The organism is Pseudomonas kurunegalensis (assembly GCF_030291635.1).
Taxonomy (GTDB): domain Bacteria; phylum Pseudomonadota; class Gammaproteobacteria; order Pseudomonadales; family Pseudomonadaceae; genus Aquipseudomonas; species Aquipseudomonas monteilii.
On the sequence record NZ_CP127871.1, the window covers coordinates 2,185,763 to 2,298,968 of the forward strand.

Consider the following 113,206-nt stretch of genomic DNA (forward strand, 5'->3'; position numbering starts at 1 on the left):
GATATCAGGGAGGACAGAGAGGCCTTGCGCCAGACGCTGTTCAACTGCTGGAGGCGTTCCGTCAGCGTCGGCGAACTGCACATTTGCGCCGAAGACAACTTGCATGTGATGTTCTGCAACTTCAGGCCGGGCCGATTGCCCAACCTGCCAGCGCAGGTACGCTTCGCCAGTGTCACCAGCCTGTCCCTGCTGCACCTGGACCTGCTGGAGGTGCCGGTCAGCTTCCTGTTGGCCTTCCCCAACCTGAGCACGCTGGACCTAGGCGGCAACCTGCTCACCCGACTACCGCAACCGCTGTTGCAGATGCCGCAACTGCGGCACCTCAGCCTGACCAACAACCGGATCGCCCTTGACCTGTCACAATCGGCCACGCTGGGCAGTTGTGCGACCCTGAATTTCCTTGACCTGTCCCATAACCCCCTGGGGCGCCGCTTCACCTTGGCAGGCTTGCCGGAGTTGCGGTGGTTAAACCTGCGCGACACGCAAACCACACAATTACCCCCCGGCCTGATGGACCGCACCCAGCTGGTTTCGGTTGATTTGCGGGACAACCGGATCCGGCATGTCCCCGAGTATTTCTACCAATTGCCGGTGTGGCGTCGGCGGCGGATCCGGCTCAATGCCAACCCCTTGGGCGAAGCCCAGACGCTGCGTCTGCAGGCTTCGTTGCGGAGCGATGTGCCTGTCTCGGATGAAGAGCATCTGCTGCTGCGGCTTGATCGCGCCCGTGAGGTATGGGGCGATGCGGTACTGCCAGAGCATCGAGGCCTGATGCTTGCCGCGTGGGACTCACTGGATACGGGGCAAAGCACAGAGCGCTTTTACCGTGTGCTTGGGCAACTGTTGTTGTCCCAGGATTTCCGTGTCAACCCACGCGCACTGGGCAATCGGGTAATGGCGCTGTTGCAGGCGATGGCCATGAAGCCTGCGTTGCGAGAGCGTTTGCTGACGGTCGCCAATGATGAGTGGGGTTGCCAGGATGGCGCGACCTGGTGCTTGAGTAACCTTGAGTTGAATGTATTGGTATGGCGGGCGGAGGAATCACCCCATGGGCAAGCTGAACGCGCCTTGCTCAACCTGGGGCGCCGCATGTGGCGGCAAGATGCTGTCGATCGCTTCGCGGCCAGGGTGGTCTGGGAGCGGGGGCGGGAGGCGGAAGGAAGTGAAGTGGGGCTGGCCTTCAGGGTTGGGCTGCGCGAGCGCCTGGACTTGCCGGTCGAGGCCGAGGGCATGAGCTTCCAGGTCATTGCGGATGTAACCGAGGCGGACCTGGCTGAGGCCGAGGCCGCAGTGCGACGTGCAGAAACCGAGGATGAGCTTGCTCGCGCCTTGGTGGACCGGGACTTCTGGCAGCAACATCTGGAGCGTACCCATCCGGAACGTTTTGCTCAGGTCGACCTGCCGTTCAGGCGCCAGCTCGATGCAGTGCTCGACGATGAAACACTTACCGACGAGGCCAGGCTCGAACAGGTGGATGCCATTGGCGACGCGCGACGCGCTGCACGCAGGGGGCTGATGCTCGACATGACGATTCGTGCCATGGAGGTGGGGCCTGAAGACCCGGGCATACAGGTGCGTTGAGGGCACCTCGGGGCAAGGTTTTGTCTGACGCTGCGCAAAGCGGCTATGGGCTATGCTCAGTCAAGGTGACGGCGGTATGTGCCAGTACCGTCGCCTTGGCTTCAGGATGTCCGGAAACCGGCAGTTACTTTTCCACGGCCCGTTCTTGAGTGAAGTGGTTTAGGCTCCTTGTCGGATTTTTCTCCGTGATCTGTAGTCATTGGTATATCGAGACAATAAGGAGATACGCATGCTCGTCCGGTCACTGACCCTCGCTACCTTGCTAGCTGTTGCCGGCCCCCTGTTTGCCGCAGACAGTGATGCGCCTTTAGCCAAGGAACTGGGCAAGGCCAGGCCATTGGTGGTGATTGCCCCGAGCACTGCCGACCCGACCCTGCGCGGGTTGAACAAGGCCCTGGAAGACCCGGCCACCCAGGCCGCCTTCAAAGAGCGCAACCTGGTGCTCTACAGCGTCGCCAACATGATGGGCAAGCGCGAAGACAAGAACCTCGAACAGCAGACCACCATGGCCCTGATCCGCGAGCTCAAGTTGGGCGCGAGCAAGGGCACCAAGGTGATCCTGGTGGGCAAGGACGGCGAGCGGCACATGCTCAAGGATGACGAAAGCGGTGAACCTATCGACCCGCAGGCGATTTTCAAGGCGGTCGATGAATTGCCCGCCAGCGAAAAGGCGGTGACCGCACCCGAACCTGTGGCTGCGGCGCCGGAAGCCAAGGCCAAGGACAGCAAACCGGCCAAGCCAGCCAAACCGGCGGCCCCGCCCAAGCCGCTGGAAGACTGAACACGCGTCATGGCCCCAAGGTCGCTTGGGGCCGGCTACCGGGCGTTGTGTATCCCACTGTATCTGACCGCGCTGCAGACCTATTCCCATACAAAAGCGCGCCTTGCCCGATACACTCACGACAAACCGCAACGGCCTAATGGCTCCACTTTCCAACCACAGTGGAGCTGCATCATGACTCAAGCAAAAAACACCCTCGGCCTGCTCGGCGCCGCCCTGATCGGCAGCATGGCATTGACCAGCAGTGCGTTTGCCGTGGAACCGCTGGCACAAGGTTACCAACTGGCTTCGGCCAAGGTGGCCGGCGAGGGCAAGTGTGGCGAAGGCAAATGCGGCGGCAGCGGCAAGGCCACCCAAAGCGAAGGCAAATGCGGTGAGGGCAAGTGTGGTGCCAGCGCCAAGGCCGGGGCGGAAGGCAAATGCGGCGAAGGTAAGTGCGGCGATGCCTCGTTCGCCAAAACCGACAGCAACCACGACGGCAAGGTCTCGCGGGATGAGTTTCTGGCGGTGGCCAAGGACCGCGCCGGCGACTTCGACAAGATCGACAGCAACCATGACGGCTTCATCTCCGAGCAAGAAGCGGCGGACCACCTGAAGGCGATCTACCAGGCCAACGGCAAGGCCATGCCCGAGGGGCTGTTCAGCCACCTGGCTGGCAAATCCTGACCCTTACCCTTTGAAGTGACGCAACGCCCCTCCTGCTGGTCAGGCGGGGCGTTGTGCCTGTTGGAGACTTTTTTATGCGTGCTGCGACGTTGAATACCGGGCTTGGCTTGCGCCGTGGCCTGCTGCCGGAACTGCTGGCGATGGACGCTGGTGCAGTAGACTTCCTTGAATGCGCGCCGGAAAACTGGATAGCGGTTGGCGGCGCCTACGGCAAGGGCCTGGCCCAGTTGGCCGAGCGTTTTCCCATGACTTGCCACGGGCTGTCGTTGTCGCTGGGTGGCAGTGAGCCACTCGACCTGCATTTTCTCGACCAGACCCGCCATTTTCTCGATCGCCACCAGGTGCGTATGTACAGTGAGCACTTGAGCTATTGCAGTGACGACGGGCACCTGTACGACCTGATGCCCATACCGTTCACCGACGAAGCCGTGCACCATGTGGCTGCGCGCATACGCCAGGCGCAGGAGCAATTGGGCCGGCGTATTGCCGTGGAAAACATCAGCTACTACGCCGCGCCTTATCAGGCGATGAGCGAGCTTGATTTTATCCGCGCGGTACTCGATGAAGCCGATTGCGACTTGCTGCTGGACGTCAACAACGTTTTCGTCAATGCCTGCAACCACGGCTACGAAGCCCGGGCCTTTCTTGAAGGTTTGCCCCAGGCACGGGTGACCGGCATGCACATAGCCGGCCATTACGATGAAGCACCGGACCTGAAGGTCGACACCCATGGTGCGCCGGTCAAGGAAGACGTGTGGGCGCTGTACACCCTCGCTTGTGCGCGCTTTGGCGTGCAGCCGACCGTGCTCGAACGGGATTTCAACTATCCCCCGCTGGCCGAACTGTTGGCCGAGACGGCGCGTATCCGCAGCGTGCAACTGGCTTTGGGAGGGCCGCGTGATGAATGAGACGTTGCGCGAGCAGCAATACACCTTGGCCCGTCACTTGCGTGACCCGCAGCGCAATGCACCGCCACCGGGCATAGAGGGTCGGCGCCTGAAGGTTTACCGTGAGTTGTTCTATGGCGCTATCGAAGGCTTGCTGGCCGGCAGTTTTCCGGTGATGCGCCAGGCCTTGGGCGAACAGCGTTGGCATGCGCGAGTGCGTGACTTTTACGCCAACTACCGTAGCCAGACCCCCTTGTTTACCGAGATTGCCGAAGCGTTTGTCGATTACCTGCAAGGCGTCGAGCTGGATGCGCCCTGGCAGTTGGAGCTGGCGCACTATGAGTGGGTCGAGGCGCAGTTGTATTTGAGCGATGCCGAGGACCCGGCCCATGACCCGGCGGGCGATTTGCTGGAGGGGGCGCCGCTGTTGTCCTGCGTGGCGCGGGTGCTGGCTTATGAGTGGCCGGTGGAGCGCATCGGGGTGGATTATCAGCCAACGGTTGCGCCCGAGGCGCAGACGTTGCTGCTGGTATATCGCGATGCTGCGTTGACGGTGCGCTTTGCGCGCCTGGCGCCGATGGCGTATCAGTTGCTGGCGCTGGAGCAGGGTACCGGGCGGGCGCGGTTGGAGGCGTTGGGAGGGGATGTGCAGCAGGGACTGGCATTGCTGGAGGGGTTGCGCGAACAGGGTGTCATTGTCGGAACAGTTTGAGGGCCGTGGGGGCGCTTTGCGCCCCTTTCGCGACACAAGGCCGCTCCCACAGGTTGGCGCAGCATTCACTGGCGATGTTGTACCTGTGGGTGCGGCCTTGTGTCGCGATGGGCTGCAACGCAGCCCCAATGGCATTACCTGCAGAAGCGCAGCCTGAGCCAATGATCCAGGCTCAACCGCCCAGCCCCTTTGAGCAGCAGCGGCAGCAACGCCACCAGATAAATCAGCGGCAACTTGAAGTTGCCAAAGCCCTGGTCAGTAATGGCATACCCCTGTGCCAGCTCGGCCAAGCTCGACCAGTGCGCCGGCCAATGCACCGCAGCAATTGCCACCACAGTCACCACCATCAGCCCCAGCGATGCCAGCCGCGTCCCCAGGCCCAGCAACAGCAGCAACGGCAGCACCAGCTCGGCCCACATCGACAGCTGCCAGTTCAGCTCGGCGGGCAGCTGGTTGAAGGGGAACGGAAAGCTGCCTTGCAGGTCGGCGAACCAGTTGCTGCCATTGAACTTCTCAAGGCCGGATTCAAAAAACTCCCAAGCCAGGAACAGCCGCAGCGGCAGGTCGGCGCTCCAGGTGCCGACACGGTCGAAGGTGGTCAGTGTGCGGGTCAAAGTGGTCATGTCAGTGTGTACTCCAAGGCAGGTTTAGTCAGGAAAGGGCGCGGGCACTGCGGCGCTGTTGGCGCGCCAGCTTGGCGGTGAGCTTGACGGCGATGGCACTGAACATCAGGGCGAACGCCAGCGGGTACCAGCCGCCCATGGGGATGCGTTTGTAGAACGACAGGCAGAACACGGTTGCCAGTACCCACATGCCGGTGCTGTGCAGGGCTTGCCAGGCGCGGCCGCCCAATAGCCGCATGGGGGCCTTGAACGAGGTGGCGGTGAGCAGCAGCAGGAACAGGTACCCGACGCTGCCGGGCAGGCTGGAGGTGAATGTGCGGCCGGCCCAGAACAGTTCGGGGAATTGTTGGGCGTAGCGGTAAATCAACAGGCCGTGCACGGTGTGGGAGAACGCGAAGGCCAGCCCCAGGTAGCGCCGTTCCTGCAGCACGCGGCGGCTGACAGCGCCGGGTAGCAAGGTGACCAGTGAGGAAGCCAGGAAGGCCAGCAGAAACAGCGCGAAGGAACTGCGTGCGGTAGCGCGGATGGCGCTGCGCAGGCCATCAGGGTCAGGCTGGCTGGCCAGGACTACGGCGGTCATCGCCAGGGTCAGGCCAGCGAGGGCGGCGAACAGCTTCCAGCCGGAGGGCAGGGTGAGGGCTTTCATCAGGGGGGCTCCCGGTGTGTGATTGTGTCACCGGGAGTGTGTGGGGGTGGGGTATCTGCAGTGTGTCGGGGGCGATGGGGTTGTGTATCGGTTTGTATGGATGTATCAGGTTACCCCGCTCTCACGAAGGGCTGTCAGGTCAGTTCTATCTGGGCGCACAGCCCGCCGCTTTCGCGGTTGCTCAAGGTCAACCGGCCCCCCATGGCTTGGATCAACTGGTGGGCAATGGCCAACCCCAGCCCGGTACCCCCCGTACTGCGATTGCGTGAACCCTCTACCCGGTAGAACGGCTTGAGCACTTCGTCCAGTTCGCCGCCGGGAATCCCCGGCCCGTTGTCGAGCACACGGATTACGGTCATGCCGCCCTCGCGGCACACTTCCAGTTCGGCGGCGCCGGCAAACTTGAGGGCGTTGTCCACCAGGTTCACCAACACCCGGCGCAGTGCATGCGGGCGGGTTTCCAGCAGGCTGCCAGTGCTGCCGTGGCGCTCGACCTGGGCACCGCTGTCCTGGTAGTCGAACACCAGGCTATCAAGGAAGGCATCGAGGTTGACCCGGCAGGGTGCTTCGGTGCTGGTGTCCATACTGCGGGCATAGGCCACGCCTTCGCGCACCAGGTGCTCCATTTCACCCAGGTCGCTCCACAGCTTGTCTTTCTCGACCCCATCGTCCATCACTTCAACGCGCAGCTTCATACGTGTGATCGGCGTTTGCAGGTCGTGAGAAATGGCTGCCAGCAGTTGCATGCGCTCCTTGAGGTGGGCGGCGATGCGCGCCTGCAAGGCGTTGAAGGCCACGGCGGCGTACTTCACCTCGCGCGGGCCGCTTTCATCCAGCTGCACACCAGGCTTGTCCGGGTCGAGGTTGTCCACGGCGTGGGCCAGGCGGGTGAGGGGGCCGATGGCCAGGCGCACTGCCAGCCAGGTGCACAGCAGCAGCACGGCCAGCTGAATCAGCAATACCACGGGCAGCCAGCGGGCCACCGGGACCGGCGACGGGGTCACGTCGATGGTCAGCGGCGCACCGTCGGCCAGGTTCAGGTGCGCCTGGAAGTGCGCATTCGGCCCGGGTATTTCCTGGAAGGTCAGGCGGTAGTCGCTGCCAATGGCCTTCACGATCGACTCGGCGGCCATGGGCGGGTCGCTGCTGGGCATCGCCTCGCCCGTCAGGCCGTGGTCCAGGCGGTAGCGGTAGGTACGCCGCTCCAGGCGTGGCAGCCAGGCAGCACGTTCGGCTGCGGGCAGGCGGTCGAGGATGGCGACCGACGTGGCCACATCCTGTTCCAGGTTGCTGAGCATCATCGAGCGGCTGCTGATGTAGCGCTCGTAAGCCTGCAAGCCAAACGACAGGCCGTACGCCAGCACCAGGCCGGTGAAGAAGATCAGCGCCAGGCGCGATGCCAGGGTGCGCGGCCATTTCATGACGGCGACTCGAGCAGTTGCACGGGCAACGAGAACACATAGCCCTCGCTGCGCACGGTCTTGATGCAGCTGGGCTCGCGGGCGTCGTCGCCCAGGCGCTGGCGCAGGCGGCTGACCAGCAGGTCGATGGAGCGGTCGAAGATGTCGGCCTCGCGGCCTTGGGTCAGGTTGAGCAGCTGTTCGCGGCTGAGTACCCGCTGTGGGTGGTCGAGGAACACCCGCAGCAGGCGGTACTCGGCGCCGCTAAGGGCCACCAGGGTGCCTTCGCTGTCGAGCAGGTGGCGTGCGGTGGTGTCCAGGCGCCATTGGCCGAAACCCAGCAGGCGGCTGCTTTCACTGATGGTGAGGTTGGGCGGCAGCATGCGCGTGCGGCGCAGCACAGCGTTGATGCGGGCGAGCAGTTCGCGGGCGGAGAACGGTTTGGTCAGGTAGTCGTCGGCGCCCATTTCCAGGCCGATGATGCGGTCGGTTTCGTCGTTGCGTGCGGTGAGCATCAATACCGGGGTGTTGCGGTGCTTGCCGGCGCGCAACTCGCGGCACAGCAGCAGCCCGTCGTCACCGGGCATCATGATGTCGAGCACGATCAGGTCGACGCTGTTGGCTTCGAGGAAGGCGCGCATCTGCCGGCCGTCGGCGACGATGCTGGTGCGCAGGCCGTTCTTCTTCAGGTAGTTGCCGACCAGTTCGCGAATCTCGCGGTCGTCGTCGACGATCAGGATGTGATCGACGTGTTCCATGCGCAGCGTTCCTGTGTAAAGGGGGATGGGCGCAGTGTACCGAGCGCGGTCGCGCTTGCCTGCCGGGTTTTGTATTGCAGTGTATCTGGCACTTGTACAGATACAGCAGAAAGCACATCACAGCCTCGGGCGACACATACGGGATACCTGGCAGGCGTGAAATGGCTCTCGACCGGGAAGCACAACTTCCCACACCCAAGTGTTACTCAGGAGAGATGCCATGAACGTCAAGACTTTCGCCAGCGCCAGCCTGTTCGCCGTGCTCAGCTTCGGCGCTATCGCCGCCCAGGCCGCCACCGCCCCCATGGGCGATGCCGGTGCCATGCAGTACCGCTACGGTGACCACCTGGATGTGAAGAAAGTGCTCTCGGTGCAGGATGACCAGAGCAACGCCTGCGGCCTGGTGAACACCCGCATGGACTACCTCGACTCCAAGGGCCATCAGCAGAGCGTGCAGTACCGCACCTACGCCACCGGCGGTTGCCATGAGAATTGATCGCCGCCTTATGCTGAAGGTGGGGGGTATTGCCCTGGCACTGACGGGGCTTGGCCTGGCCGGGCACCTGATGGCCCGCGACAGCTACGGTGCGATGCCGTCGCTGTCGGGGGCCAGCCAGTGGATCAACTCGACACCGCTGGATGGGCCGGCGCTCAAGGGCAAGGTGGTACTGGTGGACTTCTGGACCTGGGACTGCATCAACTGCCAGCGCAGCCTGCCGCATGTGAACGACTGGGCGCGGCGTTATGCCGACCAGGGGCTGGTGGTGGTGGGGGTGCATACGCCGGAGTACGACTACGAGCATGATGTGGGCACCTTGCGGGACAAGGTGGCCGGGCTGGGGATCGGTTACCCGGTGGCGGTGGATAACGATTACAACGTGTGGAATGCCTGGGGCAACCAGTTCTGGCCGGCGCATTACTTTGTCGACCGCAAGGGGCAGGTGCGGCATGTGCACTTTGGCGAAGGGGATTATGGGGGGCAGGAACAGGTGATACAGGCTTTGCTGGATGAGAAAGGGTGATTGCCTGTGCCGGCCTCTTCGCGGGTGAACCCGCTCCTACACTGGTTTCAGTAATACCTGTAGGAGCGGGTTCACCCGCGAAGAAGCCAACACTTGCCTATCAGGTAAAGCTGGCGAAATGCGCCTGCATCCGTGCCGCATCCGCCTGGCGCCCGCTGAACAGCTCGAACGCTTTCACCGCCTGGAACACCGCCATGTTGCTGCCATCCAGCGTGCGGCAACCCAGTGCCCGGGCCGCGCGCAGCAGTTCGGTTTCCAGCGGGAAGTAGATGATCTCCGCCACCCACAAGCGCGCATGCAACAGCTCGACCGGTAGGGGCGTACCCGGCAGTTTGGCCATGCCCACCGGTGTGGTATTGACCAGTCCGTCTGCCTCGGCCAAAGCCGTGGCCAGGTCGCTGCCAACCACGGCGCGCCCTGCGCCGAAATGGGCATTCAGGTTGTCCACCAGTGCCTGCGCACGGGCCGCGTCCACTTCGAACAGCACCAGCCGCTCGACCCCTTCACCCAGCAGGGCATGGGCCACCGCCGAACCGGCGCCGCCGGCACCCATCTGCACCACCTGGCGGCGTGCCACGTCGGGCAGGCCACGGCGCAAGCCTTCGGCAAAGCCCAGGCAGTCGGTGTTATGGCCGACCCGTTTGCCGTCCTTGAGCACCACGGTATTCACCGCGCCGATGCCACGGGCTTCGTCCGACAGCTCGTCGAGCAGCGGCAAAATCGCCTGTTTGAACGGGTAGGTGATGTTGAGCCCGGTGAAGCCGGTGTGCTGCGCGGCGTCGAGCAGGCCGGGCAGGGCGCTGTCGTCGAGCTGCAACTGGTCGGCGTCGATCAGCCGGTACAAGTAGCGTAACGCCTGGGCATCCCCTTCGTGTTCGTGCAGGGCAGGGGTACGCGACAGCTGGATGCCACGGCCGATCAGGCCGGCGAGGATGGCGTGCTGGCTCATGCCGTGCGCTCCTGGAACAGTTCGGCGAAGTGGCTGAGGGCCATGCGGTAGCCATGGCTGCCCAGGCCGCAGATGACACCGACGGCGATGGACGATACGAACGACAGGTGACGGAACGGCTCGCGTTTGTGCACGTTGGACAAGTGCACTTCGATGACCGGCAGTTCGCTGGCCGCCAGGGCGTCGCGGATGGCCACCGAAGTGTGGGTCCAGGCGCCGGGGTTGATCACGATACCGGCGCAGCGGTTGCGGGCGGCGTGAATCCAGTCGATCAGTTCGCCTTCGTGGTTGGTTTGCCGGAATTCGAGTTCCAGGCCGTGGGCATGGGCAGTATCGGCACAGCTTTGCGCCAGGTCCGCAAGGGTTTCGTGGCCATATTGGGCAGGCTCGCGGGTGCCCAGCATGTTCAGGTTAGGGCCGTTGAGCACAAGAATAAGGGGCTTCATGACGGGCATCGCTTTGTTGTTGTTGGATGCGCGTAGTTTTGTACTGACTGGTTAGTTCCGTCAATTGGACGAGGCCGCCGCACCGGGAAAGTGGGCGATTATCGAACGCAGCCAAACCTTACAAAATTGTAATACTCCCGACACCGCCCCGATAAGCACGGCTTTTTACAGTCCCTCGCCTACACGCGTCGACGAGGACTTGTTCGTGCCCATCCCCCGCAAGATCGCCTTGCTCTGCCTGTTGCTGGCCAGCGCCACCAGCGCCCAGGCCAGCCAGAGCCTGAGCCTGCCCCAGGCGCTTGCCGCCGCCTTTGCCCAGAACCCGGAACTGGCCGCCGCCGGCCGCGAAGTCGGCATTGCCGACGGCGAGCGGCGCCAGGCAGGGTTGATCCCCAACCCCGAGTTGTCCTGGGAGGTCGAGGACACTCGCCGCGACACCAGCACCACCACCGTCACCCTCAGCCAGCCGCTGGAACTGGGCGGCAAGCGCGGCGCACGTATCGCAGTGGCCGGTGCCGGCCAGGCCATTGCCCAACTCGACCTGGAGCGCCAGCGCAATGGCCTGCGGGCTGATGTGGTGCAGGCCTTCCATGCCGCTTTGCGGGCGCAGACCGCGCTGGAACTGGCGCAGCAGTCGCAGGCATTGACCGAGCGCGGGCTGCGGGTGGTACAGGGGCGGGTCACCGCTGGCCAGTCATCACCTGTAGAGGCCACCCGTGCCCAGGTGCAACTGGCCCAGGCCCAGGCCGAAGTGCGGCGTGCGCAAACCCAGCGCGGCGTGGCCTACCAGGCCTTGGCACGCCTGACCGGCAGCCCGCTGGCAGGTTTCGACCACTTGCAGGCCGCCAACCTTTCACCTGGCGTTGCCCCCAGGGCCGACACCTTGCTCGACCAGGTCGAGCAAACGGTCGAATGGCGCCTGGCCGCCGCCCAGGTCGAGCGTGGTGAAGCCTCCTTGGGATCGGAAAAGGCCCAGCGCATCCCCAACCTCACCGTCAGCCTCGGCAGCCAGTACAGCCGCGAGGACCGCGAACGCGTCAACGTGGTCGGTCTGTCGATGCCCTTGCCATTGTTCGACCGCAACCAGGGCAACGTGATGTCAGCCGCGCGCCGTGCCGACCAGGCGCGGGACTTGCGCAACGCCGTGGAGCTGCGCCTGCGCAGTGAAACCCGCAGCGCTGTCAGCCAGTGGCACACGGCGATGCAGGAGGTGGACGCCTACGACCGCACCATTCTGCCGGCTGCCCAGCAGGCCGTGGACACCGCCACCCGAGGCTTCGAGATGGGCAAGTTCGCCTTCCTCGATGTGCTTGACGCCCAGCGCACGCTGATCGAGGCACGCGGGCTGTACCTCGAAGCCCTGGCCTCGGCGACCGATGCACGGGCGCAGGTCGAGCGGATCTATGGCGACCTCGATGGCCTGAGCACCCCCTTGAACAGCAGGAGCAACAATGACTAACCCACGCAAGATAGCCCTTCTGGTTGCCGCCATGGCCGCGCTCGGCCTGGGGGGCCTGGCCTGGACCGGCAACCTCGGCCTGGCGTCGAAAACAGAAGCCCGGCACGATGACCACGGCGAAGACGGCCATGGCCATGGCGCCGAGAAAGCCGCCGAAGGCCACGAAGAGGAGGGCCACGGCGAAGAAGAGGGCCAGTTGCACCTGTCCATCGCCCAGATCGAGGCCGCCGGTGTGCAGCTGGCTACCGCCGGCCCTCGGGCACTGGGTACCGCTATCAGTTTTCCGGGGGAAATCCGTTTCGACGAAGACCGTACGGCTCACGTGGTGCCGCGTGTACCCGGCGTGGTCGAGGCGGTGCAGGCCGAGCTGGGCCAGGCGGTCAAGCGCGGCCAGGTGCTGGCGGTGATCGCCAGCCAGCAGATTTCAGACCTGCGCAGCGAGCAGCAGGCCGCCCAGCGCCGGCTGGAGCTGGCGCGCCTGACCTTCCAGCGCGAACAGCAGCTGTGGCAGGAGCGCATCAGTGCCGAACAGGATTACCTGCAGGCACGCCAGGCGTTGCAGGAGGCCGAGATCGCCTTGGCCAACGCCCGGCAGAAGGTCGCCGCCGTGGGCCCGGCTGGCGCTGGCAACCGCTATGAGCTGCGTGCCCCGTTCGATGCGGTGGTGGTGGAAAAGCACCTGACCGTGGGCGAAGTGGTCGACGAGACCAGCAATGCGTTCACGTTGTCTGACCTGAGCCGGGTGTGGGCTACCTTCGCCGTGGCCCCGCGTGACCTGGACAAGGTAATGACCGGCCGTGATGTCACGGTCAGCGCACCGGACCTGGGCGCCCAGGTCGAGGGCAAGGTCAACTACGTTGGCAGCCTGCTTGGCGAGCAGAACCGTGCCGCCACCGTGCGTGCCACCCTGGCCAACCCCAACGGCGCCTGGCGCCCCGGGCTGTTCGTCAATGTCGCCGTCAGTGTCGAGCGCTTCAAGGCCGCCGTGGTGGTGCCGGAAAGCGCCCTGCAAACCTGGGAGGAACAGACGGTTGTGTTTGCCCGCACGGAGGAAGGCTTCGAGGCCCGGCCGGTGAAGGCCGGCCGCCGCGACGCTGGCCAGGTAGAAATCATTGACGGTCTTGCCGCCGGTACCCAGGTGGCCGCCGCCGGCAGCTTTGTCCTCAAGTCGGAACTGGGCAAAGGCTCGGCCGAGCACAGCCACTGATCACGGGGACTACTGCATGTTCGAACGCCTGATCCAATTCGCCATTGAGCAGCGCCTGGTGGTGATGCTGGCCGTGGTCCTGATGGCCGCGGTGGGTATCCACAGCTACCAGAAACTGCCGATCGACGCTGTACCGGACATCACCAACGTCCAGGTGCAGATCAACACGGCCGCACCCGGCTACTCGCCGCTGGAAACCGAGCAGCGCATTACCTTTGCCATCGAGACGGCCATGGCTGGCTTGCCAGGGCTGAAGCAGACCCGCTCGTTGTCGCGCTCGGGCCTGTCGCAGGTCACGGTGATTTTCGATGACGGCACCGACCTGTTCTTCGCCCGCCAGCTGGTCAACGAGCGCCTGCAAGTGGCCCGCGAGCAGTTGCCCGAGGGCATCGAGGCGGGCATGGGGCCGATTTCCACTGGCCTGGGCGAGATTTTCCTGTGGACCGTGGAAGCCGAACAGGGCGCCCTGAAGGAGGATGGCACGCCCTACACCCCCACCGACCTGCGGGTGATCCAGGACTGGATCATCAAGCCGCAGCTGCGCAATGTGCCGGGGGTGGCCGAAGTGAACAGCATCGGCGGCCATGCCAAGCAGTATCTGATTGCTCCGGAGCCCAAGCGGCTGGCGGCCTACAAGCTCACCCTCAACGACCTGATCGGCGCGCTGGAACGCAACAACGCCAACGTGGGTGCCGGTTACATCGAGCGCAATGGCGAGCAGTTGCTGATCCGGGCGCCGGGCCAGGTGGCCTCGGCCGAAGACATCGCCAATATCGTCATATCCAGCGTGGACGGCACGCCGATCCGCGTCAGCCATGTGGCCGAGGTTGGCCTGGGTGAAGAGCTGCGTTCGGGCGCCGCCACCGAGAACGGTCGTGAAGTGGTGTTGGGCACGGTGTTCATGTTGATCGGCGAAAACAGCCGCACGGTGTCCCAGGCGGTGGCCGCCAAACTGGTCGAGATCAACCGCAACCTGCCCAAGGGCGTGGTGGCGGTGACGGTGTACGACCGCACCAACCTGGTGGAAAAAGCCATCGCCACGGTGAAGAAAAACCTGGTTGAAGGCGCCATTCTGGTCATCGCCGTGCTGTTCCTGTTCCTGGGCAACATCCGCGCTGCGCTGATCACCGCCATGGTCATCCCGCTGTCGATGCTGTTCACCTTCACCGGCATGTTCAGCAACAAGGTCAGCGCCAACCTGATGAGCCTGGGCGCGCTGGATTTCGGCATCATCGTCGATGGCGCCGTGGTGATCGTGGAAAACGCCATCCGCCGCCTGGCCCACGCCCAGCAACGCCATGGCCGCATGCTGACCCGCAGCGAGCGCTTCCATGAGGTGTTTGCCGCCGCCCGCGAAGCGCGCCGGCCGCTGATCTACGGGCAACTGATCATCATGGTGGTTTACTTGCCGATCTTTGCCCTGACCGGGGTCGAGGGCAAGATGTTCCACCCCATGGCCTTTACCGTGGTCATGGCCTTGCTGGGGGCGATGATCCTCTCGGTTACCTTCGTGCCGGCGGCCATTGCCCTGTTCGTCACCGGCAAGGTCAAGGAAGAGGAAGGCTTGCTGATGCGCACGGCGCGCCAGCGCTATGCCCCGGTGCTGGCCTGGGTGCTGGGCCGGCGCAAGCTGGCGTTCGCGGTGGCAGGCACTTTGGTGCTGCTTTCCGGCGTAATGGCCAGCCGCATGGGCAGCGAGTTCATTCCCAGCCTCAGCGAGGGCGACTTTGCCTTGCAGGCCCTGCGCGTGCCGGGTACCAGCCTGTCACAGTCGGTGGACATGCAACAGCGCCTGGAGCAGGCGATCATCGCCCAGGTGCCGGAAGTGGAGCGGGTATTCGCCCGCACCGGCACCGCCGAGATCGCCTCCGATCCGATGCCGCCGAACATTTCCGATGCCTACGTGATGTTGCGCCCACGCGAGCAATGGGCAGACCCGGGCAAGCCGCGTAACGAGCTGATCGCCGAAGTACAACGTGCGGCGGCCAGCGTACCGGGCAGCAACTACGAGCTGTCGCAGCCGATCCAGTTGCGCTTCAACGAGCTGATTTCCGGGGTGCGCAGCGATGTGGCGGTGAAGTTGTTCGGTGATGACATGGACGTGCTCAACCGCACCGCCGCGCAAATCGCCAGCAGCCTGCAGCGCGTGCCGGGTGCATCTGAGGTGAAGGTTGAGCAGACCACCGGCCTGCCCGTGCTGACCATCGACATCGACCGTGACAAGGCCGCCCGCCATGGCCTGAACGTGGGTGACGTGCAGGACGCCATCGCCATCGCTGTAGGGGGGCGCACCGCAGGTACGCTGTATGAAGGTGACCGCCGCTTCGACATGGTGGTGCGCCTGCCCGAAACCTTGCGCACCGATGTGGACGGGTTGGGCAGCCTGCTGATTCCGGTGCCGGCCAGTGCCACAGCCGGCGCTGCGCAGATCGGCTTTATTCCGCTGTCGCAGGTGGCCACGCTGAACCTGCAACTGGGGCCGAACCAGGTCAGCCGCGAGGATGGCAAACGCGTGGTGGTGGTCAGCGCCAACGTGCGTGGGCGCGACCTGGGTTCGTTTGTCGAAGAGGCTGAACAGACGCTCATTGGCCAGGTTCAGATCCCGCCGGGCTACTGGACGCGCTGGGGTGGCCAGTTCGAGCAGCTGCAGTCGGCGGCCGAGCGCTTGCAGGTGGTGGTGCCGGTGGCTTTGCTGCTGGTCATGGCGCTGTTGCTGATGATGTTCAACAACCTCAGGGATGGTTTGCTGGTGTTCACCGGCATCCCGTTTGCCCTGACCGGCGGGGTGCTGGCGCTGTGGTTGCGGGATATTCCGCTGTCCATCTCGGCGGGTGTGGGGTTCATTGCGCTGTCAGGCGTGGCGGTGCTCAACGGGCTGGTGATGATTGCCTTTATCCGTGGGTTGCGCGAAGAAGGGCGGCCGCTGCGTGCGGCGGTGGAGGAAGGTGCGCTGACGCGCTTGCGGCCGGTGCTGATGACGGCACTGGTGGCGTCGCTGGGGTTCATTCCGATGGCGTTGGCGACCGGGACCGGGGCAGAGGTGCAGCGGCCATTGGCGACGGTGGTGATTGGCGGGATTCTGTCTTCTACCGCGCTGACGCTGTTAGTGTTGCCGGCGTTGTATCAGTGGGCCTACCGGCGCGAAGAGGTGCAGGAGGGCTGACATCCTGGGGCCGCTTTGCGGCCCATCGCAGGCAAGCCAGCTCCTACAGGTACGGCGCAGGGCTCAGGATTTGTGCGGTCCCTGTAGGAGCTGGCTTGCCTGCGATGGGCTGCAAAGCAGCCCCAAAATCTCAAACAGTACGACGGTTTTCAGCCGGTAAACCGTCCACTCCAGCCTCATCATGCAACGATATCCGCGAAGTCTCCGGCAACGCCAACCCGCCCACCAACGCCACCAGCGCAATCACCACCAGGTAAAACGCCGGTGCCAGGCTGCTGCCGGTTTGCCCGATCAGCCAGGTTGCCACCAGCGGCGCGGTGCCGCCAAACAGCGTATAGGCCACGTTGTAGGTAATCGCAGAAGCGGTATAGCGGGTGCGGGTAGGAAAGCTCTCTGACAGCAACGCCGCCGTGACCACGCCACTGCACAACGCGCCCACCGCCAGCAAAATCACTCCGATCAGCGCGCCGGACATCGAGCCCGAGCTGGCCAGCCAGTACGCCGGGAACACGCACAGCATCACCCACAGGCAGGTAAAAGCGATGGTCTTGCGCCGCCCCACCCGGTCCGAGAACGCCCCGGCCAGTGGGCAGCCGACGGCGGCGAACAGCAGCGCCACCGTGGTCACCAGCAGCGATTGTGCGCGGGTCAGGTTGCCCACCAGTTGCAGGTAGGTGGCGAAGTAGGTGGTGAACATGTAGAACGACAGCGCAGTCAGCGAAATGAACGCCCCCAGGTTGCGAATGGCCCGGCCATGATTGCGCAGGGTTTCCTTGAGCGGCGAATGCTCGTGCGCTTTGCCCTGGGCGATGGCTTCACGGAACGCCGGGGTTTCTTCCATGCGCCAGCGCAGGTACAGGCCGACCAGCCCCAGCGGTGCGGCGATCAGGAACGGAATGCGCCAGCCCCAGGCGTTCATGGCCTCGGCTGACAGGCTGGCTTCCAGCCCGTAAGCGATTACTGCTGCACAGGCAAAGGCAGAAAAGGTCGAGACCGGCACGAAGCTGCCATAGAAGGCGCGCTTGTCGTTGGGCGCGTGCTCCATCAGGTAGGCGCAAGCCCCGGCATATTCGCCACCGGCAGAAAAACCCTGCAGGCAGCGCGCCAAGGTCAGCAACGCAGGGGCGGCCAAGCCGATGCTGGCATAGGTCGGCAGCAGGCCGATCAGGGTGGTGGAGCCTGCCATCAGCAAAATGGTCAGCGACAGGATGCGCTTGCGCCCCAGGCGGTCGCCCAGCGCGCCGAACACGATCCCGCCCAGTGGGCGCAGGGCAAAGGCCACGGCAAAGACTGCAAAGGTCTTGAGCAAGGCCACGCCGGCGTCTTCGCTGGCAAAGAACTGGTTGGCGATCAAGGTGGCGAGAAAGCCATAGACGGCGAAGTCGAACCACTCGACGAAATTGCCGATGGCCGAGGCGGCGATCACCCTGCGCAGGGTGGCGGGGGATACCTCATGAGGTGCGGACATGCGAGTGCTCTCCGGTTCCATTGGCAGGCATGATGAACGTGGCGCGGTCGGGCCGCGCCATCATTGTTGTGCTTGCCAGTAGATCGCCGGGCGCTGGAGAGTGCTTTGTCGAGGGCGACCTCGGGATACCTGAATCAACCGCCGTTGCGGTTTACAGCCGGCCTACTTTCCAGGGGGCGTACTCCAACTCACTGTAACCCTTGGCCTGGCCATGCGCGTCGGTGCTGAAGCCCGGTAGCTGGCTCACATCAAGCGCCATGCAGCGGCTGTTGAGTTCGGCCTGCAGCTTGCCATCGAGGCGGAAGTCGTCCGGCCGGTTCGGGTGAGGATAAATCTGCACCAGGCACCCTTGGACTTTGCCTTGTGCATTGGCTTCATAGTAGAGCGAGGCTCTGCCAATGCTGTTCACCGGCTGGTCGCGCAGCAGGTGCTGCCAGAAGAACTCACGTTGAGCATTGGCCTGGCGCCGTGGGGTATCCGGTGCCTGGGCGGCAGCGGGCAGGTCCACGAACATCGGCGCACGCACTTCCACTGTACCGTCCTCATCGCGCAGCGACTTCGGCACCACAGGGTAGATGGTCTTCCAGCATTGCGCCTCGACCATGCTGGCCAACGCCTTGAAGTCCGAGCGGACCAGGTCGGCAGGTAACACCGTTTCGTACCTCATCGGCGCCTTGCTGGCTTTGCAGCTGATGGGCGCCGAGTTCTGGTCGAGTTTGACGTCCAGCATGACCACGCCAATCTGCTTGCCCGTGTCGGCGGTGGCAATGCCCAGCTTCAGGACTTGCTGCATGTCGCTGACGAATGTCTTGCGCGCCTGCTTGTCTGCCTCGGAGGTGGGGCGGTTCTGGCAACCCGATAAGGCGAAGAGTGCGGCGGCCGCGATTACCGGAGACAACGATCTGAACACAGAAACTTCCTTGATGTGATAAAGCCGGCCTACATGCCGGCGGTAATGAGAAACAATATTATCATTCGAAAGGCTTGAGGGCTGTGTGTGGTTTGTGTGGAGACAATGTGAGGGCGGTAGCGGCGTCATGGCCGACACCGCCCCGTGCATCAGAAGCGCATGTCCAGTGCCAGCTCGAAGGTGCGCGGCGGCCCCATGTAGTACTGGCTGTTGTAGGCCTGCTTGGCATACACCTCGTCGGTCAGGTTGCGCACCCGCCCGGTCAGCGTGGTGTGCTCGTCCAGCCGGTAGCGGGCAAACGCGCCGAACAGCGTGTAGGCCGGGGCCTTGAGGCTGTTGGCGTTGTCGGCATACACCGAACCCACGTAGCGCCCGTCCGCGCCCACCGACCACACCGACGACAGGCTGTAGGTCAGCCACAGGTTGGCGACATTGGCCGGTACGTTGGTCGGTGCATTGCCCTTACGCGAGACCGATACCCCGTTGACGGCCTCGTTGAATTCGTCGTACTGCGCATCGACGTAGGCATAGTTGGCTTCGGCCAGCAGTTTTGGCGTTACCTGCAGGCGCCCGGACAGCTCCACCCCGCGTGAAGTCTGCTGCCCGGCCTGGACCGTGAGGTTGGCGTCATTCGAGTCGCGTACGGCAAAGTCCTTGCGCACGATCTGATACAGCGCCAGGGTGGCCGCACCGCGCCCGTCGAGGAAGTCGAACTTGCTGCCCACTTCCCATTGCTCGCCCTTGGACAGGTCGAACAACCCCACATTGGAGTAGGTCGCTGCTGCCAGCGAGCCGGCGGGCAAATCGGCCGAGGTGCTGTATTGCGCATACAGGCTGGCCGAAGGTGTCAGTGCATAGGTCAGGCCGATACGCCCGGACAGCGGCTCCCAGCGCCGTTCGAAATAGGCCGGCGACGTGGGCGTCACGGCGCCGTAGTTGGTGACTTCCATGTCCAGGTAGTCGTAGCGCAAGGCGGTCAGCAGGGCCAGGCGCTCGGTGAGTTGCAGGCGGTTTTCGGCAAACACCGCACGGTTGATCACTTCGTGGCGACGTTGTTTGGTCAGGCCGGCATTCACCCCGGGGATGTCATCGAAACTGCCAGGGTTGAAGTGCTCGGCATCGACCACGTCGCTCCAGCTGCCCGAAGTGGGGTAGAGGGTCTGGCGCATGCGTGAGTATTCCAGCCCCAATGACCACTGGCTGGCCAGGCCGAACAGCTGGTTGTCGTGGCGCAGCTCGATGCGGTCGCCCAGCAGGTTCTGGTCGTGGCGCTGCAGGTAAGGGCTGCTGCGTTGCACCTGGCCAGTGGGGGTGTAGGCGTAGCGTTCAAGGTTGCGGTAGTCGCGTTGGGCGTTGTAGTGGTACAGCGTGTTTTGCACGCTGGTGCTGTCGCTGACCTGGTAGTCGAGGATCGAGCGCAGCCAGCGTACGCGCTGCTCATAGCGGCCGTCAGCGACGTTGTAGTTTTCGAAACGGCGGCTGTTGTCGATCTTCATCGTGCTGCGCCCGGGCAGGATCGGCGAGCCCCAGTAGGGGCTGTCTTCGCGGTCTTCCTGGTACTCCAGCGCCAGGGTGTGGGTGAGGTTGGGGGCCAGGTCGCTGAGCAGCGAAAAGGCCAGGCTGTCGGTGTGCCGTTCGTTGCGGTCGACATAACCGTTGCCCTGCCCACGGCTGAAGTCCAGGCGCATGAAATGGCGGGCGTCAGCGGGGTTGCTGGCCAGCGCCTGGTTGATTCCGAACGCCACCTCGCTGTCGTCGAAACTGCCATAGCGGATACGCCCGTCAATGATCTGCTGGTCGCGGCTGGCGAGCTTGGTGATGTAGTTGATCGAACCGCCCACGGCACCGGCGCCATGCAGGAACGAAGACGGCCCGCCAATCAGCTCGACGCGGTCGAGTACCCAGGCGTCCACTGGCCGGGTGGCGCTGCTGTAGCCCAGGTTGATGCCGTTGTACAACTGGGTGACCTGGTTCTGGGTAAAGCCACGGTAGGCCACGAAGCCGCCAAAGCCTGGGTTGGCCGAGGCGTTCACGCCGGTCATGGCGTTGATCACGTCCTGGCTGTCCTTGGCGCCGCGTTCTTCGATCAGGCGGCGGTCCGAGACGCTGACCGAGGCGGGTGTTTCCCGCGCGGTGAGGCCCAGGCGCGAGCCGGTGCGGATCGGCTCGTCCAGTTGCACACCGCTGGCGGCATCGCGTTCGCCGTCGATGGTGGTGGCGCCCAGTTCAACGGGGGCGATTTCGGCGCAGGCGAGGCTGCAGGTGCCCATGAGGAGCACCAGAGAGGTCTTGCGAAGCATGTTTGTGTGTCTTCCACGCAAAGGTCATGGCTGACGGCGAGCGCGCGCAGGCGCACCCGGCTGATGTCAGGCGTAATGAGGTATGGCTGCGGGGAAGACGGCGGGGGAGGCGCGGGGATTGAGGGCGGGGCGTTGGTAGCGCGGTGGCGGTTGTGCCCAACTGCGCACGACGATGGGCGAGGTGGCCACGGCTTGCGTCGGGGTGAATGACCAGCCGCCGCTGCTGAGCGGTACCGCCAGGCCGAACGAGGAACACACCGGGCAGTCGAGCTGGGCCATGTGCTGGTCACCGCCAGCACCGTCCAGGTCGATGGCCACGCCGTGTTCGCTGTTGACCGAGCAAAAGCCACCTTCCAGGCCGGCCAGGCGCAGGCCGCCCATCTGGCCGTGGTGCAGGCCGCACAGCAACAGGCTGAACAGGACGCTGGCGTAGAGCGTCCAGGCCGTCAGCGTGCGTATGTGTCGGGTGGTTTTCATGGCGAGGAATCTACCATTCGGATGAATGGTCGGGTAGCTCTTTTGCTGCACGTTTTTGGGGCTGCAAAGCAGCCCCAAGGTCTGTCAGGCGGCCCGCTCCAGCACATCCAGCAAATCGACAAACTCCAGCGCCAGCTTATGCCGTGGCGCCAGGTGCACCAACGGCACCGACGCCTCGTGCGATTCACGCATCTTGATCGAACTGCTCAGGTAGACCGGCAACACCGGCATGCCCTCGCCGCGCAACTGGTCGACCAGGGTCTGGTGCAGTGCAGTGCGCCCGGCGAACTGGTTGACGACCACGCCTTCTACCTGCAACGCCGGGTTGTGGTCCTGGCGCAGTTCCTCGACCTCGGCCATGACACAGTGCAGGGCCTGGCGCGAGAAACTGTCGCAATCAAACGGGATAAGCAGGCGCTCGGCCGCCACCAACGCACTGAAAGTGTAGAAGTTCAGCGCCGGCGGGGTGTCGATATAGATCCGTTCGTAGTCCTCGCCCAGTTCCACCAACAGCTTGCGCAGCTTGTTGATCTTGAACTTGCTCTCCAGCTTGCTTTGCAAGTCACTGAGGTCGGGGCTGGCGGTGACCAGGTGCAGGTTGCTGTAGCGGGTTTCGGTGATTGCCACGCGGTGCTTCTTGCCGGCGGCCGTGACCGGTGAGAGGGTCTGGCGGAAGAAGTCGGCGATGCCGGCTGGAATGGCGTCGTTCACCAGGCCGGTCAGGTAGTAGGTGGCATTGGCCTGTGGGTCGAGGTCGACCAGCAATGTCCGGTAGCCTTCGGCGGCGCTGGCAGCCGCAAGGTTGCAGGCGATGCTGGATTTGCCGACGCCCCCTTTCTGATTGAAAACCACACGACGCATGAGACGCTCATCCATGAAGTGAAAATGTCAGGTTGGGGTCAATCCTATGACGGGAACACGACAGTTTTATGACAGACATTGTTACAACTGCACGTTTCATCTTTGTCGCCCCACAGGTCAGGCGACGACCACCCGATTGCGCCCCTCCTGCTTGGCCCGGTAAAGCGCCCGGTCAGCCTCGCTCAGTGTTTCCACAGGCTCACTGCCTGCCTCGCCATCCCCGCGCGCCACCCCCAGCGAAATGGTCACCGCCCCCACAGGTTCCAGCGGCGTGTCCTGTACGGTAACCCGCAACCGCTCAGCCACCACCGCGGCCACCTCCAGGCTGGCCCCCGGCAGCAGCATCAGGAACTCTTCGCCGCCGGTGCGGCACAGCAGGTCCCCCTCCCGGCAACACCGGCGCATCAGTTCGGCCAGCTGGCGCAGCACCTGGTCGCCGACCTCGTGCCCATGGCTGTCATTGATCCGCTTGAAATGGTCGATGTCCAGCGCGATGGCCGCAAATGCCCGCCCTTCGGCTTCCAGCAACGACAGGCTGAGCTCCAGACTGCGGCGGTTGCCCAGGCCGGTCAGCGGGTCGGTCTGGGCGTCACGGTCAAGCCTGCCGATGCGTTCTTGCAGCAGGTTCAGCCCGAATAACAGTGCGCGCTTGAGCTCGGCCGCCTCGAAGTACCAGGCGGGCACCCGGTGCAAGCGTTCGGCCGTACCGGCTCGGTCCATCGACCGGGCGCCGGCGGCCAGTTGCCAGAGTGGCCGGGCAATGGTCAGGGCCAGCCACCACAGCAGCAGGCAGCCCACCAGCGCGAAGGGCGCGGAGGTGCCGATCACGTTGAGGATCAGGTGGTTCAGCGGCGTGACGGTCTGTGCCAACGGCTGCTGCGCCACCACGCCCCAGCCGGCGCTGGGTATGGTGGCGTACCCGGCCAGCATTTCCACGCCCAGGCTGTTGGTCAGTTGCCGAGTACCGCTGTCCAGTGTCGCCAGTTGATCGACCAGCGCGTTGCCCTCCACCACGGTGCCTACCCGCTCGCTGTTGGGGTGGTACAGCAGGCGGCGGTTGCGGTCGACCACATACAGGTACGAGCCGTCCTTGTAGAAGTGTTCGCCCAGCAGGCTGTTGAGGATGTTGCGTTCTCGCAGGTACAGGCTGCCACCCACATACCCGAGGTAACGGCCGTTGCTGTCGAAAATGGGGTGCGACAACGCCACCACCAGGTTGTTGGCGGCCGACAGGTAGGGTGTGGAAACCAGAGGGCGGCGCTCGTGCAGTGCTTCCTGAGCACCCGGCGACTGCATACGGGTGCCGACAAAGTGGCGTAGTGAGGCTGGAGAAATCGCCAGCAGCACGCCGTTGGCATCGATCACGAACGTGGAGTTGAAGGCCATGCTCTGGCCCAGTACACGGTCGGTCTCCACCTGCAGTGCCGCAGCGTCGCTCAACTGGCGGCCCTGTACGCCGGCGCTGAATGAAAGCTGCTGCAAGGCGTTGCCGATGAAGGTCTCGGTGATGGTTGCCAGTTTCGTCGCATACACCCGGTTGGCTTCCAGGGCGTGGTCGATCAGCAGCTGGCGCTGCACCCGGTAGCTGGCGAAATAGCTGGCGCACAGCATGACCAGGGCCGTAAGGGCGCAGAGCACCAGAATGAGTGTTCGTAGATCCAGGCGCAATCCGTGCTTGGCGTGTGGCAATCCTGACCTCGGGCTTTGAAAATAGCTAAGAAATGGAAACAGCCTTACGTGCTAGCGCGTGGACGGGCGCTGCATTCAGGAGCCTGCCCTGTCCAGCGCATTCAGCTCGTCTTCCACCTGTTGCATGCGTCGCTCCACCAGCGCCTGCACCTTCACATCGCGGGCGGTTTCGCGCATCAGGGCGGTGAGCTTTTCGCTCAGGCGCCTGCCGGCTTCGGTGTCTTCCAGCGCGCGGGCCTTGGCCGGGTCCTGGGTGGCTTCGACGATGGTGGCGAACTCGGCATCGCTGAAATTCTTCTCGCTGTAGAGGCGGAACAGGTCCTGATGCTGGTCCTCGACGGTGAGGTATTTGCGCAGTACGCCCTGGATGGTGGCTTGCGACAGCTGCGGGTGAGTGCGGCCGAGCAGCGTGGCCATGCGCTCGATATTGTGCGTGTAGGCATCCTGCAGCGGTAGCTGGGCGAGGATCTGTTCTTCACGGGTGGGCTTCTGGTCGCAGGCGGTAAGGGCGGCAGTCAGCAGCAGGGGCAACAGCAACTTCTGGAAGCGAGGCATGGCGTGGCCTGGTCGGGCAGTGAAGACTGCCGATTATACCGATGTCCGCATGGCCGCGACGAGCCCCGTGATTTGCCTTGATCGGCACGCTGGTGTAGAACCCAGCCCTCCAACCATTGCCAGCAGCCCCATGCCGAACCGGACCCTGCAACCTGTCGCGCGCGTCGCCATTGCCGAAGTCGTGGCGTTTGTCGAAAGCGCTCGCCGCGAGCTGTTCCCGATGCTTGTCGCGGCCCCCTTGCCGCACGACCTTGCGCACTTTGCCGAAACCTACCTGGACGGCGCGGGCTGCTTTCTTGAAGCCCGCGATGACGGTCGGCTGGTCGCTGTGATCGGCTATGTGCCCTATGACCATCGTTTTGCCCAGCTTGACTATCACGCCGGGCGGGTAGTGGAGGTGGTGCGCCTGTTCGTGCTGCCGGCCTACCGCAGGCAGGGGCTGGCGGGCGCGTTGTTCAGTGCATTGCGCGAGCAGGCGGTGCAGGCGGGAATCGATTGCCTGTACCTGCATACGCATCCGTTTCTCCCGGGTGCGATTGCGTTCTGGGAACGGCACGGGTTTGCGGTGGTGGACGTGGAGCAAGACCCGGTCTGGCAGACCACGCACATGCAGCTTCGGCTGCGCTGATTTGTGGGAAAGCGCCTACAACGGCCTTTTCGGCGTGATCGACGCGTTCATTTTCAGGGCGGCGCGGCTTGCTTACCTTCCCTCATGCAAGGCTTTTTCACTGCACCCGAGGGAGACTCACGATGCCATACATGGCCGTGTACAAACTTAAACTGCTGGACGAGTTCGAGGACCGCAGCGACTTGTGGACCTTCGGCGATTTCGAGAACAAGTTGATGGACTTGTGGCGTGGCGCGACGCGGCATGATGCCAAAGGCATCATCAATGCGGCGCACAAGGAACGGCGCTGGCCGAGGACGGTGAAGCGCTACCTGCTCACCAATTACCGGGTATTTGGCAATGTCAGTTCGGAGCTTGAGCGGACGTTTGCCGAGGTGTTGGCGACGATGAGTGTGCAAGAACGGGCGGAGTGGGGCTTGCTGCCTGCTGCCGGCACGGTTGCCTGACAGACCCTGGGGCTGCCCGGCAGCCCCGATTCAGGCAATGCAGCCATCAGAACCCGCCCGACAACGGCCACTCCACCGCCAGGCGTATCTGGTCACCATCCAGCTCGGCCTGCGCCGTGTTCCCCCGGTGCACGTTATGCCGCAGCGAGAACGTGGTGCCCTTGGCCTTGCCACTCTGCACCACATACCGCGCCTCCAGGTCGCGTTCCCAATGTTTGCCACCCTTGCCATACCCCAGGTACGCATACCCGCCAGTCGGGTCGACATGCGTGCCGTCGATATCGAACCCGCGCACGTACAGCGCCGTCAGGTTCAGCCCTGGTACCCCATAGGCCCCCATGTTCAGGTCATAGCGTGCCTGCCATGACTTTTCGTTCGGTGCGTTGAAGTCCGACATCTGCACCGCGTTGGCAATGAAGATCGCGCCACGCGTCACGTAGTCGAACGGGGTGTTGCCGTCTACCTGCTGCCAGCCCAGGCTGAACCCGTGCGGCCCCTGGTTGTAACGCGAGATCAGGCTCCAGGTGGTGTTGTCGATGCGCCCGGACAGCGCCTTGCCGGTGTCGGTGGTGCGGTACAGGTTGAGGTCCAGGCTGACGCTGCGGCGGTCATCCAGGACATGGTTTAGCGTACTGCCCAGGTAATGCTGGTTCCAGCTGTCCTCGTAGCGCGAGGTGTACAGGCTGCCGCTGAAGGCAGCGCCCGGGTTCCAGACCACGCCGGCCAGGTCGAAGCTGTTGCCCTGCTTGCCATTGGAGTAGTTCACCACGAAGCCCTGATCGTGGCTTGTGGCATTGCGGTCGGTGCTCTCGTTGAAGTGCCCGGCCACCAGCTTGAGCGTGTCGAATTCGTTGCTGGTGAGGAAAAAGCCGGTTGCCGTCTCGGGTAGCAGGCGGCTGTCGGAAGAGCTGAATACCGGGGTCTTGACCCGTTGCTCACCGTAGGACAACACGGTGTTGGACATGCGCAACTTCAACGCCGCACCGGCACGGCTGTATTCGTTTTTCGGGTGCCCGTCGTTATCGACCCCCAGCAAGCGCGCCTTGCCCGCACGGCCGCCGCCACTGTCCAGTTGCACGCCCAGGTAGGCGTGGGCATCGACGCCGACACCAACCAGGCCTTGCGTAAAGCCAGACTGAAAGGTGCCCATCAAACCGTAGGCCCATTCCTCAGCCTTGCCACTGCGTTCGTTGCGCGGCTTGTAGGCATTGCGCGCTGCACTGTTACGCCCACCGTGCTTGTAGTCGCGCTGGTCGAACACGCTACGGTTGAGGATGCTCCAGCTGCCATCCTCCACAAAACCGTTGCTTTGCGACTGTGCGGAGTCGGCCTGGGCGAACGGCGCCAGCCCCAGCAGTGGCAGCGCCAACAACAACCGGCTCATTGCGCGGCCTCAAGCTTCTGCAACTGGGCAGCAAAGCGGACCTTGGCCCGGGCCGGCAAGTTGGCGGGCAGTTCGGTAGCCGATGCGTCACCTACCTGGATGACCATCACCATGCCCATCGCCAGGTGCGGAATGCACTGGATGCCGTACACGCCTGGCACGCTGAAGGTCTGTTCGAACGGCTGGTTCAGCTTACTCTTGAAGGGCTCGGCCCCGGCGGGCAGCAGGGCTGCCACGCTGGCCGCATTGTGCCCGCTCTGGGTGGGCAGGAAGCGCACGGTGTCGCCGGGCGCGATGCGCAAGTGGTCCGGCTCGTAAACCATCGCGCCTTCGCTGCCACGGTTGAGCATTTTCACTTCGTGCACGTCGGCCAGCGCGGCCGGAGCGAGCAGGGTGCTGGCAAGCAGCAAGGCGAGAGGGCGCAGCGGCATCGGTAGAACTTCCTGGTTCAGGGGGCGCGAAAGCGCAGGATGCGCGCGCCGTCGAAGGGGTCGGTGAGGTAATGGGCGTGGACGCCAAAGGTGTTCAGCAGGCGCTCGGGGGTGAGCACTTCAAGGGGTTTGCCCAGGGCGACCAGGTGGCCTTTGTCGAGTACGGCCACGCGGTCGCAGGTGAGCGCCTGGTTGAGGTCGTGCAGCGCTACCAGGGTGGTGACCGGCAGGGCCTGGACCTGTTGCAACAGGCTCAGCTGGTGCTGGATGTCCAGGTGGTTGGTCGGCTCGTCCAGCAGGAGTACTTGTGGCCGTTGCGCCAGGGCGCGGGCGATGTGCACGCGCTGGCGCTCGCCACCGGACAATGAGCCCCAAAGGCGTGTGCGCAGGTGCAGGGCGTCGAGGTCAGCCAGCGCCTGCTCGACGATGGCACGGTCTTCTTGTGAGAACGGAGCCAGTGCTGACAGCCAAGGTGTACGGCCCAAGGCCACGGCGTCGAACACACGGATTGCATCGAGGGTGTCGGCCTGTTGTTCGACCAGTGCCAGGGCCTGCGCCACACGGCGTCGGGGCAGCTGTGCCAGTGGTTCGCCCAGCAGGTGCACGCTGCCGCTGGCCGGCTTGCGCAGCCCGGCCAGCAACTTGAGCAGCGAAGACTTGCCTGAGCCGTTGGGGCCGACAATGCCCAGCGTTTCGCCCGCGACAACGTTCAGCTCGATACCGCTGAGCACGGTACTACCGGCCAGTTGCAACCCCAGGCCCTGGCAACTCAGGGGTGAAATCTGTACGGCGGTCATGACGGTCATGAGCGCCCCCGGCGGCTGACCAGAATCAGCGCGAAGACCGGTGCGCCGATCAGCGCGGTGACCACCCCCACAGGGATCACCTGGCCCGCAATCAAGGTGCGCGAAAGCACGTCGGCGGCAATCAGGAACAGCGCGCCACCCAGTGCGCTGGCGGGCAGCAGGCGGCTGTGCCCGGGGCCCAGCAGCAGGCGCAGGGCGTGGGGAATGACCAGCCCGACAAACCCGATGGCACCGACGATGGACACCATCACCGCCGTCACCAGCGCCGCGCAGCTGATCAGCAGTAGCTGGGTGCGCCGCACCGGGATGCCCAGCGAAGCAGCCGAATCGGCGCCGAAGGTAAAAGCATCCAGCGCACGGCGGTGCAACAGGCACACCACCAGGCCGAACAGTGCCACCGGCACGGCCAGCCACACCGATGGCCAACGCACCCCGCTGAGGTTGCCCATCAGCCAGAACAGGATGCCGCGTGCCTGTTCGGCAGTGGCCGACTTGGTGATCAGAAAGGCGGTCAGCGCGTTGAACAGTTGCGAGCCGGCAATGCCGGCAAGGATGACCTGAGCGTTGTTGTTGCCGGGGCCGGCCGCGCGGGCCAGTACCAGTACAAGGGTGAATGCGGCCAGTGCGCCGATGAACGCCCCGGCGGACATGCTCAATGCCAGGCCTCCCAGCCCCAGCAGGCCGACCAGTACCGCGCCGGTCGAGGCGCCGGCAGAAAGCCCCAGCAGATAAGGCTCGGCCAAGGGGTTGCGCAACAGCGCCTGGAGGATCACGCCACACGTCGCCAGGCCGGCACCGCAAGCAGCGGCGACCAGGGTGCGGGTAAGGCGGTAGTTCCAGACGATGCCGGCGTCGATCGGGTCGACCGGGTAGCCGGCCTGCCACAGGTGGTTGGCCAGCACCTGGCCAACCACACTGGGCGACAGGTTGGTTTCGCCAATGGCGGTGCCGGCCAGCAAGGCGGCCAGCAGGGCTGCAAGGGCGACCGCGATGCAAGGTAACAGGCGAATCATCACTGGGCTGCTTTACCGCTGGCAAAGGCTGCAGACAACGTCTGCAGGCCGCTGAACAGACGGATGCCGGCCTGCATGGCATCGGCGTCGAGGATGATGATGCGGTCGTGCTTCACCGCGTCCATGTTGCGGGTCACCGGGTCGCTACGCAGGAATTCGAGCTTTTTCTGGTAGTCGTCGGCGGGGAAGCGGCGGCGGTCCATGCGCGCGATGATCAGCCAGGTGGGGTTGGCCTTGGCCAAGGTTTCCCAGCCTACAGTGGGCCATTCCTCCGTGGACTCGACCACGTTGCGCACGCCCAGGGTGCGCAGCATGAAGTCGGCGACGCCCTGGCGGCCGGCCACGTACGGGTCGATGTCGAGGTCGGCGCTGGAGAACCAGAACAGTGCCGAGGTGGCGGACAGGTCCTTGCCCGCCAGTTGTGCCTTGGCGCTGTCCAGGCGGCCCTTGAGCTCGGCATTCAGGGCAGTGCCGCGGTCTTGCACATCGAAGATCTCGGCCAGCTGGCTGACGCTCTTGTAGATGCTGCCTACCTGGAACGCTTGCAGGCGAGTACCGTCGGCGCCGACCAGGTTGTCCTTGCCTTCGCAGTCCGAAGGCAGCAGGTAGGTGGGTATCTTCAGCTCGTCGAACTGTTCGCGGGTGCCGACCACACCCTGTGCGCCGACCATCCATTCGAACTGTACCGCGACCAGTTGCGGGCGCTTGCCCACTACGGCCTCGAAGCTTGGGTCGTTGTCAGCCAGGCGCGGCACCTTGTCGTTCTGCGCCTTGTATTCGGGCAGTACGTTGTTGAACCACAACGAGGTGCCAGCCAGTTTGTCACCCAGGCCCAGTGCGTAGAGCATTTCAGTGCCGGCCTGGCCGATGGTGACGGCGCGTTGCGGCGCCTGGGCGAACGTCTGCGGCCTGCCGCAATTCTCGACGGTAAGCGGGTAATGGGTGGCGGCGGCCTGGGCCAGGCCAGTGAGGCCAAGGCCGGCGAGCAGGGTGGCGAAACGGGGCAGCATGCTGGGCGATCTCCTATCGGACAGTTCGGGTGAGGAACGCACGGACAGGCATCGCCGCGCCCCGCCGTTGGCAGGGGCAACACGGATGGCCAATCCCGGACACCCCGCCGGTTGGTGAATGTAGGCCGGCAGGTCTCCTGACTGGTGCGTCATGGCCCGGCTCCAGCCTTCCCGGGCAATTACGCCCAGTGGCATCGATGGAGCAGGCTCGGCACCTACAGTTGCGGGGGCAGTTCCGTTTGGCCCGTGTTGGCGGGCCTGGGATTCCCTATTAATTCCGTGGTGGAAACCGGCGGCCCGCATGGTAGACCATCACGCCGCCGGGTGAAAACGCTTTTCAGAAGTACTTCAGCCAGGTGATGTCGCGACGGCGCGCTTTCAGGCGGGCGAACTTGCGCACCGGCAGGTACAGCGATGCGGCCAGCAGGATGGCGCTCAGCCACACGGCGGCGATGCCATCGAAACCGAAATAGTCGCCATGGTTGAGGCCGAACAGCGCCACGCTGGCCAGGTACAGCAGCTTCAGCACGTACAGGTGCAGCAGGTAGAAGAACATCGGCGCAGCACCAAACACCGCCAGCACGCTGATCCAGCGGGCCTGGCCGGCGCGTTCGAAGGCGCGCAGCAACAGCAGGCCGCAGCCCAGGGTCAGGGCCAGGAACAGCAGTGACGGCGGGTATTTGGTGATGTTGAAAAAGCTCATCAGGGTTTGCGTGAAGGTTGGGTAGCCGCTCCAGGGCGCCTCGCCATAGCCGTTGAACATACGCAACACGACAAAGCCCAGCAACGCGACCAGGCCGCCCAGCAGCAGACGGTGCTGACGTTCGCCGGCCTCGCTGCCTCGGGCGAACCACGGGCCCAGGCCGTAGCCCAGGGCGATGACGCCGATCCACGGCAGCACCGGGTAGGACGTGCGCAGGCGCAGGGTGTCGGAAAATTCCAGCCAGCCACGGTCATGCAGGATCGCCCACGGCACATGCAAGGCCGATTCCACGCCGAAGTGCAGGCCATCGAGCAGGTTATGGCCGGCGACGATGGTGGCGCCCAGGGCGAGCAGAGCGGCGCGTGGCAGCCATACCAGCAGCGACAGGGCGATCATGCTGATGCCAATCGCCCAGATGACTTGCAGGTAGATGACGCTGGGCGGCAGCTGAAAGGTCCAGGCGAAGTTGACCAGGGTGAACTCCAGCGCCACCAGAAACAGCCCGCGTTTGAACAGGAACGCCGACACATCGCCACGGCCCTGATGCTTTTCGCCGTACAGCCAGGCCGACAGGCCGGTCAGCAGGACGAACACCGGCGCGCAGAGGTGGGCCAACGTGCGGCTGATGAAGAGCGACGGCTCGGTGGTGTCGATGGCCATCGGGTCGCTAACCTGACGGTGCAGGAAGAAGGTTTCGCGGACGTGATCCAGGAGCATGAACAGAATCACCAGGCCGCGCAGGGCGTCGATGCTCTGCAGGCGCTGGGTGAGCAGGGTGGGGGTGGCGCTGGCGCTTGTCATGGAGGGTCGCTGATAGGAATGAATGTCATGTGAAACGTTATCTTATAACTAAATGATTACGGGTTGGTAGAGGTTTTTGTGTTACCTGTGCGGGCCTCTTCGCGGGTAAACCCGCTCCCACAGGAATATCACTGCCCCTGAGAGCTGTGCTGTACCTGTGGGAGCGGGTTTACCCGCGAAGAGGCCCGCACAGGCAATTCACATCAGAAACTGTAATCCACCGTCGCCAAATACGACCGTGGCATCCCCATCAACCACTGCTGTCCACTGAACGCCGACTGCACATACTCCCGGTCGAACAGGTTATTCAACTGCAACCCCAGCCGCACATCCGGCAGCACCTGCCAGGCGACGTTGGCATCGACCACGGTGTACCCAGGCGCGCTCTGGGTATTGGCAGTATTGGCAAAGCGCTCATCCACATAACGCGCACCAATGCCGGCCTCCACCTGCTGCCCGAAGCCTTTGCTCAGCCACAGGTTGGCAGTACGCCGTGGCACATTCGCCGGCCGATTGCCCGCACGGTCCTGCGCTGCACCGCCGACCATTTCGTCAAAGTCATCATACTTGGCGCGCACCAGCGACGCGTTCGCCGACACCTGCCACTGATGCGCCAGCGCCAGTTCCAGGGTCGCCTCCAGGCCATCGGACGTCTGCTGCCCGGCCTGCTGCTTCTCGTGGGTGATCGGGTCGTCCACCAGCAGCTTCTTCTTGACGATGTGGTAGGCCGCCAACGTCCATTCACCGCGACCGTCCCAGAAGCGTTGCTTCAGGCCCACCTCGGTCTGCTTCGCTTCGGTCAGGTCATAGTGCATCTGGGCCGGGCTGAGGCTGATGAGGTTGTTCACCCCATCCTCGCTGGTGGAGTACTGGCCGTACAGCGACAGGTCGTCGGTAAACGCATACACCAGGCCGACGCGCCAGTTGCCGCCTTGCAGGCTGTGGTCGCTGCGGCTGCCATCGACCAGGTTGTCGCGGTCGATGTGGTTCTGGTCGCGGCGCACGCCCGTGACCAACGACAACCGATCGCTCAGCTGCAGGCGGTTCTCGGCGAACAAGGCGAAGGTGTGGGTGGTGGACAAGGTTTGCGGGCGCAGGGGCGAGGCGCTGTGGAACCACCCAGGCTGCGGCTGCCACGGGTCGATGTAGTCGCCGCCCACATCGTTGTAGGGGGCATTGCTGTCGACGTTGAAACGCACCTTGTTGTACTCGGCGCCAACCACGGTCTTGCTGGCCAGGCCGAACAGGGTGTGGTCGAAGGTAAAGGTCTGGCGGTCGCCGAACTGCTCCTGGTTGTGCTTGATCTCCAGGTAGCTGCCGCGTTGCAACTGCTGGCGCTCGGCGTCCCAGCTGTAGTCTTCGGCGTTGCGCCAGTGCCGGCGGCTCTTGATGTAGTACAGCTGGTTGCTGGCGCTGAGGTGGTCGTTCAGCGTCCAGTCGGTGTTCAGCCGGGTCCATTCATCGACGTAGTGCTGCACGTCGTTCTGCACGTTGTAGTTTTTTTTGCGCAGGCTGCTGCGGTAGTGGCCATCGATCAGTGGCGTGCCGTAGTAGTTGGCGGGTTGCGCATCGCCACGGTCGTGGGCGAGGGTGAAACTGAGGTCGTCACTGGCATCGAAACGCAGCGCGGCGCTCAGGGCCAGGCTGCGCGAAGGGGTACGGTCGACCCAGCCATTGCCCCCTTGCTGGTTCAGGGTCAGGCGGTAGCTCAGGCGTTCGCTGAGGCTGCCACCGCTGTCCAGGCCGAGCTGCTGGCGGTCCCACGAACCGTAGCCCAGGCGCAGGTGATTACGCACTTCGCCGGCAAACGGCTTTTTCGGGATCACGTTGACCACCGCACCGGTGGCGCCCTCGCCATGCAGCACCGAAGCCGGGCCGCGAATCACGTCGATGCGCTCGACCATCCACGGGTCGACAGGGAAGGTCTGGGTGCCGGCGCCGGTGTACAGGCGTGCGCCGTCGAACAGGGTCATCACCGAGCTGTGCCCGGCAAAGCCGCGAGCAGAAAGGCCCGTGCCGCCGTCGCCCGGGGAGCCGACAAAGGTGATGCCTGGCGAACGGGTCACGGCGTCCTGCACGGTGAGGTTGTTGCGCTGCTGGATCTGCTCGGCGCTGATGCTACTGGTGCTGGCCGGCGTCTCCAGGGCGTTGAGGCCAAGGCGCGAGCCGGCCTGGGTCGGTGTGACCAGGTCGATAGCGTGGCTGTCGAGGGTGTCGGTGATGGCCGTGGAGGGCAGGGCCAGGGGCTGTCGGTCCTGGTCATCGGCCAGGGCTGGCAGGGCGACGGCCAGGCAGGCCGCCAGGGGGTGAAGCTTGAACATACGGGACATGTCGTTCCACTGCTGCAGGAATGAATGGATCCCGGTGGAAAACACGCAAAGGCGAACCGTGCAGGCAGGCGCGCGCACGGATACCGGCCTGCGCCCGCCCACCGCGGGTTGCCAAGTGAAGCTTCAGGCCGGTCTCCGGGCTTGCGAGGGGCATGAAACCTTCACCTTCCCATGCCTGAGCACAGTGGTATGTCGAAGGGTTCGCTCGCTTACCGTTGCGGGGGCAGCGCCGGACTTGTCGTGGTCGATACGACGCACCGGCTTCCCGTTTCACCCTGCACGCGGCGGTACAGGGCACCTGAAACTGGCGCGCATCTGACCATTGAAACGCCGGGGCGTCAAATGCGCGGTGTGGGTGGGGGGCGTGGTTGGCCTATCAGCGCCCGCGCCGGCGCGACACCCGTGCCTCGATATTTTTGCGCCCGATCAGCAGTGGCGGTTTCTCCACCACCGGCTCATCCGCCAGCCATTTGTACATCACCAGGCAGTCCACCAGCCCCAGGCGGGCATGGCGATAGGCCTTGGGCAAGCGGCCAACGGTCTCGAAGCCCAGTTTGTGCCACAGCGCCACGGCCACTTCATTGCTGGCCACCACCGAGTTGAACTGCAGGGCCAGAAAGCCCTCCTGGCGTGCCAGCTTCTGCGAGTGCTCGCACATCAGGCGCGCCACGCCACGGCCACGCGCCTGTTCGCAGACCATGTAGCCGCAATTGCCGACGTGCGCGCCAGGCCCGGCAGCATTGGCCTTGAGGTAATACGAACCCAGCAGCTCGCCATCTTCTTCGGCCAGCAGCGTGTGCAAGGGCAGTTCCAGCCACAACTGGCGGGCTTGTTCGAAGCTCAGGGCAGGGTCGAAGGCATAGGTTTCACGGGCCTGGACAATGGCCTGGAAGGTGGGCCAGAAACGATCGAAATCGTCGGGCGTCATGGGGCGAATGTGGATCATGCGGGTTCCTGCGCGGGCTAAGCCGCCCAGTTTGGGTCGCGCGGCGCCGTCGCGCAAGGGCGGCGGCGCCGTTTGTGCTCAGCCGTTGGCCTTGCCGACAGCATCCATGGCCCGCGCCGAGTAGACCAGCGCGGCACCGGCATTCATCGCCACGGCCACGCCGAGGGCCTCGGCAATTTCCTCGCGGCTGGCGCCATGCTTGACCGCCTGCTGCGAATGCACGGCGATGCAGCCGTCGCAGCGGGTGGTCACGGCCACCGCCAGAGAGATCAGCTCGCGGGTCTTGGCGTCCAGGTGGTTGGTCTTGGCCCCCGCGCCGCTGGCGGTCATGTAGCCGGCCACGGTGTCGGGGGAGAGTTGCTTGAGATCGCCGATGCCGGCCATCAACTGCTTACGGTAGGCGTCCCAGTCCATCATGCTCATCGTCTTCACCTTGGGGTGGTTGCGAGTGGAGCTTTCAGGCTAGTCGAAGTGTGGCAAGTGTGAGGCTTGTACTTTGGTGGGTGCTTGCAGGCCTTTGGTACAAAGGCCTGCATGACCCGGTCAGATGTAGATGAACACCAGCACCAACGCCGCGACCACGGCCCATTTTTCCAGGTAGTAACGCATGCGGTTGCGCTTTTTCAGCGCCTTGCCGCGCTCGCGGATCTTGTAGATGCGGGTGAACAGCCGGTTGATACCACCGGTCTTGTCGCCGTCACCGTTGGGCGCGGCGGCGGCGGCCATGACGTTGCGGCTGAACCAGCGGTTGAACGCCGTTGCCCAGCGGTACTTGAGCGGGCGCTCGACGTCACAGAACAGGATGATGCGGTTGTGTTCGGTGGTATTGGCCGCGTAGTGAATGTAGGTTTCGTCGAAGATCACCCCCTCACCGTCGCGCCACGAGTACTTCTCGCCGTCCACGTCGATGTAGCAACCGTCGTCGTTTGGCGTATCCAGGCCCAGGTGATAGCGGTAAGAGCCGGCATACGGGTCACGGTGGCGCACCAGCTTGGCGCCCGGCGGCAGGGTGGCGAACATGGCGGCCTTGACCGTGCTGATGCCTTGCAGCAGCTCGGTGGTACGTGGGCACAGGGCCATTGCCGACGGGTGACTTTCGCCGTACCACTTCAGGTAAAAGCGTTTCCAGCCGGTCTTGAAGAACGAGTTGAAACCGACGTCATCGTAATTGTCGGACTTCTTGATTTCGCCCACATGCAGCAACTGGCGCCCTTCCTCACGGATTTCCTGCCAGTGGTCCTGCAGCGGCTTGAGTTCGGGGAAGGCCTCGACTGGCAGGTAAGGCTTGGCCGGGAGCTTGGAAAACAGGTACAGGAAGCTGTTGACCGGGGCCAGGAAGCTGGAATGGTCGCCCAACTGGCGGGTCAGCTTGTGACGAACCCGACCGCGCAGGTGAACATAGGCGATCGAGAGGACGAAGATGAGTACGAGTGCAATTTTCATGGACGTTTACTTGTCGAAAAATGGCCATGCGCCATGGCATAAGCCAGCCAGCATAAACAATCATGGGGGCAGTTTGTACTTATTGTTACGAAACGACGGGGTGACATTGGTGTAATGCCCTACAGTCTTGCGCAAACGTTTCATGTTCGGGAGTTTGTATGGTTCAGGATGCACGACCCAGCGGTAGCCCCTTCAAACGGCTGTTTTTCGCCCTGCCGGTCAGCGATGTACAGCGCCGTGCCCTGGCCCAGTGGCGCCGGGGTTTGAACCTGCGCAGCGGCAAACCGGTGCCGGCGGCCAACTTCCATGTCACGTTGCTGTTTCTTGGCGATGTGGATGCCGCGCAGGTGCCTGCGATCTGTGCGGCGGTCGATCAACTGGCGCTGCCGGCTGCGGCGCCACGGCTGTTGCTCGACCGTTTGCAGGTGTGGCAGCGGGCCGGAGCCTTGGTGCTGGAGGCACAGCAGACACCGCCGGCCCTGTTGCAACTGGTGTACGGGTTGCAGCAGGCGTTGCTGCCGTTGGGGGTGGAGGCCGCCAGCCGTGAATATCGCCCGCACTTGACGCTGTCCAGGGATTACCGTGGGCAACCGCCCGAAGCCAGCAGCGCGCCGGAGTTCTACCTCTCGGCACGCCACTTCACGCTGTACGAGTCGCGCAAGGGATCTTACTGGCCATTGGCACAGTGGCCGCTTTCGAGTTGACGCTGGGCAAAGCTGAGCCCAAGCCCGCAATCAATGCCATGGCTCGAACCGCGGTGATGGTCTGCTACACCGGCAAGCTCTGATACGGCAACTCATCCCCCGGGCTGCGCTCGAACTGGCGCTTGTACTCGCGGCTGAACTGCGAGGTGCTCTGGTAGCCCACCCGGTGCGCGGCCTGCGCCACCCCCAGGCCTTCGCCAATCAGCATCTGCTGCGCCTTTAACAACCGCAGGCGCTTGAGGTACTGCATCGGTGCCATGTCGGTGCAGCGCTTGAAGTGTTCGTGGAAGGTCGAAACGCTCATGTTTGCCCGCGCAGCCAGTGCCTCCACGCTCAGCGGTTCGCTGTAGTGGGCGCGCAGGTGGGCGAGGGCGGCGCCGATGCGGGCGAAGTGCCCCTGTTGCTCCACCAGCGCCCGCAACACACCGGCCTGTGGGCCGCGCAGCGCGGTGTACAGCACTTCGCGTACGCGCGCCGGGCCCAGCACTTTGGCATCCAGCGGGTCCTGCAGGCAGTGCAGCAGCCGCTCCACACTGTCGCGCATCGGCGCATCCAGCGCTGCCGAGGTCATCGATTGCGGGGTTTGTGCCTGCACTGCAACGTCCGGTGCCAGGTCCATGCTCTGCACCAGTTCACCCAGCACGCCACGGTCGATGTCTACCGCCACGCCCAGTAAAGGCGCTTCACGGGTGGCGAAGGTTTCACACATGAACGGGACCGACAACGCCTGCACCAGGTAATGCCCGGCGCCATATTCCAGGGTACGCGGCCCCAGGCGCGCCAGCTTGCTGCCCTGGGCCAGGATCATCAGGCTGGGCTCATAGATCTGAGGGCTGCTGGCCACATAGTGGTCCCAGCTCAGCACCTGCACCTGGGGCAGGTGCGTGGGGACGAAGCCAGGGCGCGTGGCGAGGCTGCGGATCAGCGCGCAGAGCGGCGCGTTGGCGTCGACGTGGCGGGTCAGTTGCATGGTGAACCAGGGGGCAGAGAATCGGACAGCCTAATCATCGCAGATTGAAGGTGTGGCGCCAGATGCTGGCGGGCATCTTCGGAGAATCAGGCATGCATGCCGGAGGATCAGCCGTGTGCCAGGCGGCAAACGGCGGGCAAAATGCGCCGCCTGAATCGTTTCACTTTACTGCGAGGCCCTGCATGTATACCGCCATCGGTTACGCCGCCCAAACCCCCACCAGCCCCCTGGCCCCTGTCACCTTCGAGCGCCGCAGCCCGCGCCCGGACGATGTCGCCATCGAAATCCTTTACTGCGGCGTGTGCCATTCCGATATCCACCAGGCGCGCAACGAATGGGGCATTGCCGTGTACCCGCTGATGCCCGGCCACGAAATCATCGGCCGCGTCACGGCGGTGGGCGGCCAGGTGACTGCGCACAAGGTCGGCGACCTGGTGGGCGTCGGCTGCATGGTCGACTCGTGCCGCCACTGTGAAGCCTGCGCCAAGGACCTGGAGCAATATTGCCTGGAAGGCCCGACCATGACCTACGCCACCCCGGACCGGGTCGACGGTAGCAACACCATGGGCGGTTACTCCAGCAGCATCGTGGTCAGCGAGCACTTCGTGGTGCGCATTCCGGCCGGCATGGACTTGCCCAGCGCGGCCCCTATCCTGTGCGCCGGCATCACCACCTATTCGCCGCTCAAGCACCACGGCGTCGGCCCGGGCCACAAAATCGGCATCCTTGGCATGGGTGGCCTGGGCCACATGGGCATCAAGCTGGCCAAGGCCCTGGGTGCCGAGGTGACCTTGTTCACCCGGTCCCCGGCCAAGGCCGAAGAAGCCCGCCGGCAAGGTGCCGACCACGTGATCGTGTCCACCGATGCCGAGCAGATGCGTGCCGCTGCCGGCCGGTTCGATTTCCTGCTAGACACCATTCCGGTACAGCATGACCTCAACCCGTACCTTGAAACCTTGAAGTTCGACGGTGTGCACATTCTGGTCGGCCTGATCGAACCGATCGACCCGGCGTTGCACGCGGCCAACCTGGTGATGAAACGCCGCGTGCTGGCGGGGTCGTTGATCGGGGGCATTGCCGAGACCCAGGAAGTGCTGGACTTCTGTGCCGAGCACAACATCCGTTGCGATATCGAGATGCTGGATATTCGCAATATCAACCAGGCGTACGAGCGGATGATTGCCGGTGATGTGAAGTACCGGTTCGTGATCGACATGGCCACGTTGCAGGGCTGATTATTCGGTTGCCTGTACCGGCCTCTTCGCGGGTACAGGCAACAAAGAGGCTGAATCTGTTACCAGACCATCGCCTTGTCCAACCCCTTCCAGAACAACCACCGCCGCACCTCGCCATGCGCCCCGGTGCCGATCTGCCATTCAGGCCGCCCGCTGTCCAGCGCGATCACCGACACAACCCCCGCATGGCTCGCCGCCACCAGCGTTTGCCCATCGGCGCTGATATCCATCGCACTGATGGTCGACCCCAGGTAATGCTGCCAATGTTCGGTGCCATCCTCGCCGAAGGCCCGCAGGTAGCCATAGGCATCCCCCACAATGTACTCGCCATCGCGCGCCACCCCGGCATATACCCTGGCGCCATCCTGTACCAGCGGGGTACGCGGGTCCTGGCTGTAGTAATCGGTATCCAGCCCTGGCAAGTCCGCCACCTTTACTGCCAGCGTCGCACCGCTATGGAAATGGCAGGCATTGACGATCAACTGGTCACCCGAGCGGTTGAACAACGCAAAGTGCGGGTACTCGCTGCCTGGGCCGATTTCGGCAACCGGCCTGAGCTGGGCATCCAGCACCCGGTGGCGGGTGCCTTGCTCGCCCACCACGATCAGCCGGCCATCCGCCGACACTGCGCCATGCTCCATGCTAAGCCCCAGGCTGATGTCGTCCGGGTCGGTGCCTTCGGCCAGCTCGTCGAGCACCCGCGTTTGTTGCGGCAGCAGGCGAGTCGCACCTTGAGTGGTCAGCACGAAGATCCCTTCGGCGCTTACCAGCAGCACACGCTGGCCATCGGGGAAGGGGACCAGCGCGGTTGGCGCTGGCGGCAGGTCGAACGGCTCGAACGGGTACCCCGACGGCAACCCCTCAAGCCCGCTTGGCCATGCCAGTCGCTGTACTTGCGGGCCACCCCAGCCGTCGGTCACACGCACGCCCTCGGCATTGGCCAGGGCGAAGTAGCGGCGGGCCGGGCAGCGGCCGAAGTGCTCGATGCCGATCACCGGCGTCACCCCATGGCGGTCGATACGCACGACCTGGCCCTTGTCGTAAGGCATGCCGATGCGGGCCAGCAGGCTGCCGTCGTCCAGCAGCAGAACATGGCTGATCCCTTGGCCGTGGTCATCGAGCAACGGTACCAAGGGGTGGTGTGCGGGTGGCCAGGCCTCGCGAAACGCTCGGCGCTGCTGTTCGTCGACGCCAGGGCGATTGGCGGCCTGCAGGGCAGCCAGCCAGGCGTCCAGCAAGTGCCCGGTGGCTGGCGCCTGTGGCTCTTTCAGGTTATCCCAGCCTTGCGCACGGCCCTGCGCGATGTAGTCGTTGACGGCCTGGGCGTAGGCGGTTACCGCCTGCTGCCACTGCTGCTGGGGGTGCTGCTTGTCCATGAGCGGATCGGGCTCCTTGTTGCACTCGCGTTTCACACAAAACGCGCATGGTACTCCTTCTGCCTGCCACGCGGTTGTGAGGCTCCGGCTTGACGCGTACCATGCCGGGCATTCCTATCAATAACAAAGCGTGCGTCGGCGCCCCTGCAAGCGGGTGGCTGGCGTGCGACCTGTTGCCTTGTCTGCGGAGAAGCGGTTTGCACCCATGAACGGACCCATACCCACCCACCAGCCACCCACGGCGGGCAGCGGCAGTTGGCTGAGCGTCATCGCCCTGGCCCTGGCAGCCTTCATCTTCAACACCACCGAGTTCGTGCCGGTGGCATTGCTGAGCGACATTGGCCGCAGCTTCGACATGAGCACCGCCCAGGTCGGCCTGATGCTGACCATCTATGCCTGGGTGGTGGCGTTGGCCTCGCTGCCGATGATGCTGCTGACCCGTAACGTCGAACGGCGGCGCTTGTTGCTGTTCGTGTTCCTGGTGTTCATTGTCAGCCACTTGTTGTCGTGGCTGTCGCAGAGCTTTGCCATGCTGCTGGTCAGCCGTATCGGTATTGCCTTGGCGCATGCGGTGTTCTGGGCCATCACTGCCTCGCTGGCGGTGCGCGTGGCACCACCGGGCCAGCAGGCCAAGGCGCTGGGCCTGCTGGCCACCGGCACCACCCTGGCCATGGTGCTGGGCATTCCGCTGGGCCGCGTGGTGGGTGAGGCGCTGGGCTGGCGCATCACTTTCCTGAGCATTGCCGGAGTGGCGCTGGCCACCATGCTGTGCCTGATGAAATCGCTGCCGCTGCTGCCCAGCCAGAACTCCGGCTCGTTGCGCAGCCTGCCGATCCTGTTCAAGCGCCCGGCGCTGGTCATAACCTATGCGCTGGTGACGCTGGTGATCACGGCGCAGTTCACCGCCTACAGCTACATTGAGCCGTTCGCGCTGCATGTGGCGCAGATTGGCGGTGAGCGTACCACGCTGTTGCTGCTGCTGTTCGGCGGTGCCGGGGTGTTCGGTTCGTTGCTGTTCAGCCGCTACAGCGACCGTTTCCCCCATGGTTTCCTGGTGGGTTCGATCGGCCTGTTGGCAGCGTGCCTGCTGTTGTTGCTGCCGCTGTCGGGCAACTTCTATGCGTTCGCTGCGCTGAGCATGTTCTGGGGCGTGGCGATTCTCAGTTTCAGCTTGTCGCTGCAGTCGAAGACGTTGAGGCTGGCATCCGATGCCACCGATGTGGCCATGGCATTGTTTTCGGGCATCTACAACATCGGTATTGGTGGTGGTGCGCTGCTGGGCAGTATCGTCAGCAGCCAGATGGACGTGGCGGATATCGGCCTTGTGGGCGGTAGCGTGGCAGTCATCGGGCTGGTGCTGGCGGTTGCCAGCACCCGACGGTTCCGCGAGGCGCTGGCGCACTGACCCGCGTGGCGCGCACGTGTGTCGCTTAGGGGCGCAAGGCGCGCCCCGGCATTCAAACCGCCAACCGGGACGTCGACCCGATCACATGCTCCAGCACCCGAAAATCAATCCACTCCCGGACATCGAAGCGGTGCGGTATGAACCCCCACCTGAACAGGAACTCGGTAAAGTCCTGTAGCGCCTCGATCGAGCGGCTGTCCAGCGTCGTGCGCAATCGCCGGTGCGCATCGTCGCCATAGGCCGCCGCCACCCAGTACTCGCTGGTGTTCAGCTCGCGCGCCAGAAAGCGCCGGGTTTCCTCAGGGTTGGCCCAGGCCCACTGCTCGGTGCGCAGCACCGTATCGACCAAGGTGCAGCTGGCATCGAAGTGGTTTTCCAGCAAGTGCCGGTCCACGGTGAGGGTGCGCGGGGTGCCGTTGTTGCTGCGGATCAGCGGGTCGGGATGGCTGCCGGTGTCGACCACTACACGCAGGCCGAACTCGTGGGCCAGGTGCACCGCATGGGCGCCCTTGAGGAAGATGGCATCGATATCGCCACGCAGCAGGCCGATCAGCTCGTTGTTGCGGCGGCTGAAGCGGCTGGTGTCCAGACTCACTTCGGCGCCATACAGATGCTGCTTGGCATCGTCGCTGTAGGTGCCGCCGTAGGGGTAGTCGACCAGCTCGACATCGGCCACCGACAGACCTTCCAGCTTCAGGGCATTCTCCAGCCCGCGCAGGGCCTGGGCGCGGGTGAAGTCGATCTGCACATTGGCCCATTTGGGCAGGCCGAAGCGGCGGTTCTTCAGGTCGCGAATGCTGCGCACGCCGCTTTCTTCGGTGGTGAGGATCAGTTGCACTTCATCGCTCCACGACAGCCCCAGCACGCGGGTCTCGACGCCGCTGGCATAGGCCCAGATCGCCGGGATGTTGCCGCCATGGCGTACCGAGTTCTGCAGGTGGTGGTCGTAGTGGGCTTCGCGCACTTCGCGTTCGCTGGACTCACGCAACGACTGGATATTGGTGCCGAACGGCGTAAAGGCCTCGGCCAGGCGCCCCGACTGCACGGCAATGCCGAGGCCGGTGGGCACGGGGCTGTGGGTGTACCAGAGGGTTTCCAGGGGCTTGGTCATGGGGTCGCGGGTTTCCTGTCCATGGGAATGGGGGCCAGCAGTTGGTCCAGGGGTTGGCGGGCGATCCAGTCGCGCACTTCGAAGCGGGCAGCGATGAAGCGCCAGCGCTTGAGAAACTCGACAAAGTCCTGCAAGGCGTCGATGGCCTGCTCGTCCAGGCGGGTGCTCAGGCGCAGGTGGGCGTCAGCGCCGTAGGCCACTTGCACCCAGTACTCGCTGCTGTTGGTTTCCCGCGCCAGGTAGCGGCGGGTTTCATCCGGGTGTTGGTGGGCCCAATGTTCGGCGCGTAGTACCGAGCCGAGCAGGGTGCGCACCACCTGCGGATGCTGCTCAAGCAGGTGGCTGTCTACCGCCAGCGTGCGCGGCGTGCCATTGTTGCTGCGGATCAGCGGGTCGGGGTGGCTGCCGGTGTCGATCACCGTGTGCAGGGCAAAGGCGTGGGCCAGTTGCACGGCACTGGCGCCCTTGAGGAAGATCGCGTCCACCTCGCCGCGCAGCAGGCCGGCCAGTTCCAGGTTGCGGCCTTCGCTCTGGGTGCTGGACACCGGTGTACCGGCCACGTTACGCACCGGGCGGTCGCTGAATGTGCCGTCGTAGCGGTAGTTGACCAGCTCCACGTCGCCCACTTGCAGGCCTTCGAGTTTCAGGGCGTTTTCCAGCCCGCGCAGGGCTTGGGCGCGGGTGAAGTCGATCTGTGCCGAGGCCCAGTCAGGCAGGCCGAAGCGGCGGCCTTTGAGGTCTTTTACGGTGTGGATGCCGCTGTCTGGTCGCGTCAGGATCAACTGCGCTTCATCGGCCCACGACAGGCCGATCACACGGGTGTCACGCCCTTGGGCGCGGGCCCAGATGGCGGGGATGCTGCCGCCGTGGCGTACCGAATTGAGCAAGCTGTGGTCGAAGTGCGATTCGCGTACGGCCTGCTGGTCGGCTTCGCGCAAGGACTGCACCTGGGTGCCAAGGCTGGCCAGGTCGTCTTGCAGCCAGCCTTGCTGCACGGCGATGCCCAGGCCGGTGGGCACCGGACAGCGCGTGTACCACAGGGTATCGAGGGGTTGGCTCATGGTGTGCTCCGGTCGGTTCAGGCGCTGGCCTGCAAGGGGGCTGGGGTGGTTTGCTGCACCAGCGGCAGCACTTCCTGGCCGATGCGCAGGGCCTCTTCCAGGTGCGGGTTGGCGGCGAGGATGAAGGTGCTGAAACCGGCGTCGCGGTATTCGGCCAGGCGTTCGGCGATGTTTTGATGGCTGCCCACCAGGCCCACGGTGGGGCCGGGCTTGGCCTTGGCAAAACCGGCCCACAGGTTGCGTGCCAGGATCAGTTCGTCAAAGCCCTGCAAGCCTTGGTGGTAGGCCGCCTGGCGTGCACCGCCGACGGAGTCCGAGCCGGTTATGAAGCCTTTGGCCGAGGCGCTGGCCTTGCCTTCCAGGCGCTCGAACTGTTGGCGCAGCTCACGCCAGGCTTGCTCTTCGGTCTCGCGGGCGAACAGGTCGACCCGCAGGCCGAAACGCACGGTGCGGCCCTGCTTGTCGGCCAGTTCGCGCACGCGTTCGATGTGCGGCTTGAGCTTGTCGATCGGCTCGGCCCAGTTCAGGTACACATCGGCATGGCGCGCAGCCACGTCCAGCGCGGCATCGGAAAAGCCGGAGAAGTACACGCCCGGTTTGCGTTCGTGTTGCAGGCCCGGCGGCAGGCTGCCGTTTTCCAGACGATAGATATCGCCTTCGTAGGAGAACGTGTCGTTCTGCCACAGGCCCTGGATCACGTCGAGGAATTCGCCGGTGCGCTTGTAACGCAGGTCGTGTTCCAGGAAGTCGCCATTGGCCCGTTGGCTGGCCGGGTTGCCGCCGGTGATGATGTTCCAGTCCAGCCGGCCACCGCTGAGGTTTTGCAGGATCGCTGCCTGCTGCGCGGCATAGGCGGGCAGCGTCCAGGTGGCCTGGAAGGCGATCAGAAAGCGGATGCGGCGGGTTTCGCGGGCCAGCGCGGCGGCTGCGATCCATGGCTCCGGGCCGGTGGGCAGCAGTGCGCCTTCGAAGCCGGCCAGCTCGGCAGCCTTGGCGACCTGGGCGATGTAGTCGATGTAGGTGAAACCGTCGGCCTGGCCACCCGGCAGCCGGCCGGGGGCGATGTTACCGGGGCGATGCACGGGGTTGCCGCGGTTGTGGCGGTCGGTGGACAGCTGCGGGCCGTCGGTGCCCAGCGGCAGGCGCCAGAAGAATTCGGTGGTCATGGGGGCTCCTGAAGGGGGAGGGTGTGCGAGTGGGGAGGGTGGTGCAACGGCTGTGCCATGGACGGCGCAGGGCCGGTGGGGTGGGCGTTTGCGGTGTGGGTTGGGGGCGGGGTGCTGCTGTGGCAGCAATCGGGCAGCAGTGGATGCTGGGAGAGCAGCATGAGGGCCGCTGGGTGTAGGGCTTGGGTGATGTGGTGGCTGGAAGATCGAGCGCCGCCCGCGCGGCGCATCGCGAGCAAGCTCGCTCCTACATTTGTTTCGGGCCAATTATTCCTGTGAGATTTGTGCGCGAACGCCCTGGCGCATGGCGCAATATCGCGTCGTACAAATAAGGCGGTCGCGCGCTGGCCCAGGCATTACTGGCCCGAAACAAATGTAGGAGCGAGCTTGCTCGCGATGCGCCGCGCGGGCGGCGCTCGATCGCCCAGGCGCTGCAAACCTCAAGTCCTACCCTTCGGCCATAACTTCTCCGGCACTGCGCAGATACGCGTCGTACAGCGCCGCATAAGCACCCCTTCGCCCGATCAACTCGGCATGCGCCCCTTGCTCCACCACCTTCCCGTGCCGTACCACGGCAATCCGGTCAGCATCGCGAATAGTCGCCAACCGATGCGCAATGATGATCGCCGTGCGCCCCTGGCACAGCCGGCGCAGCGCACGCTGGATGCGCCGTTCGGTGTGCACGTCCACCGCCGAGGTGGCTTCGTCCAGCACCAGCACCGCCGGGTCGGCGAGGTACGCCCGCACCAGGCACACCAGTTGGCGCTGGCCATGGCTCAGGTGCGCGCCCAGCGGGCCGACTTCGGTGTGGTAGCGCTGCGGCAGCCGTTCCAGCACCTCGTCGGCGCCCAACTCGCGGGCTGCAGCTACCAACTGCGCATCGTCGGCAGCCGGTGCCGCCAGGCGCAGGTTGTCGAGGATGCTGCCGCTGAACAGCACATTGTCCTGCAGCACCACACCCACGTTGCGCCGCAAGTCGTGCTGGGCCAGCGCACGCAGGTCGATGCCGTCCAGTTTCACGGCGCCCTGCTGCACTTCGTAGAAGCGTGTCAGCAACTGCACCAGGGTGCTCTTGCCATGCCCCGAGGGGCCGACGATGGCCAGCACTTCACCGGCGCGGATATGCAGGTTCAGCCCGTCGATCACTGGCCGAGGGCTGTTCGGCACATAGGCAAAACCGACCGCGTCAAAGTCCACCTGGCCACGTGCCCTGGCCAGAGCATGTGGCGCGGGCGGGTCGAGCACCTGTGGCCGGGTGTCGAGCAGCAGGAAGATGCGCTGGGCGGATGCGCTGCCGGTGGCATAGCGTTCGAACAGGTCCGACAGCTCCTGCAACGGGCCAAGGAACAGGAACACATAGAACAGGCTCTCACCCACCTGGCCGACCGTAACCTTGCCCTCTGCCAGGCCATGGGCGCCGACCAGCAACAGCACGGCCATGCCGGCGGTGCTCAGCAACGCGGTGAACGGCGCGAACCAGCCAGCGCGCAGGCTGCCGCGTATCAGTGCCTGGTTGAAGTCCTCCAGCAGGCGCCGATAGCGCGCCTGGTTGGTCTGCTCCTGGCCGCATTGCTGAATCAGCCGCACGCCACTGACACTTTCCACCAGGTGTGCGGTGAAGCGGCTGCGTTGCTCGGCCACCTTGGCCCAGTTGCGTTGTGACACCCGCTTGAAGCGCCAGGTGGCCACGGCCAGCAGCGGTACCGTGGCAGCCAGGCTGTAGAAGAAGCTGGGTTCGATGCGCCAAAGCATCACCGCCGCCAGGCCGCAGCGCAGCAGGGCGCCCAGCAGCTCGGGCGGGCCTTGCACCAGCAGCGGCTCCAGTGCATCCACGTCGCGGTCAGCGCGGGAAATGATGCGCCCGGCGCGGGTCTGGTCGAAGTAACTTACCGACAGCGCCTGCACATGGGCGAACACTTTAACCCGCAGGTCGTTGAGCACGCCGATCGCCGCACGCCCGGCAATGAACTGCGACACGCCCGCCAGCAGAAAACGCCCCAGCCAGCTGGCCGCCAGCCCCAGGCCCAGCCACAGCACCAGGCGCTCGTCGAGCAGCCAGTGGTCGGCGCTGGGCACCAGGCCCCTGTCCAGCAGTTCGCGCACGAACCATGGGCGCAGGAAAACCGTGAACACCAGCAGCAGCTCGATGCCGATCACTGCCACGATTTGCCGGCGAATGGGCCGCAGTAGCGGCAACAGGCGGTGGAACATGCCCCGGTCCAGCGCCTGGCGAGCCAGGCGTTGCTCGATGTCGATATCGCTGGCAGGGGAGTGCTGCACATCAGTCATGGTCGATCCCCAGCAGGTCGCGGTAATGGGCGTTGTGCGCGCTCAGCTCGGCATGGCTGCCGCTGGCGCTGATGCGGCCGTTTTCCAGCATCACTACGCGGTCGGCCAACAGCAACGTGGAAAGGCGGCTGGTAATCAGCAGCAAGGTCGGGCCCTGGCTGCCTGTACTGTGCAGGCGGCGAATGTTATGCAGCACCTGGCGCTCGCCCAGGGCATCCAGGGCGCTGGTGGCGTCGTCCAGGCAGAGGATGTCGGGCGCGCCAAGCAGTGCCCGGGCCAGGCACAGGCGCTGGCGCTGGCCGCCAGACAAGGTCACGCCACGATCACCCAGTGGCGTGTCGAGGCCGTGGGGCAAGCGCTCCAGTACGTCCTCGGCGGCGGCCAGGCGCAACGCTTCACGCAACTGGGCGTCGCTGGCCTGCGGCGCGGCCATGCGCAGGTTGGCGGCCAGGCTGTCGGAGAACAGAAAGCTTTCTTGCGGCAGCACTTGCACGCGGCGGCGCAGGTCGGCCAGGTCGAGGTCACGCACGTCGTGCCAACCGCCGGCATCGCTACCGACCTGCACTTGGCCGTGCTGGGCATCGGTCAGGCGCGGCAGCAGGCTGGCCAGCAGGCTCTTGCCGGTGCCAGTGGCGCCTACCAGTGCCACCACTTCACCAGGCCTCAGGGTAAGTGAGCAGCCTTGCAGGACAGGCCGGCCAGCTTCAACGGCACCCACCTGCACCTGCGTCAGCTTAAGCCCCAGTGGCCCGGCAGGCAGGGTGGCGTGGCCGCCCACGATGGCCGGGCGTTCGTCCAGCAGTTGCCAGATGCGTTCGGCACTGGCGCGGGCATCGGCGAAGGTCTGCATCACCCGGCCAATGCCCTCGATGCGAAACACCAGCGTGGTCGCCACCAGCAGCGAGGTCACCAGCTCGCCGATGCCCAGCGCGCCGGCTGCCACACGGTGGGCGCCGTACACCAGGATCCACACATGCCCCAGCGCCACTACAGCCTGTGGCAGCGGAATACGCGAACTGGCGTAGGCGAGGGCGGCGCGGGCGTGGCCGCTAAAGACGTCGACCTGGCTGGCGAAACGGGCAATGCGTTGTTGTTCCAGGCCAAACGCCTTGATCACCCGCACCCCGCCGATGCCTTCAGCGAGGTCCTGGCTGACTTGGTCGTAGGCGGCGGCCACGGCGCGGTCTAGCGTGACCAGGCGATCGGTCTGTATCACGAACAGCCACAGCCCGGCGCCGGTCAGCAGCAGGGGTATCAGGCCCAGCAACGGGTCATACCAGCTCAACAGGCCAACGGCAGCGACCACCACCAGCGGCGTTTCGATGATCTGCCGCCAGAAGGTGATCAGCGCGTCGCGCACTTTGTCGGCGTCGCGGGTGGTGCGGGTGACCAGTTCGCCCATGCCATGGCGCCAGTGGTAACCCAGGTGCAGGCGCTGCACCTGGTTGAGAATACGCTCACGCAGGCGCGTGAGCAGGGCCTGGCTGAGTACCAGTGACAGCACGGCGGCGGCATATTGCAGCAGGCCACGGCCCAGGGCGATGGCCAGCAGCGACCACAGCCAGTGCCAGCCCACGCTGGCGTCCAGACTACCGTCGGCCAGGCGCTGCACGGCGCGGCCGGTGCTGACATCATCGACCGCATGGCCGATCAGCCACTGCTGCCAGGCCAGGCCGAGGTTGCCGGCGATGTACAAGGCCGTGACCAGAGCAAAGCGCCAAGGCATTTCGCGATAGATGGCCAATGCCCGAAGAAGAGGGTGGTTCATTTAAATGCTCAATCAGAATGCGACACCGCCCCCTGTAGGCGCGGCCTTGTGTCGCGAAAGGGGCGCAACGCGCCCCCGGCCCTCAAAAGGTTTCAACGGCGAGTAGCGCCCTGGGTTTCCTTGGCATTGAGCACTGCGGTGTACTCACCCGGGTCGGCCCCGTTCAGGTAGTAGTTGCCCACGTTATGCAGCCGCCAGCGGATCGGGTCGTGGGTGGTGTGTACCCGGGCATTGCGCCAGAAGCGGTCGAGGTTCCACTTGCTCAGCGAAGCGCTGGCCCCCAGCAGCGAGAACAGGTCGCTGGAAATTTTCAGCGATGCGGCATCGGAATGCGCTCGGGCAGTGGCTACGGACAGAATCAGCTCATCCTGCAGCGCCTTGTTCTCCGGGTCGCGTTCGTGGTCGTCGAACACCCGCGCGGCCTCGCGCAACACCGACTCGGCGCCGCGTAGCGCCACGGCATACTCGCCAATCTGGCGAATCACATGCGGCTCGTCACTGGCGCGTTCGACGCCGCTTTCTACCCAGGCCCGGGCATGCTCGCGCAGGTACTCGACAGCCGCCTGCAAGGCACCCGCAGCGATACCGGTGTCGATGGCGGCGTGGAGGATTTGCGGGAAGGTCAGGCCGGTGCGTTTCATCGGCCCGCTGCGGCGGGTGAGGTAGCGCTCGTCGAGCACGATGTCGTCGAAGTTCACGGTGCCGCTCACCGAGTTCTGCTGGCCGAAGGCCTGCCAGTCATCGACCAGGGTCAGCCCTGGGGTGTCACGGTGCAACAGCACGCCCACGCCACCGTCTTCGCTGGCGGCGGTCAGCGAGATCCATTCGGCCAGGTAGGAACCGGTGGAGTAGAACTTGCTGCCGTTGAGCACCCACTGGCCATCGGCGCGGCGCTCGACGCGGGTTTTGAGGGCGAACTTGTTCTTGCCACCGACTTCGGCCAGGGCGTTGCCGAAGCGCTTGCCGGCCAGCACGTCGGCAATCAGCCGGTCGCGCACGTCATCCGGGTAGCCGGTGAAGATACCGCGCAGCATCACGTTGTGAATCTGCAGCAGCTGGCCGACGCCGCCGTCGGCGGTGGAGACCAGGCGTACGGTCTCGACCACAGTCTGCACCGAAGCACCCAGGCCGCCGAACTGGGCGGGTACGGCGATGGCGGTCAGGCCGCTGCTGGACAACAGCTCGGCCTGGCGGCGGGGGAGCTGGCCGTTGTTGCTTGGGTCGGCGGCCAGTTCGGCGATTTGCGCGGCGACCTGGCGGGCTACTTCGATGGCCTCGGCTTCGCTGGTCAGGCGGCGGGCGGGGGAGGGTTCTATGGCGCTCATTGAGGGGTCTCGGGTTTGTCTGAGAGGGCCAGTGCGCCTGCTTCGCGGGTTTACCCGCGAATGGCTACACCGAGGTCTCAAGCCCTTGAGCAATATCTTTGCCACCCCTCTGCAGGCCCCATCCTGCGCGGCTTCCACCACTTTTTGCTGCTCCAGCAACACACCCCCTGCTGATCTGGCAGCACCCCGCCCGCAATCCTGCTCCCAGCCCAGCAAACAGCGCCCGCAACCCAAGGCAAACCCCGCGTAACTCAAGGCCTCCAGCGGTTGGCACGCACACTGCAATGCTGCCTTCACGACGCCCAAGGAGCCACCCCCATGACCCTCGCAACCCCCATCGCAAAACGCCTGGCAGACGACCCGTCCGCCCTGGAGCGTATCTGGTTCACCCGCTGCCCCGTACCCACTGCCTCAGGCATCGCTTACAAGCTCGGCTGGCTGGAGCAGGAGTTCGCTGCCGACGGCCTGCCAGTCTCGACCCTGCAGGAGGCCCGCCAGCTTGGCCACCACCATTACGATCATCAGTTGCCCGGGCTGTTTCGTGAAGGCGGCAACGTGCCGGCGCTGGCCGCCCGTGCGGCCGGCTCGCCCAGCCGGTTGATCGGCCTGACCTGGATCGAGGAATGGCAGACCATTCTGGTCCGCCCGGATTCCGGCATTCGCAGCGCCGCCGACCTGCGTGGCAAGCGCCTGGCGCTGCCGGCCTGGGGCGATACCCGGCCTGGCAGCATTGCCCGGGCCATGAGTCTGCATGGATACAAAGGCGCCCTGGCTTCGGCAGGTTTGCACCTGGATGACGTGCAACTGGTAGAGGTAGCGCTGCTCGACCAGGCCGGTGCTGCCACCCCGCAACTGGGCCTGCAACGGCTGTGGTCGGGGCTTGAATACCTGGCGCGCGGTGAAGTCGATGCGGTGTACGTGAAGGGCGCGGCCGCTGCCGATGCCGCGCGCCGGCTGGGGCTGGTGGTCGGCGTCGACCTCGACCTGCTGCCCGACCCGCGCCACCGCATCAACAACGGCACGCCGCGGCCAATCACCGTGCACCAGCGCCTGCTCGACAACCATTTCGACCTGGTGGTGCGTTTCCTTGCACAAACGCTGCGTGCCGCCGAGTGGGCAGCCGGCAACCGCGCCGCGCTCAACAGCATCCTCGAAGAAGAAACCCGCGCCGGCAGCCAGGGCGTAGCCGAGGCCTATCGCGGCGACTTCCACACCACCCTGGCCCCGGATCTGTCCGCGCAGCGTCTGGCCTTCCTCGGCACGCAAAAAGATTTTCTGTACCTGCACGGCTTCCTCGAAGCCGATTTCGACATCGCCGACTGGGTCGACCCGCGGCCTCTGCAAGCTGCCCATGAACTGCTGGCCCAGCGCCGCGCCTGACCTGACTGGAGATTGAACATGACCGTACTGATCAACGAACGCCCCGTGACTGCCGAACTGCAAACCTTCATCGACCAGGTGGTGGCCGAAGCCGAAGCGGCCTTCAGCGTATTCCGCGAAACCAACACCATCACCGCCAATGGCACCGTCGGCTTCATCGAGCGTGTGCCCGGTGAAGAGCTGCTGGTATCCGTGAACTACGGCGGGCCATGGAACCACCGCAAGCCGTTGCAGGCGACCGTCACTGATTTTGCCGGCAACGTCATCGTCGGCAAGGGCAAAGGCGGCCTGGGCCGCTACACCAAGCTGTTCCAGACCCATGCCGACGTCACCACCGTGTCGCACGTGCATAGCCCATATCTGGGCGCCTGGGCGCAGACCCACCGCACTTTGCCATTCCACTACGTGCCGGTGCAGCGCTATCAGTTGGCCCGCGAGCTGCCGGTGTACATCGACCGACGTCAGCCTGAGGTGGATTTCATCCTCGACAAAATTGCTGAAAACCCGTTCAACCTGGCAATCCTGGAAGCCAATGGCGGCTCCACGGTGTGGGGCAAGCAGGGGCTGCGGGCCACGGCGGAGTTCATCCTGTTGCTGGAGGAGGGGGCGCAGATCCAGCTGTTGGCGGATGCGCTGGGTGGATCGCGGCCTTACGGGCCGGGGGTGCTGACCCAGCAGTGGAAGATGAGCGGGTTGTATGAGCGCGCTACCGAGTTGGGCCTGGTACCAGGCATCGACCGGCGCGGCTGATCTTTGGGGCGCTGTGCGCCCCTGCACTCCACCCAAAGATAAGGACCCCACCCCATGGCAGTAAAAATCCTCTGGTACCTCACCACCCCCGACGGCCCCTCTCCCTGGGAGCCCGAAGGCCGCTGGCACACCGATTTCGAACACCTCAAGCAACTGGCCATCGCTGCTGATCGCCTGGGTTTCTACGGCTCGCTGCTCGGCTCCAGCCCCAATGAGAGCCTGGCCGTGTCGGCAGCGTTGATCGACGCCACCAAGCGCCTGCGCTTCCTGGTCGCCCAGCATCCCGGCGAGCTGTCGCCAGCCGTGCTGGCCAAGTGGGCGCTCACCTTCGACCAGTTCTCCAACGGCCGCCTGCTGTTCAATGTGGTCAACGGCAACGACGCCGGGTTAGCCACCCTGGGCGTGCATTACCCGCACGATGAACGCTACGACTTCAGCCTGGAATACTGGCGCGCCTTCCAGGGTTTCTACGCAGGTGAAACTGCCGGTTACGATGGCCGCTACGTCAAGCTGTCACCCCGTTCGCCAGCGGCTGCCCATCACCCGCTGGGCGGTTGGCACCCACCGAAGCAAAAGCCCGGCATACCGCTGTGGGGCGCAGGCACCTCGGCACCGGGCGTAGCCCATTCGGTGCAGTTGCTGGACGTGTACCTGAGCTTCGCCGACACCCCGCAAAAGCTGGGCGACAAGTTCCGCCGGGTAGGCGCCGAGGCGGCGAAGATCGGCCGCGAGCTGACCTACGGCACCCGCCTGCAGGTGATCGTGCGCGAGACCGAGGAAGAAGCCTGGGCCCACGCCGAACGCCTGTTGCAGCGCACCTCGCTGGCCACCGCGCGCGCGGCCATCGAACGCCAGCTGCCTCCCGGCCAGACCTTCGACAGCTATGTCAGCGACGACCCGCGCATTCAGCGCAACCTCGACAGCATCCGCGCCGGGCGCCTGCCCACGGCCCGCGAGCTGGAGATCTACCCCAACGTCTGGCTGGGCCCCAGCCTGTTCGGCTTCAACATTCTCGGCCCGGCTGCCGGCACTTACCTGGTCGGCAGCGCCGCGCAGGTCGCCGAGCGCATCCGCGAGTACGAAGCCCAGGGCACATCGGCGTTCATCCTGTCGGGCTTCCCGCTGATCGACGAGGCGCACCGGGTGGCCGACCTGCTGTTCCCGTTGCTGGACCTGGACCACGGCTTCGACGTACCGCGCCTGGGCGCGGCGAGCAAGCCGGTCGTGGCGCAACCGGCATAAGGAGAGGGTGATGAGCGAGCTGTTTTCGCGCCGGGTGTTTCTCGGCAACAGCCTGGCCGTCGGTGGCAGCCTGCTGCTCGGCGGCGGGCTGCTCAGTGGTTGCGACAGTGGCGTGCCGTCAGCCGCCAGTGCGGCGTTGCCGGGCACGCCGGTGCGCGGTGGAAGATTGCGCGTGGGTATTATCGACGGCGACCAGGCCGGCAACCTCGATGCGCACAAGCCAGTGGGCGGCGGCATCATTCGCGGCTGGGCGCTGTACGCCAAGTTCTGGGAGTGGAATGCCGATGTCAGCACGCGCCTGGCACTGGCCGAGTTCGCCGAGCCGAATGCCGATGCCAGCGCCTGGACCATCCGCCTCAAGCCGGGGCTGGAATTCCACCATGGCAAAAGCATCACCGCCGACGACATGCTGTTCTCGATTCTGCGGCTGACCGACCCGCAACTGGCCTCGCCATTCGCCGGGCTGGTCGGTGCCATCGATCGCCAGGCGCTGCGCAAGCTGGATGAGCGCACCGTGGAGATCCGCTTCAAGCAGGGCCAAAGCTTTTACCCACTCGATGAAACGCTGATCAGCTTCGGCGGCATCGTGCCCACCGACTATCACCCGGTGACCAACCCGGTGGGCGCGGGGCCGTATCGGCTGAAAAGTTTCATCCCCGGCCAGCGCTCGCTCTACACCCGTTTTGAGAACTACTACAAGCCCAATCGCCCCTATGCGGACGAGCTGGAAATCATCGAATTCAAAGACCAGGTATCGCGGGCCGCCGCCCTGCGCGCCGGGCAGATCGACGTGGCCAGTGGTGTGCAGGCCGAGCACAGTGCGTTGCTCAAGGCCGACCCGCGGCTGCGCCTGTATGCCTCGCCGACCACCTCGTTTACCGGCTTCAACCTGAACCTGGCCAAGGCACCGTTCCAGGATGTGCGTGTGCGCCAGGCGTTCCGCCTGCTGGCCGACCGCCAGGAACTGGTGGCGCGTGGGCTCAATGGCTTTGGCCGGGTGGCCAACGACCTGTATTCGCCCCACGACCCCACCTACAACCACGGTATTGCCCAGCGCCCGTACGACCTCGACCAGGCCCGTTCCCTGCTGCGCCAGGCCGGGCAGCAGGACTTGCGCGTCGAACTGACCACCACGCCAGGCCCCGGCGTCAATGCCGCGCTGGTGTTTGCCCAGCAGGCGTTGAAGGCCGGGGTGCAGGTGAAGGTCAATCAGGTGGACGGGTCCGTCTTCAACGGCCCGCAACGTGAGCAATGGCAACTGTCGCCGAGCTCGACGCCGGCGCGCGGCTTTCTTGCCTCGGCGCTGCACAACGATGCGCCGCAGGCCATCTATAACCGCAGCAACTTCCACGACCCGCGCTTTACCGAACTGTACCAACAGGCCCTGGCCCAGCCCGACCTGACGCAGCGCAAGGCCTTGGTGCATGAAGCCCAGGCCATCCAGCACGAACGTGGCGGGCTGCTGATCTGGGGCTTCTCCGACGTGCTCGATGCCGCGTCGGCCAAGGTTGGCGGCCTCACCCCGGAACAGACCACTTTCGCCTCGTGGCGCTTCGACGAACTCTGGTTGAACCCCAATGCCTGATACTCGACACACGCCCCGCACACCGGCCTGGCTGGCCTGGTTCATCGGCCGCCTCGGTTACGGGCTGCTGACGGCCTGGGTGATCAGCCTGGTGGTGTTCATTGCCACCCAGGCCCTGCCTTCGGACCCTGCGCGGGTGATCCTTGGCCCGGATGCGCCGCTGGAAAGCATCCTCACCCTGCAACGCCAGCTGGGCCTCGACCAGCCGATCCTGGTGCAGTACCTGCGCTGGCTGGGCGCGGCACTGCGCGGGGACTTGGGTATTTCGCTGGACTCCCAGGTGCCGGTGGCGCAGTTGCTGTTCGGCCGTTTTGGCCACACTCTGGCCTTGCTGGCAGGGGTGCTGGCGCTGGTGGTGCCGCTGGCCTTGCTGCTGGGCGTAAGCCTGGCCCTGCGCCGCGACAGCCGGCTGGACCGCTGGAGCCTGTCGGCGTTGATCCTGCTCAAGGCCACACCGGGCTTTCTGTTGGCCATCGGCCTGGTGCTGCTGTTCTCCATGCCCGGCATGGGCTGGTTGCCGGCGGTATCGATCCTCGACCCGCAGCTGCCGTTGTGGCGGCAGTGGCCGTCGCTGGTGCTGCCGGTGCTGGCCCTGAGCCTGACGGCACTGCCGTACCTCACGCGCATGGTGCGCGCCTCGATGATCGAGGCGCTGGAGTCCGAGTATGTGATTGCCGCGCGCCTGCGCGGTATCCCCGAGCGGCGCATCGTCTGGCGGCATACGTTACCCAATGCCTTGACCCCGGCCATTCAAGGCGTGGCGCTGACCCTGCGCACGCTGGTCGGTGGTGCGCTGCTGGCCGAGGTCATTTTCAGTTTCCCGGGCATTGGCACCGCGCTGAACGCGGCGATCCAGATGCGCGACCTGCCGATGATCCAGGGCGTGGTGCTGGTCATCACCCTGGCGGTGGTGCTGATCAACCTGCTGGCCGACCTGCTGACGGTATTGCTCACCCCCAAGCTGCGCACGGCACGCCGGGTGCGGATGATCCGCCGTGTTCGGCGTGGTATCCGCCCGTGGTGGCGCCGCGCGCGCAGCACCCCGGCCCAGGAGGCGACCCATGACTGAATCGCGTTGGCTGGCCGACCCGCAGGTACGGCGCGGCGCAGTGATCACGTTGCTGGTAGCGCTGCTGGCAGCACTCGGCCCTTGGCTGGCGCCGCATGCGCCCACGGCAATGGTTGGGCCGGTGTATGGCCCGCCGGCTGCCGGGGCACCGCTGGGGCATGATTTTCTGGGCCATGACCTGTTGTCGCGATTGCTCAGTGGCGGCCTGTCGGTGTTGTGGATGTCGGTGGCGGCGGCCACCCTCGCGTTACTGGTCGGCGGTAGCCTGGGCCTGTTGGCCGGGTTCTCGCGCAGGCGCCTGGACCAGGCCATCAGCTGGGCGGCCGATGTGTCGCTGGCGTTTCCGGACCTGATCCTGGTGCTGCTGATCGTGTCCATGCTCGGCCGGGCGCCGTGGCTGATCGTGCTGACTGTGGCCATCGCCTTCACGCCCGGCGTCATCCGCCTGGCCCGTGGCAGCGCGGTGGCGGTGGCGGGGCAGGAGTTCGTCGAGGCAGCGCAGATGATGGGTTATCCGCGTTGGCGCATCCTCTTTCAGGAAATCCTGCCGAACATCCTCACGCCGCTGTTGGTGCACTTCGGCAACATGCTCACCTGGGCGGTGGGCATGCTGTCGGGCCTGAGTTTCCTGGGCTACGGGGTGGCACCGCCTGCTGCGGACTGGGGCCTGATGATCAACGAAAACCAGGCAGGCCTGCTGGTACAGCCCTGGGCCGTACTGGCACCTGCCTTGCTCATCGGGGTGTTTGCCTACGGCACCAACATCCTGGCCGAAGGCATTGGCCGGGCCAGTGCACGGATAGGGGAGAAGCAGCCATGAACGCGCCGTTGAATGTTGCGAGTGAAGTGTTGCGGGTCAGTGACCTGCGGGTAGAGCTGGCCGGGGAGGTCGATGTGCTGGCCGAGGTTTCTTTCAGCCTGGTGGCTGGGGAAATCGTTGGCCTGGTGGGCGAGTCCGGCTCGGGCAAGACCACGTTGGCCACCGCCTTGCTGCGCCATGCCCGGCAGGGGGCACGCATTGTGGCTGGGCAAGTGCAGGTGGCCGGGCAATCGCTGCTCGAACTGGAAGGCGAGGCGCTGCGCCTGGCCCGTGGCGGGCTGGTCGGTTACGTGGCCCAGGACCCGGCCACGGCGCTTAACCCCGCGCTGCGCATCGGTGCCTTGCTGGGTGAGACCCTGCTGGCGCATCAGCCTGCACTGTCGCGTGACGCCGTGCGCCTGCGTGTCGGTGAAACATTGCGGGATGTGGGCTTGCCCGATGAGGACGCCTTCCTGCGGCGTTTCCCGCATCAACTGTCTGGCGGGCAGCAACAGCGGGTCATGCTGGCCCTCGCGTTCGTCTTGAAACCAAAGCTGATCGTGCTTGATGAACCCACCACCGCGCTGGACGTGACCACCCAGGCCCATGTGCTGCAAACCCTCAAGCGTCTGTGCCGTGGCCAGGGCGTGGCGGCACTGTACGTGACCCATGACCTGGCAGTGGTGCGTGACCTGGTCGACCGGGTGATGGTGATGTACGCCGGCCGGCTGGTGGAAGTGGCCGGGCGTGAGGCGCTGTTCCGCATCCCCGCGCACCCTTACACCCGTGCCTTGCTTGCGGCCATTCCCGACATTGCCCGGCGCCAGCCATTGCAGGCGATTGCCGGGCATGCGCCGGCACCGGGGCAGCGCCCGGATGGCTGTGCCTTTGCGCCGCGCTGTGCCCAGCGTCGGGCGCAGTGCTCGGTCATCGAGCCATCGTTGCTGGCGCATGCAGATGGGCATCAGGTGGCGTGTGTGGTGCCGCAGCAGGAGACCGTAGCCTTGGACGACGTGCCGGTCGAAACGCTGTCAGCCCCCGGTGACGTACTGCTGGAGGTGCAGGGCCTGGATGTCGCCTATGACCGCCAGGTGCTGTTCGATGTGTCGCTGCAGGTGCGCCAGGGTGAATGCCTGGCATTGGTCGGTGAGTCCGGCTCGGGCAAGACCAGCCTGGCCCGGGCCATAGCCGGGCTGGGCGAGAACGTGCAGGGGCAGCTGCGCTATGCAGGTCAACCCTTGGCTTTTGCTGCCCGGCAGCGTAATGCGCGGTTGCGGCACCAGATCCAGTACGTGTTCCAGAACCCCTATCGGGCATTGAATCCGCGCCAGACAGTTGGGCAAACCTTGAGTGCACCCCTGGCGCACTTTTTTGGCGTGCGCGGTGCCGAGGCCCGGCAGCGGGTCGAGGCGGTGTTGGCGCGGGTGTCATTGCCGGCGCGTGTGGCGGACCTTTACCCGCAGGGGCTTTCCGGCGGCGAGCGTCAGCGCGTGGCGATTGCCCGGGCGTTGATCTGTGAACCGAAGTTGCTGGTGTGTGACGAGATCACCTCGGCGCTGGATGTGTCGGTGCAGGCCTCGATTCTGGCCTTGCTGCGGCGCTTGCAGGGCGAGGGGCTGACGTTGCTGTTCGTGACCCACGACCTGGGCGTGGTGCGGGCGATAGCCGATCGCGTGCTGGTGTTGCGCCAGGGGCGGGTGGTGGAGCAGGGGCCTGCCGAGCAGGTTCTCGGGCGACCGGTTGATGCGTATACCCGGACGCTGGTGGAGCATTCGCCGAGGTTGCGTGTTGGCCTCTAGGTGGATGCCTTGGGGTATGCAGCGCCTGTGAGATCGAGCGCCGCCCGCGCGGCGCATCGCGAGCAAGCTCGCTCCTACATTTGTTTCGAGCCAGTTATTCCTGTGGGATTTGTGCGCGAGCGCCTGGGTGCATGGCTCGATATCGAGTCGTACAAACCAGGCGGTCGCGCGCTTTGGAACAGGCGATACTGGCCCGAAACAAATGTAGGAGCGAGCTTGCTCGCGATGCGCCGCGCGGGCGGCGCGCGATCTCACAGGCGCTGAACAACTCAAGGCATCCACCTGGCAACCCAAATGCAATCCGTCGGCACGCCGGTAGCGCTCGGTCTTGTCCAGCAGGGTGTCGCCCTCTTGCGGCTCGGCGGTGATACCGGTGATCGCATGCAGGCGGATGCGCCCGCCGCCGGTGGTGTGGTCGAGGGTGGCGAACGCCCGTGCGGCCACCGTCGGCGCGGTCAGGGCCGGGCGGTGGGCGATCATGAAACCCAGGCGCTCGGTGTGCGCGGCAGCATAGGCGGCAATCTGCAGGCTGTCGGCGCTGCCGGGGCCGCTGGCGATCAGCACCCGGTCGAACCCGGCATGCTCATGGGCGCGGGCGTGGTGGCGGATGAACGGCAGGTCGAAGTCCGGTGTACGGACGCCACGGGTCTCGGACCACTGGCGGGGGAAGATCATACCGACGAATTCAATGGACATGGCTTGGGCCTTTCAGGTTGAGGGGGGATCAGAACTGGTAGTCGACCTGGGCCAGTAACGTGCGGCCCGGCATCGGTTGCAGGAAGGTGTTGGTAGAGCCGGCCAGGCCACTGACGAAATTCAGCTCGTCGGTGACGTTGAGCATGCGCACCGTCACGCCCCATTGCGGCTGGCGGTAGTACACGGCCAGGTCAAGGTTGTATTCGTCCGGCACTTTCACCGTATTGCTCAGGTTCAGGTACCAACTGCTGGTCCACCACCCCGACAGCTCCACGCCAAACCCTGAATCGAAGCGGTAGTCGACATAGCCGCCAGCGTTGTATTCGGGGATCTGCACCGCATCGAACTTGCCGGATGGCCGCTGGTTGAGGCTGTTGTTGTCGCCGAATACCGTGCCGTTGTCGGGGATGAACCCGGCCGAGGCGAACCCGGCCTGGCTGGTGAACTCGTTGTAGGCGCTGATGCGGCTGAGGTTAAGGCCACTGCGCAGGTTCTGGTCCTGGTAGCGCAGCGTTGCCTCCCAGCCTTTGACGATCAACCGGGCGATGTTGTTGTTGCTGTCCGGCGACTGGTCGCGGGCCTGCTTGTAGGCAGCGAGGGTGAGGAACAGCTGGTCGGGCACGGCCTCCACTTTCAAGCCGACCTCATGCAACACGCTCAGGCTCTCGAAGGCCAGCGGGTTGAGCTGGTTGGCCCCCGTGCCGCTGCCCCAGCCCAGGCCGTTGGTGAAGAAGCCGGTGTTCACCGCCAGCGAGCGGTCGAAGGTGTAGTACAGCGTGCTGTTTTCCGTGGGTTTGACATAGGGGCTGACCTGCACCGAGAACAGCCGGTAGTTGTCCGAGTCCTTGCGTGGGTTGCCGCCGGGCAGCACGAAAGGGTTTTCGATACGGGCATCGATCCAGCTGCGGCTGGCGCCCACGTTCAGGCCCACGCGCTCGCCCAGGCGCAGGTTGTGCTGGCTGAACAGGGTCTTGGTGGTCCAGGTGCTGTCGGCGGTGTACGGCGCCACCGACTCGGCATACAGGCCATGCCCGGCCGGATACATGGCCGGCAGGTTGAGCCAGCCGTAGTAGCTGGAGAACTGCGGCACGCCGGGTTGGCCGATCCACGCAGCGTTGCCGCCTGCGGGGTTGCGGCCGGTGAGCCCGAGCAGGTCACCGGGGTTTTTCAAGGTGGGATCGAGGGTCAGGTCATAGGCGTTGATGGTGCTGCCAAAGCTGTTGTTGGCGGCGATCGACTCGTTGCGCTCGCGGCGATAGATCAGTCCGCTGTTGCTGTCATCGACCAGCGTCAGGTCGCCCAGCTGCCACTGACCACGGGCGCGGAACTCGAAGCGGTTGTCGAAGATATCGTCCTTGCCTTGCACCTGAAACGCACCCACGGCGTCGGTTGTGTCGGTGGAGTGCTGGTAAAAGGTGCTGTTGGCCAGGGTGATCGACGGGGTCAGGTCGCCCTCGACGCGCAGTTGCGTGGTGAAGCGCCGTGAGCGGTTTTCATCCTGTGCACGCTGGCCGGTTTGTGACGACAACGAGGTCAGGCCATTGCCTGCCAACGACGGGTCGTAGACCCAGCCGCGCAGGCTGCCGGGGTTGGCCTGGGTATTGGGCGAGGCGCCCTGAAAGCTGCCGTCCACCACTGCGTACTGGCCCTGGGCATTGCGCTGGCGTTGCACCCAGCCGAGCACCTGGGCGTCGGCTGCGCCCGAGGACAGCACCGGCGACCACAGGGTGTTGCCGTTCTGGATGATCGGCGTGGCGCGGCCGGCGTAGTACTTGCCGTGGTCGACCAGGTCCTGGGTGGCGCGGTTCCAGCCGTGGGTGATGTTGTAGTCGTAGTAGTCGTCGTAGGCGGCATTCCAGTCCACCCGCACATTGTCGTTGCGCCAGGCCAACGCGCCGTAGAAGGCGTCGAAGTTGTTCTCGACGTTGTCGTAGAAGTCCTCCTGGCGCTGACGGGTGATGCTGACCCGGTAGGCCAGGTTGTCCGTGAGCGGGCCGGTGTTGTCGATGCTGAACTTGGTGGCATCGCGTGATTCGCCATCGGGGATCCAGCTGCCGATCTCGCCGCTGAGCTTGGTGCGGAATCGGTTGAAGTCGGGCTTCTTGCTCAGGTAGTTGACGTAGCCGCCACTGCCGCTGACCGATCCATAGGTCACCGACGACGGCCCGGCGACGATATCGGCGCCTTCGTAGGCGTTGAAGTTGGCGGGGTGGCGAACCCCGTAGGCGCGCTGGCCGTCCTGGAACACCTCGGTGTTCTGCCCGCGCATTTGCGGGGCGATCCCGGCGTTCTGGCCACCGCCTCGGGTGATGCCGGGGGCGTATTTGACCAGGTCGTCGGAACTGCGGATGGGGTCGTTGGCCAGCTGTTCGGCGTTGATCTGGGTGACCGAGCGTGGGGTGTCGAGCACCTTGGCTTCCAGTCCGCCGTAGATCGAGGCGGGCGGGCGGGTGGGCAGGGCGTCGTCGTCGGTCTGCTCGGCCTGCACGGTGACGGTTTGCAGCTGGGTATCTTCGGCGTGGGCCAATGACGAGCTGGTGGCCAGGATGGCCAGCGCCAGGGCGCTGGGCTGGAATTTCGGGTGCAGCAAGGTAACGCGGGGCATTGGCTGGGCCTCGTTCGACAGTAGGAATAGGGGAAAAACGAGGGCGCAGCCGCGCCTGCGGTTGGTGTTGGAGTTAACGCGGTCCCTGTAGGAGCGGCCTTGTGTCGCGATAGGGCCGCAGGGCGGCCCCAGCAATTTATTGGCCGACGCTGATATCCTGGGGCCGCTTTGCGGCCCTATCGCGACACAAGGCCGCTCCTACAAAAACAGACCGCGTAATAGCGCGGTCAGGCTTTCAGCCACAGGCTCTCGAATCGCCAGGTACTGAACAGCGACTGCTCCGCCTGCGCGCCACCCACGCGGGTGCTGACGCTGTCGAGCAAGTCGGCAAAACCCCAGATCAGCATGCCGCCGCGCTCGTACTGGATACGCTGGGCCCGGTGCACCAGCGCCTTGCGCTTTTCCAGGTCCGGTTGGGCCATGGCGGCGAGAAAGGCCTGGCTGAATTCGGGGTCGTTGAAGTGGGTCTTGTTGGCCACGGCAAACGGCGCGTCGGTATGAATCGCGCTGGCCAGGAACGGTGCGCCGATGCTGCCACCGGTGCTCAGGGTCCAGTCATCCCGTTGCGGACCCTGGAAGGTGGCCAGGTCGACCTGGCGCACGTTGATCGTCACGCCGATGCGCCGGGCCTGCTCGGCCAGCACCAGTGCCGAAGCCAGCCCCGGCCCGGCTGTGGTCACCAGCTCCACCTGCAACTGCTCATGGCCGGCTTCACGCAGCAACTGCGCTGCGCGCTGCGGATCATAGGGGCGTGGGCCAATGCTGTGGTCGAAGGTGGGATCGAACGGTGCATACAGGTCATTGGCCACCCGGCCTTGGCCATTCAGCGCACGCCGCACCAGCTCGTCACGGTCGGCCAGCAGGCGGAACGCCTCGCGCACGCGCGGGTCATCGAACGGCGCCTTGGCGGTGTTCATGTCGAACGACAGCCAGTTGCCGCTCACCGACTTCACCAGCCGCAGCCGTGGGTCGGCCTGCAGCACCTGCAGGTGCTCGGTGGACATCACGTTGGCCATGTCGATCTGCCCGGCGCGCAGTGCCGCCAGGCGACCGGTCTGGTCCTTGAAGTCGATGATCTCCAGTTCATCGGCATAGGGTTTGCCGGGTTTGTAGAAGTTGTCGAAGCGGGTGAACAGCGAGCGTTGGCCCGGGGTGAAGCTTTTCAGTTTGTAAGGCCCGGCGCCGACCGGGTTGGTGACCGGATGGTAGTCCACCGGCACGATGCCGCCGAAGTTGACCCAGGTCTCCGGCAGCGGCAGGTAGCTGCGCCCTTCGCGAAAGCCCAGGCGCACGGTACGGTCGTCCAGCCTGACCAGGTTGTCGCGGTCCACCCAGTGCAGCAACGCCGCATAGGGCGAGGCCAACTGCGGGTCGGTGAGGCGGCGGACGGAAAAGATCAGGTCCTCGGCGTCGATGGTCTTGCCATGGTGGAACTCCAGCCCGGGTTTGAGGCGCAGGGTCCAGCTGCTGGCATCGGCGTTGGGCTCGGCGAACTCGGCCAGGGCCAGGCGCGGTTGCATCTGCTCGTCCCATTCCCACAGCTTGCTGTACAGCGCAAAGCCGCGCACGATGCCGCTGCCGATGGGCTTGTGGGCGTCGAGGTTGCCGCTCTGGTTGCCGTCGATGATGCCTAAACGCAGCCGCCCGCCATGGCGCGGCTGGTCGGCCACGGCATGGCTTGGGCTGTCGGCGGGGCCGCAGCCGGCCAGCAAACCGCCGGCCAGCACGCCAGCGTGGCCAAGGAAGCTGCGCCGGCTCAATGGGTAACCGTCCCTGGCCATGGCGTCAGGCTCCGTTGCTGGCGTGCAGTTGCACGGGTTCGGTTGCCGGGCGGGCAAGGGCTGCGCGCTGTGCACGGAAGTGCGGCAGGATGTGCTCGCCGATGCGGTAGGCCTCTTCCAGGTGCGGGTAGCCGGCCAGGAAGAACAGGTCGATGCCGATGCCGTGGTACTCGTGGATTCGCGCTACCACGTTGGCGTAGCTGCCTACCAGCGCGCAGCCCGGCGGGATACCGATGTAGCCGAAGCCGGTCCACACATTGGGGTGGATGAAGAAGTCGTCGAAGGTCTGTTGCTCGTCCTTGTCGTTGTAGCCATGTTCGTAGCTCAGCTTGCGTGCCGTGCGCAGGCCAGCGTGAGCCGCGCGGGCCTTGACCGTGCCTTTGGCCACGCCTTCGTCGAAGAAGCGTTTGGCTTCGGCCAGCGCGGCCGCTTCAGTGTCGCGGGTGATCACGTCGATGGACAGGCCAAAACGGATATCGGTGCGCCCCCACTTCAACGCGCGGGCACGAATGTCGGCGATCAGCGCAGCGATCTCGTCCGGGTGTTCGGCGCGCATCAGGTAGAAGTCGGCGTGCTTGGCAGCAAATTCCCGCGCTGCCACCGACGAGCCGGCCGTGCAGATCAGCGGCAGTTCGGCCTTTTTCAGTGGGCCGCGAAGGCCGCCGCCTTCGGCACGGTAATAGGTGCCTTCGTAGTGGAACTGCTCGTTGTGCCAATAGCCGCGCACCACGTCCATGAATTCGGTGGCGCGAGCGTAACGTTCGTCATGGCCCTCGAAGTCGCCGACCTGACGCTGGATGGCATCCGAGCCGCCGTTGATGATGTTCCACACCAGGCGGTTGCCGGTGGCGCGCTGGTAGGTCGCGGCCTGCTGCACGGCCACCCACGGGGTGTAATGGTAGGGCTGGAACGCGGTGACGAACTTCAGCGTGCGCGTTTCCCGGGCCAGCAGCGAGCACACCGTCCACGGTTCTTCGCCGGTCGGCGCGTTGACCATCAGCGCACCGCCAAAGCCGTTGATTTCCGCCGCGCGGGCGATCTGGCCGAGGTAGTCGATATAGGTGAAGTGATCACCTACGGCAAACCCCGACACCGCGCCGGTGCTAGCCCCGCCCGCATGCCAGTCGCCACGGTTGCGCGGGTCGCCGGGCAGGAACTGGGTTTCGCCGTGCAACGGCAGGCGGGTGAAGAATTCGATGCTCATGGGGTGGCCTCCTTACTGGACGCTTGGGCTGCAATTGGGGGTGACCGGCTGGCCGCTGATGACCTGGCGGGCGAAGGGGATCGAGTCCTTCAGCGAGGCATTCACCGTTTCGCTGTGGCCCAGGCCCTTGTACAAGTGGCCCTGCACCACGGAGCCGGCCTTGCAGGCGTCCTGCATCAGCGCCACCTGGGTGGCGGCGGCGGGGGTCTTGTCTTCGGCACCGGTGCCGATGAAGATCGGTTGGGCCAGTTTCAGGGTCGGGTACGACACCTGCGCCAGCCATGGTTTGAGCTTGTCGCCCTTGTAGTCTTTCTTGGCATTGGCCGGGGTCAGGCCGGTGCCGACCACGTCGCTGACCAGCGATGACAGGCAGCTGGTACGTGCCTGTTCGAACAACGGCAGGGCTTTGTCGGTGTAGAAGTCGCGCGGGTCGATGCTCGGGTCGTACTGCTGGGCCGCGAGCAAGGTGTAGAAGCCGTAGGCCAAGGCCGGATCGACTTTGTCCTGGTCTTGCTCACCGACATTTTTCGCGCCGATGGTATAAATCACGCCAGTGCCGATGCTGCCCTTGACCCCCAGTTTGGGCGCATAGGTGGCCGCGTAAGCGCCAGCGGCAAACGCCCCGGCACCGCCCTGGGACTGGCCGATGATCAGCACCTTGTCGGCCAGCCCCGGTACGCCGGCCACCACGGCCTTGGCTGCATCGAGAATGCCGTAGGCGGCCATGCGGTTGTTCAGCAGTGGGTGGCCACCGGGTACGCCCAGGCCCTGGTAGTCGGTGGCCACGATGGCGTAGCCCTCTTCGAGCCAGCGGTTGAGGTATTGCACGTCGCGGTAGCTGCGCCCGGCCCAGGACGGCGCGCAGATATCGGCCACGCCGACTGTGCCATGGCCCCAGCTGGCGACCGGCCAGCCACCTGCTGGCGCCTTGCCTTTGGGGATGAACAGCGCGCCGGACACCACCACCGGCGTTTTGCCGTCGATGCCGTCCAGCGAGGTGTAGAGGATGCGTTGTGCGCTGGCCGCGTTGGGCAGGCTCAAGGCCTGTTCCAGCGGTTCGCTGCGCAACAGTTTGCCGGGCGTGGCGGGGATGGCCTTGGTCCAGGTGTAGAAGGCTGACACACGGCCATCGCCCTGTTGCGGGTCGGGCTTGGGTGCGTAGGTTTCGGCGGCCATGGCGCCGATGGACAAGGCCAGGGCACTGAGGCCGAAGATAAGGGATGCAGGCAGTTTCATGAGTCAGGGTCTCAAGGTTGTTGGCTAAGTTGAGCGTCTGATGACGGCCAGTAGTGGGTCAGTTGCAGGTCGATCAGGGCCTGGCGGGTGAAGCCCGTGGCCAGGTCGCTGGTAATGTCGTAAGGCGTGCGGATCAGCCGATTGGCCAGGGCGTACTGGCCGAGGGCGTCGTAGTGCGCCTTCAGCTGGGCATCGCTTTTCGGTGCCCAGCGCGCTTTCCACGCCACCGGGTCGTCCTGGTCGTCACGGCGCAATACGCTTTCGCTGACGCCCGCACGCGATGACAGCGCGTAGTAGGCGTCGCGGTTCTGCTCCTGGGAGATCCACCAGGCCGCACGGACCCAGGCTGTAGCCACCAGTTGTGTCAGGTCGGCGTGCTCTTGAACAAAGCGGTCAGTGCCCCACAGGTCCGACACCAGCCGCCAGTCGTTGGCGCCTTGCTTGGTCGACCAGAGGATGCGCGCCACGCCTTTGTCTTCCAGGGCGTAGGCTTCGTTGAGCAGCACGGCGGCGTCCACTTTGCCGGCGGACACCGCAGCGGCACCGACCTGCGGGTTGAGGTTGGCGATCTTGAAATCGCTCAGCTGCAGGCCTTGGCTTTGCAGGAAGTTGCTGAAGGCGAACTCCCAAGGCCGGCCACGGTGCAGGGCCAGGCGTTTGCCCTTGAGGTCCTGGATGCTGCGGACCGTGGAGTCGCTCGGCACCACCAGGTAGATGTTGTTGCCGCTGCCGCCGGGCACTACCAGTTTGCCCGGCACCTGGCCGGCCCCGGCGATCACCGAGGGCAGGTCGCCGCGTACGGCGAAGTCCAGGCTGTCGTTGCTGAAGCCTTCGTTGATCTGCGGCCCGGCGCCGGCATGGGGCAGGGCGGTCCATTGCAGTTTCACGCCGCGAGCGGCCAGTTGCTGTTCCAGCCAGCCCTCTTCGATGACTCGGCCGGGAATGCCACCAAACACAGGTGCGCCGCCCTGGGTGAAGGCGACGATGGCGATGCGTACCGCCGCCGGTTGCTCGGCTGCCAAGGCAGCCAGGCTGATGAACAGGCCAAGCAGCAGGGTAAGGGCATGACGCCAGGGATTGTTCATGTGCAGCTCCAGGCAAAGGTTCGACAGGCCTGGAGCGAAATGCATGCCAGCCCGTTGAAAATACCTTGGAGGCTTTGAATGACGGGGCTTTGGGGCCGTTGGTGAAAAGCGGTGGGAGGCTAGCCCTGCTGATCGGCGGGCAGGGGAGTGCTGCCGGGTTGCTGCTGCAGCAGCAGTCGACTGCTGGAAAATCAAATATTCCTGATTCGAATATCTAAAGATTAATTAATAATTTTTTGATCTAATTTGTTTCATGCACTATGGGCCTGCGCGCTAACTGCCAGGAATGCCCCCATGTCGCTGATCACCCACCCCAATGCCCGCGAGCTGACCAAGTCGGTACGTGCCACCGTGCTCGTGTTCAAGGACCCGCGCTCTCAAGAGCTGCTCAGCCGCATCGAGCGCCTGGCGCCCAGCGAGGCCAATACCCTGATCATCGGCGAAACCGGCACCGGCAAGGAGCTGGTCGCCCGCCACATCCATCACCTCAGCCGCCGTGGGCGTGAGCCGTTCGTAGCGGTGAACTGCGGCGCCTTTGCCGAAACCCTGGTGGAGAGCGAGCTGTTCGGCCACGAGAAAGGCGCGTTTACCGGTGCCACCAGCAACAAGGCCGGCTGGTTCGAGGCGGCCAATGGCGGCACGCTGTTCCTCGACGAAATCGGCGACCTGCCGTTGAACATGCAGGTGAAGTTGCTGCGGGTGCTGCAGGAGCGTGAAGTGGTGCGGTTGGGCTCACGTACGCCGATACCCATCAACGTGCGGCTGGTGGCGGCGACCAACGTCAACCTGGCCGATGCGGTGGTAGCGGGGCATTTTCGGGAAGACTTGTTCTACCGACTGCACGTGGCGACGATCCGCCTGCCGCCGCTGCGCGAGCGGCCGGGGGACATCCTGCCTTTGGCGGAGTTTTTCATCGAGGAGCATTGCCGACGCCTGGGTTACGAGCGTGCCTCGCTAAGCCCGGATGCCGAGCGTAAATTGCTGGCGCATAGCTGGCCGGGCAACATCCGCGAGCTGGAGAACGCCATTCACCACGCGTTGCTGGTGTGCCGGTATCAGGTGGTGGCACCGGCGGACTTGCACCTGGTCGACATGAGGCCACAGGTAGCGGTGGCCGTTGCGCATGCTCATTTGCCTGCTGTCGGCGTGGCCCCGCCCGACTTGGAGAGCGCGTTGCTGGCCTTGTTCGAGCAGAATGTGCCAAACCTGTATGAGCATATCGAGGAGACGGTGTTCCGGGCGGCTTACCGCTATTGCCACGGTAACCAGTTGCAGACGGGGCGGTTGCTGAACATCAGCCGCAATATCGTGCGGGCGCGGCTGGAGAAGATAGGCGAATTGTCGAAGGCGTGAGTTGCCTGTATTGGGGCTGCTCTGCAGCCCATCGCCGGCAAGCCAGGCTCCCACAGGTACTGCACAGGCCTTGAGGCTCATGCGGTCGGTGTGGGAGCTGGCTTGCCGGCGATGGGCCGCACAGCGGCCCCCAAGTGGGCCCGGTTACTTGATAAACCGCACCTGGCTGTTGATCTTCTCGATCACCGCCCCCTTGCGTTCGTTGAAGCGGGCCTTGTTCTGCTCGAACAGGTTGTTGCCCTTGGTATCGATCGAGATGATCAGCGGCCCGAACTCACGCACGCGGTTCACCCACAACGTTTCCGGCATGCCCAGGTCCTGCCATTCTGCCCGCTCGATCTCTTCCACCTGCGTGGCCGCCAGCACCGCGCAGCCCCCCGGGAACACCGCATGCACCGCCTTGTTCTCCAGGCAGCCGGTGGTGGTCTCGGGGCCCATGCCACCCTTGCCGACAATCAGTTTGACGCCGGTCTGCTCGATGAACTGTTTCTCGAATTTTTCCATGCGCATGCTGGTGGTCGGCCCGATGGAAACCATCTCGAAGCTGCCGTCGTCTTTCTTCCTGACAATGGGGCCGGCGTGGAAGATCGCGCCGCCACGCAGGTCTACCGGAAGTTCGCGACCCAACTCGATGAGGCGCCGGTGTGCCACGTCGCGGCAGGTCACCAGTTGGCCGGTGAGGTAGACGACATCGCCCACGTTGAGGTTGGCCAGGTCTTCGTCGCTGATCGGGGTGCTGAGGATCTTTTTCACAGTACTACCCCTTCATGGGAGAGAATGTCGTAGGTCAGGTCGGCGTTGATGCGGATCTTGCCGCGGCGGTGGGCCCAGCAACCGGTGGACACCGCCACGCCAATGGTGGAGGGGTGACGGGCCGAAGACTCGATGTTCACCCCCATCACGCTGCTGTTGCCGGTCAGGCCCTGCGGGCCGATTCCGATTTCGTTCAGGCCTTCTTCCAGCAGCTTTTCCATCATGGCCGCGCTTTCGTTGGGGTGGCTGGAGTCCACTTCACGCAGAATCGCCTTCTTCGACAAACGCGCCGCTGTTTCCACCGAGGTCGAAACCCCAACCCCCACCAGCAAAGGCGGGCAGGCGTTGACCCCGCGCGAGGTGATCACATCGAAGACGAATTCGGTCACCCCTTCATAGCCTTGCCCCGGCATCAGCACCTTGGCCGAACCTGGCAAGGTGCAGCCGCCACCGGCCATGTACACATCGACAATGCAGTGATCGGCATCGGGAATGATCTCCCAGTCCAGCCACGGGATTTTCGAACCGGTGTTGGTGCCGGTATTTTTTTCGATGAAGGTTTCCACCGCGTTGTGGCGCAACGGCCCCTGAATGGTGGCTTCCTTGGTAGCGTTTTCGAGGATGCCTTCCATCTCACCCAGCAGCGGGAAGCGTGCGCCGGCCGAGACGAAGTACTGGATCACCCCGGTGTCCTGGCAGCTGGGGCGGTTGAGCTTGTCGGCGTACTCCTGGTTGTCGGCCATCGAGTCGTACACGGCGATGGCCAGCGGGTTGGTTTCGGCTGCACGCAACTTGGCGGTTTTTTCCTTCACGTCACGGGGCAGGCGTTTGCCGATATAGGCGGTGAATTTGGCCATCACGTCGGTAAGCGATGACACGGCGGTTTCTTTGTCCATGATTATTTCCTCACTGCATCACAAGGCGGGTTCGTTCTTGCTGTTATCGAAAGGTCAGGGTGTGGGGGTGCCGGCTTCCATGCGTGCAAGGGCAGGGTGCGGCGTAGCGGTTTGCGGTTCTGCCGGCAGTTGGCCGTCCAGGACCTGCGCCATGCGTTGCTTGTCCAGCGCACCCACCCAGTGGGCGATGGCCACGGTGCCGACGGCGTTGCCGATGGTGTTGGTGATGGCGCGGGCCTCGGACATGAAACGGTCCACGCCCAACAGCAGCACCATGCCGGCCACCGGGATGTTGTCCATGGTCGCCAGGGTGGCGGCCAGGGTGATGAAGCCCGAACCGGTCACACCTGCGGAGCCTTTGGAGGTGAGCAGCAGCACGCCGAGCACGATCAGTTGGTCCATCAGGGTCAACGGCGTGTTGGTGGCCTGGGCGATGAAGATGGCGGCCATGGTGTAGTAGATGCACTGGCCGTCCGGGTTGAAGGTAAGGCCCGAGGGAATCACCAGGCCGACCACCGGCTTGGACACGCCCACTTTTTCCAGCTTGTTCATCAGTTGCGGCACTACCGACTCGGACGAACTGGTGCCCAGTACCGTGAACAGTTCTTCCTTCAGGTACTTGAGGAACTTCCACAGGTTGAAGCCCGACAACCGGGCAATGGCGCCCAGCACGATCACCACGAACAGGAAGCAGGTCAGGTACATGGTCGCCATCAGCTTGCCCAGCGACACGATCGAGCCCAGGCCATATTTGCCCACGGTGAAGGCCATGGCGCCGCAGGCGGCCAGCGGGGCCACGCGCATGATCATGCCGACGATGAAGAACATGCCGTGGGAAAAGGCTTCCAGCACATCCACCATCGGTTTGCCGCGCGGGCCGAGGTGGGACAGGGCGATGCCGAACAGGGTGCTGAACAGCAGGATCGGCAGGATCTCGTTCTTGGCGAAGGCGTCGGTCACGCTGCCGGGTATCACATGCAACATGAAGTCGATGAAGCCGCCACTGTTGCCGGCCGCAGCAGCGGTGTAGGTGGAGATGCTCTTGGCGTCGAGTGTGGCAGGGTCGACGTTCATGCCCTGGCCGGGCTGCACGATGTTGACCACCACCAGCCCAAGCACCAGGGCGAAGGTGGACAGCACTTCGAAGTAGATCAGCGCACGTACACCGACGCGGCCGAGTTCCTTCATGTTCTCCATCTTGGCGATGCCCAGCACCACCGTGGCGAAGATGATCGGGGCGAAGACCATCTTGATCAGCTTGATGAAGGCGTCACCGACGGGCTTCAAGTCTGCGCCAACCTGTGGCCAGAACACCCCGATCAGCACCCCGAGGGTTACGCCGATCAATACCTGTACGTAAAGCTTGCCGAACAATCGCTTGGCCATTGCCGTCTCCGAATTATTGTTGTGAGTCGGATTTATCGGGCGGCCGGGCTGCTTGTGGGGTGCAGGTCACACCTGGCCTTGGCGGCCGAAGAGCCCAGCGTTTTTGTGGTTAATCACGCAGGGCAAAAGGTAATGGTTTTTCAAAAATGCTGTAATACAATGAAATTCAACTCATTGTTTCCCTCAGGTTAATTATGAATCCGGTATCGGAGCTGGCGTTTTTCACCCAACTGATCCGGGTGGGCAGCCTGGCGGGCACCGCACGCGAACTGAACCTGACTCCGCCTGCCGTTTCCAAACGCCTGGCGCAGCTGGAACAGCGCCTGGGTGTGCGCTTGCTCAACCGCACCACGCGTAGCATCAGCCTTACGGCCGAAGGCGAGACCTACCTGGTGAATGCCCGGCGAATACTGGGTGAAATCGAGGAAATGGAGCGGCAGGTGTCCAGCAGCCGTGCCGAGCCGAAGGGCCTGTTGCGGGTCAATGCGCCGTTGGGGTTCGGGCGTACCCATGTAGGGCCGGCAGTTTCATCGTTTGCCAAACGCTTCCCGGAGGTGGAGGTGCAACTGCACCTGACCGACCGTCCTATCGCGTTGCCGAACGATGCCATCGATGTGGCCATCCGCTTTGGTGAACTGCCCGACTCGCGCCTGATCGCCCGCAAGATTGCCGCCAACCGCCGTCGGTTGTGTGCAGCGCCTGGCTATCTGGAGGCTCACGGCACCCCGCAAGCCCCCAAGGACCTGGCCAGCCACAACTGCATCGTGTTGCGCCAGAACGATGCCGCGTTCGGCATCTGGCGGCTCAGCCGCGGCAAGCTGAGCGAGTCGGTGAAGGTGCATGGCAGCCTCAGCACCAACGACGGCGAAGTGGCCCTGAACTGGGCGCTGGACGGGCAAGGCATCTTGCTGCGGGCCGAGTGGAACCTGGCCGATCACCTGCGCAGCGGGCGCCTGGTGGAGGTGCTGGGCGATTACCAAACGCCGCCTGCAGACATCTATGCGGTGTATCTGGAGCGCTTGAACCTGTCGGCGAAGGTGTCGTGTTTTGTCGAGCACTTACGGCAGTTCTTCCGACAGGGCGACAGCCAGGCGACGTGGCAATAGCGTCGACTACCAGCGATAAGTCAGGTCGGCGGTCACGGTACGCCCCGTTCCCAGCAGGCAGGCCACCGTGGCGAAGCAGCCGGCCACGTAGTATTTGTCGGTCAGGTTCTTCACGTTGAGTTGCGCCGACAACCCTTGCAGGCTGTTGTTGGCCTTGCCGAAGTCATAAGACAGCATGGCATCGACCAAGGTGTAGCCCGGCACTTCAAAGGTGTTCTGTGCATCGCCATACGTAGCGCCGGTGTAGCGCACACCCAGGCCGCCGCCCAGCCCGGCCAGTGGCCCGCCTTGCAGGGTGTAGTCGACCCACAGCGAGGCCAGGTGGCGCGGCACACGGACCGGCGCATTGCCCTTGTTGCTGACACCCAGCGCGTTCGGGTTGTCCTTGGTTACCTCGACATCGTTGTAGGTGTACGCCGTGATCAGGTTAAGCCCCGGCAGCGGTTTGGCCACGCCTTCCACCTCGACCCCGCGTGAGGTCACTTCACCCTGCTGTACGCTGAAACCCGGGTGATCGACATCGGAGGTGGCCACGTTCTGCCGGCGCAGGTCGAAGGCCGCTACCGTGATGTAGTTTTCGCTGCCGGGTGGCTGGTACTTGATGCCCACTTCATATTGCTTGGCGGTTTCCGGCTCGAAAGGAGAGCCGTCGAAGCTGTTGCCGGCGGCCAGCTTGAACGACTCGCTGTAGCTCACATAGGGGAACAGGCCCATGTCGAAGCTGTAGCCGAACGAGGCGCGAGCGGTGGTGGCCTCGTCGGTGATCACCTGGTGGCTGCCGAGGATGCGGTTGGTGCTGTCCTGGCGTGCCCAGTCGTGGCGTACGCCAAGGGTGGCGACCCAGTTGTCGAGGTGCAGTTGGTCTTGCAGGTACAACCCGACCTGGCGGTCGTCGCGGGCGGTGGACAGCAGCGAGGTGTAGCGCGAAGTGTCGATGGTTACGCCGCGCACCGGGTTGTAGATGTTGATCGACGGCGCGTCGCCGTGCTGCACGTCCTGGTTGCGGTGGCCGCGCAGGTAGTCGGCCCCCAGCAGTACGTCATGGCGCACAGGGCCGGTGCTGAAGTTGGCCAGCAGCTGGTTGTCCAGGGTGTAGTTGTCGCTTTCGTAGTCACGCAGTTCGTAGTAACGGGCCAGGGTGTTGCCATTGATCACGCCACTGTTACGGAACAACTGGTCCTGGTAACCGTGCATGTGGCTGTAACGGAAGTTCTGCCGGAAGCTGAAGGTGTCGTTGAAGCGGTGGCTCAGCTCGTAGCCCAGGTTGTTCATTTCTGATTGCTCGCGGTCGAAGCCCGGCTCGTTCAGCGAGCGGTGGCGGGGTACCCGGCCGTTGGGGTTGGAACCGTCGAACAATGAGTAGGCCATGTTCGAGGTGAACAGGTTGGTGTTTTTCTGGTACGACGCCAGCAGGGTCAGGCTGGTGTCTTCGTTGGGCGCCCAGGTCAGGCTGGGCGCAACGTACTGGCGGTCGTCCTTGATGCCGTCGATTTCGTTGTCGGCATCGCGGCCGAGCATCACCAGGCGGTAGGCCAGTGTGCCCTGGCTGTCGAGCAGGTCGCCGACATCCAGGCTCAGTTGCTGGCGGTCGTGGTTGCCCAGGGACAGTCCCACTTCACGGTGGGCGGCGAACAGCGGTTTTTTCGAGACCAGGTTGACCATGCCGCCGGGCTCACCCTGGCCGTAAATCACCGAGGCAGGCCCTTTGAGTACCTCGATGCGCTCCAGGCCAAACGGCTCTGGGGCGTAGTAGCCGGTGTTGTTGTTGCGCAGGCCGTCGGTGTAGGCATCGCTGTTGATCTGCTGGAAGCCGCGCACCATCAAGGTGTTGTCGGTGGGGTTGTTGCCGGACACGTTGGTGTGCACGCCAGCGGTGTAGCTCAGGGCTTCGGTAATGGTCTGCGCACCCTGGGCCTTGATCCGGTCACGCGTTACCACCGACACGGACGCCGGGGTTTCCAGCAACGCGCTGTCGGTCTTGCTGGCGCTGCTGGCGCGGGTGGCCAGGTAACCGTCCACGGCACCGTAGGCACTGTCGCGGCGGGCATCTACGCTGGTCGGCGCCAGTTGCAGGCCTGCGTCTTGTGCCGCAGGTTGCAGGCGGTACTGGCGTTCGCCTGTGGGTACGGCGACCAGGCCACTGCCTTGCAGCATGCGCTCAAGCGCCTGCTCAGGGGTGTAGTCACCTTGCAGCGGGTGGCTGGCCTTGCCTTGGCTGAGCGCGCCGTCGCCGACGATGTAGATACCGGCCGCACTGGCCAGGCGGTTGAGCTGCTGGGTCAGCGGGCCAGAGGGCAGGTCGCAGCGGCGTGTGGTTTCTTCGGCCATCACGGTGGTGGCAGCGAGCAACGGCAGGGCCAGCAGCAGTGGGCGCAAGGTGAACGGGAGCAGGGGCATGGGTGTTCCTTGTGGGGGCAGATGAAGCTGGGTGTTCATCTGCTAATCCGAACGAGCGCGGCAAAACCGGAACACCCCCGTGCAAAAAAGTGCGCGTTCAGCGCGGCTCGATGCTGTACCACCAAGGCAAGGTCTTACGCACCCTGATCGGCAATGCGCTTTCCAGCATGGCCAAGGTGCGTTCCGGGTCATCGGCCGGGAAGCTGCCCATCACCCGCAGCGCCCGCACGTGCGGGTCGACACCCAAATGCCCGGGCAGGTAGGCACGCAGCTGTTCGACAAATTCGCCAAGGCTGATGTCGCTGGCCAACAGCCGACCCTCGCGCCAGGCCTGGCGTGATTCGTCTACCGCCCGCGGCGCTTGCGCACCGTGACGGTCGAAGTCCGACTGCCAGCCGGCAGCCACTACCAGGCTGTCGGTGCCCTCTGCGGGGTGCAGGCGCACCGCACCGTCGAACACGCTCAGGCGTGCGGACTGGTCGCGCTGCCACACGCTGAAACGGGTGCCCAGTGCTTGCAGGCGGCCTTGGTGAGTGTCGATCACGAAGGGACGGCTGTCGTGGGCGGTTTCTACCAGCACTTCGCCGGCCAGCAGTTCCACGCGGCGCAGGTTGGCGCGGTAGTCGATGTTCAAGGCGGTCGAGCCGTTCAGCCACACCAGGCCGCCGTCCGGCAGGCGCAGGCTTCGTATTTCACCCGTGGCGGTGCGCTGGTCGGCGTTGAGCACCAGCAGCTGTTGCCGGGCGGCAGGTACACGCCAGCCAGCCAAGGCCAGCAGGCCGCCGCCGCACAGCAAACCGAGCAGGCCAACGGCTCGTCGGCGGTCGAGGTCGGTACGGCGCACTCTGCCCAATGCCTGTAGCGAGGCATCGGCTTGCAGCTTCAGCGGGGTAAAGCGCTGGCTGATGCGTTCCACATGGGCCCACGCCACCTGGTTTGCGCTTGCGGCGCCCAGCCATTGTTGCCAGCGCCGTTGCAATTGCGCGTCTTGCGGGGCGGCGAGCAACTGCGCATACCAGTTCGCGGCGGCCTGCAAGGTGGCGTGGTCCGGGCGCTCGCTGGCTATCATGGCAGGTCCAGTTCCAGCAACAGGCACTGGTACATCGCCTGGGCCATGTACTTGGTCACGCTGCGCTCGGACACCTTCAGTTGCCGGGCGATTTCCCGGTAGCCCAGCCCCTGGACCTGAGCCAGCAAAAAGGCCTGGCAGACCTTCTCCGGCAAGCGCGCAAGCATCCCCTGCACCTGCTCCAGTGCTTCGAACACCAGCGCGCGCTCTTCTTCGCTCGGCGCCAGTGGTTCAGGCAGGGCCGCCAGGGCTTCAAGCCAGGCCTGCTGCAAGTGCTGGCGGCGCCAGAAGTCGATGCACAGGTGACGGGTGACGGTGCTCAGGTAGGCCCGCGCATGTTGTTCGGTCTGAAACTGCTGCGGCTTGCTCAGCAGTCGCACGAACACGTCATGGGCCAGGTCGGCGGCATCGCTGGCGTTGCCCAGGCGCTTGTGCAGCCAACCGCGAATCCAGCCGTGGTGGGCGGTGTAGTAGGTGTGGACTTGCTGGCTGTAGGCGGGGTCGAGGCGCGACATCGGGGCATCCTTTCGCTGTGCGACAAGGTCTCATATGAGAATTTTTCGCAATAGTAGGCCAGGGTTGATGAGCACGGCAATACGTGAGGAGTACGAGGTATACAAGGCCAAATGAATCGAATACGATGCACTTTCAAGGTTTTTCTCTTTTTGCACTGTATTCGATGCACTAAAGTATGAATGAACTAGGCAATCTGATAAAAAAACTGCGTAAGGAGGCTGGCCTTTCACAGGCACAACTTGCGCAGCGGCATGGTATGAGCCGGGCGACCATCTCGGGCATCGAGAACAACACGATTCCCGAAGTCGGGATCCGCAAGGTCGCCGCAATCCTTGAGGGCCTGGGTTACGAGTTGACGGCGACGCCCAAGCGTCGGCGCAAGACCCTTGACGAGTTGAAGGCCGGGGGTATCCATGACCAGCCAGCGTGATCGTTTGTACATTGGCGCCAGCGGTGAGGCTGTCGGAACACAGCTACCTCGGGTTTGAAGACATGTGCGGGCATCCAGAACGGCGATGCTCACTTGAAGAACTTCGGCCTGCTGTACGAGAACTGTGCGGAAGATGCCGACATCCGGCTTGCACCCGCTTACGATTTGGTGACCACGACGGTGTACAACAGCCACGACATCATGGGGCTGTTGCTGGGTGGGTCGAAGGCCTGGCCGAAACGCAAGATGCTGGTGCAGTTCGGACGAACCGCCTGCAACCTTACACAAGCGCGCTGCGATGAGTTGCTCAACAGAGTCGAAGTCGGCATCAACCGTGCGATGGCGGAGTTATCAGATTATCGCAACAGCCATCCGGCATTTGAGTGCATAGGGGAGAAGATGGCCGCTGCGTGGGCCCAGGGCATGAACAGAAGTATTGTGGCCTAGGGTTTCCGATCTGGCCACGCGTTATACTCCCCGCCATTTTGCCAATGGCCGGAGTACGCTATGCGCCAGGTTTTGCTCATCGTCGATGTCCAGTCCACCTTCAGTCCGCCCGAGTGGCTGGTCGATGGTTTGCGGCGGTTGTCAGCGAATATCCCCACCATTGCCTCGGTCGAGTTGCATGACGAACAGGTCACACCGTTCGAGCGGCAACTCGGCTGGCACCCGGCGGCTGAGGACGAGAGCCTGGTCGAAGCCGACCAGGTCTTTATCAAGCATGGCTACGGGCAGAGCGCGGAAGCTATCGAGTACATTCGGCAGCTGGGTGTAGAGCGGGTGCTGGTGTGCGGGCTGCAGACCGAAACCTGCGTGCTGGCCGCTGGCTTTGCCCTGTTCGATGCGGGGCTGACGCCTACCCTGGTGACGGACATGACCGTAGGCTCTTCGCTGGACCGTTCGGGCAAGCTGGGCATCGAACTGTGGCAGCATCACTTCCGTCAAGTCACTACCTCGGTAGAGGTACTGGCCGAACTGGCCGGACAGGCCTGACGCATGTAGTCACTTTGCCATCAGAGGGCGCCAATGAGTATCATTGTCGATTGTTGTCCGCTGATCGAGAAGGATCTCCATGCTGAAAAAGCCTTACCTGGCAGCTGTCCTGCTGCCTGTTGCAATGCTCTGGGGCAACCTTGCCCACGCCTTTACCGATGGTACTGACCGTTCTGTCACCCTGGAAAAGACCGCGCAGACCTTCGTGGTGCAGAAGGATGGCAGCTACCGTGTGGATGTAGACAGCGTCATGCTGATCAACGAAGAGCGCGCCATCAAGGCCAATGCCGAACAGCCGTTAAGCTACAACCGTTCGTTAGAAACGCTGGAGGTGCTGGAGGCGTACACGCAAAAGCCCGACGGCCGTAAAGTGCAGGTGGATGCCGCGCACATCAAGGAGCAGCAGGAGCGCGCCTCTGCGCAGGCGCCGATGTTCCAGGACTCGGTCAACAAGGTGGTCATCTTCCCCGAGGTGGCGGTGGGCGACCGGCTGGTGCTGCGTTATCAACGTAACCGCACGACACCGCTGTTCCCAGGGCACTTCGAAGACATTACCGCGCCGCAGTTTCACCCGGTCGGGCAGTTTTCGCTGACCTATGACTTGCCGCAGGACATGCCGCTGCAGGCCGATGCCCGCGGCTTCAAGGCATCGTCACCTGCCACCGGGCAAGGGCGCACAGTGCATCGCTGGGACTACGTGCCGGCGGCGCGGGCGCGGATCGAGACCGGGGCGGTGTCGTACCTGGACTACGGCCACTACCTGGCGGTTTCGACCTTCTCCGGCTTCAAGGATTTCGCCCAGGCTTATCAGGCCAGGGCTACGGTCGAGGTCACGCCACAGATCAGCGAACTGGCGAAGCGCCTGACAGCGGGTTTGCCCACTGCGCGGGAAAAGGCGCTTGTCCTCAGTGACTGGGTGCGCGAGAACATCCGCTACGTGGCGGTGTATGTCGGTGCTGGCGGGGTAGTGCCGCATGCCGCGCAAACCGTGCTGGACAACCGCTACGGTGACTGCAAGGACCATGTCGCGCTGCTGGAAGCGCTGTTGAGCGCGGCGGGTATCAAGAGCACACCCGCGCTGGTGAACCAGGGCAATGCCTATGTGTTCCCCAAAGTGCCGACCTTGGGTGTACTGAACCATGTGATCACCTATGTGCCGAGCCTGGACCTTTACCTGGACTCGACCGACCCGTCGATAGCAGCGGGTTACCTGCCGCTGACCGTGCTGAACAAGCGCGTGCTGCTGACGGCCACCGGCGAGTTTGGCAAAACCCCGGCCATGCAACTGAACCAGGTTTCCAGTGACTTGTTGTTCAAGGTCAAGGCCGATGGCGCCGCCGATTTCACCCACGTGTCGACGGTGAAGGGCTGGGCCAGCGAGATGAGCCGCTTTGGCGTGAAACTGATGAAGCCGGCAGACCGCGACATGCTGGTGGAAAGAGTACTGGCTGCTTATGGCCAGCGTGGCAGCGGTTCGTTCAAGGTCGCACCGCCTGCTGCCAACGGCGACTTTGTCAGCACCGTGGACGGGCACACGGAAAACCTGGTCAACCTGCCAGGGCCGGTGGGCGTGGTGACCCTGACCAGCCTGGCGGGCGGTATTTCGCAGAGCGTGTACAGCTTCACGCTGGAGAAGGAACGCAGCCAACGCTTCGTGTGCATTTCCAACGATGTGGTGGAAACTTCGCGCTTCGAGTTCCCGGCCCAGGTCAATGTGCTGGCGATTCCCAAACCTGTGAAGTTGCAGGATGGCAACGTCGACTACAGCGCACGCTACACCCAGGAGGGCAATGCGGTGGTGGTGGAGCGGCGTTTCAGGTTCAGCCGGCCGGACGTGGTGTGTACGCCTGAGGATTTCACGGCCATGAAACCGGCGCTGGAGGCGATGGTCCGCGACCTGCAGAGCCAGATCATCGTGCAGGCGGGGTAGGCCGTTTGAGCAAGCAGGGCCGCAAAGCGGCCCCAAAGTTGCCCAGCCTCAAGCGGAGGTGGCGCGCTCGGCTGCATCTGCTCCGCGCGCCGGTTTCTGCTTGTTCCGGCGGGTGAATAGAAGGCGCAACAGGGTATTCCAGCAGTAGGCCACCAGCACCCCGCCGGCCAGTGCCAGGGTTACCTCGAACAGCGGGTGATTGAAAATACGGTCTGCCAGCGACTGGAACTGGAAATGCGTCAGGTAGATATACAAGGTTGACGAGGCAATCACCGCACCTGCCCGCGCCACCAGGGCAGGTACTGGTACCGAGCGCACCCAGATCAGGGCCAGCATCGCCGGCAGGGCAATGTCGATATAGCGCGAGAACGCCTGCCAGCCCACGCCAGCAATCGCCATCAGGTCCAGCTCGCCGACCACCAGCACCGCCACCGCGCTGGCCACCCATTTACGCGCGGTAGTGTCGGCATGGTGCACCGCCATGCCCAACACCATGACGGCCAGGAAGTGCTGTGGTACCCGGTTGAACAGCGCACCGGCGTCGAACACGAAGCGGCTGACCAGCACATCCACTGCCACCAGCGCACAGGTCGCAATGATCAGGCAGCGGAACGGGTCGGCGAGGACCACTTGTCGTACTCGCCGGATCGACAACACCAGGCCGATGATCAGGATCATCTGCACCAGCACTTCGATGTACCAGTAATTGAACACACTGACCTCGCTGGCCGGGAACCAGTTGGAAACCAACAGCAGCGATTGCCAGTGCAGCCGGTCGAACACCAACTGGATCAGCGCGGTGTACAGCACCGTTGGCACCACGATGGCTGCCAGCGACCTGAGCAGTGTGCGCGCATCGCCCCGTTCTTCGATGGCCTTGAGCTGGAACCGCGCCAGGCTGATGCCGGAAACCAGGAACAGCACCGACGTTTCGCCCACGATCAGCCAGTGGTCGAACTCGCTCAGGTGGCCGACCACGATCAGGATGATGGCGAGCATGCGCACGAACACCGGCATTTCCATCACCCGCCAAGGGCCCTTGGGCGGTGCGCTCAGCTCGGCCAGCTGGTACACCGGCAGGGTTTCCCAACGTTCAGGGAGGTGACCGATCAGCTCCTCCAGCACGCGTGAGGCCTGCACGAACGACAATGAATCGCCGCCCAGCTCGACGAAACTCAACCTGGCGTCCAGGCGTGGCACCTGGAGAATGCGCGCCCAGGCGGTGCTCAGCTTTTCCGCCAGTGGGGACAGGAGCACGTTGGCCGTGTCGTCAAAGGGTGCAGGCAGGGCGCGTTTGTCGAGCTTGCCGTTTGGGGTGAGCGGCAAGGCATCGAGAAACACGAAAAGCGCCGGCACCATGTAGTCCGGCAGTTGGCCGCTGAGCGCATGGCGCAGTTCATTGGCGGTGGTGGGCGTGCGGCTGACGCAGTAAGCAACCAGTCGGATCGAGGCGCTGTCGTGGTTGGCCACGACCACGCATTGCCCGATGTGCGGGTGGCGGGTGATGGCGTTTTCGATTTCCGCCAGTTCGATGCGATGGCCACGGATTTTCACCTGGCTGTCGCCGCGTCCCAGAAAACGGGCGCTGCCATCGGCCAGGTAGGTGCCCAGGTCACCCGTGCGGTAGCAGCGGTCGCTTGGGTCGCCGGTGAACGGGTTGGCGACGAACTTGGCCTCGGTCAGTGCCGGGTCGCCCCAGTAGCCTTGGGACAGGTAGGGGCTGCGGATCAGGATTTCGCCCGTTTCCCCTTCGCTGACCAACTGGTTGGCCGGGTTGACCACCAGCAACTGTGCATTGGCGATGCCCTTGCCCAACGGGACACGCGCATTGTCGGCGTGCGGGTCGAGCGTATGGAAGGCCATTGCTTGTGGTGTTTCGGTGGTGCCGTAGAAGTTCACGTTGACGGCGTTGGGCGCAATGGCGCGGATCTGTTGGTACAGCGCCGGGCTGAGCGCATCGCCGCCCCAGAACAGGTAGCGTAGCCGGTCGAGCACCTGGCCATTCATGTGTGCGCCGGTTTCGATCAGCTTGCCCAGTGGCGGGGTGAGGTGGATCACGCTCACGTTGTGCTGGTGAATCCAGCTGGCCAGCCGGGACGGGTCGGTCAGGCTTGCCTGAGCAGGGCAGGCGATGGTCGCGCCGATCGACAGAGGCGTGAACACGTCGCGGTACACCGGGTCGTGGCCCAGGCCAGAAAGCAGGGAGAAGGTGTCGGCCTGGTTGAAGCCATGCTGGTGTACATGCCAGTCGATGAAGTGCACCAGCGGCGCGTGGTGGGTGACGATGCCCTTGGGTTCACCGGTGCTGCCCGAGGTGAAGGTGATGTAGGCGGGGTGTTCGGGGTTTACGGCGGGCAGCGCCACAGGCAGGCTGGGGAAGGCTTGCAGTGCGTCAGCGGGGGCTTGCGGCACCGTGACGACAAGCGGGCAGTCGGTATCGACGGTCGCCTCGCCACAACGCAGGACCACGGCCGGCCCCAGTGTGCGGACGATCTGCGCTATGCGCGCAGGAGGGTAGGCGGCGTCGGCCACGGTAAAGGCCAGGCCTGCGCGCAGGCAGCCGAGCATGGCGTAGACCAGGGCGGCGCAACGGCTGGCGACGATGACCACACGATCGGTGCCGCTGGCAGCGTTTTCTACCAGATAGGCGGCAATGCCCTGGCTGATCTGCGCGAGCTGGGCATAGCTGCAGCTGGTGTGCTGGGCGATGATGGCGGTGGCATCCGGGCAGCGACCGGCCTGCTCGAGGAAGGCGTGGTGAATGGGCTGCTCGGTACGGTACTCCAGGCGCAGCGTCGGGTTCGGGCGCAGGTCCGGCATGATGGGTAAGGGCTCCGCATGAACGTTGGGGCTGGCTGGTAGCACAACGCTAGTGCAGGGTGGCCGATGGCGCCAACGCCGAGCGATAGTCGGGGCTGCATGGCAGCCCCAAAATCTCAACCTGTTGCGCCAATGTTCAAGGTTTTTCGGGTGCCTTCTTCAGCCTGTAGGCCAAGGCAGGGCGGGTCATGCCGAGCAGGCGGGCGGCTTCGGAAACGTTCTGCCCACAGCGCTGCATGGCCTCCTGCATCAGCGCCTCCTCGACAGCGTCCAGGCCTGTACCGCTGTCGAGAATCTGCGCCACCCAGCCGGGCGAAGCCTGGTCACCGCCTGCCACCAGCCGGCCATCGCTGCCCAGTCCGATACTGTCGAAAGCCGGAGGGGCATGCGGGAACAGGGCGTCGAGGCCGATGCTCTGATTCTCGTCGGTGATAATCACCCCGCGCTCCATGAGATTTTCCAGTTCGCGGATGTTGCCCGGCCAGTCGTATTGCAGGCACACCTGCATCGCCCGGTCGCTGAGCCCACGGGTTTTCTTGCCGTAGCTGTGGTGCAGGCGGCCGAGGAAGTGCTCGATCAGCAGCGGGATGTCTTCGCGGCGTTCGCGCAGTGCCGGAATGTGCACCGGGAAGACGTTCAGGCGGTAGAACAGGTCGGCCCGGAAGCGCCCATCCTTCACGGCCTGTTCGAGGTTTTCGTGGGTGGCGGCGATCACCCGCACATCCACCGGCCGCGTGCGGCTGTCACCCACGCGCTCCAGCTCGCCTTCCTGCAGCACACGCAACAGGCTGGCTTGGGCGCGCGGGGTGAGCTCGACGATTTCGTCCAGGAACAGCGTGCCGCCGTTGGCCCGTTCGAAGCGGCCCATGCGTGCCTGCTGGGCGCCGGTGTAGGCGCCTTTCTCCACGCCGAACAGCTCGGCTTCGATCAGGTCCGGCGGTATGGTCGCGCAGTTCAGCGCCACGAACGCGGCGCCAGCACGCTCGCTGCGCAGGTGCAGGCTGCGGGCGATCACTTCCTTGCCAACCCCGGTTTCGCCCAGCAACAGCACCGAGGCCTTGCCAGGGGCGACTTTGTCGGTGAGTGCGCAGCAGCGCCGGTACACCGCCGACTGGCCGATGCCGTAGAACTGCCCCGACTCGTACTGCAGACGCTGGCGCAGGTTGGCCACCTGTACCTGCAGCGACTGCAGCTCGTCGATCACCGGGTCGCTCTGGAAGTAGCGCAGGAAGGTGTCGGCATCCTCCCATTGCTCCACCGGCTTGCCGATGATGCGGCATTCGCTGCCACCGCAGCCACGGCAACTGACCTCCTTGTACAGCACCTGGCGGCCGAGGAAGAACGAGCTGTAGCTGATGGCGTAACCGAGCAGCATCCAGCACACCGGTTGCTCGGAATGCAGGGCTTCGGACTGGCAGTTTTCCACCTCGAAGGAGTCCTGCCATTCGATGTCGGCGTAGAAGTGGCCGTTGTCCAGGTCGATTTCCAGCTGCAGCGGGCGCACCTTGACCATGCCCTTGAGCGAATGCAGTTGCGGGCCGATGAAGAACATGTCCACCGGGTTGCCATTGGGCCGCAGTTTGCGCGCCAGCTCGGCGTCCTTCAGCCCCGACTGGTAGCCCAGGCGCAGGAAAAAGCCCTTGGCCCGCTCCACGCCAAGCATTTCGATCAGCTCGCGGCGCATGCTGGCCATGGTTGCGGCCTGCACCAGCAGCATGCGCTGCTCGTCCAGCCAGATCTTGCCTTCGGTGCCTTCAAATCGTACCCGTTCGGTCAGGTCCTTCAGCGCCGGCGCAGGTTCCGGCGCCCTGTACTGGGTAATCATTCGCTTGCGCCCCTTGTTTGTAGTTGTATGGGGAATCGGCGTGCACCCGCTCAGGCAAGGCGGGTTTGCTGGTCACGCCGGGACGACCGCAGTCTGCAGGCAAGGCCCGGGTCGTTCTCTTTTCTAAACCGCCTGAAAGCGGCGCAAAAGTCAATCACCGGTAACGTTTGCCATTTGCTCAAACCGTGCAGGCGCGATTGAGCAAATGATCAAATGGGCAGCCAGCAACGCGTGCATAGCGCTGCCTCAGGCTAACGCTTGAACAAAATAAAACCTTTTAAAAACAATTGGTTGAGTTTCATTTTCGGCGATTTCAAAGCGCCTGGCACAGCCGTTGCTCTAGCCCTTGGCACGTCCAACCGGAGCACCCGTGCATGACTCAAACCACCACCACCTTCGAGCAAATGCCGCGCTACGTCCGCGTACGTAGCGAGCCGGACGCCGCCTTCGTCGAGTTCGACTTTGCCATCGGTTACCCGGACCTGTTCGTCGAACTGGTCCTGCCGCGCACGGCCTTCGCCAGCTTCTGCGCCAGCAACCGGGTGCGCCACATGGACGCTGCGATGGCTGCTGCCGTCGATGCCGACATGCGCAAGTGGCGCTATGGCGAAAGCCGCGACGCGGACGAGTAGCGCGCCGCCTGCTGGCGCATTGCATTCCCACAACAACAAGTACAGGACGCCTTGCATGAGTATCGAGATCAAGACGGCCACGGTCGAGCCGATCCGCCAGACCTTCAGCCACATCCGCCGCCGTTTCGGTGACAAGCCGGCCAGCCGCTACCAGGAAGCCAGCTTCGACATCGAGGCCGCCACCAACTTCCACTACCGCCCGCTGTGGCAGCCCGACAAGCTGCTCAACGACCCCAGCCGTACCGCCGTGCAGATGGCTGACTGGTACGCCGTCAGCGACCCGCGCCAGTACTACTACGGCGCCTACGTGCAAGCCCGGGCGCGCATGCAGGAAAACGCCGAGCACAGCTTTGCCTTCAGCGAAAAGCGTGAGCTGCTGGCCAGCCTGCCGGCCGAAACCCGTGCTTTGGTCGCGCGCCTGCTGCTGCCGCTGCGCCATGCCGAGCTGGGCGCCAACATGAACAACAGCGGCATTGCCGCCGACGCGTTCGGCACCAGCGTCACCCAGATGCACATGTTCCACGCCATGGACCGCCTGGCCATTGCCCAGTACCTGTCGCGCATCGGCCTGCTGCTGGAGGACGACGGCCTGGCGTTGTTGGCCGAGGCCAAGCAGCGCTGGCTGGACGAGCCGGCCTGGCAAGGGCTGCGCCGCTACGTAGAGGACAGCCTGGTGGTGCGTGACTGGTTCGAGCTGAGCCTGGCGCAGAACCTGGTCAGCGACGGCCTGCTGTACCCGCTGTTGTTCGAACACTTCGATGCGCAGCTGGTGGCCATCGGGGCAGGGCAGCTGGGGATGCTCACCGAGTTCATGCGCCTGTGGTTTGCCGAAAGCCAGCGCTGGGTCGATGCGCTGGTCAAGACGGCCGCAGCCGAAAGCCCATACAACCGTGAGTTGATCGAAGGCTGGGTGTGTGAATGGCGCAGCCGTGCCGTGCAAGCGCTGCTGCCGCTGGCCGAGGCCGGCCCAGGCCGTGACGCGCTGGATGCTTGTGACAGCGCCTTTGGCGCACGCCTGAAAAAACTTGGCCTCAGTGGAGACGCCGCATGACTTCCCTCGTGTACATCGCCTTCCAGGACAACGACAGCGCCCGCTACATCGTCGAGGCCATTACCCAGGACAACCCGCATGCCCAGGTGCAGCACCAGCCGGCGATGATCCGCGTGCAGGCCGAAGGGCGCCTGGAAATCCACCGCGCCACCGTGGAGGAAAAGATCGGCCGCGAATGGGACGTGCAGGAAATGCTGATCGACGTGATCACCCTCGGCGGCAACGTCGAGGAAGACGAAGACTGCTTCGCCCTGCACTGGAACTGATCCGCACAACGACAAGAACAAGGGAGACCACCATGGCCGCCAAGCGCCTCAACCAGAAAGACAAGTATCGCTGCCTGACCCGCGACCTGGGCTGGGAGCCCAGCTACCAGAGCAAAGACGCCATCTACCCCTACGAGCGGTTCGAGGGCATCAAGATCACCGACTGGGACAAGTGGGAAGACCCGTTCCGCCTGACCATGGACGCCTACTGGAAGTACCAGGCCGAAAAAGAGAAGAAGCTGTACGCCATCTTCGATGCCTTCGCCCAGAACAACGGCCATCAGAACATCTCCGATGCCCGCTACGTGAACGCCCTGAAACTGTTCCTGAGCGGCGTCACCCCGCTGGAGTACCAGGCCTACCAGGGCTTCGCCCGTGTCGGCCGGCACTTTGGTGGCGCCGGCGCACGGGTGGCCTGCCAGATGCAGGCCATCGACGAGTTGCGCCACGTGCAGACCCAGGTGCACGCCATGAGCCACTACAACAAGCACTTCAACGGCCTGCATGACTTCGCCCACATGCACGACCGGGTGTGGTTCCTGTCGGTGCCCAAGTCGTTCTTCGAAGATGCGCGCACAGCCGGCCCGTTCGAGTTCCTCACCGCCATTTCGTTCTCGTTCGAGTACGTGCTGACCAACCTGTTGTTCGTGCCGTTCATGTCGGGTGCCGCGTTCAACGGTGACATGGCCACGGTCACCTTCGGCTTCTCGGCGCAGTCCGACGAAGCCCGGCACATGACCCTGGGCCTGGAGGTGATCAAGTTCCTGCTGGAGCAACACGAGGACAACGTGCCGATCGTGCAGCGCTGGATCGACAAATGGTTCTGGCGCGGTTACCGGCTGCTGACCCTGGTCGGGATGATGATGGACTACATGCTGCCCAACAAGGTGATGTCCTGGGCCGAAGCCTGGGAGGTGTACTTCGAGCAGGCCGGTGGCGCGCTGTTCAAGGACCTGGAACGCTACGGCATTCGCCCGCCGAAGTACGTCGAGCAGACCACCATCGGCAAGGAACACATCAGCCATCAGGCCTGGTCGATCTTCTACCAGTACAGCCAGGCCACCAACTTCCACACCTGGATCCCCACCGACGAGGAGCTGGACTGGCTGTCGGCCAAGTACCCGGACACCTTCGACCGTTACTACCGGCCGCGCTACGAGCATTGGCGCGAGCTGCAGGCGCGCGGTGAGCGCTTTTACAACCCGACGCTGCCGATGCTGTGCCAGATCTGCCAGATCCCGCTGGCCTTCACCGAGCCGGATGCGCCCACGCAACTGAGCCATCGCAGCCTGGTGCATGAGGGCGAGCGCTACCACTTCTGCTCCGATGGCTGCTGCGACATCTTCGCCTTCGAGCCGGACAAGTATGTGCAGGCCTGGCTGCCGGTGCATCAGATCCTGCAGGGCAACTGCGGTGGCGGCGATGTCGAAGCGGTGGTGCGCGACTACTACAACATCGACCCCGGGCAGGACAACTTCGAGTACCAGGGTTCGCCCGAACAGCAGCGCTGGCAGGCCCTGCAAGGCACCGGGCGCAAGGCCGGCTGAGCCATCGAACCACCAGGGCGCCGTTGATGCGCCCTGGCCCTACAAGAACAAGAGGAACAACGCCATGCCCGTGACTGCCATCGGCACCTACACTGCCCAGCCCCTGGACCGCCAGGCCAACTTCCACGGCGCCCAGCTGGTGTACCTGTGCTGGGAAAACCACCTGCTGTTCTGCGCACCGTTCACCCTGCCGGTGGACCCGGCGCTGCCCTTCGCCGCTTTCATCGAGCAAGTGGTCAAACCGGCCATTGCCCTGCACCCGGATGCCGCCCAGGTGGACTTCGCCACGGCACGGTGGCGCCTGGATGAGCAGCCCTTCACGCCCGACCTGGCCCGTGGCCTGGCGGCCAACGGCATCACCCACAAAAGCCTGCTGCACCTGCATACCCCCGGCCTTGAAGGCCTGGGCGGCAGCCACAACTGAGGAATGCCGCCATGAGCTATCAAGTCACCATCGAACCCACTGGCGAACAGATTGAAGTAGAGGAGGGGCAAACCATTCTCGAAGCCGCCTTGCGCCAAGGCGTGTGGCTGCCGTTTGCCTGTGGCCACGGTACCTGCGCCACCTGCAAGTGCCAGGTACTGGAAGGCGAGGTCGACCTCGGTGCCGCTTCGTCCTTCGCCCTGATGGACATGGAACGCGACGAGGGCAAGGTGCTGGCCTGTTGTGCCATCCCGCAGAGCGATCTGGTGATCGAGGCCGACATCGACGTCGACCCGGACTTCGCCGGCCTGCCGGTGCAGGACTACCGCGCCGTAGTCACTCGGCTGGTCGAACTGTCACCGACCATTCGCGGCGTGCACCTGAAACTCGACCGGCCGATGGCCTTCCAGGCCGGGCAGTATGTGAACCTGCAACTGCCAGGCATTGAAGGCAGCCGCGCATTTTCCCTGGCCAACCCGCCCCAGCAGGCGGATGAGGTGGAACTGCATGTGCGCCTGGTGGAAGGCGGCGTGGCCACCGGGCACATTCACCAGCAGCTCAAGGTGGGCGATGCGCTGGCGCTGTCCGGCCCCTACGGGCAGTTTTTCGTGCGCAGCTCCCAACCGGGCGACCTGATTTTCATCGCTGGCGGCTCGGGGCTTTCCAGCCCGCAGTCGATGATTCTCGACTTGCTGGCCCGTGGCGATACCCGCCGCATCACCCTGTTCCAGGGCGCCCGTACCCGTGCCGAGCTGTACAACCGCGAACTGTTCGAAGCGCTGGCTGCCCGCCATGCCAACTTCAGCTATGTGCCAGCCCTCAGCCAGGCTGCAGAAGACGCGCAGTGGCAAGGTGTGCGCGGTTACGTGCACGACGCCGCCAGGCAGCATTTCGATGGCCGCTTCAACGGCCACAAAGCCTACCTGTGCGGCCCGCCACCGATGATCGACGCGGCCATCACCTGCCTGATGCAGGGCCGCCTGTTCGAGCGCGACATCTTCATGGAGCGCTTCTACAGCGCCGCTGATGGGGCCTCTGAAGGCCAGCGTTCGGCCCTGTTCAAACGCATCTGACCCTTTGACGCCTGGCGCCCTGGCAACAGGGGGCTGGCGTGCACCCGACCGATAACAACAAAAAAGGTTGACCCGATGACCCCGACCCTTGCAAACCTGCTGCGCCTTGCCGTGTGCGCCTCGTTGTTCGGCGCTGCCAACCTGTCCCATGCAACCGAAGGCGGCGGCACGTCCTACCCGCTCGGTGCCGAAAACTACATGTCCGGCGCCATGCCACCACCGGGTTTTTATGGCCAGCTGTTCGTCAACCACTACGAAGCCGACAACCTGCGTGGCAACGACGGGCGCAAACTGCCGGTGGACTTTCGTGTACGTGCCAACGCCATCGTGCCGCGGTTGATCTGGGTGAGTGACTACACCGTGCTGGGCGGCAGCCTGGCGTTGCATGCCATCGTGCCGTTGGTAGACCTGAAGGTGTCGCTCAACGGCCAGTCGCAGCATAACAGCGGCCTGGGCGACGTGATCTTCGGCCCGGCGCTGGGCTTTCACCACAGTGACAAGTTCCACAGCATCCTGGCCTTCGACATGATTGCCCCCACCGGGCGTTACGACAAGAACGACCTGGCCAACCCCGGCCGCAATTACTGGGTGTTCGAGCCGGTGTACGCGATGAGCTACATCGACCCGGCCGGGCTCAACCTGGATGCCAAGGTGATGTACGACTTCAACCGGCGCAACCCGGCCACCGATTACCGTTCGGGACAGGAGTTTCATGTGGACTATGCCGTGGGGTGGGGGCTTGGGAATGGCTGGGTGCTGGGGGTAGGGGGGTATTACTACCGGCAGACGACTGACGACCGTCAGGACGGTGAGCGTATCGAAGACAACAAGGGGCGCAGCTTTGCCATCGGCCCGTCGATCAAGTACAGCGGCAAGGATGGCTGGTTCGTGACGGCGAAGTGGTCGAAGGAAACCGAAGTGCGCAACCGCGCCCAGGGTGATGCTTACTGGTTGAAGCTGACCTTGCCCTTCTGAAAGGGGGCTGCTGCGCAGCCCATCGCCGGCAAGCCAGCTCCCACAGGGATCGCGCAGGCAGAAGATTGATCTAAAGCCTGCACAGTCCCTGTGGGAGCTGGCTTGCCGGCGATGAGGCCAGTGCAGGCATTACAAGGCTGCCTGTACTGGCCGATGCATCAGGCCACATCTACCAGCACGATCTCGCTGTCTTCGATGGCGGTCACCCGCAGCACTTCTTCCTGCTCGATCGCCACGCCATCACGTGCCTTGGCCCGCAACCCGTTCACCTCCACCAGCCCCTTGGCCGGCACCAGGTAACCCCGGCGTGCGGCATCGAAGCGGTACTCGGCGGTTTCCCCAGCACGCAAGGTAGCAGCCACCAGCCGCGCATCGGTGCGGATCTGCAGGCTGTCTTCATCGCCCACGCGGCCGCTGGCCAGGGTCACGAAGCCTTCACCACGTTCGCCTTTGGGGAACGGCCGGGAGCCCCACTGCGGTGCTTCACCGGTGCGCTCCGGCACGATCCAGATCTGGAAGATACGGGTATCGACGTCCTCCAGGTTGTACTCGCTGTGCACGATGCCGGTACCGGCGCTCATTACCTGCACGTCACCGGCTTCGGTGCGGCCCTTGTTGCCCAGGCTGTCCTGGTGGCTGATCGCGCCTTCACGCACATAGGTGATGATTTCCATGTCGCGGTGCGGGTGCGGCGGGAAGCCGCTGCCGGCTGCGATCAGGTCGTCGTTCCATACCCGCAGGTTGCCCCAGTGCATGCGCGCCGGGTCGTAGTACTCGGCAAACGAGAAATGGTGGTGGGCGTCGAGCCAGCCATGGTTGGCGTGGCCGAGGCTGTCGAACGGTCTCAGTTGCAGCATGATCGTGCTCCTTGAATCAGTGGAATGACGCCATGATGCGCTAAAGAAACATCGAAAATAAGCGTAAATATCGGCTTAAAACAATCGGTTTAATAGATGTTATTTCTGCCGACCTTTCTTCGCTTCATCGCCTAATCCACTGATCTGCAAGCATTCGCTGGCGATTTTCCGTCGATGCAGCGAACATGCCCGCTGATTTTGTTTTTCAACGGAGTGACCGTGGCCCACGAGCAACCCCAGGCCCCCGCCGACCTTACCCCGCCCGCCCAACTGCCCTGGTTTCGCCGCCTGGTCGCCCGCCTGCTGGGGCGTGGCCTGACCCGTCTGCAGGCTCAGCACCGCGACTCCTGGTTCCTCGGCCACGCCAGCGGCCAGCGCACGGGCCATGCCGAGGGTGAGCGCGAAGGCTTCGAGCGCGGTCGGGTGGAAGGCTACGAGGCCGGTCGCCAGGTGCTGGTTATTCGCGATACCCGCCCCGACACCGTCGCCGTGCCTGGCCAGGACGATAACCTGTTCGATGACTGGCGCCTGCCATTGACGGCCGAGCTGAAAAAACGCTTCAAGGCTGATGTGGCCCAGCGTCTGCCCGCCGAGGCCCAGCCCAGTGCCGCGCAATGGAAGCTGATTTTCAGCGACACGCCGTCCACCTGCGTGGTGGCCGGTGCCGGTGCCGGCAAGTCCACGTCGCTGGTGCTGCGCATTTTGCTGCTGCGCCATTACCTGGGCTACGAGCTGGACGCGATGACCGTGGTCACGTTTACCCGCGAGTCGCGCAAGGACTTCATCAAGCGCCTGTTGCAAGTGTTCGCCCTGTGGCAGATCAACCTGCAACCGGTGCAGGCACGCGAGCTGGTGCGCACCTTCCATTCGCGCATTCTGCCGCTGGTGCGCAGCCTGCCGGGTTTCGGCCAGGTGCGCGCATTCGAGACGCTGGGCAACGAGATGCCCGCCGGGCGTGAGGCCGAAGCCGACAGCAACCCGTTCGACCTGCGCCTTAACGATGCCCAGCGCCAGCAACTGAACCAGTGCTACAGCAGCTTGCTGGGCGAGAGCCCGCGTTTTGCCGAACTGGTCGGCCTGTTGCGCAGCGAAGCGTTGCAACTGAAGCCACTGGACCCGAACAACCCCGATGTGCAGAAGCGCGCACAGGTAACGCAGCTGGCGGCCCAGCGCGACGAAGAGCTGTGCGATGTGATCGAGGACCTGTGGTTCGCCGCTGGCGCCTGGCCGATCAAGGGCATCGAACCCTGCCGCGAAACCGTCGACATCCGTGGCAGTCGCTTTCATGTGCATGGCCGGCTGGAAGGCCAGGGGCCTTGGGTGGTGCTGGGCTTCGACCCCGCAGAAAGTGCCCAGTACCAGCGCCCCGGCGCCAAACTGGCAGTGCGTGCCGAGTGGGCAGTCAAGCGCACCCTGTTGCAGGCCTTCTGCGACCGGCCGCTGATCTGGCTGGACAACTACGCCATGGCCCGGCGCCTGGCGGCCTCGCTGGCGGGTGATGCCGTGGCTGGCCCGGGGTTCGAGTACAAGGTCAAGGGTGAGCTGGCCCCGGCGCCACTGCTGGATGCCTTTGTCGGTGCGGCCAACTTCATCGAGAACCTTGGCCTGGACGTGAATAACGCGGTGGCGGCGATGAGTTTCCCGTCGGGCGACAGCGATGCCTTGTTCTTCGAGGCCCTGGCCCTGTACTGGAAAGCCCTGGAAGCGCACCTGCTGGACCAGTCGCCACCGGTGATGAGCTACAACCGCATGTTCGCCTTGTTTGGCGAGAACAACCCGGAAAACCTGCAACTGCTGCCCGACCCGCTGCTGCGGCCACTGGCGCACCTGATGATCGACGAGTTCCAGGACGTGTCGCCGCAGATTGTCAGCTGGCTGCGTGCCTGTCTGGCCGAAATCCGCCGACGTGGCCCGGCCATGCACACCGGGCGCCATGCGCAGCATTCGTCGCTGCTGTGTGTGGGGGACGACTGGCAGTCGATCTACGGCTGGCGTGGCAGTTCGCCCAAGTATTTCATGGAGTTCACCAAGGCCTTCCCGTCGCCGGCCAACACCCGGGTGATGCTGGTCGACAACTACCGCTGCCAGCAGCAGGTGATCGACGCGGCCGAGCACCTGGTCAAGGGCACCCCGGCGATTGCCGGCAAGAAGGCCCGGGCCAGTGGCCCCGCAGCCGAGCTGCCGGGGTCGCCGGTCAAGGTGTTCGACCGTGACGAAGCCGCCCTGGGCGAAACGCTGATGGAGCACTACCAGCGGGGCGAGACGGTGATGATGCTGTACCGCAAGGGCAGCGACAGGGCCTTGATGAACGAGCACCTGCAAGGCGTGCTGCACGCCGAAGCGGCGCTGCCGGCCGAACAGCGCCGGCTGCGCCAGCTGACCTACCACAGTGCCAAGGGTTTGCAGGCCGATGCGGTGTTCATGCTGGGCGACTGCCAGTACCTGACCAGCTCGCCCTACAAGAACCAGGTGTACCGCCAGGCCGGGCTGGGCAAGGCGGGTGATGCCCAAGCGTTCGATACGGCGCAGAAGGAAGAAGTACAGCGCCTGGCCTACGTGGCGGTGACTCGTGCGGTGCAGCATTGCTACTGGCATGTGGAGGCCGCCAACGGCGAAGCCGCGGCGGCCCCGCGGGCGTCCAGCCAGGTGGATGGCCGGCAGGCTTTCTTCGAAGACCTGCGCGGCCAGTGAGCGCCGCTTAGCTGCCGAGCGTTTGCGCCTGGCGCGTCAGGCTGGTCAGCAGGCCCGTTTCAACCTGTTGCTGCTCGGCAGTCAGCACGTCCACGCCCTGACGATACTGCTGCTCGTTGATCGCCACGCGCTGAAGCCTGCCTTGAGTATCCAGTGGGGTGTCAGGCAAGACGTTGGCGAGGGCTCGCAGCACGGAACTGTCCAGGGACGTGACCGGGTCGGCGGTTTCATCCAGGCAGTAGTACAGGTAGTCCAGGCCTGGTCGCCAAAAGTCGGTGATCAGGCTGAACTGCACTGCATACGTTCGTTTCAGGAATTCGACCCAGCCCGGCTGCCGGTTCAACCATTGCTCCCGCGCGGCAGCATCCGTATCCAGGGCAAGAACCGCCGCTTTCACCCTGTCGATGATCGTCTGGTTGAGCTTGGCCGTGCTGCGGTACAGCATGCCACGGCTTGGTTCAGGATAGTCCAGCGCGGTGGCCAAGGACTGGCGCAAAGCCAGGCGCATTTCGATATCGTCCACCAGCCCCGTTTCCAGATCGAAATCAGGAAAGGCCGAGGGGTCATCCAGCTCATCATAGGGCGGCAATGCTTCGTCGAACACATCATCCAGAAGTGCCTGTTTACGCAACGCCCTTTTCAAGCTGATGCGGTCGGCCAGTTGATTGACCTGATCGCGTCGATACAACCTGCGATACAGGTTCAGTAGATCGGTCGGTTGGCTACCGGCACGGCCTGCCGCTTCGTGGGCCAGCGCTTCTGTTTCCAATGCGCTGAACGCATCGGCACCCGCGTCCCCGCAGGTGGGGGGAAAGTCGCCAGCTACGGTAGTGAGGCGTTCACGCAGCGCGGTGTCTCGAGAAGCCTTATCCAGCAAGTCCCAGACACGGGCTCTCAGGGCATTGGCATCCCGTTGCGCTTCTGCCGATTGGGCAAGGCGCTCCAACACGCCCAGCAACGCCGTATTTTCACCTTGGTCGAACAGGTCGCCCCACAGCTGCTCTTCGGCACTGCTCGCTTCGTCGCGGAAAAAGCCTTGCCACTGCGGCAGGTCTTCTTCGTGCTCGAATACGTTGACGCCACTGCCGCCCAGGCGTGCGCGTGTCTGGGCCTCCAGCGTGTTGTAGTTGAACAGCCAGTTACGCTCTGGCAAGCGTGCGGCAACATCACGGGCGTAGGGCGTGCGCAGCACACCTGGCAGGTCTGGCAGGGTGCGAATGCGGTTGGAGGAGAGGTTGAGGTAACGCAGCTGGTACTGGGGTTGGTTCATGAGCACGGTCAAACTGTCGGGCCACTGTTGCAGCTCGCAACGCTCAAGGTTCAGGTGGCTGAGGCGCGCCATGAAACGCAGGTCTGGTGCCAGCTGCAATGGGTTGCCGACCAGGTGCAGCACCATGGGGTGAATCATGTCCTGAAAACGGGCGGCAAGGGTTTCATCGAGCGTGATTAGATTGTTGCCCAGGCCGAGTGCATCGAGGGGCAAGCGCGTCAGGAAACTCAAGCTGGCGTCATCGAGCTGCAGCTGGTTGCGGCTGAGGCCAAGCATCTTCAGGCCGGGCATCGACCCGATGGCCTCTTGGGCAGTGGCTGAAAGGGTGGTCAGGCCATTGTTTGTCAGGCCCAGTTCGCGTAGCCGTGGCGCAGCCTTGAGCGCCTCGAACAATGATTCGGCATCCATTTCCGGGTTGCCGATGATCTCCAGGCTTTCCAGGTGAGGAAAATTGGACAGGAAGCCGCTCTCCAGGTGCCGCAATTGCAAGCCGTCGAGCGTGAGTTGGCGGATGTGTGGCATGCGTGCCGTGAACGTTGGCAGCGCTTGCAGTTGCATGCGATCCAGTACCAGCGTTGCGCGTTGCGCGCCGCCTTCACGACGGCAAGCACTCATCAGGCGTTCGGTGCATTGCTGGCGATCGAGCCGGTCTACGATGTTGCGTGAGTGGCTGACCCAGCGGTTGAGGTCACGGCTCAGGGTGCGCTGCTCTGCTTCCAGCCGACTGATGGCGATACCCAGGTCGTCCCCTTGGGCAAGTTCGCTTTGCAGCGCGCTGATTTGCTGGCTGCCGAGTTCTGGGTAGAGCGCACTGAGCCGGCGCGCAGCGGGCATCGCGCGTCCTTGCAGGCCTCGGCCACTCAGGGGGTAGCCAAGCTGGCCGTTGGCCAATCGCAAGGGGGAGCGGAAGTCCGGTTTGATCGGCTGTTGGCCGAGCAGTGTCGCGCAGTGCTGGCGATCATCAAGGGCAACTTGCAGCAATTGGGCCGAGTCAGCCTGCGGGTGCTCGGCTTGCAGGGCCTGCTTCAGGCGTTGGCTGTCGTCGTTGGCCAGGCTGGGCCTGAAGAGGCCGAGGAGGGCGCGGTCAAGCCGCGCCCGGGCTTGCAGCAGGCGTGCCTCTTCGGCAATGCGAAGCGGCACGCGGCCCTGTTCCAGGCTTGTTCGTTCGGCGTTGCTGATGTGGGCCAGTAATGCGTCAAGCGCACTGTCCGGCAGGCCGGGAAACTGCCGGGCGAGGGGCCGGGCGGTCGGGGGCAGGGCGGGGCGTCGGCTTTCTCGCAGGCTGCTGAAAAGCCCCGCACGATATGCTTGCAGGTGTTGCGCGAGCGTGTTGTTCAATGTGGACGCTCGGTGTTCGGGCCGTGTGTCACCGAACAACTGGACAATGGCTTTGTCATCCATCTGCGCCAGAACGGTCTGGCTCAACTGGCCGTTTTCCAGGTCGGTACGGGTAACCTCGATTTCTACCTGACCCTCTGTGTGAGGAGGGCCATAGCGCACAGATTCGCCCCAAGGTTCTGGCCCCTGATAAACCTTGAGCACTTTGCCTTCAGGCCATCCGGGCAGGCGCAGTAATTCAGGCAAGGCGTAGTTCTTGTACGCTGCCAGCGGCAGACCATGCCGTACGTGGGTGATGATCTGCTGTGCCTGGTTATCCAGCTGCAGGCATTCCAGGGCGTCGATCAACAAGGCAGGTGGACGCAGGCCGGCCGCCTGGGCGCGACGCAAGACGGCTTCATCGGTGCCGGTACTGCGCAGGGCGCAGTCAAGCTCTGCATCCGCCAGGCCTGCGCCGTAGTCGCCGAGGCGGCGCATGAGCTGTTCGCGGCCCCATTCCAGTGGCTGTTCGTGGGCCAGTTGCCAGCGGCCGTTACCGTGATGCAGCAAGCGTGGGGCATAGGCTTGCGCATCAGCGGGGTGGCGCACGCGCCATTGTTGATCGGCATCCTGGAACACCTCGTAGGGGGTGCCGTCCACGTTGAGGTAAGCCTTGCCATCGAGGTGTACATGGCCGAGCGAGTCGGGTTGAGCCCCCTCAGGGATAACCACTGTGCTCGCATAAGGCTGCATGTCGGGGTGCCAGAGCACTTCCCGATCTTCGTGCCACACGCTTGTCAGGGCGTCTACGAAGCCGGACGCCTGGACAAGCCTGGCACCCACCGCAAAACCGGCAATCACCGCCGCATTGATGGCCAACGATTCCAGTTGCGCCAGTGCCTGTCGGTTATCACCTTCTTCCCAGGCTTCGAACCCGGTGAAAACCGAGCTCATCAGGTCGTAGGCGAAAACGCCAAGCATGACCGTGTTCAGCCCCGGCACGAAAAACGCGGCGACGTTCAGCACGTTCATGCCCAGCTCCAGCCAGTGCTTCAGGCGTGCGTTGCGGGCCTTGGCATCGACTTCGGCGGTGGGAACCGCGATGGTTCTTGCATCGGCCTTCATGCGCGCAAGGTGCGCGTTGTACAAGGTCGTCCAGGGGGCGGTCCTGATCAGTGAAGGTGTGAGAGGGAGGGCTGGCTTGTGCCGGGGTTTGCGTTCGCCGGCTTCATTCTTTTCGAACAGCGCCTCCTCCAGCTTGTCGGCCAGCTCTTTTTGCCTGGCCATGTAGGCGAAGTGCACCAAGGTTCGGCGAAATTCGGTTTGCAGTAGCCGCCTGCGCAGGTGCTTGCCTGCTTCCTGGCGTGAGGCAAATTCCCTTACCGGGTGCTCGCTGTCGCCCGGTATATAGAGCATGCAGGGGTTGTTCCGGTCAGGGTTGTCAGGCCCGATGAACAGGACTTCGTGGATGGGGATATCGAACAGGCTGACGTTCCAGCAGTGCAATGCCTGTTGCTGATACGTTGGGTGGGTGTCGCCGTTGCACAGTTGCATGAGCGCATCGCGCCCAGGGGTGCTCAGCAGGCCTTTGAGCGTTGCGATCAGTACCTGCACCCGCAAGGCCTCACGGCTAGCGTTTATCGACAGGCGCTGGATTTCAGCGCGATTGTCGCCTTCGTGGGTTGCATGCAGATGGTCTTGATAGCGCTGGCCAAGGTCCAGCGCCCGGCAATGCCGTACGAACGCTGCCATTGTCAGGCCAGGCAGGGGCGTTTCGCTGCCTGCTGCGAGGGTGAGCCTGCTGTAGGCGCCGGCTTCGTGCAGGCCCTCGAAGTTGTGCAGGGCGGCCTCCAGCAAACTGCGTGTTTGCGGCTCGCCCACGGGGCGGGTGGCAAGCACATCCAGCTCCCGGTCTGGTACCAAGGGCAGCTCTGCATCGGGAACGCCGGTCCAGATGTCGGCCGTTGCTTCAAAGGGCTGGAAGACGTATTGCGCCCGGTCTACGGGCACATCCACGTTCAGCCGCTCGGTCAGCAGAGGGGTGCAGAATGCGACGATGTCCTGAAAGCCGGCAAGCGACTTCCTGAGTTGGGCCACAGACCGGTCTCGCGCCTCGATCGCGTTGCATAGCTGCTCGCGCTCGGGGGTATCGGCAATGGCATACCAGGTGTAGGGAGTGCCATCGTCAGCCAGAAAATCCTTGCGCAGGCTTTGCACCACTTTGCGCGTATGTACGGGATGAAGCGCCTTGCTCCATTTCGGCAATGCTCGGGTTATCTGGCTTTGATGTAGCGGCGTGGGGTTTGTCATGGTCATGACCTCTTGCGTAGAGGGGGTAGTCCACGCTCATCAAGGCGCCGTGGTGCGGTAGATAGTTGTCGGTAGCGGTCGGTCCTGCGCATGCGCGGGTCGGTGAGGGGCCAGCAGCTGGGGGCGATCTGCGAGAGGGTGAGGCAGGCCATGGCGCAGGCTTCAGCCAAGGAGAATTGCAATGCGTTCGCTGTGCAGTCCGAAAGATCACCTGCTAGACCTTGATGGTATTGAAATAGCGGTCCGCACCTGGGGCGCCGAAGACGGTATTCCCGTATTGGCCTTGCATGGCTGGCTGGACAACGCTGCCTCGTTCGAACGCCTGGCACCGATGCTGGACGGCTGCTTCGTGGTAGCCCCCGACCTGGTTGGCCATGGCCGCTCTGACCATCGCCGCCACGACAGTGGCTATTACCTGTGGGAGCACGCCGAAGACATGCTGGCGGTGACCGATAGCCTGGGGCTGGCGCAGTTCCATGTGCTGGCCCATGGCATGGGCACCGGGGTGGCATCGCTGCTGGCGGCCATGACCAGCGGCATTGCCAGCATGACCTTCCTCGACGGCATGGGGGCACCGTTCACGGTGGCCGAGGATGACCGCGTGCAGCACCTGGCGCGGGCTTACCGGCTCAAGCGTATGGTGCAGCGCAGCCAGCTGCCGGGTTTTGCCGAGCCAGACCCCGGCCGCTTCGACGACCTGGACACCGCCCTGGCGCAACGCCGCGAACGCCTGGACACCGAGCTGTCGGAAGGTGCCGCACGGCTGCTGGCGCTGCGCGACCTGCTGCAACTGGGTGATGGCTACTGCTGGCGCCACGACCCGCGGCTGGTGCTGCCCGAACCCATGCCACTGACCGAGCGCGAAGCCTGCGAGCTGCTCAACCAGATCAGCTGCCCGTTGTACCTGCTGTTTGGCCGCCAGGGGGCATTCACCGGCGAAGCCTTTACCCGGCGCGAGGCCGCCTTGCCTGGCCAGGCGAAGATTTCGTGGCACCCGGGCGGGCACCACTTCCACCTGGATACCCCGGACCGCGCGCTGGTCGACCAACTGTTGCGCATCCTGACGCGGCATGAGGGGCGCGTGCTGCAACGGTTGGTTAACGAGTAGCTGATTCTGGTCACGCCGGGCGAAGCTGGGCTATGGTGGCGAACGTATTCGCGCACACGGCACAAGGAGCCCGGCATGCGACCGTTCGCTATCAAGCACATAGACCATCTTGTTCTGCGGGTCAGCGACCTGCCGCGCAGTGTTGCCTTTTACACCGAGCTACTGGGTTGCGCTGTCAGCCGTGTGCGCGACGACCTGGGCATGGTGCACCTGGCCACGGGCACGACGATGATCGACCTGGTGACCCTGGACGGCCCGCTGGGCCAGCCAGGCGGGGCGGCACCGGGGGCACCGGGGGCGCAAGGGCGCAACCTGCACCATTTCTGCCTGCGTATCGAGCCGTTCGACGAGGCGGCATTGACGGCCTACCTGGAAGCCGCCGGGGTAAAGGTTGAGCCCGCAGAGAAGCGTTATGGTGCCGAAGGCGAGGGGCTGTCCCTGTACTGTTACGACCCGGACGGTAACCAGGTCGAGTTGAAGGGGCCGGTGGCGGAGTCGGTATGAGCGAGCTGCACAGCCGTGAGCATTGGATCGACACCCCCCAAGGCAAGCTGTTCGCCCAGGAGTGGGTACCCCTGCAGGTGCAGGGGGCGCCCATTGTCCTGCTGCATGATTCGCTGGGTTGTGTGGCGTTGTGGCGCGACTTTCCGATGCAGTTGGCCCGCGCCACCGGGCACCGGGTAATCGCCTACGACCGCCTGGGCTTTGGCCGGTCCGACGCACACCCGGGCAGGTTGCGCCTGGGCTTTGTCGAGAACGAGGCGCAGCAAGGGTTCACGGCGCTGCGCAAGTACTTTGGCATTACCGATTTCATTGTCTTCGGCCACAGCGTTGGCGGTGGCATGGCCGTGGCCTGCGCGGCGGCCTTCGCCAGCCAGTGCGTGGGGCTGATTACCGAGTCGGCACAAGCGTTTGTCGAAGCGCGTACCCTTGAGGGCATTCGTGCCGCCGATCTGCAGTTTGCCGCGCCCGGGCAGCTGCAACGGCTGGAGCGCTACCATGGCAGCAAGGCCGAATGGGTACTGCGCGCCTGGGTGGACAATTGGCTGGCTGGGGATTTTGCCGAGTGGAACCTGGATGCCGTGTTGGCGCAGGTCCGCTGCCCGCTGTTGAGCCTGCATGGCGACAACGACGAGTTCGGCTCGCCAGCGCACCCCGAGCGGCTGGTGGCGCTGGCGGGTGGGCCGGCGGCGATGCAGTTGCTGCAAGGGTGTGGGCATGTACCGCATCGGGAACAGGCCGAACGGGTACTGGCAGAGGTCACGCCGTTCTTGCAGTAACACGTTTTTGTGTGGCGGGGGGCCTGCGTGCGGCAGCAGTGGATATCCCGCCAAACCCGATTATGCTTCAGTTACCTTGCTGCGATCCGAGGCGGCCTGCCTCGTCGTGCTTCGCGCAACCAAAGCAAGCCCCAGGGCCTGGGTGCGACGGTGAAGTGGTTGTGAGGTGCTCCGGCCTGCATGATGACATGACGGAGGCAACCCATGGCGGTTCTCGACAGCACATCCACGGGCAGTAGCGCGCCCCAACGCGGTATCACCCGGGAGGAGCGCAAGGTCATCTTCGCTTCTTCCCTGGGCACGGTGTTCGAATGGTACGACTTCTACCTGTACGGTTCCCTGGCGGCGATCATCGCCAAGCACTTCTTTGCCGGGGTCAATGAAACCACCTCGTTCATCTTCGCCTTGCTCGCCTTTGCCGCCGGGTTCGCGGTGCGGCCATTCGGTGCCATCGTGTTCGGCCGCCTGGGCGACATGATCGGGCGTAAGTACACCTTCCTCATTACCATCGTGATCATGGGCCTGTCCACCGCCATCGTCGGCCTGCTACCTGGCTACGCCGCGATCGGTGTGGCCGCGCCGATCATCCTGATTACCCTGCGCCTGCTGCAAGGCCTGGCACTGGGGGGCGAGTACGGCGGCGCGGCCACCTACGTGGCCGAGCATGCACCGAAGGGGCGGCGCGGCTTTTTCACCGCCTGGATCCAGACCACGGCCACCTTGGGGCTGTTTCTGTCGCTGCTGGTGATCATGGCGTGCCGCACGGCCATGGGGACCGAGGCGTTCGAGGCCTGGGGCTGGCGGGTGCCGTTCCTGCTGTCGATTCTGCTGCTGGCGATTTCGGTGTACATCCGCATGCAGCTCAACGAGTCACCGGTGTTCATGAAGATGAAGGCCGAAGGCAAAGCCTCCAAAGCACCCCTGACGGAGTCGTTCGCCCGTTGGGACAACCTGAAGGTGGTGATCATGGCGTTGCTGGGCGGCACTGCTGGCCAGGCCGTGGTGTGGTACACCGGGCAATTCTATGCGCTGTTCTTCCTGTTGCAGATGCTCAAGATCGAGCCACAGACGGCCAACCTGCTGATTGCCGGCTCGCTGCTGATCGGCACGCCGTTCTTCATCTTCTTCGGTAGCTTGTCTGACCGCATTGGCCGCAAGAAGATCATCATGGCCGGCTGCATTATCGCTGCGCTGACCTATTTCCCGATCTTCAAGGCGCTGACCGAGTACGGCAACCCGGACGTGTTCGTTGCCCAGGAGCAGAACCCGGTGGTGGTGGTGGCTGACCCTGGCCAGTGCGCGTTCCAGTTCGACCCTGTGGGCAAGGCCAGATTCACCAGTTCCTGCGACATCGCCAAGAGCCTGCTGGCCAAGCGCGCCATTCCCTATACCAACGAAGCGGCCGAACCTGGCAGCGTGGCGCAGATCCGTATTGGTGAGCGGGTACTGCCGAGCTTTGAAGGCAGTAGCATGGCCGCAGCGGACTTCAAGGTGCAGAGCGAGGCGTTTACTGCAACCTTGAGTGGTGCATTGAAAGAGGCGGGCTACCCGGAAAAGGCTGACCCGGCGAAGATCCACTACCCGATGGTACTGTTGCTGCTGACCCTCTTGGTGATCTACGTGACCATGGTCTACGGCCCGATTGCCGCCTGGCTGGTGGAACTGTTCCCGGCGCGTATCCGCTACACCTCGATGTCGCTGCCTTACCACATCGGCAACGGCTGGTTCGGCGGCTTCCTGCCGACGGTTGCGTTTGCCATGGTGGCGGCGACCGGGGATATCTACTACGGCTTGTGGTACCCGATCGTGATCGCCGTGATGACGGCGGTACTGGGGATCTTCTTCATGCCGGAGACCAAGGATCGGGATATCAGCCATACCTGAGATTAATGGGTCGCCTGTGCGGGCCTCTTCGCGGGCAAGCCCGCTCCCACAGGTACAGCACAGCTCTCAAGTCCTGTGCTGTACCTGTGGGAGCGGGTTTAGCCCGCGAAGAGGCCGGGACAGGCTATCAATCAATCGAAATAGCCACGCAAGCCAAAGGCATATCCGGTATCCACATCAGCCGCCTCACCCCGGCTCCAGCGTTTCTTCAACACGAACTCAAACGCTGGCTCATACAACCCGTCCCGCACCAGGGCCCCCGCCAGCACCTCCACGTCATACCAGCCATTGTCCAGCTCGATGATCGGCCGCCCCGGCACCTGGTAGCGAGCCATCAGGTCACCCAAGGTCTTGGGCGTGAAATGCTGCAAGATGCGCCAGGTGTACAGCATCAGCGCACCGTGCTCGACCCGCAGCACGTAGCCATTGCGCCGGTGCTTCAGGCGGCTGCCGGGTTCGCGCAGGGCCGGGGTGTAGCCATCGAGGGTGAAGAGGATGCGATATGGCAGGTTGTCGACCCCGGCCAGCGGCAGCACGATGCCTTCACGTACGGCCTGGTCGCCACTGTCGTCATGGGTGAATGCGTAGGCAAGGTCGTCGGGCAGCTCATGTTCCTGTTTGAAGCGTTCGAGCAGCTGGATATCGCCAAGCAGAAAGTAATCGACCAGGTCGTTGAGCACTTCGCTGAATTCGTGGCGCATCTGTTTTCCTTGTTGTTGCGCGTGGGGTGTCAGTGTTTTTGGGCGATCTGGATCAGGTTGCCACAGGTGTCATCGAACACGGCCACGGTAACGGGGCCCATGTTGGTGGGCGGCTGGGTGAACGTTACGCCCGCCGCACACAGACGTGTGTATTCAGCCTGGATATCGCGTACGCCAAACGACGTGACGGGGATGCCGTCCTGTTTGAGCGCCGCTTTGTACACCTTGGACGCTGGGTGCGCATCGGGCTCCAGCAGCAGCTCGACACCATTGGGGTCGTTGGGCGAAGTCAGGGTCAGCCAGCGGTGCCGGCCCATGGGGATGTCATGCCTGGGCTCGAAACCGAGTACGTAGTGGTAGAAAGCCAGGGCCTTGGCCTGGTCGTCGACGAGAATGCTGGTGACCACGATTTTCATAGGCACGCACCGTTTTCCAGAGGCCGTTGGGTATCAGTAAAGACGGTTGGGTGCATTTGGCCAGTGGCCAGGTTTCCCGATGGGGTACCGGGTGAGCAGGCGATAGAGTTGGCCTGGCAAGTTCACTCAACCCAGGAGAAACGTCCATGCAAGATGAGCCGAAGGCCGAGCTGCCAAACGATCATGAACAACAGACAGAGGCGCAAGCGGAAACGGAGGTGAAACTGTCCAGACGCAAGCGTGGCGTGGTCCCTGTCGTGGGGATGGCATGCCCAGCGGGGTACAAGCATGTCGGGGATGATTGCGTGCCTGCGAATGTACCCTTCGAGTGATTTTTAGGGGGGGCACGGCACCCCCCCCCCGCAAAAAACTACTCAAGCCATAGTTAAATCCTTTGTCACCCGAGGCCCCAACCACCCGGGGCCAGGGTTAAAGTGTCAGCCATGATCCCTGCGTGCCCATACGGGCGCCAAAGAGGTACCCGTGGCTGCCTATACCTTGCGACAACTGAAGTACTTCGTCACCACCGTGGAGGCCGGCAGCGTTGCCGAGGCTTCGCGCCAGCTGTACATCGCCCAGCCGTCCATCTCCACGGCCATCAAAAGTCTGGAGGAAAGTTTCGGTGTGCAGCTGTTCATCCGTCACCATGCCCAGGGTGTGTCGCTGACGCCCAGTGGCAAGCGCTTCTACGCCAAGACCAAGTCGCTGCTGCAGATGGCCCATGAGTTCGAGCAGAATGCCTTGGCCGACAACGATACCGTGGCCGGGCAGATCGACATCGGCTGCTTCGAAACCGTGGCGCCGTTGTACCTGCCGCGGCTGATTGCCGGTTTTCGTCAGCGTTACCCGGGCGTGGACATTCGCCTGCGTGACGGCGAGCAGCAGGACTTGATCCAGGGCCTGACGGCCGGCACCTTCGACCTGGCATTTCTCTACGATCACGACCTGGACGGCACCATCGAAGCCGAGCCGCTGATGCCGCCGCAAAAGCCCTATGTGCTGCTGCCGGAAAACCACCGTTTTGCCGGCCAGGCCCAGGTCTCGCTGCGTGACCTGTGCCCGGAACCGATGATCCTGCTGGACGTGGCCCCCAGCCGCACCTACTTCGTCAGCCTGTTCAACGAACTGGGGCTGACACCGAACATCGTCTTCAGCTCGCCGTCGATCGAGATGGTGCGTGGCATGGTCGGGCAGGGTTTTGGTTTTTCGCTGCTGGTGACCCGACCGCATTCGGAATACACCTACGATGGCCAGCGCCTGGCCATGCTGGACATCACCGAACCGGTGGCGCTGTCGGGGCTGGCGGCGGCGTGGTTGAAGCGGGTGCAGTTGACCAAACCTGCACAGTTGTTTGTGGAGTTCTGTCGGGAGGAACTGGTGAAGTTCTGAGGCCGGCACGCCATGCCGCCGGATTCAACGGCACGGCGTGCCAGGGTGGTCAAGGATTGACCTGATAGCCGCGGCCTTGCAGGCAGCCGCTGTAGGCACTGGCATGGGCCTGGGTTTTTGCTTCGTCCTGGCCGCGCCTGTCCTGGCGCCGATCCTGACGCTGACGCATGCCACCGACTGCGGCACCGGCGGCCGCCACTTCGCCAGCGCGGTTTTGCCGGTATTGCTGCTTGGCATCGTCACTGGCCCGGTCATACAACGCCTCATGCTGGTTGCCGCGCACCTGCGCGCCCACTGCACCGGCGGCGGCACCTGCAGCCGCGCCGCGTACCCGGCCACCGACATGGGCTTCGCTGGACGTCGCGGTGCTGTTTGCAGCATTGGTGGCGACGGTATTGCAATCGTTGATATCCAGTTGCATTTGCTGGCTGCTCTGGCCTTTGAGCGGTACTACCGACTGCGCCTGGGCGGCCGGTGCAGCGCTCAGCAGCACCAGCAGGCAGCTCCATGTGAACGTACGCATGGCACACCTCCATGGGGCGGGAAGCCCGTTCTACAGAATAGTCTGTCATCAGGTGGCAATGGCGGTTTTGCCCGCATGGTCTACACCGGATATCAGAGTGCACCCTTGCACGCTCACGTCTGGCTACCCTGGAAACGCCATGACCCAGCCTCGGGACCTGATCATCTGTGAGTATTGCGACACGGTGTACCACCGTGCACCGCTGCGCAAGCATCAGCGCGCCCTTTGCCAGCGCTGTGGCGGCGTGCTGTACCGGCATACGTCCTTGACCCTTCAGCAGCGGCTGGCACTGAGTGTGACCGGTGGCATCCTGCTGGTGTTCGCCAATGCCTACCCGGTGATGACCATCGGCATGCAGGGGCTTACCCATTCGGCGACGTTGTGGGACTCGGTGCAGATCCTCAGCCACGGCAGTATTACCTTCATCGCCCTGGTCATGGCGCTGTCGATCATCTTTGCGCCGGTGCTGCAAATTGCCGTGCTGTGCTGGGTGCTGAGCTTTGCCCTGGCCGGTCAGCGTGCCCCCGGCTTTGCCCTGTGCATGCGCGGGCTGGAGAGCCTGCGGCCCTGGAGCATGCTGGAGGTGTGCCTGCTGGGGGCGATGGTGGCGGTGATCAAGCTGGCGGGGTTGCTCGATGTGATCCCGGGCATCGGTTTGCTGGCCCTGGCCGCGCTGAGCATGCTGATCATTCATATCGCCGGCAAGGACATCCGCGATTTGTGGGAGCAGGTATGACTGCCCCGGCCAGCGCTGACGACCTCGGCCTGTGTCTGTGCCATGGCTGCGGACAGGCGTGTGACCTGAGCAGCGGCGCGCATACGTGCAACCGCTGTGGTGCTGCCATCCATCGGCGCAAGGCCAATGCCATCAGCCGCGGCTGGGCGTTTCTGCTGGCCGCGCTGGTGTTTTACATCCCGGCGAACCTGCTGCCTGTCATGCACACCGAAATGCTCGGCAGTGGCAGTGAAAGCACCATTGGCGGTGGGGTGCTGGAGTTCTGGGAGGCGGGGGCCTGGGACATCGCACTGATCATCTTCATTGCCAGCGTGGGTGTGCCTGCCATCAAGTTCTTTTCCCTCGGCCTGCTGCTGTATACCGCCCAGCGTGGTTCCACCTGGGCCTGCCGGCAACGTTCGCAGCTGTACCGCTTCGTCGAGCTGATCGGCTACTGGTCGATGCTCGATGTCATGGTGGTGGCGCTGGTGGCGGCACTGGTGCAGTTGCGCGGGCTGGGCACCATCGAGCCACGGGTGGGCATCCTGTTCTTCGGCATGGTGGTGGTGCTGACCATGTTTTCTGCGATGAGCTTCGATCCACGCCTGATCTGGGATAGCCATGCCAACGAGGGGAGGCCGCATTGATGGGGCAGAAAACTGACGAGCGTGGGGGCGCGGGGCAGGTTGAAGTGCGCACCCGGCGCTGGAGCGTGTCGATGGTGTGGATTGTGCCGATACTGGCCATCCTGATCGGCGCTTCGCTGGTGGTGCGCAACTGGATGCAGCAAGGGCCGGTCATTGCCATTTCCTTCCACACCGGGGAAGGGCTGGTGGCGCACAAGACCCAGGTGAAGTACCGCAGCGTGGTGATTGGTGAAGTGACCACCGTGGAACTGGCCGATGACAAGAAGAGCGTGGTGGCCAAGGTGCAGTTGTCGGACGATGCCCGCTCGTTTGCCACACAGGGTGCGCGCTTCTGGGTGGTGCGTCCGCGCATCGGCGTGGGTGGGGTGTCCGGGGTAGACACGCTGCTTTCGGGCAGTTTCATCGGGGCTGACTCCGGCGAGTCGAAAGTGCCGGAAAAGGCCTTTGTCGGCCTTGAGCTGCCGCCACCGATCACGTTCGACGAAAAGGGCAAGCGTTTTACCCTGACTGCCAGCGACCTTGGCTCGCTGGACGTCGGCTCATCGATCTACTACCGCAAGATTCCGGTAGGTGAGGTGGTGTCCTTTGCCCTGCAGGACGATGGTAAGGGCGTAGAAATTGGCGTGTTCGTGCAGGCACCCTATGACAGCTTCGTCACCACGGATAGCCGCTTCTGGAATGCCAGTGGCATCGACATGCAGATTGGCGCCAACGGCCTGAAGGTGGACACCGAATCGCTGTCATCGATCCTGGTGGGTGGGCTGGCCTTCGGTTCGCCTGATTTTGCCCCCCAAGCCGAGGCTGCTGCCGACCAGGCCAGCTTCCAGCTGTTTGCCGACCGCGATACCGCATTGGCACCCCCCAATGGCCAGGCGCAGTATTTGCAGTTGCGCTTTGACCAGGCCATGCGCGGCCTTTCGGTGGGTGCGCCGGTGGAGTTCAAGGGCGTGGAGTTTGGCCGGGTTACCTCGGTCAAGCTCGACTACGATGCCGCCCGCCAGACCTTTCCGGTGGTGGTCGATGCGGTGATCTACCCACAACGGCTGGGGCCGGTGCACCGCAAGATGCTGTCGGTGTTCAAGCACGCCGAGGGCGATATGGATGGGGCCAGGCGGTTGATCGGCACCTTTGTCGAACATGGCCTGCGGGCCCAGGCGCGCAGCGGCAACCTGATCACCGGGCAGATGTTCATTTCCCTGGATTTCTACCCGGACGCCCCCAAGGTGGCCTTCGACATGGCCGCCAATCCCATCACCATCCCCACACTGCCGGGTAGCCTGGAACAGTTGCAGGAGCAACTGCAGCGGGTGGTCGAGCGCATTGCCAAGCTGCCGCTGGAAAGCATCGCCGGCAACCTGGACGGCAGCCTGCGAGCGTTGCGCGCCAGCCTCAAACAGTTCAATGGCCAGACGCTGCCGGACGTGAAGGTGGCGCTGGATGAAGTGCACAAGACCCTGCGCACGGCCAACTCGGCCATTTCCGAGGATTCGCCGCAGCGCGAGCGGATGGGCGAAACGCTGGATGAGCTGGAGCGCATGTCGCGTTCGCTGCGTGACCTCGCCGATTACCTGGGCCGGCACCCCGAGTCGCTGATTCGCGGGCGGCCGAAGGCGGCCGGTGCCGAAGCGCTTGAACCCTGAGGAGACAGCCGATGCAACGACTGCGCAATGTGTGTGTCGCCAGCCTGCTGGTGTGGCTCGGGGGCTGCAGCAGTACGCCGAACAACTACCACACGCTGGTGGCGAGTGAGCCGGTGCGCGACAGCGGGCAGCACATCCAGGTGACCCGGGTGGTGGTGCCGCCGCAGGTGGACCGCCCGCAACTGGTGGTGCGGCAGGGCCAGAGCGGCCTGGCCATTCTGGAAACGGAATGGTGGGGCGCCAACCTGGTGGATGAATTTCGCAGCGCCTTGCAGGACCAGTTGGGCGGGCCGGCGGCTGGCAGCAAGGCGGCACTGCGGGTGGATGTGCAGCGCTTCGATACGGTGCCGGGGCGCTATGCCTCGCTGGAGGCCGTCTGGCGCCTGAAGCAGGCAGGGCAGGCTGAACTGACCTGCCGCACGTCGGTGCAGACGGCCGCGGACAACAGCATCACCAGCCTGGTGAATGCGCACCAGGTCAACCTGCGCAAATTGGCCGAGGCGGTGCGGGGGAGTGCCCGGAGCGGCAGTTGCTCTGCACCGGTGTAAGGCCTACGCGGGCGGCGCGCTGGCATCCTGCCCTCAGGCTTGTGTGGCGCGGCGCAGCGGCACTTCGCGCAGCAGCCAGGACAGTGCGAAGGCCACGCTGGTGATCAGCCCGGCCAGCAGGAATACACCGTGCATCGCACCGGAAAACGCCTGCAGGTAGCTGTGCTGCAGGGCATCGGGCAGCGCGTGTACAGCCGCCGGTGAAAGGCTCGCCGGGCCACCGCCGCTCGCGGCGAAATCGCTGGCAAGGCCCCCCAGCAGGGTGTGCGAGAACAATGCGCCAAACACCGACACGCCGATGGCGCCGCCAATGGAGCGGAACAAGGTTGCCCCGGAGGTGGCAACGCCCATGTGGCGTGGCTCGACACTGTTCTGCACGGCCAGGATCAGCACCTGCATGACCATGCCAAGCCCGGCACCCAGCAGGCCCATGTACAGGTTCAACTGCAGCGCAGGGGTGTCCGGTTCAAGCTGGCTGAGCAGGCCCAGGGCCAGCACTTGCAATAGGGTGCCGACGATCGGGAACACCCGGTAGCGCCCCCACCGGCTGATCAGCCGACCGGTAATGGCCGACACCACCAACAAGCCCCCCATCAGAGGCAACATCTGCAGCCCGGCACTGGTAGGCGTGGCGTTCTTCACGACCTGCATGTACAGCGGCAGGAAGGTGACCGCGCCGAACAGCGACACACCAACGATGAAACCGATCAGCCCGGCGAGCACGAAGGTGCGGTGGCGAAACAGGTGCAGTGGCATGATCGGCTCGGCGGCGCGGCGCTGTTCCAGGACGAAACCCGCCAGGCCGATCAGGGCAAACAGCGACAGGCACAGCATGTCCAGCGACTGCCACGCCAGCAGGCTGCCGCCCAGGCTGGTGATGAGCACTACCGAACCCAGGGCCACGGTGAGGAAGAACGCGCCAATGTAGTCCACCGTATGCCGGACCAGGGCCACATGCGGGCGGAATACGCTGCCGATCACCAGCAGCGCCAGCAGGCCCAGCGGCAGGTTGATGTAGAAGATCCAGTGCCAGGACAAGTGCTCCACCAGAAAACCGCCGATCAACGGCCCGACCACGGTGGCCAGCCCGAACACGCCGCCGAACAGGCCCTGGTAGCGGCCCCGCTCGGCGGGTGGAATGACATCGCCGATGGCGGCCATTGCCACGACCATCAGGCCGCCACCACCCAACCCTTGCAGGGTACGAAAGGCGATGAGCTGGGCCATGGTCTGCGCCGCGCCACACAGCGCCGAGCCCAGCAGGAACAGGACGATGGCGACCTGCAGCACACGCTTGCGGCCGAACTGGTCGCCGAATTTGCCATACAACGGCACCACCACCGTGGAGGCCAGCAGGTAAGCGGTGACCACCCAGGACAACCAGCGCAGCCCGCCAAGGTCGCTGACGATGGTCGGCAGCGCGGTCGAGACAATGGTCTGGTCGAGGGCCGCCAGGAACATCACCAGCATCAGGGCTGCCAGCAGCAGTGGGATAGAGGTTTGCGCATCCGTTGCGGCGGGGGAGGTATCCGTGGATATTGGTTGCATGAGGCTGACCTCAACGGTATGTGGCGTGGGCCTGGGCATGTTGTTGGCCGGCGTCCAGCAGGCCTGCCAGGGCGAAGCGGTACAACTGGGCAGCAACTGCCTCGACGCGCATTTGCAGGATTTCGTGCAGCGCGCCGGCGCCACCGCGCGGGCCGATCAGCAGCATCGCCCAAGGGGCAGTGACGCAGAGGATGCAGCGGGTCAGGGCTGGTTCGTCGACAGGAATGCCGCTGATCTCGCTGAACAGCCCCTTGAGCAGGGACAGCCGCAAGGGTGCGGCGGCCTGCAGATGTGCCTGGCCATGGGGGCTGGGCGCGAGGATTTCCGCAGCCAGCACCCGCAGGTGCCAGTTGTCCCGGGCCGAAGTGGCCTTGAGCACTACCAGTTCTACGAGCACGCGCAGCTTCTCTGCTGCCGGTTGGCTGCCTTGGGTGATGCGTTGCAGGTCGCTGAGGTCGAGGAAACGCTGGCGTGCTTCGTCGAGTACGGCCAGGTACAGGCCGTTGCGGCTACCGAAGTGGTAATTGATCGAGGCCAGGTCTACCTCAGCCTTGGCGGCGACAGCCTTGTTGCTGGTTTCGGCGTAGCCGAGCGCGGCGAACAGTTCGCCAGCGGCTTCGAGGATGCGCGTACGGGTGACGGCGCCGTCCTTGCGGGGTTCTCGGGGGGCTGCGGACATGGGGGCTGCTCTGCGGGCCAAGGGTATGGGCAGAGCGTGATACAGGCTTAGTTTAAAATCAATTTAAATTTAATTTATGAGGCGGACGGTATATCGCGA

95 protein-coding genes, 2 pseudogenes and 2 riboswitches (1 of these 99 only partly in view) are annotated in these 113,206 nt (G+C 64.2%); of the genes and pseudogenes, 45 read left to right on the top strand and 52 right to left on the bottom strand.

Annotated features, from left to right (window positions below; translation table 11 throughout):
* The 5 genes from QQ992_RS09845 to QQ992_RS09865 all read left to right on the top strand — a co-directional run.
* On the top strand, window positions 1-1,581 hold the end of the coding sequence (locus QQ992_RS09845; protein ID WP_286113214.1) for an NEL-type E3 ubiquitin ligase domain-containing protein. 2,916 nt of this gene lie to the left of the window's left edge; only the last 1,581 of its 4,497 coding nucleotides appear in the window; its start codon lies beyond the left edge, outside the window; the stop codon is at window positions 1,579-1,581.
* Window positions 1,582-1,810: 229 nt separating this feature from the next.
* A complete protein-coding gene (locus QQ992_RS09850) occupies window positions 1,811-2,362 on the top strand; it encodes a DUF4174 domain-containing protein (RefSeq protein ID WP_019098409.1) in 552 nt (183 codons plus the stop codon).
* A 174-nt stretch (window positions 2,363-2,536) separates the two neighbouring features.
* Entirely contained in the window at window positions 2,537-3,028 is a 492-nt protein-coding gene (locus QQ992_RS09855; RefSeq protein WP_105947981.1) for an HvfA family oxazolone/thioamide-modified RiPP metallophore, read from the top strand.
* A gap of 74 nt (window positions 3,029-3,102) precedes the next feature.
* Window positions 3,103-3,936 carry an HvfB family MNIO-type RiPP peptide maturase gene (locus tag QQ992_RS09860; RefSeq protein WP_286113215.1) on the top strand — a complete coding sequence of 278 codons (834 nt, stop codon included), beginning with the start codon at window positions 3,103-3,105 and terminating at the stop codon, window positions 3,934-3,936.
* Window positions 3,929-4,627: an HvfC family RiPP maturation protein gene (locus tag QQ992_RS09865; RefSeq protein ID WP_286113216.1), complete on the top strand. Its 699-nt coding sequence runs from the start codon at window positions 3,929-3,931 to the stop codon at window positions 4,625-4,627. The genes QQ992_RS09860 and QQ992_RS09865 overlap by 8 nt, the downstream gene beginning before the upstream one ends.
* A 134-nt stretch (window positions 4,628-4,761) precedes the next feature.
* Here the strand turns inward: QQ992_RS09865 and QQ992_RS09870 are convergent, their stop codons facing one another.
* From QQ992_RS09870 to QQ992_RS09885, 4 genes are all read right to left on the bottom strand, one after another.
* Complete coding sequence (locus QQ992_RS09870) at window positions 4,762-5,250, bottom strand: HvfX family Cu-binding RiPP maturation protein (RefSeq protein WP_286113217.1); 489 nt, start codon at window positions 5,248-5,250, stop codon at window positions 4,762-4,764.
* 28 nt (window positions 5,251-5,278) lie between these two features.
* Entirely contained in the window at window positions 5,279-5,896 is a 618-nt protein-coding gene (locus QQ992_RS09875) for a ferric reductase-like transmembrane domain-containing protein (RefSeq protein ID WP_286113218.1), read from the bottom strand.
* 134 nt (window positions 5,897-6,030) lie between these two features.
* Complete coding sequence (locus QQ992_RS09880) at window positions 6,031-7,317, bottom strand: sensor histidine kinase (RefSeq protein WP_286113219.1); 1,287 nt, start codon at window positions 7,315-7,317, stop codon at window positions 6,031-6,033.
* Window positions 7,314-8,054 carry a response regulator gene (locus tag QQ992_RS09885; RefSeq protein ID WP_003250463.1) on the bottom strand — a complete coding sequence of 247 codons (741 nt, stop codon included), beginning with the start codon at window positions 8,052-8,054 and terminating at the stop codon, window positions 7,314-7,316. The genes QQ992_RS09880 and QQ992_RS09885 overlap by 4 nt, the downstream gene beginning before the upstream one ends.
* A 220-nt stretch (window positions 8,055-8,274) precedes the next feature.
* On the opposite strand from QQ992_RS09885, the gene QQ992_RS09890 reads away from it, so the two are divergent.
* On the top strand, window positions 8,275-8,550 hold the full coding sequence (locus QQ992_RS09890) for a DUF2790 domain-containing protein (protein ID WP_286113220.1): 276 nt from the start codon (window positions 8,275-8,277) through the stop codon (window positions 8,548-8,550).
* Window positions 8,551-8,560: 10 nt separating this feature from the next.
* On the top strand, window positions 8,561-9,076 hold the full coding sequence (locus QQ992_RS09895; protein WP_119369541.1) for a thioredoxin family protein: 516 nt from the start codon (window positions 8,561-8,563) through the stop codon (window positions 9,074-9,076).
* 100 nt (window positions 9,077-9,176) lie between these two features.
* Here QQ992_RS09895 and QQ992_RS09900 read toward each other — a convergent pair whose 3' ends face one another.
* Window positions 9,177-10,025, bottom strand: a complete 849-nt coding sequence (locus QQ992_RS09900; RefSeq protein ID WP_119369542.1) for a shikimate dehydrogenase — start codon at window positions 10,023-10,025, stop codon at window positions 9,177-9,179.
* A complete protein-coding gene (aroQ, locus tag QQ992_RS09905) occupies window positions 10,022-10,471 on the bottom strand; it encodes a type II 3-dehydroquinate dehydratase (RefSeq protein ID WP_286113221.1) in 450 nt (149 codons plus the stop codon). The genes QQ992_RS09900 and aroQ overlap by 4 nt, the downstream gene beginning before the upstream one ends.
* A gap of 205 nt (window positions 10,472-10,676) precedes the next feature.
* Here aroQ and QQ992_RS09910 point away from each other — a divergent pair, with 205 nt between their 5' ends.
* Genes QQ992_RS09910 through QQ992_RS09920 form a run of 3 tightly spaced genes read left to right on the top strand, consistent with a single transcriptional unit; the run spans window position 10,677 to window position 16,300 of the window.
* A complete protein-coding gene (locus QQ992_RS09910; RefSeq protein ID WP_286113222.1) occupies window positions 10,677-11,930 on the top strand; it encodes a TolC family protein in 1,254 nt (417 codons plus the stop codon).
* Window positions 11,923-13,137 carry an efflux RND transporter periplasmic adaptor subunit gene (locus tag QQ992_RS09915; RefSeq protein WP_286113223.1) on the top strand — a complete coding sequence of 405 codons (1,215 nt, stop codon included), beginning with the start codon at window positions 11,923-11,925 and terminating at the stop codon, window positions 13,135-13,137. The genes QQ992_RS09910 and QQ992_RS09915 overlap by 8 nt, the downstream gene beginning before the upstream one ends.
* A 16-nt stretch (window positions 13,138-13,153) precedes the next feature.
* Window positions 13,154-16,300, top strand: coding sequence for an efflux RND transporter permease subunit (locus QQ992_RS09920; protein ID WP_286113224.1), 3,147 nt, complete (start codon window positions 13,154-13,156; stop codon window positions 16,298-16,300).
* 130 nt (window positions 16,301-16,430) lie between these two features.
* Here QQ992_RS09920 and QQ992_RS09925 read toward each other — a convergent pair whose 3' ends face one another.
* From QQ992_RS09925 to QQ992_RS09955, 7 genes are all read right to left on the bottom strand, one after another.
* Window positions 16,431-17,768: an MFS transporter gene (locus QQ992_RS09925; protein WP_286113225.1), complete on the bottom strand. Its 1,338-nt coding sequence runs from the start codon at window positions 17,766-17,768 to the stop codon at window positions 16,431-16,433.
* Window positions 17,769-17,919: 151 nt separating this feature from the next.
* On the bottom strand, window positions 17,920-18,678 hold the full coding sequence (locus tag QQ992_RS09930) for a hypothetical protein (RefSeq protein WP_286113226.1): 759 nt from the start codon (window positions 18,676-18,678) through the stop codon (window positions 17,920-17,922).
* Window positions 18,679-18,827: 149 nt separating this feature from the next.
* On the bottom strand, window positions 18,828-20,978 hold the full coding sequence (locus tag QQ992_RS09935) for a TonB-dependent receptor (RefSeq protein ID WP_286113227.1): 2,151 nt from the start codon (window positions 20,976-20,978) through the stop codon (window positions 18,828-18,830).
* Between the two features lie 66 nt (window positions 20,979-21,044).
* Entirely contained in the window at window positions 21,045-21,455 is a 411-nt protein-coding gene (locus QQ992_RS09940; protein ID WP_286113228.1) for a DUF2946 family protein, read from the bottom strand.
* Between the two features lie 84 nt (window positions 21,456-21,539).
* Window positions 21,540-22,316, bottom strand: coding sequence for a ParA family protein (locus QQ992_RS09945; RefSeq protein ID WP_286113229.1), 777 nt, complete (start codon window positions 22,314-22,316; stop codon window positions 21,540-21,542).
* Window positions 22,317-22,433: 117 nt separating this feature from the next.
* A complete protein-coding gene (locus tag QQ992_RS09950; RefSeq protein WP_286113230.1) occupies window positions 22,434-24,005 on the bottom strand; it encodes a sensor domain-containing diguanylate cyclase in 1,572 nt (523 codons plus the stop codon).
* 75 nt (window positions 24,006-24,080) lie between these two features.
* Window positions 24,081-24,560, bottom strand: coding sequence for a hypothetical protein (locus QQ992_RS09955; protein ID WP_016714667.1), 480 nt, complete (start codon window positions 24,558-24,560; stop codon window positions 24,081-24,083).
* A gap of 130 nt (window positions 24,561-24,690) precedes the next feature.
* On the opposite strand from QQ992_RS09955, the gene QQ992_RS09960 reads away from it, so the two are divergent.
* Entirely contained in the window at window positions 24,691-25,188 is a 498-nt protein-coding gene (locus tag QQ992_RS09960; RefSeq protein WP_105948032.1) for a GNAT family N-acetyltransferase, read from the top strand.
* A 122-nt stretch (window positions 25,189-25,310) separates the two neighbouring features.
* Window positions 25,311-25,634: a hypothetical protein gene (locus QQ992_RS09965; protein ID WP_350157386.1), complete on the top strand. Its 324-nt coding sequence runs from the start codon at window positions 25,311-25,313 to the stop codon at window positions 25,632-25,634.
* Between the two features lie 46 nt (window positions 25,635-25,680).
* Here QQ992_RS09965 and QQ992_RS09970 read toward each other — a convergent pair whose 3' ends face one another.
* From QQ992_RS09970 to lpxO, 10 genes are all read right to left on the bottom strand, one after another.
* The gene (locus tag QQ992_RS09970; RefSeq protein ID WP_286113232.1) at window positions 25,681-27,018 is read right to left on the bottom strand and encodes an OprD family porin; all 1,338 of its coding nucleotides are present in this window, start codon (window positions 27,016-27,018) and stop codon (window positions 25,681-25,683) included.
* On the bottom strand, window positions 27,015-27,449 hold the full coding sequence (locus tag QQ992_RS09975) for a pseudoazurin (RefSeq protein WP_286113233.1): 435 nt from the start codon (window positions 27,447-27,449) through the stop codon (window positions 27,015-27,017). The genes QQ992_RS09970 and QQ992_RS09975 overlap by 4 nt, the downstream gene beginning before the upstream one ends.
* Window positions 27,450-27,466: 17 nt before the next feature.
* Complete coding sequence (locus QQ992_RS09980) at window positions 27,467-28,255, bottom strand: ABC transporter ATP-binding protein (RefSeq protein ID WP_286113234.1); 789 nt, start codon at window positions 28,253-28,255, stop codon at window positions 27,467-27,469.
* The gene (locus tag QQ992_RS09985) at window positions 28,252-29,268 is read right to left on the bottom strand and encodes a FecCD family ABC transporter permease (protein ID WP_105948002.1); all 1,017 of its coding nucleotides are present in this window, start codon (window positions 29,266-29,268) and stop codon (window positions 28,252-28,254) included. The genes QQ992_RS09980 and QQ992_RS09985 overlap by 4 nt, the downstream gene beginning before the upstream one ends.
* A complete protein-coding gene (locus tag QQ992_RS09990) occupies window positions 29,268-30,278 on the bottom strand; it encodes an ABC transporter substrate-binding protein (protein ID WP_119370586.1) in 1,011 nt (336 codons plus the stop codon). The genes QQ992_RS09985 and QQ992_RS09990 overlap by 1 nt, the downstream gene beginning before the upstream one ends.
* 110 nt (window positions 30,279-30,388) lie before the next feature.
* Window positions 30,389-30,587, bottom strand: a riboswitch (cobalamin riboswitch).
* 28 nt (window positions 30,588-30,615) lie between these two features.
* On the bottom strand, window positions 30,616-31,782 hold the full coding sequence (locus QQ992_RS09995) for an acetyltransferase domain-containing protein (protein WP_286113235.1): 1,167 nt from the start codon (window positions 31,780-31,782) through the stop codon (window positions 30,616-30,618).
* A gap of 203 nt (window positions 31,783-31,985) precedes the next feature.
* The gene (locus tag QQ992_RS10000) at window positions 31,986-34,112 is read right to left on the bottom strand and encodes a TonB-dependent receptor (RefSeq protein ID WP_286113236.1); all 2,127 of its coding nucleotides are present in this window, start codon (window positions 34,110-34,112) and stop codon (window positions 31,986-31,988) included.
* 109 nt (window positions 34,113-34,221) lie between these two features.
* Window positions 34,222-34,429: riboswitch (cobalamin riboswitch) on the bottom strand.
* Window positions 34,430-34,488: 59 nt separating this feature from the next.
* Window positions 34,489-35,058, bottom strand: a complete 570-nt coding sequence (locus QQ992_RS10005) for a GNAT family N-acetyltransferase (protein WP_105948006.1) — start codon at window positions 35,056-35,058, stop codon at window positions 34,489-34,491.
* A 78-nt stretch (window positions 35,059-35,136) separates the two neighbouring features.
* On the bottom strand, window positions 35,137-35,481 hold the full coding sequence (locus QQ992_RS10010) for a carboxymuconolactone decarboxylase family protein (protein WP_013973174.1): 345 nt from the start codon (window positions 35,479-35,481) through the stop codon (window positions 35,137-35,139).
* A 120-nt stretch (window positions 35,482-35,601) separates the two neighbouring features.
* Window positions 35,602-36,501 (bottom strand): lipid A hydroxylase LpxO, encoded by a 900-nt coding sequence (lpxO, locus tag QQ992_RS10015; RefSeq protein ID WP_286113237.1) that lies wholly within the window; start codon window positions 36,499-36,501, stop codon window positions 35,602-35,604.
* A gap of 158 nt (window positions 36,502-36,659) precedes the next feature.
* On the opposite strand from lpxO, the gene thpR reads away from it, so the two are divergent.
* Window positions 36,660-37,205 carry an RNA 2',3'-cyclic phosphodiesterase gene (gene thpR, locus QQ992_RS10020; RefSeq protein ID WP_110741471.1) on the top strand — a complete coding sequence of 182 codons (546 nt, stop codon included), beginning with the start codon at window positions 36,660-36,662 and terminating at the stop codon, window positions 37,203-37,205.
* A gap of 64 nt (window positions 37,206-37,269) precedes the next feature.
* Here the strand turns inward: thpR and QQ992_RS10025 are convergent, their stop codons facing one another.
* Window positions 37,270-38,175, bottom strand: coding sequence for an AraC family transcriptional regulator (locus QQ992_RS10025; RefSeq protein ID WP_286113238.1), 906 nt, complete (start codon window positions 38,173-38,175; stop codon window positions 37,270-37,272).
* 182 nt (window positions 38,176-38,357) lie between these two features.
* On the opposite strand from QQ992_RS10025, the gene calA reads away from it, so the two are divergent.
* Window positions 38,358-39,410, top strand: a complete 1,053-nt coding sequence (gene calA, locus QQ992_RS10030) for a vanillin reductase (RefSeq protein WP_286113239.1) — start codon at window positions 38,358-38,360, stop codon at window positions 39,408-39,410.
* A 59-nt stretch (window positions 39,411-39,469) separates the two neighbouring features.
* Here calA and QQ992_RS10035 read toward each other — a convergent pair whose 3' ends face one another.
* Window positions 39,470-40,786, bottom strand: a complete 1,317-nt coding sequence (locus tag QQ992_RS10035) for a WD40 repeat domain-containing protein (protein WP_286113240.1) — start codon at window positions 40,784-40,786, stop codon at window positions 39,470-39,472.
* A gap of 205 nt (window positions 40,787-40,991) precedes the next feature.
* Here QQ992_RS10035 and QQ992_RS10040 point away from each other — a divergent pair, with 205 nt between their 5' ends.
* Window positions 40,992-42,191, top strand: a complete 1,200-nt coding sequence (locus QQ992_RS10040) for a sugar transporter (protein WP_286113241.1) — start codon at window positions 40,992-40,994, stop codon at window positions 42,189-42,191.
* Between the two features lie 52 nt (window positions 42,192-42,243).
* Here the strand turns inward: QQ992_RS10040 and QQ992_RS10045 are convergent, their stop codons facing one another.
* The 6 genes from QQ992_RS10045 to QQ992_RS10070 form a co-directional block, all read right to left on the bottom strand.
* Window positions 42,244-43,302 (bottom strand): ABC transporter substrate-binding protein, encoded by a 1,059-nt coding sequence (locus QQ992_RS10045; RefSeq protein ID WP_286113242.1) that lies wholly within the window; start codon window positions 43,300-43,302, stop codon window positions 42,244-42,246.
* Window positions 43,299-44,363 carry an ABC transporter substrate-binding protein gene (locus QQ992_RS10050; RefSeq protein ID WP_286113243.1) on the bottom strand — a complete coding sequence of 355 codons (1,065 nt, stop codon included), beginning with the start codon at window positions 44,361-44,363 and terminating at the stop codon, window positions 43,299-43,301. Before QQ992_RS10050 ends, QQ992_RS10045 begins: the two co-directional genes overlap by 4 nt.
* A 17-nt stretch (window positions 44,364-44,380) precedes the next feature.
* Entirely contained in the window at window positions 44,381-45,529 is a 1,149-nt protein-coding gene (locus QQ992_RS10055; protein ID WP_286113244.1) for an LLM class flavin-dependent oxidoreductase, read from the bottom strand.
* 447 nt (window positions 45,530-45,976) lie between these two features.
* On the bottom strand, window positions 45,977-47,818 hold the full coding sequence (locus QQ992_RS10060; RefSeq protein ID WP_286113245.1) for an ABC transporter ATP-binding protein: 1,842 nt from the start codon (window positions 47,816-47,818) through the stop codon (window positions 45,977-45,979).
* Window positions 47,811-49,586, bottom strand: a complete 1,776-nt coding sequence (locus tag QQ992_RS10065; RefSeq protein ID WP_286113246.1) for an ABC transporter ATP-binding protein — start codon at window positions 49,584-49,586, stop codon at window positions 47,811-47,813. Before QQ992_RS10065 ends, QQ992_RS10060 begins: the two co-directional genes overlap by 8 nt.
* Before the next feature lie 92 nt (window positions 49,587-49,678).
* A complete protein-coding gene (locus QQ992_RS10070) occupies window positions 49,679-50,911 on the bottom strand; it encodes an acyl-CoA dehydrogenase family protein (protein WP_105948014.1) in 1,233 nt (410 codons plus the stop codon).
* A gap of 318 nt (window positions 50,912-51,229) precedes the next feature.
* Here QQ992_RS10070 and QQ992_RS10075 point away from each other — a divergent pair, with 318 nt between their 5' ends.
* The 7 genes from QQ992_RS10075 to QQ992_RS10105 are packed head-to-tail and all read left to right on the top strand — an operon-like array spanning window position 51,230 to window position 59,535.
* Complete coding sequence (locus QQ992_RS10075; protein ID WP_104835105.1) at window positions 51,230-52,291, top strand: ABC transporter substrate-binding protein; 1,062 nt, start codon at window positions 51,230-51,232, stop codon at window positions 52,289-52,291.
* Window positions 52,292-52,309: 18 nt separating this feature from the next.
* On the top strand, window positions 52,310-53,041 hold the full coding sequence (locus QQ992_RS10080) for a class II aldolase/adducin family protein (protein WP_286113247.1): 732 nt from the start codon (window positions 52,310-52,312) through the stop codon (window positions 53,039-53,041).
* A gap of 54 nt (window positions 53,042-53,095) precedes the next feature.
* On the top strand, window positions 53,096-54,283 hold the full coding sequence (locus QQ992_RS10085) for an LLM class flavin-dependent oxidoreductase (protein WP_286113248.1): 1,188 nt from the start codon (window positions 53,096-53,098) through the stop codon (window positions 54,281-54,283).
* Between the two features lie 10 nt (window positions 54,284-54,293).
* Window positions 54,294-55,868, top strand: a complete 1,575-nt coding sequence (locus QQ992_RS10090) for an ABC transporter substrate-binding protein (protein ID WP_286113249.1) — start codon at window positions 54,294-54,296, stop codon at window positions 55,866-55,868.
* A complete protein-coding gene (locus QQ992_RS10095; protein ID WP_286113250.1) occupies window positions 55,861-56,937 on the top strand; it encodes an ABC transporter permease in 1,077 nt (358 codons plus the stop codon). The genes QQ992_RS10090 and QQ992_RS10095 overlap by 8 nt, the downstream gene beginning before the upstream one ends.
* Complete coding sequence (locus tag QQ992_RS10100) at window positions 56,930-57,757, top strand: ABC transporter permease (protein WP_286113251.1); 828 nt, start codon at window positions 56,930-56,932, stop codon at window positions 57,755-57,757. Before QQ992_RS10095 ends, QQ992_RS10100 begins: the two co-directional genes overlap by 8 nt.
* The gene (locus QQ992_RS10105; protein ID WP_286113252.1) at window positions 57,754-59,535 is read left to right on the top strand and encodes a dipeptide ABC transporter ATP-binding protein; all 1,782 of its coding nucleotides are present in this window, start codon (window positions 57,754-57,756) and stop codon (window positions 59,533-59,535) included. Before QQ992_RS10100 ends, QQ992_RS10105 begins: the two co-directional genes overlap by 4 nt.
* A 303-nt stretch (window positions 59,536-59,838) precedes the next feature.
* Here the strand turns inward: QQ992_RS10105 and QQ992_RS10110 are convergent.
* The 6 genes and pseudogenes from QQ992_RS10110 to QQ992_RS10135 form a co-directional block, all read right to left on the bottom strand.
* A pseudogene (locus tag QQ992_RS10110) lies at window positions 59,839-60,231 on the bottom strand (LLM class flavin-dependent oxidoreductase); the annotation flags it as partial.
* Between the two features lie 28 nt (window positions 60,232-60,259).
* A complete protein-coding gene (locus QQ992_RS10115; RefSeq protein WP_286113253.1) occupies window positions 60,260-62,836 on the bottom strand; it encodes a TonB-dependent receptor in 2,577 nt (858 codons plus the stop codon).
* A 227-nt stretch (window positions 62,837-63,063) separates the two neighbouring features.
* Window positions 63,064-64,617: an ABC transporter substrate-binding protein gene (locus QQ992_RS10120; RefSeq protein WP_286113254.1), complete on the bottom strand. Its 1,554-nt coding sequence runs from the start codon at window positions 64,615-64,617 to the stop codon at window positions 63,064-63,066.
* A 4-nt stretch (window positions 64,618-64,621) separates the two neighbouring features.
* Window positions 64,622-65,821 carry an LLM class flavin-dependent oxidoreductase gene (locus tag QQ992_RS10125; RefSeq protein ID WP_286113255.1) on the bottom strand — a complete coding sequence of 400 codons (1,200 nt, stop codon included), beginning with the start codon at window positions 65,819-65,821 and terminating at the stop codon, window positions 64,622-64,624.
* 12 nt (window positions 65,822-65,833) lie between these two features.
* Complete coding sequence (locus tag QQ992_RS10130; RefSeq protein ID WP_105948024.1) at window positions 65,834-67,057, bottom strand: lipase family protein; 1,224 nt, start codon at window positions 67,055-67,057, stop codon at window positions 65,834-65,836.
* 11 nt (window positions 67,058-67,068) lie between these two features.
* Window positions 67,069-68,142 (bottom strand): ABC transporter substrate-binding protein, encoded by a 1,074-nt coding sequence (locus tag QQ992_RS10135; protein ID WP_286113256.1) that lies wholly within the window; start codon window positions 68,140-68,142, stop codon window positions 67,069-67,071.
* A gap of 294 nt (window positions 68,143-68,436) precedes the next feature.
* Here QQ992_RS10135 and QQ992_RS10140 point away from each other — a divergent pair, with 294 nt between their 5' ends.
* The gene (locus QQ992_RS10140; RefSeq protein ID WP_286113257.1) at window positions 68,437-69,495 is read left to right on the top strand and encodes a sigma-54 interaction domain-containing protein; all 1,059 of its coding nucleotides are present in this window, start codon (window positions 68,437-68,439) and stop codon (window positions 69,493-69,495) included.
* A 144-nt stretch (window positions 69,496-69,639) separates the two neighbouring features.
* Here the strand turns inward: QQ992_RS10140 and ttdB are convergent, their stop codons facing one another.
* From ttdB to QQ992_RS10155, 3 genes are read right to left on the bottom strand one after another with little or no spacing between them, the layout of a single operon-like run.
* The gene (gene ttdB / locus QQ992_RS10145; protein WP_003259286.1) at window positions 69,640-70,248 is read right to left on the bottom strand and encodes a L(+)-tartrate dehydratase subunit beta; all 609 of its coding nucleotides are present in this window, start codon (window positions 70,246-70,248) and stop codon (window positions 69,640-69,642) included.
* Window positions 70,245-71,144 carry a L(+)-tartrate dehydratase subunit alpha gene (gene ttdA / locus QQ992_RS10150; protein ID WP_105948311.1) on the bottom strand — a complete coding sequence of 300 codons (900 nt, stop codon included), beginning with the start codon at window positions 71,142-71,144 and terminating at the stop codon, window positions 70,245-70,247. Before ttdA ends, ttdB begins: the two co-directional genes overlap by 4 nt.
* A 54-nt stretch (window positions 71,145-71,198) precedes the next feature.
* Window positions 71,199-72,530: a dicarboxylate/amino acid:cation symporter gene (locus QQ992_RS10155; protein ID WP_286113258.1), complete on the bottom strand. Its 1,332-nt coding sequence runs from the start codon at window positions 72,528-72,530 to the stop codon at window positions 71,199-71,201.
* Window positions 72,531-72,724: 194 nt separating this feature from the next.
* On the opposite strand from QQ992_RS10155, the gene QQ992_RS10160 reads away from it, so the two are divergent.
* Window positions 72,725-73,636, top strand: coding sequence for a LysR family transcriptional regulator (locus QQ992_RS10160; RefSeq protein WP_286113259.1), 912 nt, complete (start codon window positions 72,725-72,727; stop codon window positions 73,634-73,636).
* Window positions 73,637-73,642: 6 nt separating this feature from the next.
* On the opposite strand, the gene QQ992_RS10165 is transcribed toward QQ992_RS10160, so the two are convergent.
* The 3 genes from QQ992_RS10165 to QQ992_RS10175 form a co-directional block, all read right to left on the bottom strand.
* Window positions 73,643-76,033, bottom strand: coding sequence for a TonB-dependent siderophore receptor (locus QQ992_RS10165; RefSeq protein WP_286113260.1), 2,391 nt, complete (start codon window positions 76,031-76,033; stop codon window positions 73,643-73,645).
* Window positions 76,034-76,130: 97 nt separating this feature from the next.
* The gene (locus QQ992_RS10170; RefSeq protein ID WP_286113261.1) at window positions 76,131-77,102 is read right to left on the bottom strand and encodes a FecR family protein; all 972 of its coding nucleotides are present in this window, start codon (window positions 77,100-77,102) and stop codon (window positions 76,131-76,133) included.
* A complete protein-coding gene (locus QQ992_RS10175; RefSeq protein ID WP_105948315.1) occupies window positions 77,099-77,617 on the bottom strand; it encodes a sigma-70 family RNA polymerase sigma factor in 519 nt (172 codons plus the stop codon). Before QQ992_RS10175 ends, QQ992_RS10170 begins: the two co-directional genes overlap by 4 nt.
* Window positions 77,618-77,793: 176 nt before the next feature.
* On the opposite strand from QQ992_RS10175, the gene QQ992_RS10180 reads away from it, so the two are divergent.
* The 4 genes and pseudogenes from QQ992_RS10180 to QQ992_RS10195 all read left to right on the top strand — a co-directional run bounded on the left by QQ992_RS10180 (window position 77,794) and on the right by QQ992_RS10195 (window position 80,971).
* Window positions 77,794-78,048, top strand: a complete 255-nt coding sequence (locus QQ992_RS10180; RefSeq protein WP_119369626.1) for a helix-turn-helix transcriptional regulator — start codon at window positions 77,794-77,796, stop codon at window positions 78,046-78,048.
* Between the two features lie 66 nt (window positions 78,049-78,114).
* A pseudogene (locus tag QQ992_RS10185) lies at window positions 78,115-78,495 on the top strand (HipA domain-containing protein); the annotation flags it as partial.
* A gap of 60 nt (window positions 78,496-78,555) precedes the next feature.
* Entirely contained in the window at window positions 78,556-79,041 is a 486-nt protein-coding gene (locus QQ992_RS10190) for a cysteine hydrolase family protein (protein ID WP_286113262.1), read from the top strand.
* 79 nt (window positions 79,042-79,120) lie between these two features.
* The gene (locus QQ992_RS10195) at window positions 79,121-80,971 is read left to right on the top strand and encodes a DUF3857 domain-containing transglutaminase family protein (RefSeq protein WP_286113263.1); all 1,851 of its coding nucleotides are present in this window, start codon (window positions 79,121-79,123) and stop codon (window positions 80,969-80,971) included.
* Window positions 80,972-81,019: 48 nt separating this feature from the next.
* On the opposite strand, the gene QQ992_RS10200 is transcribed toward QQ992_RS10195, so the two are convergent.
* Together QQ992_RS10200 and QQ992_RS10205 are read right to left on the bottom strand one after the other, a co-directional pair.
* Window positions 81,020-83,791, bottom strand: coding sequence for an amino acid adenylation domain-containing protein (locus QQ992_RS10200; protein ID WP_286113264.1), 2,772 nt, complete (start codon window positions 83,789-83,791; stop codon window positions 81,020-81,022).
* Between the two features lie 136 nt (window positions 83,792-83,927).
* A complete protein-coding gene (locus QQ992_RS10205) occupies window positions 83,928-85,616 on the bottom strand; it encodes a sigma-54-dependent Fis family transcriptional regulator (RefSeq protein WP_286113265.1) in 1,689 nt (562 codons plus the stop codon).
* A 374-nt stretch (window positions 85,617-85,990) separates the two neighbouring features.
* On the opposite strand from QQ992_RS10205, the gene QQ992_RS10210 reads away from it, so the two are divergent.
* The 7 genes from QQ992_RS10210 (at window position 85,991) to QQ992_RS10240 (ending at window position 91,584) form a co-directional block, all read left to right on the top strand.
* Window positions 85,991-86,248, top strand: a complete 258-nt coding sequence (locus QQ992_RS10210) for a phenol hydroxylase subunit (protein ID WP_105948709.1) — start codon at window positions 85,991-85,993, stop codon at window positions 86,246-86,248.
* 55 nt (window positions 86,249-86,303) lie between these two features.
* Window positions 86,304-87,299: an aromatic/alkene monooxygenase hydroxylase subunit beta gene (locus QQ992_RS10215; RefSeq protein ID WP_286113266.1), complete on the top strand. Its 996-nt coding sequence runs from the start codon at window positions 86,304-86,306 to the stop codon at window positions 87,297-87,299.
* Window positions 87,296-87,565, top strand: coding sequence for an MmoB/DmpM family protein (locus QQ992_RS10220; RefSeq protein ID WP_019097310.1), 270 nt, complete (start codon window positions 87,296-87,298; stop codon window positions 87,563-87,565). Before QQ992_RS10215 ends, QQ992_RS10220 begins: the two co-directional genes overlap by 4 nt.
* Window positions 87,566-87,597: 32 nt before the next feature.
* Window positions 87,598-89,112: an aromatic/alkene/methane monooxygenase hydroxylase/oxygenase subunit alpha gene (locus tag QQ992_RS10225; RefSeq protein WP_104834531.1), complete on the top strand. Its 1,515-nt coding sequence runs from the start codon at window positions 87,598-87,600 to the stop codon at window positions 89,110-89,112.
* Between the two features lie 64 nt (window positions 89,113-89,176).
* A complete protein-coding gene (locus QQ992_RS10230; RefSeq protein WP_016714637.1) occupies window positions 89,177-89,536 on the top strand; it encodes a phenol hydroxylase subunit P4 in 360 nt (119 codons plus the stop codon).
* An 11-nt stretch (window positions 89,537-89,547) separates the two neighbouring features.
* Window positions 89,548-90,609, top strand: a complete 1,062-nt coding sequence (locus QQ992_RS10235) for an NADH:ubiquinone reductase (Na(+)-transporting) subunit F (RefSeq protein ID WP_286113267.1) — start codon at window positions 89,548-89,550, stop codon at window positions 90,607-90,609.
* Between the two features lie 75 nt (window positions 90,610-90,684).
* Complete coding sequence (locus tag QQ992_RS10240; RefSeq protein ID WP_177410319.1) at window positions 90,685-91,584, top strand: SphA family protein; 900 nt, start codon at window positions 90,685-90,687, stop codon at window positions 91,582-91,584.
* Between the two features lie 158 nt (window positions 91,585-91,742).
* Here QQ992_RS10240 and QQ992_RS10245 read toward each other — a convergent pair whose 3' ends face one another.
* Window positions 91,743-92,441, bottom strand: coding sequence for a pirin family protein (locus tag QQ992_RS10245; protein ID WP_060497192.1), 699 nt, complete (start codon window positions 92,439-92,441; stop codon window positions 91,743-91,745).
* A 174-nt stretch (window positions 92,442-92,615) separates the two neighbouring features.
* Between QQ992_RS10245 and QQ992_RS10250 the strand changes: the two genes are divergently transcribed.
* Window positions 92,616-95,132 carry a UvrD-helicase domain-containing protein gene (locus tag QQ992_RS10250; protein ID WP_286113268.1) on the top strand — a complete coding sequence of 839 codons (2,517 nt, stop codon included), beginning with the start codon at window positions 92,616-92,618 and terminating at the stop codon, window positions 95,130-95,132.
* Window positions 95,133-95,139: 7 nt separating this feature from the next.
* Here QQ992_RS10250 and QQ992_RS10255 read toward each other — a convergent pair whose 3' ends face one another.
* Entirely contained in the window at window positions 95,140-100,029 is a 4,890-nt protein-coding gene (locus QQ992_RS10255; RefSeq protein ID WP_350157406.1) for an NEL-type E3 ubiquitin ligase domain-containing protein, read from the bottom strand.
* Window positions 100,030-100,210: 181 nt separating this feature from the next.
* Here QQ992_RS10255 and QQ992_RS10260 point away from each other — a divergent pair, with 181 nt between their 5' ends.
* The 4 genes from QQ992_RS10260 (at window position 100,211) to QQ992_RS10275 (ending at window position 104,301) form a co-directional block, all read left to right on the top strand.
* Window positions 100,211-101,137, top strand: a complete 927-nt coding sequence (locus QQ992_RS10260; RefSeq protein ID WP_105948705.1) for an alpha/beta fold hydrolase — start codon at window positions 100,211-100,213, stop codon at window positions 101,135-101,137.
* Between the two features lie 75 nt (window positions 101,138-101,212).
* A complete protein-coding gene (locus tag QQ992_RS10265; protein WP_286113269.1) occupies window positions 101,213-101,641 on the top strand; it encodes a VOC family protein in 429 nt (142 codons plus the stop codon).
* The gene (locus QQ992_RS10270) at window positions 101,638-102,417 is read left to right on the top strand and encodes an alpha/beta fold hydrolase (protein ID WP_286113270.1); all 780 of its coding nucleotides are present in this window, start codon (window positions 101,638-101,640) and stop codon (window positions 102,415-102,417) included. The genes QQ992_RS10265 and QQ992_RS10270 overlap by 4 nt, the downstream gene beginning before the upstream one ends.
* Before the next feature lie 204 nt (window positions 102,418-102,621).
* Window positions 102,622-104,301: an MFS transporter gene (locus QQ992_RS10275; RefSeq protein ID WP_105948700.1), complete on the top strand. Its 1,680-nt coding sequence runs from the start codon at window positions 102,622-102,624 to the stop codon at window positions 104,299-104,301.
* A gap of 131 nt (window positions 104,302-104,432) precedes the next feature.
* Here the strand turns inward: QQ992_RS10275 and QQ992_RS10280 are convergent, their stop codons facing one another.
* The gene (locus QQ992_RS10280; RefSeq protein WP_105948464.1) at window positions 104,433-105,002 is read right to left on the bottom strand and encodes a hypothetical protein; all 570 of its coding nucleotides are present in this window, start codon (window positions 105,000-105,002) and stop codon (window positions 104,433-104,435) included.
* Window positions 105,003-105,031: 29 nt separating this feature from the next.
* Window positions 105,032-105,418, bottom strand: coding sequence for a VOC family protein (locus QQ992_RS10285; RefSeq protein ID WP_286113271.1), 387 nt, complete (start codon window positions 105,416-105,418; stop codon window positions 105,032-105,034).
* A 483-nt stretch (window positions 105,419-105,901) separates the two neighbouring features.
* On the opposite strand from QQ992_RS10285, the gene QQ992_RS10290 reads away from it, so the two are divergent.
* Entirely contained in the window at window positions 105,902-106,807 is a 906-nt protein-coding gene (locus QQ992_RS10290; RefSeq protein WP_286113272.1) for a LysR family transcriptional regulator, read from the top strand.
* Window positions 106,808-106,856: 49 nt separating this feature from the next.
* Here the strand turns inward: QQ992_RS10290 and QQ992_RS10295 are convergent, their stop codons facing one another.
* Complete coding sequence (locus QQ992_RS10295) at window positions 106,857-107,330, bottom strand: YMGG-like glycine zipper-containing protein (protein ID WP_286113273.1); 474 nt, start codon at window positions 107,328-107,330, stop codon at window positions 106,857-106,859.
* Between the two features lie 139 nt (window positions 107,331-107,469).
* Between QQ992_RS10295 and QQ992_RS10300 the strand changes: the two genes are divergently transcribed.
* From QQ992_RS10300 to QQ992_RS10315, 4 genes are read left to right on the top strand one after another with little or no spacing between them, the layout of a single operon-like run.
* Entirely contained in the window at window positions 107,470-108,066 is a 597-nt protein-coding gene (locus QQ992_RS10300; protein ID WP_286113274.1) for a paraquat-inducible protein A, read from the top strand.
* Complete coding sequence (locus tag QQ992_RS10305; RefSeq protein ID WP_016714620.1) at window positions 108,063-108,692, top strand: paraquat-inducible protein A; 630 nt, start codon at window positions 108,063-108,065, stop codon at window positions 108,690-108,692. The genes QQ992_RS10300 and QQ992_RS10305 overlap by 4 nt, the downstream gene beginning before the upstream one ends.
* Window positions 108,692-110,332 carry a PqiB family protein gene (locus tag QQ992_RS10310; RefSeq protein ID WP_286113275.1) on the top strand — a complete coding sequence of 547 codons (1,641 nt, stop codon included), beginning with the start codon at window positions 108,692-108,694 and terminating at the stop codon, window positions 110,330-110,332. The genes QQ992_RS10305 and QQ992_RS10310 overlap by 1 nt, the downstream gene beginning before the upstream one ends.
* Before the next feature lie 11 nt (window positions 110,333-110,343).
* A complete protein-coding gene (locus QQ992_RS10315) occupies window positions 110,344-110,880 on the top strand; it encodes a PqiC family protein (RefSeq protein WP_286113276.1) in 537 nt (178 codons plus the stop codon).
* Between the two features lie 33 nt (window positions 110,881-110,913).
* Here QQ992_RS10315 and QQ992_RS10320 read toward each other — a convergent pair whose 3' ends face one another.
* Together QQ992_RS10320 and QQ992_RS10325 are read right to left on the bottom strand one after the other, a co-directional pair.
* Entirely contained in the window at window positions 110,914-112,428 is a 1,515-nt protein-coding gene (locus QQ992_RS10320; RefSeq protein ID WP_286113277.1) for an MDR family MFS transporter, read from the bottom strand.
* 10 nt (window positions 112,429-112,438) lie between these two features.
* Window positions 112,439-113,107, bottom strand: a complete 669-nt coding sequence (locus tag QQ992_RS10325) for a TetR/AcrR family transcriptional regulator (protein WP_286113278.1) — start codon at window positions 113,105-113,107, stop codon at window positions 112,439-112,441.
* Between the last annotated feature and the right edge of the window lie 99 nt (window positions 113,108-113,206).

Excerpts from the sequence above, each read along its gene's own strand:
- QQ992_RS09985 (WP_105948002.1), bottom strand. The coding sequence starts at position 29,268 with ATGATTCGCCTGTTACCTTGCATCGCGGTCGCCCTTGCAGCCCTGCTG.
- QQ992_RS10045 (WP_286113242.1), bottom strand. The coding sequence starts at position 43,302 with ATGACCAAGCCCCTGGAAACCCTCTGGTACACCCACAGCCCCGTGCCC.
- QQ992_RS10270 (WP_286113270.1), top strand. The coding sequence starts at position 101,638 with ATGAGCGAGCTGCACAGCCGTGAGCATTGGATCGACACCCCCCAAGGC.
- QQ992_RS10220 (WP_019097310.1), top strand. The coding sequence starts at position 87,296 with ATGACTTCCCTCGTGTACATCGCCTTCCAGGACAACGACAGCGCCCGC.
- QQ992_RS10275 (WP_105948700.1), top strand. The coding sequence starts at position 102,622 with ATGGCGGTTCTCGACAGCACATCCACGGGCAGTAGCGCGCCCCAACGC.
- QQ992_RS10100 (WP_286113251.1), top strand. The coding sequence starts at position 56,930 with ATGACTGAATCGCGTTGGCTGGCCGACCCGCAGGTACGGCGCGGCGCA.
- QQ992_RS10135 (WP_286113256.1), bottom strand. The coding sequence starts at position 68,142 with ATGAACAATCCCTGGCGTCATGCCCTTACCCTGCTGCTTGGCCTGTTC.
- QQ992_RS09865 (WP_286113216.1), top strand. The coding sequence starts at position 3,929 with ATGAATGAGACGTTGCGCGAGCAGCAATACACCTTGGCCCGTCACTTG.
- QQ992_RS10225 (WP_104834531.1), top strand. The coding sequence starts at position 87,598 with ATGGCCGCCAAGCGCCTCAACCAGAAAGACAAGTATCGCTGCCTGACC.
- QQ992_RS10250 (WP_286113268.1), top strand. The coding sequence starts at position 92,616 with ATGCAGCGAACATGCCCGCTGATTTTGTTTTTCAACGGAGTGACCGTG.
- QQ992_RS10060 (WP_286113245.1), bottom strand. The coding sequence starts at position 47,818 with ATGACTGATGTGCAGCACTCCCCTGCCAGCGATATCGACATCGAGCAA.
- QQ992_RS09895 (WP_119369541.1), top strand. The coding sequence starts at position 8,561 with ATGCTGAAGGTGGGGGGTATTGCCCTGGCACTGACGGGGCTTGGCCTG.
- QQ992_RS10265 (WP_286113269.1), top strand. The coding sequence starts at position 101,213 with ATGCGACCGTTCGCTATCAAGCACATAGACCATCTTGTTCTGCGGGTC.
- QQ992_RS09860 (WP_286113215.1), top strand. The coding sequence starts at position 3,103 with ATGCGTGCTGCGACGTTGAATACCGGGCTTGGCTTGCGCCGTGGCCTG.
- QQ992_RS10300 (WP_286113274.1), top strand. The coding sequence starts at position 107,470 with ATGACCCAGCCTCGGGACCTGATCATCTGTGAGTATTGCGACACGGTG.
- QQ992_RS09915 (WP_286113223.1), top strand. The coding sequence starts at position 11,923 with ATGACTAACCCACGCAAGATAGCCCTTCTGGTTGCCGCCATGGCCGCG.
- QQ992_RS10055 (WP_286113244.1), bottom strand. The coding sequence starts at position 45,529 with ATGACCACCGAATTCTTCTGGCGCCTGCCGCTGGGCACCGACGGCCCG.
- QQ992_RS10170 (WP_286113261.1), bottom strand. The coding sequence starts at position 77,102 with ATGATAGCCAGCGAGCGCCCGGACCACGCCACCTTGCAGGCCGCCGCG.
- QQ992_RS10065 (WP_286113246.1), bottom strand. The coding sequence starts at position 49,586 with ATGAACCACCCTCTTCTTCGGGCATTGGCCATCTATCGCGAAATGCCT.
- QQ992_RS10320 (WP_286113277.1), bottom strand. The coding sequence starts at position 112,428 with ATGCAACCAATATCCACGGATACCTCCCCCGCCGCAACGGATGCGCAA.
- QQ992_RS10080 (WP_286113247.1), top strand. The coding sequence starts at position 52,310 with ATGACCGTACTGATCAACGAACGCCCCGTGACTGCCGAACTGCAAACC.
- QQ992_RS10165 (WP_286113260.1), bottom strand. The coding sequence starts at position 76,033 with ATGCCCCTGCTCCCGTTCACCTTGCGCCCACTGCTGCTGGCCCTGCCG.
- QQ992_RS10130 (WP_105948024.1), bottom strand. The coding sequence starts at position 67,057 with ATGAAACTGCCTGCATCCCTTATCTTCGGCCTCAGTGCCCTGGCCTTG.
- QQ992_RS10125 (WP_286113255.1), bottom strand. The coding sequence starts at position 65,821 with ATGAGCATCGAATTCTTCACCCGCCTGCCGTTGCACGGCGAAACCCAG.
- QQ992_RS09925 (WP_286113225.1), bottom strand. The coding sequence starts at position 17,768 with ATGTCCGCACCTCATGAGGTATCCCCCGCCACCCTGCGCAGGGTGATC.
- QQ992_RS10230 (WP_016714637.1), top strand. The coding sequence starts at position 89,177 with ATGCCCGTGACTGCCATCGGCACCTACACTGCCCAGCCCCTGGACCGC.
- QQ992_RS10205 (WP_286113265.1), bottom strand. The coding sequence starts at position 85,616 with ATGATTACCCAGTACAGGGCGCCGGAACCTGCGCCGGCGCTGAAGGAC.
- aroQ (WP_286113221.1), bottom strand. The coding sequence starts at position 10,471 with ATGAAGCCCCTTATTCTTGTGCTCAACGGCCCTAACCTGAACATGCTG.
- QQ992_RS10090 (WP_286113249.1), top strand. The coding sequence starts at position 54,294 with ATGAGCGAGCTGTTTTCGCGCCGGGTGTTTCTCGGCAACAGCCTGGCC.
- QQ992_RS09995 (WP_286113235.1), bottom strand. The coding sequence starts at position 31,782 with ATGACAAGCGCCAGCGCCACCCCCACCCTGCTCACCCAGCGCCTGCAG.
- QQ992_RS10095 (WP_286113250.1), top strand. The coding sequence starts at position 55,861 with ATGCCTGATACTCGACACACGCCCCGCACACCGGCCTGGCTGGCCTGG.
- QQ992_RS10140 (WP_286113257.1), top strand. The coding sequence starts at position 68,437 with ATGTCGCTGATCACCCACCCCAATGCCCGCGAGCTGACCAAGTCGGTA.
- QQ992_RS10240 (WP_177410319.1), top strand. The coding sequence starts at position 90,685 with ATGACCCCGACCCTTGCAAACCTGCTGCGCCTTGCCGTGTGCGCCTCG.
- QQ992_RS09965 (WP_350157386.1), top strand. The coding sequence starts at position 25,311 with ATGCCATACATGGCCGTGTACAAACTTAAACTGCTGGACGAGTTCGAG.
- QQ992_RS10115 (WP_286113253.1), bottom strand. The coding sequence starts at position 62,836 with ATGCCCCGCGTTACCTTGCTGCACCCGAAATTCCAGCCCAGCGCCCTG.
- ttdA (WP_105948311.1), bottom strand. The coding sequence starts at position 71,144 with ATGGACAAAGAAACCGCCGTGTCATCGCTTACCGACGTGATGGCCAAA.
- QQ992_RS10200 (WP_286113264.1), bottom strand. The coding sequence starts at position 83,791 with ATGCCGGACCTGCGCCCGAACCCGACGCTGCGCCTGGAGTACCGTACC.
- QQ992_RS09880 (WP_286113219.1), bottom strand. The coding sequence starts at position 7,317 with ATGAAATGGCCGCGCACCCTGGCATCGCGCCTGGCGCTGATCTTCTTC.
- QQ992_RS10010 (WP_013973174.1), bottom strand. The coding sequence starts at position 35,481 with ATGAGCATGATGGACTGGGACGCCTACCGTAAGCAGTTGATGGCCGGC.
- QQ992_RS09885 (WP_003250463.1), bottom strand. The coding sequence starts at position 8,054 with ATGGAACACGTCGATCACATCCTGATCGTCGACGACGACCGCGAGATT.
- QQ992_RS10215 (WP_286113266.1), top strand. The coding sequence starts at position 86,304 with ATGAGTATCGAGATCAAGACGGCCACGGTCGAGCCGATCCGCCAGACC.
- QQ992_RS10245 (WP_060497192.1), bottom strand. The coding sequence starts at position 92,441 with ATGCTGCAACTGAGACCGTTCGACAGCCTCGGCCACGCCAACCATGGC.
- QQ992_RS10070 (WP_105948014.1), bottom strand. The coding sequence starts at position 50,911 with ATGAGCGCCATAGAACCCTCCCCCGCCCGCCGCCTGACCAGCGAAGCC.
- QQ992_RS10000 (WP_286113236.1), bottom strand. The coding sequence starts at position 34,112 with ATGTCCCGTATGTTCAAGCTTCACCCCCTGGCGGCCTGCCTGGCCGTC.
- QQ992_RS10035 (WP_286113240.1), bottom strand. The coding sequence starts at position 40,786 with ATGGACAAGCAGCACCCCCAGCAGCAGTGGCAGCAGGCGGTAACCGCC.
- QQ992_RS10210 (WP_105948709.1), top strand. The coding sequence starts at position 85,991 with ATGACTCAAACCACCACCACCTTCGAGCAAATGCCGCGCTACGTCCGC.
- calA (WP_286113239.1), top strand. The coding sequence starts at position 38,358 with ATGTATACCGCCATCGGTTACGCCGCCCAAACCCCCACCAGCCCCCTG.
- QQ992_RS10120 (WP_286113254.1), bottom strand. The coding sequence starts at position 64,617 with ATGGCCAGGGACGGTTACCCATTGAGCCGGCGCAGCTTCCTTGGCCAC.
- QQ992_RS10085 (WP_286113248.1), top strand. The coding sequence starts at position 53,096 with ATGGCAGTAAAAATCCTCTGGTACCTCACCACCCCCGACGGCCCCTCT.
- QQ992_RS10295 (WP_286113273.1), bottom strand. The coding sequence starts at position 107,330 with ATGCGTACGTTCACATGGAGCTGCCTGCTGGTGCTGCTGAGCGCTGCA.
- QQ992_RS10325 (WP_286113278.1), bottom strand. The coding sequence starts at position 113,107 with ATGTCCGCAGCCCCCCGAGAACCCCGCAAGGACGGCGCCGTCACCCGT.
- QQ992_RS10315 (WP_286113276.1), top strand. The coding sequence starts at position 110,344 with ATGCAACGACTGCGCAATGTGTGTGTCGCCAGCCTGCTGGTGTGGCTC.
- QQ992_RS10195 (WP_286113263.1), top strand. The coding sequence starts at position 79,121 with ATGCTGAAAAAGCCTTACCTGGCAGCTGTCCTGCTGCCTGTTGCAATG.
- QQ992_RS10235 (WP_286113267.1), top strand. The coding sequence starts at position 89,548 with ATGAGCTATCAAGTCACCATCGAACCCACTGGCGAACAGATTGAAGTA.
- QQ992_RS09920 (WP_286113224.1), top strand. The coding sequence starts at position 13,154 with ATGTTCGAACGCCTGATCCAATTCGCCATTGAGCAGCGCCTGGTGGTG.
- QQ992_RS10040 (WP_286113241.1), top strand. The coding sequence starts at position 40,992 with ATGAACGGACCCATACCCACCCACCAGCCACCCACGGCGGGCAGCGGC.
- thpR (WP_110741471.1), top strand. The coding sequence starts at position 36,660 with ATGGTTCAGGATGCACGACCCAGCGGTAGCCCCTTCAAACGGCTGTTT.
- QQ992_RS09975 (WP_286113233.1), bottom strand. The coding sequence starts at position 27,449 with ATGCCGCTGCGCCCTCTCGCCTTGCTGCTTGCCAGCACCCTGCTCGCT.
- QQ992_RS10175 (WP_105948315.1), bottom strand. The coding sequence starts at position 77,617 with ATGTCGCGCCTCGACCCCGCCTACAGCCAGCAAGTCCACACCTACTAC.
- QQ992_RS09875 (WP_286113218.1), bottom strand. The coding sequence starts at position 5,896 with ATGAAAGCCCTCACCCTGCCCTCCGGCTGGAAGCTGTTCGCCGCCCTC.
- QQ992_RS09960 (WP_105948032.1), top strand. The coding sequence starts at position 24,691 with ATGCCGAACCGGACCCTGCAACCTGTCGCGCGCGTCGCCATTGCCGAA.
- QQ992_RS10075 (WP_104835105.1), top strand. The coding sequence starts at position 51,230 with ATGACCCTCGCAACCCCCATCGCAAAACGCCTGGCAGACGACCCGTCC.
- QQ992_RS09945 (WP_286113229.1), bottom strand. The coding sequence starts at position 22,316 with ATGCGTCGTGTGGTTTTCAATCAGAAAGGGGGCGTCGGCAAATCCAGC.
- QQ992_RS09935 (WP_286113227.1), bottom strand. The coding sequence starts at position 20,978 with ATGCTTCGCAAGACCTCTCTGGTGCTCCTCATGGGCACCTGCAGCCTC.
- QQ992_RS10305 (WP_016714620.1), top strand. The coding sequence starts at position 108,063 with ATGACTGCCCCGGCCAGCGCTGACGACCTCGGCCTGTGTCTGTGCCAT.
- QQ992_RS09980 (WP_286113234.1), bottom strand. The coding sequence starts at position 28,255 with ATGACCGTCATGACCGCCGTACAGATTTCACCCCTGAGTTGCCAGGGC.
- QQ992_RS10310 (WP_286113275.1), top strand. The coding sequence starts at position 108,692 with ATGGGGCAGAAAACTGACGAGCGTGGGGGCGCGGGGCAGGTTGAAGTG.
- QQ992_RS09850 (WP_019098409.1), top strand. The coding sequence starts at position 1,811 with ATGCTCGTCCGGTCACTGACCCTCGCTACCTTGCTAGCTGTTGCCGGC.
- QQ992_RS10155 (WP_286113258.1), bottom strand. The coding sequence starts at position 72,530 with ATGGCCAAGCGATTGTTCGGCAAGCTTTACGTACAGGTATTGATCGGC.
- QQ992_RS10050 (WP_286113243.1), bottom strand. The coding sequence starts at position 44,363 with ATGAGCCAACCCCTCGATACCCTGTGGTACACGCGCTGTCCGGTGCCC.
- QQ992_RS09890 (WP_286113220.1), top strand. The coding sequence starts at position 8,275 with ATGAACGTCAAGACTTTCGCCAGCGCCAGCCTGTTCGCCGTGCTCAGC.
- QQ992_RS09940 (WP_286113228.1), bottom strand. The coding sequence starts at position 21,455 with ATGAAAACCACCCGACACATACGCACGCTGACGGCCTGGACGCTCTAC.
- QQ992_RS10260 (WP_105948705.1), top strand. The coding sequence starts at position 100,211 with ATGCGTTCGCTGTGCAGTCCGAAAGATCACCTGCTAGACCTTGATGGT.
- QQ992_RS09970 (WP_286113232.1), bottom strand. The coding sequence starts at position 27,018 with ATGAGCCGGTTGTTGTTGGCGCTGCCACTGCTGGGGCTGGCGCCGTTC.
- QQ992_RS10160 (WP_286113259.1), top strand. The coding sequence starts at position 72,725 with ATGAATCCGGTATCGGAGCTGGCGTTTTTCACCCAACTGATCCGGGTG.
- QQ992_RS10025 (WP_286113238.1), bottom strand. The coding sequence starts at position 38,175 with ATGCAACTGACCCGCCACGTCGACGCCAACGCGCCGCTCTGCGCGCTG.
- QQ992_RS09955 (WP_016714667.1), bottom strand. The coding sequence starts at position 24,560 with ATGCCTCGCTTCCAGAAGTTGCTGTTGCCCCTGCTGCTGACTGCCGCC.
- QQ992_RS09990 (WP_119370586.1), bottom strand. The coding sequence starts at position 30,278 with ATGCTGCCCCGTTTCGCCACCCTGCTCGCCGGCCTTGGCCTCACTGGC.
- QQ992_RS10005 (WP_105948006.1), bottom strand. The coding sequence starts at position 35,058 with ATGATCCACATTCGCCCCATGACGCCCGACGATTTCGATCGTTTCTGG.
- QQ992_RS10190 (WP_286113262.1), top strand. The coding sequence starts at position 78,556 with ATGCGCCAGGTTTTGCTCATCGTCGATGTCCAGTCCACCTTCAGTCCG.
- QQ992_RS10180 (WP_119369626.1), top strand. The coding sequence starts at position 77,794 with ATGAATGAACTAGGCAATCTGATAAAAAAACTGCGTAAGGAGGCTGGC.
- QQ992_RS09855 (WP_105947981.1), top strand. The coding sequence starts at position 2,537 with ATGACTCAAGCAAAAAACACCCTCGGCCTGCTCGGCGCCGCCCTGATC.
- QQ992_RS10280 (WP_105948464.1), bottom strand. The coding sequence starts at position 105,002 with ATGCGCCACGAATTCAGCGAAGTGCTCAACGACCTGGTCGATTACTTT.
- lpxO (WP_286113237.1), bottom strand. The coding sequence starts at position 36,501 with ATGAAAATTGCACTCGTACTCATCTTCGTCCTCTCGATCGCCTATGTT.
- QQ992_RS09870 (WP_286113217.1), bottom strand. The coding sequence starts at position 5,250 with ATGACCACTTTGACCCGCACACTGACCACCTTCGACCGTGTCGGCACC.
- QQ992_RS10255 (WP_350157406.1), bottom strand. The coding sequence starts at position 100,029 with ATGACAAACCCCACGCCGCTACATCAAAGCCAGATAACCCGAGCATTG.
- QQ992_RS09900 (WP_119369542.1), bottom strand. The coding sequence starts at position 10,025 with ATGAGCCAGCACGCCATCCTCGCCGGCCTGATCGGCCGTGGCATCCAG.
- QQ992_RS10285 (WP_286113271.1), bottom strand. The coding sequence starts at position 105,418 with ATGAAAATCGTGGTCACCAGCATTCTCGTCGACGACCAGGCCAAGGCC.
- QQ992_RS10105 (WP_286113252.1), top strand. The coding sequence starts at position 57,754 with ATGAACGCGCCGTTGAATGTTGCGAGTGAAGTGTTGCGGGTCAGTGAC.